The 112,524-nt window shown below is 70.4% G+C and carries 104 protein-coding genes and 2 tRNA genes (2 of these 106 running past the window's edge); 57 read left to right on the top strand and 49 right to left on the bottom strand.

Annotated features, from left to right (window positions below; genetic code table 11):
- The 3 genes from ACSURM_RS18930 to ACSURM_RS18920 form a co-directional block, all read left to right on the top strand.
- Positions 1 to 647, top strand: partial view of a cystathionine gamma-lyase gene (locus tag ACSURM_RS18930; RefSeq protein ID WP_436956513.1) — the 3' portion only. The gene continues 502 nt to the left of window position 1, outside the view; 647 of the gene's 1,149 nt are visible here — the last part of the coding sequence; the start codon falls outside the window, past its left edge; it ends in the stop codon at positions 645 to 647.
- Positions 648 to 873: 226 nt separating this feature from the next.
- A complete protein-coding gene (locus ACSURM_RS18925; RefSeq protein ID WP_436956511.1) occupies positions 874 to 1,779 on the top strand; it encodes a LysR family transcriptional regulator in 906 nt (301 codons plus the stop codon).
- Between the two features lie 87 nt (positions 1,780 to 1,866).
- Positions 1,867 to 2,349, top strand: coding sequence for an NUDIX domain-containing protein (locus ACSURM_RS18920; protein ID WP_184967877.1), 483 nt, complete (start codon positions 1,867 to 1,869; stop codon positions 2,347 to 2,349).
- Positions 2,350 to 2,403: 54 nt separating this feature from the next.
- Here the strand turns inward: ACSURM_RS18920 and ACSURM_RS18915 are convergent, their stop codons facing one another.
- The gene (locus ACSURM_RS18915; RefSeq protein ID WP_436956509.1) at positions 2,404 to 3,036 is read right to left on the bottom strand and encodes an HAD family hydrolase; all 633 of its coding nucleotides are present in this window, start codon (positions 3,034 to 3,036) and stop codon (positions 2,404 to 2,406) included.
- A 153-nt stretch (positions 3,037 to 3,189) separates the two neighbouring features.
- Here ACSURM_RS18915 and ACSURM_RS18910 point away from each other — a divergent pair, with 153 nt between their 5' ends.
- A complete protein-coding gene (locus ACSURM_RS18910) occupies positions 3,190 to 4,056 on the top strand; it encodes a GNAT family N-acetyltransferase (RefSeq protein WP_436956508.1) in 867 nt (288 codons plus the stop codon).
- Positions 4,057 to 4,127: 71 nt separating this feature from the next.
- Here ACSURM_RS18910 and ACSURM_RS18905 read toward each other — a convergent pair whose 3' ends face one another.
- Positions 4,128 to 4,547 carry a GlcG/HbpS family heme-binding protein gene (locus tag ACSURM_RS18905; RefSeq protein ID WP_436956506.1) on the bottom strand — a complete coding sequence of 140 codons (420 nt, stop codon included), beginning with the start codon at positions 4,545 to 4,547 and terminating at the stop codon, positions 4,128 to 4,130.
- 112 nt (positions 4,548 to 4,659) lie between these two features.
- A complete protein-coding gene (locus ACSURM_RS18900) occupies positions 4,660 to 5,868 on the bottom strand; it encodes an MFS transporter (protein WP_436956504.1) in 1,209 nt (402 codons plus the stop codon).
- A gap of 140 nt (positions 5,869 to 6,008) precedes the next feature.
- On the opposite strand from ACSURM_RS18900, the gene ACSURM_RS18895 reads away from it, so the two are divergent.
- Together ACSURM_RS18895 and ACSURM_RS18890 are read left to right on the top strand one after the other, a co-directional pair.
- Positions 6,009 to 6,467, top strand: a complete 459-nt coding sequence (locus ACSURM_RS18895; protein ID WP_359041268.1) for a MarR family winged helix-turn-helix transcriptional regulator — start codon at positions 6,009 to 6,011, stop codon at positions 6,465 to 6,467.
- Positions 6,468 to 6,476: 9 nt separating this feature from the next.
- Positions 6,477 to 6,929: an N-acetyltransferase family protein gene (locus tag ACSURM_RS18890; protein ID WP_436956502.1), complete on the top strand. Its 453-nt coding sequence runs from the start codon at positions 6,477 to 6,479 to the stop codon at positions 6,927 to 6,929.
- Between the two features lie 70 nt (positions 6,930 to 6,999).
- Here the strand turns inward: ACSURM_RS18890 and ACSURM_RS18885 are convergent, their stop codons facing one another.
- The 3 genes from ACSURM_RS18885 to dnaB form a co-directional block, all read right to left on the bottom strand.
- On the bottom strand, positions 7,000 to 8,385 hold the full coding sequence (locus ACSURM_RS18885; protein WP_436956500.1) for a serine hydrolase domain-containing protein: 1,386 nt from the start codon (positions 8,383 to 8,385) through the stop codon (positions 7,000 to 7,002).
- A gap of 108 nt (positions 8,386 to 8,493) precedes the next feature.
- Positions 8,494 to 8,922: a VOC family protein gene (locus ACSURM_RS18880; RefSeq protein ID WP_436956499.1), complete on the bottom strand. Its 429-nt coding sequence runs from the start codon at positions 8,920 to 8,922 to the stop codon at positions 8,494 to 8,496.
- 86 nt (positions 8,923 to 9,008) lie between these two features.
- Positions 9,009 to 10,487, bottom strand: a complete 1,479-nt coding sequence (gene dnaB / locus ACSURM_RS18875; protein ID WP_359041264.1) for a replicative DNA helicase — start codon at positions 10,485 to 10,487, stop codon at positions 9,009 to 9,011.
- A 482-nt stretch (positions 10,488 to 10,969) separates the two neighbouring features.
- Between dnaB and ACSURM_RS18870 the strand changes: the two genes are divergently transcribed.
- On the top strand, positions 10,970 to 12,307 hold the full coding sequence (locus tag ACSURM_RS18870; RefSeq protein ID WP_436956497.1) for an MATE family efflux transporter: 1,338 nt from the start codon (positions 10,970 to 10,972) through the stop codon (positions 12,305 to 12,307).
- Between the two features lie 157 nt (positions 12,308 to 12,464).
- On the opposite strand, the gene rplI is transcribed toward ACSURM_RS18870, so the two are convergent.
- From rplI to rpsF, 4 genes are all read right to left on the bottom strand, one after another.
- Positions 12,465 to 12,911, bottom strand: coding sequence for a 50S ribosomal protein L9 (gene rplI, locus ACSURM_RS18865; protein WP_359041262.1), 447 nt, complete (start codon positions 12,909 to 12,911; stop codon positions 12,465 to 12,467).
- Positions 12,912 to 12,929: 18 nt separating this feature from the next.
- Positions 12,930 to 13,166 (bottom strand): 30S ribosomal protein S18, encoded by a 237-nt coding sequence (gene rpsR / locus ACSURM_RS18860; protein ID WP_003949403.1) that lies wholly within the window; start codon positions 13,164 to 13,166, stop codon positions 12,930 to 12,932.
- 81 nt (positions 13,167 to 13,247) lie between these two features.
- Positions 13,248 to 13,820, bottom strand: coding sequence for a single-stranded DNA-binding protein (locus ACSURM_RS18855; protein WP_189752778.1), 573 nt, complete (start codon positions 13,818 to 13,820; stop codon positions 13,248 to 13,250).
- 80 nt (positions 13,821 to 13,900) lie between these two features.
- A complete protein-coding gene (gene rpsF, locus ACSURM_RS18850; RefSeq protein ID WP_436956496.1) occupies positions 13,901 to 14,191 on the bottom strand; it encodes a 30S ribosomal protein S6 in 291 nt (96 codons plus the stop codon).
- Between the two features lie 274 nt (positions 14,192 to 14,465).
- On the opposite strand from rpsF, the gene ACSURM_RS18845 reads away from it, so the two are divergent.
- The 3 genes from ACSURM_RS18845 to ACSURM_RS18835 all read left to right on the top strand — a co-directional run bounded on the left by ACSURM_RS18845 (position 14,466) and on the right by ACSURM_RS18835 (position 17,133).
- Positions 14,466 to 14,780: a hypothetical protein gene (locus tag ACSURM_RS18845; RefSeq protein WP_436956495.1), complete on the top strand. Its 315-nt coding sequence runs from the start codon at positions 14,466 to 14,468 to the stop codon at positions 14,778 to 14,780.
- 118 nt (positions 14,781 to 14,898) lie between these two features.
- Positions 14,899 to 16,017, top strand: a complete 1,119-nt coding sequence (locus ACSURM_RS18840; protein ID WP_181796709.1) for a lipid II:glycine glycyltransferase FemX — start codon at positions 14,899 to 14,901, stop codon at positions 16,015 to 16,017.
- An 84-nt stretch (positions 16,018 to 16,101) separates the two neighbouring features.
- Positions 16,102 to 17,133, top strand: a complete 1,032-nt coding sequence (locus tag ACSURM_RS18835) for an alanine racemase (protein WP_436956493.1) — start codon at positions 16,102 to 16,104, stop codon at positions 17,131 to 17,133.
- Between the two features lie 90 nt (positions 17,134 to 17,223).
- Here the strand turns inward: ACSURM_RS18835 and ACSURM_RS18830 are convergent, their stop codons facing one another.
- Entirely contained in the window at positions 17,224 to 18,789 is a 1,566-nt protein-coding gene (locus tag ACSURM_RS18830; protein WP_436961135.1) for a glycosyltransferase family 87 protein, read from the bottom strand.
- 135 nt (positions 18,790 to 18,924) lie between these two features.
- Positions 18,925 to 21,603: a transglycosylase domain-containing protein gene (locus ACSURM_RS18825; RefSeq protein WP_436956491.1), complete on the bottom strand. Its 2,679-nt coding sequence runs from the start codon at positions 21,601 to 21,603 to the stop codon at positions 18,925 to 18,927.
- Positions 21,604 to 21,997: 394 nt separating this feature from the next.
- Here ACSURM_RS18825 and ACSURM_RS18820 point away from each other — a divergent pair, with 394 nt between their 5' ends.
- The 3 genes from ACSURM_RS18820 (at position 21,998) to ACSURM_RS18810 (ending at position 25,169) form a co-directional block, all read left to right on the top strand.
- Positions 21,998 to 22,681: a PadR family transcriptional regulator gene (locus ACSURM_RS18820; protein WP_436956489.1), complete on the top strand. Its 684-nt coding sequence runs from the start codon at positions 21,998 to 22,000 to the stop codon at positions 22,679 to 22,681.
- A gap of 43 nt (positions 22,682 to 22,724) precedes the next feature.
- Positions 22,725 to 23,807, top strand: coding sequence for an inositol-3-phosphate synthase (locus ACSURM_RS18815; RefSeq protein WP_436956488.1), 1,083 nt, complete (start codon positions 22,725 to 22,727; stop codon positions 23,805 to 23,807).
- A gap of 99 nt (positions 23,808 to 23,906) precedes the next feature.
- Positions 23,907 to 25,169, top strand: a complete 1,263-nt coding sequence (locus ACSURM_RS18810) for an MFS transporter (RefSeq protein WP_436956487.1) — start codon at positions 23,907 to 23,909, stop codon at positions 25,167 to 25,169.
- 122 nt (positions 25,170 to 25,291) lie between these two features.
- Here the strand turns inward: ACSURM_RS18810 and ACSURM_RS18805 are convergent, their stop codons facing one another.
- The gene (locus tag ACSURM_RS18805) at positions 25,292 to 26,734 is read right to left on the bottom strand and encodes a CCA tRNA nucleotidyltransferase (RefSeq protein WP_436956486.1); all 1,443 of its coding nucleotides are present in this window, start codon (positions 26,732 to 26,734) and stop codon (positions 25,292 to 25,294) included.
- A 300-nt stretch (positions 26,735 to 27,034) separates the two neighbouring features.
- Between ACSURM_RS18805 and ACSURM_RS18800 the strand changes: the two genes are divergently transcribed.
- The 7 genes from ACSURM_RS18800 to trxA all read left to right on the top strand — a co-directional run bounded on the left by ACSURM_RS18800 (position 27,035) and on the right by trxA (position 36,863).
- Positions 27,035 to 29,407, top strand: a complete 2,373-nt coding sequence (locus ACSURM_RS18800) for a DUF6049 family protein (protein WP_436956484.1) — start codon at positions 27,035 to 27,037, stop codon at positions 29,405 to 29,407.
- 45 nt (positions 29,408 to 29,452) lie between these two features.
- A complete protein-coding gene (murJ, locus tag ACSURM_RS18795) occupies positions 29,453 to 31,807 on the top strand; it encodes a murein biosynthesis integral membrane protein MurJ (RefSeq protein ID WP_436956483.1) in 2,355 nt (784 codons plus the stop codon).
- A gap of 118 nt (positions 31,808 to 31,925) precedes the next feature.
- A complete protein-coding gene (locus ACSURM_RS18790; protein WP_436956481.1) occupies positions 31,926 to 33,647 on the top strand; it encodes a protein kinase family protein in 1,722 nt (573 codons plus the stop codon).
- A gap of 26 nt (positions 33,648 to 33,673) precedes the next feature.
- Entirely contained in the window at positions 33,674 to 34,423 is a 750-nt protein-coding gene (sigM, locus tag ACSURM_RS18785; protein ID WP_436956479.1) for an RNA polymerase sigma factor SigM, read from the top strand.
- The gene (locus tag ACSURM_RS18780; RefSeq protein WP_436956477.1) at positions 34,420 to 35,361 is read left to right on the top strand and encodes a hypothetical protein; all 942 of its coding nucleotides are present in this window, start codon (positions 34,420 to 34,422) and stop codon (positions 35,359 to 35,361) included. The genes sigM and ACSURM_RS18780 overlap by 4 nt, the downstream gene beginning before the upstream one ends.
- 152 nt (positions 35,362 to 35,513) lie before the next feature.
- A complete protein-coding gene (gene trxB, locus ACSURM_RS18775; RefSeq protein WP_189994917.1) occupies positions 35,514 to 36,482 on the top strand; it encodes a thioredoxin-disulfide reductase in 969 nt (322 codons plus the stop codon).
- A gap of 48 nt (positions 36,483 to 36,530) precedes the next feature.
- Positions 36,531 to 36,863 (top strand): thioredoxin, encoded by a 333-nt coding sequence (gene trxA / locus ACSURM_RS18770; RefSeq protein WP_359041248.1) that lies wholly within the window; start codon positions 36,531 to 36,533, stop codon positions 36,861 to 36,863.
- 66 nt (positions 36,864 to 36,929) lie between these two features.
- Here the strand turns inward: trxA and ACSURM_RS18765 are convergent, their stop codons facing one another.
- The 9 genes from ACSURM_RS18765 to rpmH form a co-directional block, all read right to left on the bottom strand.
- Positions 36,930 to 37,547, bottom strand: coding sequence for a GNAT family N-acetyltransferase (locus ACSURM_RS18765; protein ID WP_436956475.1), 618 nt, complete (start codon positions 37,545 to 37,547; stop codon positions 36,930 to 36,932).
- A 200-nt stretch (positions 37,548 to 37,747) separates the two neighbouring features.
- Complete coding sequence (locus ACSURM_RS18760; protein ID WP_436956473.1) at positions 37,748 to 38,848, bottom strand: ParB/RepB/Spo0J family partition protein; 1,101 nt, start codon at positions 38,846 to 38,848, stop codon at positions 37,748 to 37,750.
- A complete protein-coding gene (locus tag ACSURM_RS18755; protein WP_189995325.1) occupies positions 38,845 to 39,918 on the bottom strand; it encodes a ParA family protein in 1,074 nt (357 codons plus the stop codon). Before ACSURM_RS18755 ends, ACSURM_RS18760 begins: the two co-directional genes overlap by 4 nt.
- A 435-nt stretch (positions 39,919 to 40,353) precedes the next feature.
- Positions 40,354 to 41,070: a 16S rRNA (guanine(527)-N(7))-methyltransferase RsmG gene (gene rsmG, locus ACSURM_RS18750; RefSeq protein WP_030615158.1), complete on the bottom strand. Its 717-nt coding sequence runs from the start codon at positions 41,068 to 41,070 to the stop codon at positions 40,354 to 40,356.
- 115 nt (positions 41,071 to 41,185) lie between these two features.
- Entirely contained in the window at positions 41,186 to 41,698 is a 513-nt protein-coding gene (locus ACSURM_RS18745) for a protein jag (protein ID WP_436956472.1), read from the bottom strand.
- A 15-nt stretch (positions 41,699 to 41,713) separates the two neighbouring features.
- Entirely contained in the window at positions 41,714 to 42,985 is a 1,272-nt protein-coding gene (gene yidC / locus ACSURM_RS18740; RefSeq protein ID WP_436956471.1) for a membrane protein insertase YidC, read from the bottom strand.
- Positions 42,986 to 42,988: 3 nt separating this feature from the next.
- Positions 42,989 to 43,354, bottom strand: a complete 366-nt coding sequence (yidD, locus tag ACSURM_RS18735; RefSeq protein ID WP_078637607.1) for a membrane protein insertion efficiency factor YidD — start codon at positions 43,352 to 43,354, stop codon at positions 42,989 to 42,991.
- Complete coding sequence (gene rnpA, locus ACSURM_RS18730) at positions 43,351 to 43,722, bottom strand: ribonuclease P protein component (protein WP_078637608.1); 372 nt, start codon at positions 43,720 to 43,722, stop codon at positions 43,351 to 43,353. Before rnpA ends, yidD begins: the two co-directional genes overlap by 4 nt.
- A 21-nt stretch (positions 43,723 to 43,743) precedes the next feature.
- Positions 43,744 to 43,881, bottom strand: a complete 138-nt coding sequence (gene rpmH / locus ACSURM_RS18725) for a 50S ribosomal protein L34 (RefSeq protein ID WP_003956500.1) — start codon at positions 43,879 to 43,881, stop codon at positions 43,744 to 43,746.
- Between the two features lie 371 nt (positions 43,882 to 44,252).
- On the opposite strand from rpmH, the gene dnaA reads away from it, so the two are divergent.
- The 9 genes from dnaA to ACSURM_RS18680 all read left to right on the top strand — a co-directional run bounded on the left by dnaA (position 44,253) and on the right by ACSURM_RS18680 (position 57,122).
- Positions 44,253 to 46,151 carry a chromosomal replication initiator protein DnaA gene (dnaA, locus tag ACSURM_RS18720; RefSeq protein ID WP_436956469.1) on the top strand — a complete coding sequence of 633 codons (1,899 nt, stop codon included), beginning with the start codon at positions 44,253 to 44,255 and terminating at the stop codon, positions 46,149 to 46,151.
- A 998-nt stretch (positions 46,152 to 47,149) separates the two neighbouring features.
- Positions 47,150 to 48,280, top strand: a complete 1,131-nt coding sequence (gene dnaN, locus ACSURM_RS18715) for a DNA polymerase III subunit beta (protein ID WP_030615171.1) — start codon at positions 47,150 to 47,152, stop codon at positions 48,278 to 48,280.
- A 239-nt stretch (positions 48,281 to 48,519) separates the two neighbouring features.
- Complete coding sequence (gene gnd / locus ACSURM_RS18710) at positions 48,520 to 49,395, top strand: phosphogluconate dehydrogenase (NAD(+)-dependent, decarboxylating) (protein WP_359041241.1); 876 nt, start codon at positions 48,520 to 48,522, stop codon at positions 49,393 to 49,395.
- 35 nt (positions 49,396 to 49,430) lie between these two features.
- The gene (gene recF, locus ACSURM_RS18705; RefSeq protein WP_436956467.1) at positions 49,431 to 50,552 is read left to right on the top strand and encodes a DNA replication/repair protein RecF; all 1,122 of its coding nucleotides are present in this window, start codon (positions 49,431 to 49,433) and stop codon (positions 50,550 to 50,552) included.
- Positions 50,549 to 51,109, top strand: a complete 561-nt coding sequence (locus ACSURM_RS18700; RefSeq protein WP_436956465.1) for a DUF721 domain-containing protein — start codon at positions 50,549 to 50,551, stop codon at positions 51,107 to 51,109. Before recF ends, ACSURM_RS18700 begins: the two co-directional genes overlap by 4 nt.
- A 374-nt stretch (positions 51,110 to 51,483) precedes the next feature.
- On the top strand, positions 51,484 to 53,565 hold the full coding sequence (gene gyrB / locus ACSURM_RS18695) for a DNA topoisomerase (ATP-hydrolyzing) subunit B (RefSeq protein ID WP_436956463.1): 2,082 nt from the start codon (positions 51,484 to 51,486) through the stop codon (positions 53,563 to 53,565).
- Positions 53,566 to 53,607: 42 nt separating this feature from the next.
- Positions 53,608 to 56,202 carry a DNA gyrase subunit A gene (gyrA, locus tag ACSURM_RS18690; RefSeq protein WP_436956461.1) on the top strand — a complete coding sequence of 865 codons (2,595 nt, stop codon included), beginning with the start codon at positions 53,608 to 53,610 and terminating at the stop codon, positions 56,200 to 56,202.
- A gap of 17 nt (positions 56,203 to 56,219) precedes the next feature.
- The gene (locus ACSURM_RS18685; RefSeq protein ID WP_436956459.1) at positions 56,220 to 56,933 is read left to right on the top strand and encodes a DUF3566 domain-containing protein; all 714 of its coding nucleotides are present in this window, start codon (positions 56,220 to 56,222) and stop codon (positions 56,931 to 56,933) included.
- A 112-nt stretch (positions 56,934 to 57,045) separates the two neighbouring features.
- A tRNA-Ile gene (locus ACSURM_RS18680) sits at positions 57,046 to 57,122 on the top strand.
- Between the two features lie 68 nt (positions 57,123 to 57,190).
- On the opposite strand, the gene ACSURM_RS18675 is transcribed toward ACSURM_RS18680, so the two are convergent.
- From ACSURM_RS18675 to ACSURM_RS18630, 10 genes are all read right to left on the bottom strand, one after another.
- Complete coding sequence (locus tag ACSURM_RS18675) at positions 57,191 to 58,348, bottom strand: tyrosine-type recombinase/integrase (protein WP_436956457.1); 1,158 nt, start codon at positions 58,346 to 58,348, stop codon at positions 57,191 to 57,193.
- Complete coding sequence (locus ACSURM_RS18670) at positions 58,348 to 58,524, bottom strand: helix-turn-helix domain-containing protein (protein WP_358263668.1); 177 nt, start codon at positions 58,522 to 58,524, stop codon at positions 58,348 to 58,350. The genes ACSURM_RS18675 and ACSURM_RS18670 overlap by 1 nt, the downstream gene beginning before the upstream one ends.
- Positions 58,517 to 59,815, bottom strand: a complete 1,299-nt coding sequence (locus ACSURM_RS18665) for a replication initiator (RefSeq protein WP_436961134.1) — start codon at positions 59,813 to 59,815, stop codon at positions 58,517 to 58,519. The genes ACSURM_RS18670 and ACSURM_RS18665 overlap by 8 nt, the downstream gene beginning before the upstream one ends.
- 141 nt (positions 59,816 to 59,956) lie before the next feature.
- Positions 59,957 to 60,202, bottom strand: a complete 246-nt coding sequence (locus ACSURM_RS18660; RefSeq protein WP_436956455.1) for a SpdD protein — start codon at positions 60,200 to 60,202, stop codon at positions 59,957 to 59,959.
- A 25-nt stretch (positions 60,203 to 60,227) separates the two neighbouring features.
- Positions 60,228 to 60,422, bottom strand: a complete 195-nt coding sequence (locus tag ACSURM_RS18655; RefSeq protein ID WP_436956453.1) for a hypothetical protein — start codon at positions 60,420 to 60,422, stop codon at positions 60,228 to 60,230.
- Between the two features lie 16 nt (positions 60,423 to 60,438).
- Positions 60,439 to 60,630 carry a mobile element transfer protein gene (locus ACSURM_RS18650; protein WP_436956451.1) on the bottom strand — a complete coding sequence of 64 codons (192 nt, stop codon included), beginning with the start codon at positions 60,628 to 60,630 and terminating at the stop codon, positions 60,439 to 60,441.
- A gap of 11 nt (positions 60,631 to 60,641) precedes the next feature.
- Positions 60,642 to 61,253 carry a DUF2637 domain-containing protein gene (locus ACSURM_RS18645; protein ID WP_436956449.1) on the bottom strand — a complete coding sequence of 204 codons (612 nt, stop codon included), beginning with the start codon at positions 61,251 to 61,253 and terminating at the stop codon, positions 60,642 to 60,644.
- A 34-nt stretch (positions 61,254 to 61,287) separates the two neighbouring features.
- Positions 61,288 to 62,664 (bottom strand): FtsK/SpoIIIE domain-containing protein, encoded by a 1,377-nt coding sequence (locus ACSURM_RS18640; protein WP_436956448.1) that lies wholly within the window; start codon positions 62,662 to 62,664, stop codon positions 61,288 to 61,290.
- On the bottom strand, positions 62,664 to 63,020 hold the full coding sequence (locus tag ACSURM_RS18635; protein ID WP_030642755.1) for an SCO3933 family regulatory protein: 357 nt from the start codon (positions 63,018 to 63,020) through the stop codon (positions 62,664 to 62,666). Before ACSURM_RS18635 ends, ACSURM_RS18640 begins: the two co-directional genes overlap by 1 nt.
- Before the next feature lie 167 nt (positions 63,021 to 63,187).
- Positions 63,188 to 63,976, bottom strand: coding sequence for a GntR family transcriptional regulator (locus ACSURM_RS18630; RefSeq protein ID WP_346162028.1), 789 nt, complete (start codon positions 63,974 to 63,976; stop codon positions 63,188 to 63,190).
- A 109-nt stretch (positions 63,977 to 64,085) separates the two neighbouring features.
- Between ACSURM_RS18630 and ACSURM_RS18625 the strand changes: the two genes are divergently transcribed.
- From ACSURM_RS18625 to ACSURM_RS18615, 3 genes are read left to right on the top strand one after another with little or no spacing between them, the layout of a single operon-like run.
- Positions 64,086 to 64,493: an NUDIX hydrolase gene (locus ACSURM_RS18625; RefSeq protein ID WP_030642758.1), complete on the top strand. Its 408-nt coding sequence runs from the start codon at positions 64,086 to 64,088 to the stop codon at positions 64,491 to 64,493.
- A 46-nt stretch (positions 64,494 to 64,539) separates the two neighbouring features.
- Positions 64,540 to 64,968, top strand: coding sequence for an ATP-binding protein (locus tag ACSURM_RS18620; RefSeq protein WP_436956447.1), 429 nt, complete (start codon positions 64,540 to 64,542; stop codon positions 64,966 to 64,968).
- The gene (locus tag ACSURM_RS18615; RefSeq protein ID WP_436956445.1) at positions 64,962 to 65,345 is read left to right on the top strand and encodes a hypothetical protein; all 384 of its coding nucleotides are present in this window, start codon (positions 64,962 to 64,964) and stop codon (positions 65,343 to 65,345) included. The genes ACSURM_RS18620 and ACSURM_RS18615 overlap by 7 nt, the downstream gene beginning before the upstream one ends.
- 376 nt (positions 65,346 to 65,721) lie before the next feature.
- Here the strand turns inward: ACSURM_RS18615 and ACSURM_RS18610 are convergent, their stop codons facing one another.
- The 3 genes from ACSURM_RS18610 to ACSURM_RS18600 all read right to left on the bottom strand — a co-directional run bounded on the left by ACSURM_RS18610 (position 65,722) and on the right by ACSURM_RS18600 (position 72,127).
- Positions 65,722 to 66,777, bottom strand: coding sequence for an ImmA/IrrE family metallo-endopeptidase (locus ACSURM_RS18610; protein WP_346162025.1), 1,056 nt, complete (start codon positions 66,775 to 66,777; stop codon positions 65,722 to 65,724).
- The gene (locus tag ACSURM_RS18605; RefSeq protein ID WP_436956443.1) at positions 66,774 to 67,442 is read right to left on the bottom strand and encodes a hypothetical protein; all 669 of its coding nucleotides are present in this window, start codon (positions 67,440 to 67,442) and stop codon (positions 66,774 to 66,776) included. The genes ACSURM_RS18610 and ACSURM_RS18605 overlap by 4 nt, the downstream gene beginning before the upstream one ends.
- A 566-nt stretch (positions 67,443 to 68,008) precedes the next feature.
- Entirely contained in the window at positions 68,009 to 72,127 is a 4,119-nt protein-coding gene (locus ACSURM_RS18600; protein ID WP_436956441.1) for an nSTAND1 domain-containing NTPase, read from the bottom strand.
- An 825-nt stretch (positions 72,128 to 72,952) separates the two neighbouring features.
- Between ACSURM_RS18600 and ACSURM_RS18595 the strand changes: the two genes are divergently transcribed.
- Positions 72,953 to 73,429, top strand: coding sequence for a hypothetical protein (locus tag ACSURM_RS18595; protein ID WP_436956439.1), 477 nt, complete (start codon positions 72,953 to 72,955; stop codon positions 73,427 to 73,429).
- A 75-nt stretch (positions 73,430 to 73,504) separates the two neighbouring features.
- Positions 73,505 to 73,744 (top strand): ferredoxin, encoded by a 240-nt coding sequence (locus ACSURM_RS18590; protein WP_436956438.1) that lies wholly within the window; start codon positions 73,505 to 73,507, stop codon positions 73,742 to 73,744.
- On the opposite strand, the gene ACSURM_RS18585 is transcribed toward ACSURM_RS18590, so the two are convergent.
- Positions 73,741 to 74,532 (bottom strand): glycosyltransferase family 2 protein, encoded by a 792-nt coding sequence (locus ACSURM_RS18585; protein ID WP_436956437.1) that lies wholly within the window; start codon positions 74,530 to 74,532, stop codon positions 73,741 to 73,743. The two genes, ACSURM_RS18590 and ACSURM_RS18585, sit on opposite strands and share 4 nt — an antisense overlap.
- A 187-nt stretch (positions 74,533 to 74,719) precedes the next feature.
- On the bottom strand, positions 74,720 to 75,118 hold the full coding sequence (locus ACSURM_RS18580; protein WP_436956435.1) for a DUF6344 domain-containing protein: 399 nt from the start codon (positions 75,116 to 75,118) through the stop codon (positions 74,720 to 74,722).
- A gap of 350 nt (positions 75,119 to 75,468) precedes the next feature.
- Between ACSURM_RS18580 and ACSURM_RS18575 the strand changes: the two genes are divergently transcribed.
- Positions 75,469 to 75,597, top strand: coding sequence for a DLW-39 family protein (locus ACSURM_RS18575; RefSeq protein ID WP_003999697.1), 129 nt, complete (start codon positions 75,469 to 75,471; stop codon positions 75,595 to 75,597).
- 259 nt (positions 75,598 to 75,856) lie between these two features.
- Complete coding sequence (locus ACSURM_RS18570; protein WP_436956434.1) at positions 75,857 to 77,251, top strand: hypothetical protein; 1,395 nt, start codon at positions 75,857 to 75,859, stop codon at positions 77,249 to 77,251.
- Between the two features lie 19 nt (positions 77,252 to 77,270).
- Here ACSURM_RS18570 and ACSURM_RS18565 read toward each other — a convergent pair whose 3' ends face one another.
- Entirely contained in the window at positions 77,271 to 78,698 is a 1,428-nt protein-coding gene (locus ACSURM_RS18565; protein WP_436956433.1) for a serine/threonine-protein kinase, read from the bottom strand.
- A 109-nt stretch (positions 78,699 to 78,807) separates the two neighbouring features.
- Positions 78,808 to 79,356, bottom strand: coding sequence for a helix-turn-helix domain-containing protein (locus ACSURM_RS18560; protein WP_359041226.1), 549 nt, complete (start codon positions 79,354 to 79,356; stop codon positions 78,808 to 78,810).
- Positions 79,357 to 79,539: 183 nt separating this feature from the next.
- Here ACSURM_RS18560 and ACSURM_RS18555 point away from each other — a divergent pair.
- The 4 genes from ACSURM_RS18555 (at position 79,540) to ACSURM_RS18540 (ending at position 83,449) form a co-directional block, all read left to right on the top strand.
- Positions 79,540 to 79,612, top strand: a tRNA-Ala gene (locus tag ACSURM_RS18555).
- A 274-nt stretch (positions 79,613 to 79,886) separates the two neighbouring features.
- The gene (locus ACSURM_RS18550) at positions 79,887 to 81,764 is read left to right on the top strand and encodes a tyrosine-type recombinase/integrase (protein WP_436956431.1); all 1,878 of its coding nucleotides are present in this window, start codon (positions 79,887 to 79,889) and stop codon (positions 81,762 to 81,764) included.
- Positions 81,765 to 82,377: 613 nt separating this feature from the next.
- Complete coding sequence (locus ACSURM_RS18545) at positions 82,378 to 82,908, top strand: hypothetical protein (RefSeq protein WP_436956429.1); 531 nt, start codon at positions 82,378 to 82,380, stop codon at positions 82,906 to 82,908.
- Positions 82,909 to 83,128: 220 nt separating this feature from the next.
- Positions 83,129 to 83,449: a chaplin family protein gene (locus ACSURM_RS18540; RefSeq protein ID WP_436956428.1), complete on the top strand. Its 321-nt coding sequence runs from the start codon at positions 83,129 to 83,131 to the stop codon at positions 83,447 to 83,449.
- A 1,116-nt stretch (positions 83,450 to 84,565) separates the two neighbouring features.
- On the opposite strand, the gene ACSURM_RS18535 is transcribed toward ACSURM_RS18540, so the two are convergent.
- Complete coding sequence (locus ACSURM_RS18535) at positions 84,566 to 84,835, bottom strand: hypothetical protein (RefSeq protein WP_436956426.1); 270 nt, start codon at positions 84,833 to 84,835, stop codon at positions 84,566 to 84,568.
- Positions 84,836 to 85,192: 357 nt separating this feature from the next.
- On the opposite strand from ACSURM_RS18535, the gene ACSURM_RS18530 reads away from it, so the two are divergent.
- The 3 genes from ACSURM_RS18530 to ACSURM_RS18520 all read left to right on the top strand — a co-directional run bounded on the left by ACSURM_RS18530 (position 85,193) and on the right by ACSURM_RS18520 (position 86,275).
- Positions 85,193 to 85,501, top strand: a complete 309-nt coding sequence (locus ACSURM_RS18530; protein WP_436956424.1) for a hypothetical protein — start codon at positions 85,193 to 85,195, stop codon at positions 85,499 to 85,501.
- 114 nt (positions 85,502 to 85,615) lie between these two features.
- Complete coding sequence (locus tag ACSURM_RS18525) at positions 85,616 to 85,945, top strand: hypothetical protein (RefSeq protein ID WP_436956423.1); 330 nt, start codon at positions 85,616 to 85,618, stop codon at positions 85,943 to 85,945.
- A 54-nt stretch (positions 85,946 to 85,999) separates the two neighbouring features.
- Positions 86,000 to 86,275 (top strand): hypothetical protein, encoded by a 276-nt coding sequence (locus ACSURM_RS18520; RefSeq protein WP_436956422.1) that lies wholly within the window; start codon positions 86,000 to 86,002, stop codon positions 86,273 to 86,275.
- Between the two features lie 1,586 nt (positions 86,276 to 87,861).
- Here the strand turns inward: ACSURM_RS18520 and ACSURM_RS18515 are convergent.
- From ACSURM_RS18515 to ACSURM_RS18500, 4 genes are all read right to left on the bottom strand, one after another.
- Entirely contained in the window at positions 87,862 to 89,139 is a 1,278-nt protein-coding gene (locus tag ACSURM_RS18515; RefSeq protein WP_436956420.1) for an ATP-grasp domain-containing protein, read from the bottom strand.
- Between the two features lie 13 nt (positions 89,140 to 89,152).
- Positions 89,153 to 90,376 (bottom strand): MFS transporter, encoded by a 1,224-nt coding sequence (locus ACSURM_RS18510; RefSeq protein WP_436956418.1) that lies wholly within the window; start codon positions 90,374 to 90,376, stop codon positions 89,153 to 89,155.
- Positions 90,376 to 91,926 carry an amino acid permease gene (locus ACSURM_RS18505; protein ID WP_436956417.1) on the bottom strand — a complete coding sequence of 517 codons (1,551 nt, stop codon included), beginning with the start codon at positions 91,924 to 91,926 and terminating at the stop codon, positions 90,376 to 90,378. The genes ACSURM_RS18510 and ACSURM_RS18505 overlap by 1 nt, the downstream gene beginning before the upstream one ends.
- Positions 91,927 to 92,011: 85 nt before the next feature.
- Positions 92,012 to 92,812: an AfsR/SARP family transcriptional regulator gene (locus ACSURM_RS18500; RefSeq protein ID WP_436956415.1), complete on the bottom strand. Its 801-nt coding sequence runs from the start codon at positions 92,810 to 92,812 to the stop codon at positions 92,012 to 92,014.
- A 59-nt stretch (positions 92,813 to 92,871) separates the two neighbouring features.
- Between ACSURM_RS18500 and ACSURM_RS18495 the strand changes: the two genes are divergently transcribed.
- From ACSURM_RS18495 to ACSURM_RS18485, 3 genes are all read left to right on the top strand, one after another.
- Entirely contained in the window at positions 92,872 to 93,090 is a 219-nt protein-coding gene (locus ACSURM_RS18495; protein WP_436956414.1) for a hypothetical protein, read from the top strand.
- A 172-nt stretch (positions 93,091 to 93,262) separates the two neighbouring features.
- Entirely contained in the window at positions 93,263 to 94,117 is an 855-nt protein-coding gene (locus ACSURM_RS18490; RefSeq protein WP_436956412.1) for a 2OG-Fe(II) oxygenase, read from the top strand.
- An 88-nt stretch (positions 94,118 to 94,205) separates the two neighbouring features.
- The gene (locus ACSURM_RS18485) at positions 94,206 to 95,048 is read left to right on the top strand and encodes a hypothetical protein (RefSeq protein ID WP_436956410.1); all 843 of its coding nucleotides are present in this window, start codon (positions 94,206 to 94,208) and stop codon (positions 95,046 to 95,048) included.
- Here ACSURM_RS18485 and ACSURM_RS18480 read toward each other — a convergent pair.
- From ACSURM_RS18480 to ACSURM_RS18470, 3 genes are all read right to left on the bottom strand, one after another.
- On the bottom strand, positions 95,020 to 96,153 hold the full coding sequence (locus tag ACSURM_RS18480) for an IS701 family transposase (RefSeq protein ID WP_436956408.1): 1,134 nt from the start codon (positions 96,151 to 96,153) through the stop codon (positions 95,020 to 95,022). The genes ACSURM_RS18485 and ACSURM_RS18480 overlap by 29 nt on opposite strands.
- A gap of 296 nt (positions 96,154 to 96,449) precedes the next feature.
- Positions 96,450 to 97,082, bottom strand: a complete 633-nt coding sequence (locus ACSURM_RS18475; RefSeq protein ID WP_436956406.1) for a ScbR family autoregulator-binding transcription factor — start codon at positions 97,080 to 97,082, stop codon at positions 96,450 to 96,452.
- Positions 97,083 to 97,142: 60 nt separating this feature from the next.
- Complete coding sequence (locus ACSURM_RS18470) at positions 97,143 to 97,970, bottom strand: response regulator transcription factor (RefSeq protein ID WP_436956404.1); 828 nt, start codon at positions 97,968 to 97,970, stop codon at positions 97,143 to 97,145.
- A 471-nt stretch (positions 97,971 to 98,441) separates the two neighbouring features.
- Here ACSURM_RS18470 and ACSURM_RS18465 point away from each other — a divergent pair, with 471 nt between their 5' ends.
- The 4 genes from ACSURM_RS18465 to ACSURM_RS18450 all read left to right on the top strand — a co-directional run bounded on the left by ACSURM_RS18465 (position 98,442) and on the right by ACSURM_RS18450 (position 101,285).
- A complete protein-coding gene (locus ACSURM_RS18465; protein WP_436956402.1) occupies positions 98,442 to 99,332 on the top strand; it encodes a ScbA/BarX family gamma-butyrolactone biosynthesis protein in 891 nt (296 codons plus the stop codon).
- Positions 99,333 to 99,339: 7 nt separating this feature from the next.
- Positions 99,340 to 100,278: an NAD-dependent epimerase/dehydratase family protein gene (locus tag ACSURM_RS18460; protein WP_436956401.1), complete on the top strand. Its 939-nt coding sequence runs from the start codon at positions 99,340 to 99,342 to the stop codon at positions 100,276 to 100,278.
- A gap of 147 nt (positions 100,279 to 100,425) precedes the next feature.
- Positions 100,426 to 100,734: a cupin domain-containing protein gene (locus ACSURM_RS18455; protein WP_436956399.1), complete on the top strand. Its 309-nt coding sequence runs from the start codon at positions 100,426 to 100,428 to the stop codon at positions 100,732 to 100,734.
- Positions 100,735 to 100,784: 50 nt separating this feature from the next.
- Positions 100,785 to 101,285, top strand: a complete 501-nt coding sequence (locus tag ACSURM_RS18450; RefSeq protein WP_436956398.1) for a tetratricopeptide repeat protein — start codon at positions 100,785 to 100,787, stop codon at positions 101,283 to 101,285.
- Positions 101,286 to 101,296: 11 nt separating this feature from the next.
- Here the strand turns inward: ACSURM_RS18450 and ACSURM_RS18445 are convergent, their stop codons facing one another.
- The gene (locus tag ACSURM_RS18445; RefSeq protein ID WP_436956396.1) at positions 101,297 to 104,611 is read right to left on the bottom strand and encodes a BTAD domain-containing putative transcriptional regulator; all 3,315 of its coding nucleotides are present in this window, start codon (positions 104,609 to 104,611) and stop codon (positions 101,297 to 101,299) included.
- Between the two features lie 239 nt (positions 104,612 to 104,850).
- Between ACSURM_RS18445 and ACSURM_RS18440 the strand changes: the two genes are divergently transcribed.
- The 5 genes from ACSURM_RS18440 to ACSURM_RS18420 all read left to right on the top strand — a co-directional run bounded on the left by ACSURM_RS18440 (position 104,851) and on the right by ACSURM_RS18420 (position 110,175).
- Positions 104,851 to 105,393 carry an SDR family oxidoreductase gene (locus tag ACSURM_RS18440; RefSeq protein WP_436956395.1) on the top strand — a complete coding sequence of 181 codons (543 nt, stop codon included), beginning with the start codon at positions 104,851 to 104,853 and terminating at the stop codon, positions 105,391 to 105,393.
- A gap of 198 nt (positions 105,394 to 105,591) precedes the next feature.
- Entirely contained in the window at positions 105,592 to 106,836 is a 1,245-nt protein-coding gene (locus ACSURM_RS18435) for an MFS transporter (protein WP_436956393.1), read from the top strand.
- A 175-nt stretch (positions 106,837 to 107,011) separates the two neighbouring features.
- Positions 107,012 to 107,860, top strand: a complete 849-nt coding sequence (locus ACSURM_RS18430) for an alpha/beta fold hydrolase (protein ID WP_436956391.1) — start codon at positions 107,012 to 107,014, stop codon at positions 107,858 to 107,860.
- Positions 107,861 to 108,207: 347 nt separating this feature from the next.
- A complete protein-coding gene (locus ACSURM_RS18425) occupies positions 108,208 to 109,416 on the top strand; it encodes an IS701 family transposase (protein ID WP_436956389.1) in 1,209 nt (402 codons plus the stop codon).
- 45 nt (positions 109,417 to 109,461) lie between these two features.
- Positions 109,462 to 110,175: a response regulator transcription factor gene (locus ACSURM_RS18420; protein WP_436956388.1), complete on the top strand. Its 714-nt coding sequence runs from the start codon at positions 109,462 to 109,464 to the stop codon at positions 110,173 to 110,175.
- Positions 110,176 to 110,281: 106 nt separating this feature from the next.
- On the opposite strand, the gene ACSURM_RS18415 is transcribed toward ACSURM_RS18420, so the two are convergent.
- Positions 110,282 to 111,037, bottom strand: a complete 756-nt coding sequence (locus ACSURM_RS18415) for a maleate cis-trans isomerase family protein (protein ID WP_436956387.1) — start codon at positions 111,035 to 111,037, stop codon at positions 110,282 to 110,284.
- Between the two features lie 267 nt (positions 111,038 to 111,304).
- Here ACSURM_RS18415 and ACSURM_RS18410 point away from each other — a divergent pair, with 267 nt between their 5' ends.
- Positions 111,305 to 112,453: an isopropylmalate synthase gene (locus tag ACSURM_RS18410; protein ID WP_436956385.1), complete on the top strand. Its 1,149-nt coding sequence runs from the start codon at positions 111,305 to 111,307 to the stop codon at positions 112,451 to 112,453.
- Positions 112,454 to 112,504: 51 nt separating this feature from the next.
- Positions 112,505 to 112,524, top strand: the 5' end (the start) of a protein-coding gene (locus ACSURM_RS18405) for a hypothetical protein (RefSeq protein WP_030620554.1). 166 nt of this gene lie beyond the right edge of the window; only the first 20 of its 186 coding nucleotides appear in the window; its start codon is at positions 112,505 to 112,507; its stop codon lies off the right edge, out of view.

The raw sequence follows: 112,524 nt of genomic DNA, 5'->3' as shown, positions 1-112,524 counted from the left end.
CCGATGCGGCACACGCGCGTGGCGCGCTGGTCGCCGTGGACAACACCCTCGCCACCCCGCTCGGGCAGCGCCCGCTGGAGCTGGGCGCCGACTTCTCCGTGGCCAGCGGCACCAAGCAGCTCACCGGGCACGGTGATGTCCTGCTGGGCTACGTGGCCGGCCGCGACGCCGAGGCGATGGCCGCCGTGCGCCGCTGGCGCAAGATCGTCGGCGCGATCTCCGGGCCCATGGAGGCCTGGCTCGCGCACCGGTCCATCGCCACCCTCCAGCTGCGCGTCGACCGGCAGAACGCCACCGCCCTGGCGGTCGCCGAGGCACTGCGGCAGCGGCCCGAGGTCTCCGGTCTGCGCTACCCGGGTCTGTCCGACGACCCCTCGCACCCGGTCGCGGCACGGCAGATGCGCCGCTACGGGTGTGTCGTGTCCTTCACGCTGCCCACGCGCGCGCGTGCCGAGCGTTTTCTCTCGGCCCTGCGCCTGGTGGAGGACGCGACGAGCTTCGGCGGGGTGCGGTCCACGGCCGAGCGCCGCCGCCGCTGGGGCGGGGACGACGTGCCGGAGGGCTTCATCCGGATGTCCGTCGGCGCGGAGGACCCGGAGGACCTGGTGGCCGACATCCTGCGCGCCCTGGACGAGTCAGCCGAGTAGCCCCTTCCGCGGTGGCCGGCCGCCGGTTCCCGGACGGTCCGAGCCTCCCCCCCCTCGTGGCTCGGACCGTCTGCGGCCTGGGTGAAAGACCGCCCGGACAAGGCTAGTTGACTCTGCGTCAGTGTCCAATCACGGTAGCGACAGGGACGTATCGACATATTTATAGTTGGTGCCTGCCTGGCGGCCGGCGGAAGGGCGAGGAGGGCAGGGACAGGGAGGGCACGCCATGGATCTGGCCTTGCTCCGGACCTTCGTCACCGTGCACAGGGCTGGTTCCTTCACCCGCGCCGCCGCTCTGCTCGGCCTCTCCCAGCCGGCCGTCACCTCGCAGATCCGCACGCTGGAGCGCCAGCTCGGCAGGCCGCTCTTCCTCCGCCAGGCGCGGGGAGTGACCCCGACGACCATCGGTGACGAACTCGCCCACCGGGTCGCGCCGCATCTCGACGCCCTGGTGGAGATAGCGGAATGCGGGCTGGACGACGACTCCTCGCCCCGGACGCTGTACCTGGCCGGCCCTCCGGAGTTCACGACCGAGCGTGCGCTGCCCGCCCTCACCGGGCTGACCGGCGAGGACGGGCAGGGCTTCGCGTTGCGCGTCTCCTTCGGCACGCCGGAGGAGACGCTGGAGGGGCTGGCCTGCGGCCGGCACGACCTGGCCATCAGCACGACCCGGCCGCGCGGGGCCCTGCTGACCGCCACTCCGCTGTGTGACGAGGAGCATGTGCTGGTCGCGGCCCCGCGCTGGGCGGAGCGGGTCGGTGCGGACACCGTACGACTGAAGGGCGCGGCGGCCCTGGAAGACCTGCCCGTGATCGACGTCCACGAGTCGCTGCCGTTCGTCTCGCGCTACTGGGCTTCCGTGTTCGACTGCGCCCCGGCCGCCACGGGCACGGTGATCGTCCCGGATCTGCGGGCGGTGCTCTCCTGTGCGAGCGCCGGGGCCGGGCTGGCGGTGCTGCCCCGCTATCTGTGCGCGCATGCGCTGGAGCAGGGCACGGTCGTCACCCTGCTCGACCCGGTGGTGGCGCCGTTGCGCACGTACTTCCTGGTGGTACGCACCGGGACACTCGCCCTGCCGCATGTCGCGCGGGCCCACGGGTGGCTCCAGCGTGCAGCCACGGCCTGGTGCTGAGGCCGCCCGGGCGGGGTGCACGCACAGCGGTCGGCTCGTGGCGCTTTGCGATGTTTCACGTGGAACCAGCGGGGCCACATTTCTCCCATGACCGTCCGACCCGTGGTCAAGCGCACCGCCCGTGCCGTTCTCCTGGACGGTGACGACCTGATCCTGATCAAGCGCACCAAGCCCGGCGTCGATCCCTACTGGGTCACTCCCGGTGGCGGGGTCGAGCCCGGGGACTCGACCGTCGTGGACGCCCTGCACCGGGAGGTCTACGAGGAGCTCGGCGCCAAGATCACCGATGTGGTGCCGTGTTTCGTGGACACGGTGGAGCACATCGGTGAGGACGGCGGCGCGACCGGCGTGAAGGTGCAGCACTTCTTCGTCTGCCGGCTGGAGTCCATGGACCCGGCCCTGCGGCACGGCCCCGAGGTGGAGGAGCCGGCCGGTGAGTACGAGATCGTCCGCGTCCCGTTCACCCGCGTCGGCATCGCCTCCGTCCACCTTGTCCCCCTGTCCCTGCGCCACTACCTGGACGGCAACATCGAGGGAGTGCGGGCCATGCACGCCCCCGACCTCGGGTGAGCGGGGTCGGTGGACGGGAGCGCGGCTGCGGGCGCCGGAGAGCGTCCCTTGGGACTACTGTGCCGGTCCTACCAGTTCATAGGCTTCCCACAGGTCCAGGCCCGAATAGGAGTGGGTGGCGAGGCCGGACACGTGGGAGTCGGCGTTGACCGCCACGGACACCGGCACGGCGGCGAACAGCTCCTTGTCCGACGCCGAGTCGCCGTACGCCACGCAGTCCGCGCGGGTCACGCCGAATTCCGCGCAGAGCCGTTCCGCGATGACCACCTTGGCGGCGGCGTTGAGCACTCCGGTCGGATCGACGGGCTCGGTGAACGGTACGGCCGGGAAACGCGAGCCATGGGCCGCGTGGGCGCCCCAGTCCAGGAGGCGTTCGACGAAGAAGGAGGGCGAGAGGGACACCACCGCGCAGTATTCGCCCGCGTTCCTGATCTGCGCCCACACCTCGCGGATCCGGGCCAGCCAGGGAGCCGCCTCGAACGCGGCCCGCACATGCGCGTCGGTCAGGCCCGCCCACAGGTCGTACACCTGCGCGGCATACTCCGGCGGTCCGATCCGCCCGTCCGCGATCGCCCGCTCCAAGGCCACCGTCTCGCTCTCCAGGCCCAACTGGCGCGATATCTCCAGCGGAGCGGTGGTCCCGTGCAGCAACGTCCCGTCCATGTCGAACAGGTGAAGTCTGGTCATGACGCCGAGGCTAGTGAGGCCGCGCGATGTTTCACGTGAAACACCGCACAGCTGTCCGATGGTTGTACGGATGGCCATGAGATGGCCAAAAGCATGTGCGTCTGCATCGAAACAGGTGGACGGCGGGGGCGCCGTTCGGACAGCCTGACCTGCGTGCCAACTCCTTCCCTCGCCCATCTGCCCATCCGCCGTCTGACGCTTCGCGATCTCACCGCCTGCGCCGACCTGTCCGAAGACCGGGGGTGGCCACGTGAGGAACACAAGTGGGGCTTCCTCCTCACCGCCGGGAAGGGATACGGCATCGACGACCCCGAGGGCGGTCTGGTCGCCGCGTGCGTCGTCACGGAGTACGGCGGGTGGGGGCGGCCGGATCTCGGCGCCATCGGCATGGTCCTGGTGGCCGAGCGCCACGCCCGTCAAGGGGTCGGCCGCCATTTGATGCGGCACATCGTCTCCGTCATGGGGACCACCCCGCTGACCCTGCACGCCACCCCCTACGGCCGGCCCCTCTACGAGGAGTTGGGCTTCAAGGTGACGGGCCGGGCCGAGATGCTGAGGGGCCGCTTCACTCCCGGCGGCCGGGAGTCCGCGGTCGTCACGCGTGCCGCCACCGCGGAGGACCTCCCGGCGATCGTGCGCCTCGACGAGGAGGTGTTCGGCGCCGATCGCACGCCTCTCATCACTCGGTTGCCCGCCTTCGCCGATCAGTTGCGGGTCGCCGAGGAGGCTGGCCGGCTCATCGGCTACACCGCCGCGTGGCCCAACATGGACACCCATGTCGTCGGCCCGCTGATCGCCCGGGACACGGAGACCGCCAAGGCGCTCATCGCCTCGCTGGCGGCCCGTACCGAGCGCCCGCTGCGCACCGACATCGACGTGCGCCACGAGGAGCTGCTGGCCTGGGCGAAGGAGCGGGGGATGGCCTCGGTGGCCTTCAACGCGGTGATGACCTACGGCATCCCGGACCTGCCGGGGGACTGGACCCGGCGGTTCGCGCCCCTGACCGTCGCCGCGGGCTGACCCGCGCACGGACGTGCGCCGGCCCCGCCGCTCGGGGCGGCGGAGCCGGTGTCACGCGGTCGGCTACCGGGTCAGACGAGCGCCTCCACGGCCGCGGTGGCGAACCCGTGGTCCTGCTCCGGCGCACCGCCGCCGACACCGATGGCGCCGATCAGCCGGCCGTCCCGGTGGACGGGGACACCGCCCGCGATGAACAGCAGGGGCCGGTCGAGAGCGGTGGGCAGGGTGTGGAAGAGGCCGCCGGGCTGGACGGCGTCGACGAGGCCGGCGGTGGGCGCGTTCAGCTGGAGGGCCGTGTACGCCTTGCGGGTGCTGGTCTCACCGGAGATCAGCACGGCCCGGTCGTCCCGGCGGAAGGCGAGCAGGTGGCCGCCCGCGTCCAGGACGGTGACGCTGACGGTGACTCCGGCTTCCTCTGCCGCCCGGCGGGCCGTGGCGACGAGCAGCTCGGCGTCCTCGATGGTGAGCGGGGCGACGGCGGTGGTGCTCATGGAGCTGTCTCCTTGGATGGTGCTTGGGGTCGGTGCTCGCCGTACCGGGACGCAGGCCCGGTACGGACGTCTGTGGGATTGCGTGAAGTGAGGCGTCCGGAGTGCGGGCGGCTCAGTGGTGGACGGCGGCCCGGCGCTCGGCCGGCGTCCCGGAGGCGACCACGGTGCCGTGCGTACCGTCCCGGCGCTCCAGGGCGGCCGAGAGGAAGGCGAGGAGCAGCGCGGCAGCGGCGAGGACGGCACCGACCCAGTTGGGGGACGTGTAGCCGAAGCCGGCCGCGATCACGACACCGCCGAGCCAGGCGGACAGGGCGTTGCCCAGGTTGAAGGCGCCGATGTTCACGGCGGACGCGAGCGTCGGGGCGCCGTGCGCCTGGTCGAGGACGCGCTTCTGCAGCGGCGGCACGGTGGCGAAGCCCAGGGCGCCGATCAGCGCGATGGTCACCGCCGCCGCGATCTTGTTGTGGGCGGTGAGCGTGAAGAGCGCCAGAACGACGGCCAGGGCGCCCAGGGAGATGTACAGCATCGGCATCAGGGCGCGGTCGGCGAACTTGCCGCCGACGAGGTTGCCGCCGACCATGCCGAGGCCGAACAGGACCAGCAGCCAGGTGACCGATCCGTCGGAGAAGCCGGCGATGTGGGTCATCATCGGCGCGATGTAGGTGATGGCCGCGAAGACACCGCCGAAGCCGAGGACGGTCATCGCCATGGCGAGCAGCACCTGGGCGTTCTTGAAGGCGGCCAGTTCGTGGCGCAGCCGCACGCCCTGCGGGCGGGGCAGCTCGGGAACGAGCTTGGCGATACCGGCGAGGCCGACGACGCCGAGCGCGGCGACGATGCCGAAGGTGACGCGCCAGCCGACGTTCTGCCCGATGAGCGTGCCCAGCGGCACGCCGACGACGTTGGCGACGGTCAGGCCGGTGAACATCATGGCGATGGCTCCCGCCTTCTTGTCCGGTGCGACCAGCTCCGCCGCGACGACCGAGCCGATGCCGAAGAAGGCGCCGTGGGCGAGAGAGGCGATCACCCGTCCGATGAGCATGATCGCGAAGGCCGGGGCCACCGCGGAGAGCAGGTTGCCGGCGATGAAGAGGCCCATCAGCAGCATCAGCATGCGCTTGCGCGGGACCTTGGTGCCGAGCACGGTCATGATCGGGGCACCGATGACCACGCCGAGGGCGTAGCCGGTCACGAGCAGGCCCGCCGTGGGGATGGAGACCCCGAAGTCGCTCGCGACCTCGGGCAGCAGCCCCATGATCACGAACTCGGTCGTTCCGATTCCGAAGGCCCCGATCGCGAGGGCCAGAAGCGCGAGAGGCATGTGGGGTACACCTTCCCAAAAGATTGCAAGAGCGCTTAGCTTGCGTCCACAATAGTTGCAGACGCTGGCTAAATGCAAGCGCCGACTATTGCGCCCGTGCTCTACTCTTGTGGGAGCCGCTCCGGACGGAGGAAACGCCAATGACAGCGACGGACCCCGCGCTCACCGCCCTCGCCCAGGGCTGGTGCGCCCTTTCTGCGCTGCACGGAAGGATCGAGGCGCACATCGAGCGCGCCCTGCAGACCAAGCACGATCTGAGCGTGCGCGAGTACTCACTGCTGGACGTGCTCAGCAGGCAGCACGCCGGCGAAGGCGGCCATCTGCAGATGAAGCAGGTCGCCGACGCGGTCGTACTCAGCCAGAGCGCCACCACCCGCCTGGTGAGCCGGCTGGAGGACCGCGGCCTGCTGGAGCGCTACCTCTGCCCCACCGACCGCCGAGGCATCTACACCAACGTCACCCCGGCGGGCCTGCGCCTGCTGGAAGAAGCGCGGCCCACCAATGACGCCGCCCTGCGCGAGGCTCTGGACGACGCCGCGAAGCACGCCGAACTGGCGCCGCTGGTACGGGTGGTGGAATCGCTCAGCATGCCCGCATAGGGTGCGCGCATGGGAGATCTTGAGATACGAGCCGCGACCGCCGACGATCTTCCGGCGATCGTCGCGATGCTCGCCGATGATCCGCTCGGGGCCCAGCGCGAGTCACCGGACGACCTGACGCCCTACCGGACCGCGCTGGCACGCCTCGCCGACGACCCGAATCAGCACCTCGTCGTCGCCGTGCGCGAAGACCGTGTCATCGGCACCCTGCAACTCACGATCATCCCCGGTCTCTCGCACCAGGGCGCCACCCGCGCGCTCATCGAGGCCGTACGCATCCACGCCGACGAACGGGGCAGTGGGCTCGGCAGCAAGCTGATCGAGTGGGCGATCGACACCTCCCGGCATCTCGGCTGCCGGATGGTGCAGCTGACGTCCGACAAGACCCGAACCGACGCCCACCGCTTCTACGAGCGGCTGGGCTTCACGGCCTCGCACGAGGGCTTCAAACTGCGGCTCTGACCGTGCTCCAAGGTGCCGCGACGGCCAAAGGGTGTGTTTCACGTGAAACGCACCCCTGGTCGGCCCGGGATCAGCCGATGCCCCGCCACCCCTGTGCGTCCACGCCTCCGGGCACCGCGGCCTCGGGGTCGTACGGCTGCCGAGTGAACACAAACGAGCCGAGGTCGAGATGGCTCACGGCCCCGTCCGGGCGCCGCACGGGCCGCAGCAGTTCACCGGCGTAGTAGCCCTCCAGCCCCGTCCAGGTACCGTCCCCGTTCGCGCGGAAGCGGGCCCTGCGGCCTCCCCCGGTCAGCGGCGCCAGGAGGAGCAGCCCGTCGGCGGTCGCACGCAGGCCGAAGGCGTGCGTGCCCCAGTACCACTGCCCCACCAGCTCCAGCACCGCCGGATCGACCTCGCGCAGCGGCCGCCAGGGCTCGGGGATGCGAGGTTCCGCCTCGGCGACGATCCGCACCAGGTCCGCCGCCACGGCACCCGGCAGCGGACCGCTGGTGCAGTTGGTGAGCACCACCGCGGCGACGTCGTCCGCGACGCTGATGGTGAGGCTCGCCAGAAAGCCCGGTAGCGAACCGGAGTGCCCGACGAGCAGGCGGCCGCCCCGGTGCTGGATCTGCAGCCCGAGACCGTACGTGACCCCGTCCACCACGTCCGCGCTCTCGGCCGGTGCCGAGGGCGTCCTCATCTCCGCCACCGACCCCGCGCCCAGCACCCGGTCGTCTCCCCGGGCCAGGAACGCGGCGAACCGCGCCAGGTCCCCGGTGGTGGACCAGAGCTGACCGGCCGGCGCCATCCGGCCCAGGTCCTCCAGCGGCTCGGGCAGCAGCGCGTCGGCCCACGGGTGCACGGCCCAGCCGCCCGCGTGCGGCGCCTGCGGTCGCGTACTCGTCCGGTGCAGGCCGAGAGGCTCCAGGACCTCCTCGCGCAGCACCTCCTCCCACGGGGCGCCGCGCACCTCTTCCACCAGGGCGCCGAGCAGGGCGTAGCCCGGATTGGAGTAGTGGTGCCGCCGTCCGGCGGGATGCAGCAGGGGCTGCTCGCCGAGCACATCGCTCAGCTCGGGCCGCAGCGAGCCGGGGGTCCGCTCCCACCAGGGGGCGGGCGATTCGGCCGCCAGCCCCGCCGTGTGGGCGAGCAGCTCCGCGATGGTCACCTCCCCCACCCCGGTGCCCGGCAGATGCTTCTCCAGCGGATCACCGAGGTCGAGCAGGCCCTCGTCGCGCAGCCGCAGCACCAGCACGGCGGTGAAGGTCTTGGTGATGGACCCGATCCGGTACTGCACCGTCTCGTCCGGCCCGTGCCCGTCCACCGAGGTCCGCGCCCCGTGCCACACGGCCCGCCCGTCCCGTACGACGGCGGCCACCAGCGACGGGGTCCGTCCCTCGGCCTGCGCGACGGCGATCCGGTGCAGCAGCGCGCGCCGGGTGCCCGGCAGCAGCGATTCCTGATGTGTCGTCATGCGCACAGTCCACCCCGTGCCGGCGGCGGCCGTCGAATCCATTGTTCGTGTGCCCGGGCCGCCGTGGCGCCGCCTGCCGTCGTACGGCTCGTCGCCTTCGCGGACCCCTCAGTCCAGGCAGAACTCGTTGCCCTCGATGTCCTGCATCACGATGCAGGAATCATGGCCGTCGTACAGCAGTCGCTGGCGTACCGCCCCCAGCGGGACCAGACGCGCGCACTCGGCTTCGAGCGCGGCCAGCCGCTCTTCACCGACGAGCCCGGTGCCGACCCGCACGCACAGATGCACCCGGTTCTTGACGACCTTGCCCTCGGGGACGCGCTGGAAGAACAGTCGCGGCCCCACGCCGGAGGGATCGACGCAGGCGTACCGCGAACCCTGGACCTCGGGCGGCAGCGACCGGTTGAATTCGTCCCAGGAAGTGAACCCCTCCGGGGGCGGCGGCACGACGTACCCCAGCACCTCGCACCAGAAAAGAGCGAGGCGCTCCGGTTCCGCGCAGTCGAAGGTGACCTGGAACTGCTTGATCGACACCATCGGCCCACCATAGTGGCGAGCGCTGTGCACCGGAACCCTGGAACGTCATCGCCGCCCGGGCCGAGGCTTCGCACGTCAAGAGGGCATCAGGTCTGGGCCATGTCCACGAACCGGGAGTAGTGCCCCTGGAAGGCGACCGTGATGGTGGCCGTGGGGCCGTTTCGGTGCTTGGCGACGATCAGGTCCGCCTCGCCCGCGCGCGGGGACTCCTTCTCGTAGGCGTCCTCGCGGTGCAGCAGGATGACCATGTCGGCGTCCTGCTCGATGGAGCCGGACTCACGCAGGTCGGAGACCATCGGCTTCTTGTCGGTGCGCTGCTCGGGGCCACGGTTGAGCTGGGAGAGCGCGATGACCGGGATCTCCAGCTCCTTGGCGAGCAGCTTGAGGTTACGGGACATGTCCGACACCTCCTGCTGGCGGCTCTCGGCGCGCTTGGAGCCGCCGGACTGCATCAGCTGGAGGTAGTCGATGACGACGAGCTTCAGGTCGTTGCGCTGCTTCAGGCGCCGGCACTTGGCCCGGATCTCCATCATCGACAGGTTCGGGGAGTCGTCGATGTAGAGCGGCGCGGCCGACACGTCCGGCATCCGGCGGGCGAGCCGTGTCCAGTCCTCGTCCGTCATCGTGCCGGACCGCATGTGGTGCAGGGCGACCCGGGCCTCGGCGGACAGCAGACGCATCGCGATCTCGTTGCGGCCCATTTCGAGCGAGAAGATCACGCTCGGCAGGTTGTGCTTGATGGACGCGGCCCGGGCGAAGTCCAGCGCGAGTGTCGACTTGCCCATGGCGGGACGGGCGGCGATGACGATCATCTGCCCGGGGTGGAGGCCGTTCGTGAGGGAGTCGAAGTCGGTGAACCCGGTGGGCACGCCCGTCATCTCGCCGCTGCGCGAGCCGATCGCCTCGATCTCGTCGAGGGCGCCCTCCATGATGTCGCCGAGCGGGAGGTAGTCCTCGCTGGTGCGCTGCTCGGTGACGGCGTAGATCTCGGCCTGGGCGCGGTTGACGATCTCGTCCACGTCACCGTCGGCCGCGTACCCCATCTGTGTGATGCGCGTACCGGCTTCGACCAGGCGGCGCAGGACGGCCCGCTCGTGGACGATCTCCGCGTAGTACTCGGCGTTGGCCGCCGTCGGCACGGTCTGGACGAGGCTGTGCAGATAGGCGGCGCCGCCGACCTTGTTGATCTCGCCGCGCTTGGTCAGCTCGGCGGCGATGGTGATCGGGTCCGCCGGCTCGCCCTTGGCGTAGACGTCCAGGATGGCCTGGTAGATCGTCTCGTGCGCGGGCTTGTAGAAGTCGTGGCCCTTGAGGATCTCCACGACGTCGGCGATGGCGTCCTTGGACAGCAGCATGCCGCCCAGCACGGACTGCTCGGCGTCCAGGTCCTGCGGCGGCACCCGCTCGAAGGAGGAGGCTCCGCCGTCCCAGGCGCCGGACTCCCGGCCCCGGTCGTGCTGCTCGTCCCGGCCCCGGCCGCCGTCACCCCGCCGGCGGGAGGCCGGCAGACGATCGCTGGGTCCGCTGTCGGCCCACGGATCGTCCAAGGGCTCGGAAATGCTCACCGAGCCACCTCCTCCCGTCCGCACGGCGGACCTCGCCGTGGCCTCTTTTGTACGGCACGACACTGACAAATCGAGAAGCCCGACTCCGGTTCTCGCGCGTCGGATTTGTGACGGTTCCCGGGCCGGAAGAGGGTCACTCGCCGGGCCGTGGGAAGGAGCGGGCGCCGCACCACGGTAGGCCCGTCGGCACCGTCAGCCAATCTGGTTATCCACAGGCCATGTGGACGACGGGCCCGATGCTGTGGAGAACTCGCCGAAACCTGTGCACGACCCGGTGGACAGCCCTGTGAACAAGCCCTCGATCTTCCTGGCAACACGCCCCCGACCTGCGTCTTTACGATCCACCGGCTGTGCAGAAGAAAAACTTTCCCAGTCGGGCCAAGATCGCTTCGAACGGTACCCGAAACGACACGGCCCGAGATGAGGAGTAAGGAGCGCGGGCCAGTTGCATCACTTACCTGTGGACGATTAGATTGATGCGCATGACAGAGGCTCCGGACATACCCCAGGCCACCCGGCGGCGGCACGACCGAGAAATCGTCGCGCTGGCCCTCCCGGCCTTCGGCGCCCTCGTCGCCGAGCCTCTTTTCGTCATGGCCGACAGTGCGATCGTCGGCCACCTCGGGACCGCTCAACTTGCCGGTCTCGGCGTCGCCTCGGCGCTCCTGACCACCGCCGTGAGCGTGTTCGTCTTCCTCGCCTACGCCACCACCGCCGCGGTGGCCCGTCGAGTGGGCGCCGGCGATCTCCCGGCGGCGCTCCGGCAGGGCATGGACGGCATCTGGCTGGCGCTGCTGCTCGGCATCGCCGTCATCGCCGTCTTCCTGCCGCTGGCCCCCGGTCTCGTCGACCTCTTCGGCGCCTCGTCCACCGCGGCCCCCTACGCCACAACCTATCTGCGCATCTCCGCGCTGGGCATCCCCCCGATGCTCATCGTCCTGGCCGCGACCGGGGTACTGCGCGGCCTGCACGACACCCGGACCCCGCTCTACGTCGCCGTCGCCGGCTTCGTCACCAACGCCGCCCTCAACGCCGGACTCGTCTATGGCGCCGGACTCGGCATCGCCGGCTCGGCCTGGGGCACGGTCATCGCGCAGTGCGGCATGGCCGCCGTCTATCTGACGGTGGTCGTCCGCGGGGCGCGTCGGCACGGTGCCTCCCTGCGGCCCGACGCCGCAGGAATCCGTGCGTCGGCCCAGGCCGGCGTGCCCCTCCTGGTCCGTACGCTGTCCCTGCGGGCGATGACCATGATCGCCACGGCGGTCGCGGCCCGCCTCGGGGACGCCGACATCGCCGCGCACCAGATCATCCTCTCCTTGTGGAACCTGCTGTCCTTCGCTCTCGACGCGATAGCGATCGCGGGACAGGCCATCATCGGCCGCTATCTGGGCGCGGAGGACGCCCAGGGAGCTCGCCAGGCCTGTCGTCGCATGGTCCAGTGGGGCATCGCGACCGGTGTCGTCCTGGGTGTGCTCGTGGTGGTCGCGCGGCCGCTCTTCCTGCCGCTGTTCACCGGCGACGCCGCGGTGAAGGACGCCGCGCTGCCGGCCCTGCTGCTCGTGGCGCTCGCGCAGCCCGTCTGCGGGATCGTCTTCGTCCTGGACGGAGTCCTGATGGGCGCGGGAGACGGCCCCTATCTGGCCGGGGCCATGGTCCTCACCCTGGCGGTGTTCGCGCCGGTGGCCCTGCTGGTGCCCATGCTCGGCGGCGGTCTCACCGCGGTCTGGGCGGCGATGGCCCTGATGATGACGGTCCGCATGCTGACGCTGTGGCTGCGCACCCGCTCGGGTCGCTGGATCGTGACGGGCGCGACCCGCTGACCGTTCCGCGCCGCAGGCGGCCGTCGTCCGTTTCACGTGAAACATGCAGCGGTGACCGTCCCGGACCCGGGACGTACGGCCATGCGAAAGGGGCCGCACCCTTCACGGGGTGCGGCCCCTTTCAACGGCTCAAGCGACCGTTGCGATCACGCGGCGATCAGGCCGCGACGACCTCGATGCTGACCTTGGCGGCAACCTCGGGGTGCAGACGCACGGACGTCTCGTGGGCGCCCAGGGTCTTGATCGGAGCGCCGAGCTCGATGCGGCGCTTGTCGACCTCGGGGCCACCGGAAGCCTTGATCGCGGACGCGATGTCGGCCGGGGTGACGGAACCGAAGAGACGACCGGCGTCGCCGGAGCGGACGGCCAGGCGGACCTTGACGCCCTCGAGCTGGGCCTTCACCTGGTTGGCCTGCTCGATGGTCTGGATCTCGTGGATCTTGCGGGCGCGGCGGATCTGCTCGACGTCCTTCTCGCCACCCTTGGTCCAGCGGATGGCGAACTTCCGCGGGATCAGGTAGTTGCGAGCGTAACCGTCCTTGACGTCGACGACGTCGCCCGCGGCACCGAGGCCGGAGACCTCGTGGGTGAGGATGATCTTCATGAGTCGGTCACCCTTCCCTTATCGCGCGGTGGAGGTGTAGGGCAGCAGCGCCATCTCACGGCTGTTCTTGACGGCCGTGGCGACGTCACGCTGGTGCTGCGTGCAGTTGCCGGTCACGCGGCGGGCACGGATCTTGCCGCGGTCGGAAATGAACTTCCGCAGCATGTTCGTGTCCTTGTAGTCCACGTACGTGACCTTGTCCTTGCAGAAAGCGCAGACCTTCTTCTTCGGCTTGCGCACAGGCGGCTTCGCCATGGTGATTCTCCTGTGTGATCAAGAAGTGGGGGTACGACCCGCCCTCGGCCCGGACCGGCCCGGAGGGCCTGGCCCGAAGGCTTAGAAGGGGGGTTCGTCCGAGTAGCCGCCACCGCCGCCGGAGCCGCCGCCCCAGCCGCCGCCACCCTGGTTGCCACCGGCGGGAGCGCCGGTCGCCCACGGGTCGTCGGCCGGAGCGCCGCCCTGACCGCCACCGGGGCCACCGCCCCAGCCGCCGCCCTGGCCGCCACCGCCGCCGTAACCGCCCTGGCCACCGCGGGCACCGCCACCGGCGGTCTTGGTGACCTTGGCCGTGGCGTTGCGCAGGCTGGGGCCGACCTCGTCGACGTCCAGCTCGTAGACCGTGCGCTTGACGCCCTCGCGGTCCTCGTACGACCGCTGCTTCAGCCGGCCCTGCACGATGACGCGCATGCCTCGCTGGAGCGACTCGGCGACGTTCTCCGCCGCCTGGCGCCAGACCGAGCAGGTCAGGAAGAGGCTCTCGCCGTCCTTCCACTCGTTCGTCTGGCGGTCGAAGGTACGGGGAGTGGACGCGACGCGGAACTTCGCGACCGCCGCACCGGACGGGGTGAAGCGCAGCTCGGGGTCGTCGACAAGATTGCCGATGACCGTGATGACGGTCTCGCCTGCCATGGGGGAACCTCTCGGCGGGTTTGCTGCTCTGGCTGCTTGGTTGCTGCTACTCGAATCCCGGGATCAGCTGAGCGCGGGGCTCAGTGGGTCTCGGGACGGAGGACCTTGGTCCGGAGGACCGACTCGTTCAGGTTCATCTGGCGGTCGAGCTCCTTGACGACCGCAGGCTCGGCCTGCAGGTCGACGACCGAGTAGATGCCCTCGGGCTTCTTCTTGATCTCGTAGGCGAGACGACGACGGCCCCAGGTGTCGACCTTCTCAACCTTGCCGCCGCCGTCACGGACGACGGACAGGAAGTTCTCGATCAGCGGGGAGACAGCGCGCTCCTCGAGATCGGGGTCGAGGATGACCATCACCTCGTAGTGACGCATGTGGAACCCACCTCCTTTGGACTCAGCGGCCACGGTCGTTCCGTGGCAGGAGGGTTGTGATGCGTACGCAACGGTATCGGCCGCCACTGACAATCGGCTTTCCCTCAGGGGAGCCGGTCGGTGTGACCTGGACAGGTCTGGGCAGACACCAGTGCAGACGGTACAGACTACCCGCACACCCGCTTCCGGTTGAAATCCGGCCGCCGGGCCGGACAATCTGTACACAACGGGTGTGTACGGCGCTACGATGCGCCGCCTTCCGCAGGAGGTGCCCATGGCACAGGCATTGCGACCCAACACCGCCGGTTCTCTCTTCGCCACGGACGGCAAGCCTCATCCGCTGCAGGACGCCCTGATGGCGGTGACGCTCGTCCTGGGCGTGCTGTCCTTCATCACCGCCTTCTTCCACAGCCTCCACCTGCTGACCTCATGGGCGGGCCTGGTGGCGCTGTGCACCGGCGTCTACGGACAGTGGGTCTCGGTGACCACGCGGGAGCGGTTCGGCCTCATCCTGGGCCTCGGTGCCGCGGGGGTCGGCTTCCTGATCGGCATGGCGCACGGTGGTCTGTTCGGCGGTGTCGTCGGCTGACTCCCCGGCCCCGAGGCCCGTATGCCCAGTCGGGGCGCTCGCGAGGCGCAGTAGGCTTCGGCGCGAGAGCCGGAGCCCCTGAACCCATGGGGACACACCAGCCCGAGGAGCGCCCCGAATGAGCCTGACCCTGAGGACCATCAGTCGCGAGCAGCATCTGGCCTTCATCCAGAGCCTGCCGGCGGCGAGCCACATGCAGGTCCCGGCCTGGGCCGATGTCAAGGCGGAGTGGCGCTCGGAGAACCTCGGCTGGTTCGACAAGAGCGGTCACCTGGTCGGCGTCGGTCTGGTCCTCTACCGCCAGTTGCCCAAGATCAAGCGTTACCTCGCCTACCTGCCCGAGGGCCCGGTCATCAACTGGTACGCCCCGAACCTGGACGACTGGATCCAGCCGATGCTGGCGCACCTGAAGCAGCAGGGTGCCTTCTCCGTGAAGATGGGCCCGCCGGTGATCATCCGCCGCTGGAACGCCGACACGATCAAGCGGGGCATCCAGGACCCGGACGTCAAGCGGCTGCGCGACCTGCAGGCCGACTACATCGAGCCGCGTGCCTTCGAGGTGTCCGACAAGCTGCGCCGCATGGGCTGGCAGCAGGGCGAGGACGGCGGCGCCGGCTTCGGCGACGTGCAGCCCCGCTACGTCTACCAGGTGCCGCTGGCCAACCGCTCCCTGGAAGAGGTCCACAAGAACTTCAACCAGCTGTGGCGCCGCAACATCAAGAAGGCGGAGAAGGCGGGCGTCGAGGTCGTCCAGGGCGGCTACCAGGACCTGCCCGAGTGGCAGCGGCTGTACGAGATCACGGCCGTCCGTGACAAGTTCCGGCCGCGCCCGCTGTCGTACTTCCAGCGCATGTGGACCGCCCTCAACACCGAGGACCCCAACCGCATGCGGCTGTACTTCGCGCGCCACAACGGCGTGAACCTCTCCGCGGCGACGATGCTGATCGTCGGCGGGCACGTCTGGTACTCCTACGGCGCCTCCGACAACATCGGACGCGAGGTCCGGCCGTCGAACGCGATGCAGTGGCGGATGCTGCGCGACGCCTACGCGATGGGCGCCACCGTCTACGACCTGCGCGGTATCTCCGACTCCCTGGACGAGACCGACCACCTCTTCGGCCTGATCCAGTTCAAGGTGGGCACCGGCGGTCAGGCCGCCGAGTACCTCGGTGAATGGGACTTCCCGCTGAACAAGCTGCTCCACAAGGCGCTCGACATCTACATGTCGCGCCGCTGAGCCGCCGGCGTTTGATTCCATAGCCTTCACAGCTTTTTCCCTCTCTGATCCACCCCAGCCACGAGAAAGGTCCCGGGTCCGGCCATGGCGCTCACGCTCTACGTCGACACCGCGCGCTGGCGGGCGCACCACAAGCACGTGCAGGAGCAGTTCCCAGGGCTCGTCCCGGTCTGCAAGGGCAACGGCTACGGCTTCGGGCACGAACGGCTGTCGGAGGAGGCCACACGGCTCGGCTCCGACCTGCTCGCGGTCGGCACCACGTACGAGGCCGCGCGCATCAAGGACTTCTTCGGCGGTGACCTGCTGGTGCTGACGCCGTACCGGCGCGGCGAGGAGCCCGTCCCGCTGCCCGACCGGGTGATCCGCTCGGTGTCGTCCGTCGACGGCGTCTACGGCCTCGTCGGTGCCCGTGTGGTCATCGAGGTGATGTCCTCGATGAAGCGGCACGGCGTCAGCGAGCACGAACTGCCGCAGCTGCACCAGGCCATAGAGAACGTCCGGCTGGAGGGCTTCGCCATCCACCTGCCGTTGGACCGCACCGACGGCTCGGACGCCGTCGAGGAGGTCATCGGCTGGATGGACCGGCTGCGCGCGGCCCGGCTGCCGCTGCACACGATGTTCGTCAGCCACCTCAAGGCGGAGGAGCTGATCCGCCTCCAGCAGCAGTTCCCGCAGACCCGGTTCCGCGCCCGTATCGGCACGCGGCTGTGGCTGGGGGACCACGACGCCACCGAGTACCGCGGCGCGGTCCTGGACGTCACGCGCGTGGCGAAGGGCGACCGGTTCGGCTACCGGCAGCAGAAGGCGGCTTCCGACGGCTACCTGGTGGTCGTGGCGGGCGGTACGTCGCACGGGGTGGGCCTGGAGGCCCCGAAGGCCCTGCACGGCGTCATGCCGCGGGCCAAGGGCGTCGCCCGGGCCGGTCTGGCCACGGTCAACCGGAACCTCTCCCCGTTCGTCTGGGGCGGCAAGCAGCGTTGGTTCGCCGAGCCGCCGCACATGCAGGTGTCGATCCTGTTCGTGCCCTCGGACGCCCCCGAGCCGCAGGTGGGCGACGAGCTGGTGGCCCACTTGCGGCACACCACGACCCAGTTCGACCGCATCGTGGACCGCTGAGGCGGGTCACGTCGGCGGGAAGGCCGTACCCGGAGCCCCGGGTACGGCCTTCTGTGTGTCCGCGCCACGCCGACGGAGCGCGCGGTGCTCTCAGAGCGGGCGGTCGTCGGGGGACGGCACGCCGGGACGGCCCCAGTCCACCGGCGGTGCCCCGAACCGGGTGTCCCGCTCCTGCGGGCCGGCCGCCGCGGCGCCGAGCGCGTAGACGTCCGGCGCCCCGTCGAGCACCCCGCCCGAGGGATCGTCGTCCCCGGACCGGCGCACCACGTCCCGCTCCGGCATGAGGATGTCCCGTACGACGACGGCGCACAGGTACAGCGTGCCCAGCAGGTGCACCACGATCGCCCAGTGGTAGCCCTGCGTCGGCAGCCCCTTGTGGGCGTCCCCACTGGTCGTGTAGGCGAGGTACGACCAGATGCCGAGGAAGTACGCCACCTCGCACGCCTGCCAGATCAGGAAGTCCCGCCACTTGGGCCGGGCGAGGACCGCCAGCGGCACCAGCCACAGGACGTACTGCGGCGAGTAGACCTTGTTGGTGAGGACGAAGGCGGCCACCATCAGGAAGGCGAGCTGGGCGAAGCGCGGCCGGCGCGGGGCGGTGAACGTCAGCGCGGCGATGGCGAGGAAGCACAGCGCCACCAGCACGGTGGCCGCGTTGTTGATGAAGCCGGTGGTGGGCGGGTCGCTGGAGTTCTGCGCCCAGATCAGCCAGAAGGAGCCGAAGTCGACGCCGCGTTCCTTGCTGAAGGTGTAGAACTTCGCCCAGCCCTCGCGGATGTGGAAGCCCGACGCGTCGTGGGTGAGCATCACCGGCAGGTTCACCACGAGCCAGGCACCTACCGCACCCGCCAGTGCCTGGAAGAACGCGCGCCACTTCCCGGCCCGCCAGCACAGCACCAGCAGAGGGCCGAGCAGCAGGAAGGGATACAGCTTGGCGGCCGTGGCGAGGCCCAGCAGGATGCCGAAGGCGAGGGCCCGGCCCCGCGACCACATGAGCATCGCGGCGGCCGTCAGCGCCACGGCGAGCAGGTCCCAGTTGATGGTCGCGGTCAGGGCGAAGGCGGGCGCCAGGGCGACCAGCAGGGCGTCCCAGGGGCGCCGGCGGTGGGTCCGGGCCACGCTGACGGCGATGACGGCGGCGCACGCCATCAGCATCCCGGCGTTGACGAACCAGTACCACCGCTCCTGGTGCTGGAGGGAGCCGCTGTGCGGGGTCAGCCAGGAGGCCACCTCCATGAACACGCCGGTGAGCACCGGGTATTCGAGGTAGTCCATGTCGCCGGGGAGCTTGTCGAAGTACGGCACGAGATCGTCGGCGAAGCCGCGACCCTGGTAGAGGTGCGGGATGTCCGAGTAGCAGGCGTGGGTGTACTGGCTGCTCGCACCGAAGAACCAGGCGTTGTGGTAGCAGGGCGCCTTCTGGACCAGGCCGAGGGCGAACATGCCGATGGCCACGAGCGCCACGATCCGCACCGGGGTCCACCAGGAGGAGCCGGGCAGGGCCCGCCGTCCCAGGGGACCGCCGATCAGCTCACTGCCGGCGGCGGCGACCTCGTCCTCCCGGGTCGGTGACACCGGTTCTGCCACCGCCTTCCGCACGGGCTCGGGCTCCTGCTGGCTCGCGGGCGTCGTCTCTGCACTGGGCATGGGGCACATCCTGCCGTACCCGTCCGGGAAGCCGTACCCGTCCAGGAACACGCCAAGGGCCGCCGCACCTCGTGGGTGCGACGGCCCCTGTTTCACGTGAAACGCTCCGGGCGGGCACTGCCGCGCCGGCCGGACGGAGCCGGGCTAGCCCTCCTGGCCCGCGAACCAGCCTCCGCCGTCGCTGCTGCTGCCAGCGCCCCGGCTGTTCCCGGGCCGGGTGGTCTCCGTGCCGGTGGGCGTCGGGAAGGTGCCTCCGTCGGTACCGCCCGTGTCCGTGCCTCCGATGCCGTCGCCGCCACCGTCGGTGCCACCGTTGCCGCCGCCGACGCCGTTCTCGCCGCAGTCGTCGCCCCACCCGAAGCCGCAGGTCTCGCTCGCCGAGGGGGTCGGCGTGGGCGTCGTCTTGCTGGGAGTGGGGGTCGGCGTGGCGCTCGGGGTCCGGCTCGGAGTGGGGGTGAAGCTCGGGGTCGGCGAGGGAGCACCCGCCTGGTTCTGGACCGTGCCGATGGGGGTGGCCTTCGGGAAGCCCGGGTCGCTCTGCCCCTTGAGCGCCGCCTTCATGTAGTCGGTCCACACCTGCGTCGGGATGTCACCGCCGTGGATGGAGTCCGTGTTCGCGGTGCCGTTCATGGACAGCAGCCTGTGGTCCTTGGGGTTCTCGCGGAACATCGCCACCGAGGTCGACAGCTGCTGGGTGTAGCCGACGAACCAGGCCGACTTGTTCTCGTCGGTGGTACCGGTCTTGCCCGCCGCCGTACGGCCGAGAGCAAGGGCCTTCTTGGCGGTGCCGTTCTGGATGACGTTCTCCAGGACGTCCGTGACGTTGTTGGCGATGTTGGGGTCCATCGCCTCCTTGGGGGCGGGCTTCGGCTTGACGAAGCTGGGCGCGTCGGTGCCGTTGAGCTTGACGGCCGTCACGGAGTACGGCTCCGTCTGCTGACCCGAGGCGGCGAAGGTCGCGTAGGCGTCGGCCATGCGGATCGCGCTGGGCGTGGACGTACCGATGGCGAAGGACGGGTTGAGGTCCTGCGACATGCTCTGGGGAAGGATGCCGGCCGCCTTGGCTACATCACGGACCTTGGACATCCCCACATCGACGCCGAGCTGCACGAAGGGTGTGTTGACGGACTGCTCCATCGCCTTGTGCAGGGTGATGTAACCCCAGGGATGGTCGCTCTCGTTCTCCTGGAAGAAGTAGGAGTTGTCCTTGTTGAGGTAATACGTCCCATCCGGCCTGCGGACCTTGAGATGGTCGTCGCCGTTGTACTTGCTCAGCGGGGAGACGCCCTGCCCGCCGGACTTGTACGTGCCGTACTCCATGGCCGCGGCGAGCACGAAGGGCTTCCAGGTCGAGCCCACGGGGACGCCGGAGGTGTCGGCGTTGTTGGTGAAGTGCCCGTTCTCGTAGCCGTCACCGCCGTACAGCGCGACGATCGCGCCGTCCTTGGGCTTCACCGAGGCCGCGCCGAACTGGACGTACTTGTCCAGCTCCCGGTGTTCCGGGTCGAGCTTCTCCTTCTGCACGTCCTTCACGGCCTTGGCCAGCGCGCTGACCTTGTCCTTCTCGAAGGTCGTGTAGATCTGGTAGCCGCCCCTGTCGAACTGCGCCTCGGTGATGTCGGAGTGGGCGAGGACGTACTTCTTCGCCGTGTCGACCAGGTAGCTGACCTGGCCGTTCATGCCCCTGGTCGCCTTGCGACCGTCGGGCTTGGGGTACTGGGCGATGGCTTCCTTGTACTCGGCGTCGCTGAGGTGCTTGTCCTTGTGCATCTCGTCGAGGATCCACGCCCAGCGTTCCCGGGAGCGCTTCTCGTTGGCCTGCGGGGTCGCCGTCTTGTCGAGGTCCTGGTTGCCCGCGGGGTCGTAGTACGTCGGGCCCTTGAGCAGCGCGGCCAGGACGGCGCACTCGCTCGGCTTGAGGTCGACGGCGTTCTTGCCGTAGTAGGTCTGCGCCGCGGCCTGGATGCCGTACGCGCCCCGCCCGAAGTACGAGGTGTTCAGGTAGCCCTGGAGGATCTGGTCCTTTTTGAGCTTCGTGCCCACCTTTATGGAGATGAACATCTCTTTGAACTTGCGGGTGACGGTCTGCTCCTGGCTCAGGTACGTGTTCTTCACGTACTGCTGGGTGATCGTCGAGCCACCCTGCGTCTGGCCGCCCCGGGCCATGTTGGCCATGGCGCGCGCGATGCCCATGGGGTCGACGCCGGAGTCCTGGTAGAAGGACTTGTTCTCGGCGGAGATCACCGCGAACCGCATCGCCTCGGGGATCTGGTCGACGCTGACGTTCTGCCGGTTGACGCCGGTGCCCGTGGCCACCATCTGGGTGCCGTCGGACCAGTAGTAGACGTTGTTCTGCGATTTCGCCGCGTCGTTCTCATTGGGGATCGAGACCATCGCGTAGCCGACGCCGACCATCACCACCAGGCCGCCGACGAAGCCGACGAACAGCCCGCTGACCAGCTTCCAGGAGGGCACCCAGCGCCGCCAGCCGCCCTTGCCGGCCCGGGGATAGTCGATGAACCGCTTCTTGCCGGGTGCCGTCGTCGCGCGGCCCCTGCCGCGTCCGGGACCCGTGTTGTCGGCCCCTCTGCGCCGGCCGCCTCTCTGCGCGGCGCGGCGCGCCTCGGCCCGGCCGCCGTAGGGGCGCTCCTCGCCGCCGGCGGAGTCCGGCTCATGGGAACGGAACCCATAGGAGTCGGCAGGAGACCCGGTGGCGCCTCGCGGTGCCGCACGGCGGCCGGAGGACGAACCGGACTGACCGCGTCGGGCCGCGGCACGTCCGCCTCCCTGCGGCTGCGGCGGTTTGCGACGGTGCTCGCTCATCGAACGATTACTCCTCGGGCAGGCGCACCCGTGCGCGCCTGGAACGGCGGCTGGTTTCCGGTCCCCCCGGAGTACGGATGTGGTCGGTTCCGCATTCACCCGTACTGCACCGGGGACGAGGACGCTCCCCAGGCGTCACGCGGTTCCCGGTGGTGTCCATGCCGCACAGACTACGCAGCGCCAAAACGCACCGAGCCCCGAAGTTCACCCCAAAACAGGCAACTTGCCTCCTACGAATCGGTGATGTGATCCCGTTCACCGCCGTTCCCCTTGTCGCATGTGACGGGCCGTTCTATCGTCGTGATGTATCGAACCGATACATCAGCGCGACATAAGGCGCTGACAGGCACTGCGAGACCTGCGGGACCGCCCCGCGGGCCGGGAGGAGGCGACGATGAGCCGGCGCTCCGGCATTCTCGAGTTCGCCGTGCTCGGCCTGCTGCGGGAGTCCCCGATGCACGGCTATGAGCTGCGCAAACGGCTGAACACGTCGCTGGGTGTGTTCCGTGCGTTCAGCTACGGGACGCTCTACCCCTGCCTCAAGACGCTGGTCGCCAACGGCTGGCTGATCGAGGAGCCCGGGAACACCCAGGACGACGCCCTCGCCGCTCCCCTCGCCGGACGCCGCGCCAAGATCGTTTACCGGCTGACGGCGGAAGGCAAGGAGCACTTCGAGGAACTGCTCTCGCAGACCGGCCCCGACGCCTACGAGGACGAACACTTCGCCGCGCGGTTCGCCTTCTTCGGGCAGACCTCGCGCGATGTGCGCATGCGCGTCCTGGAGGGCCGGCGCAGCCGCCTGGAGGAGCGCCTGGAGAAGATGCGCGCCTCACTGGCGCGCACCCGGGAGCGCCTCGACGACTACACGCTTGAGCTCCAGCGCCACGGGATGGAGTCCGTGGAGCGCGAAGTGCGCTGGCTGAACGAGCTCATCGAGAGCGAGCGGGCCGGGCGGGACCTGAGGGGTTCCGCGTCCGGGGGGCCCGCTCAGCAGGACACCACCAATGGATCGACGGGCGGCCTGCCCCGTCGCGGGGAGGCCCCCCGCACGGATACGCCCGACGACACCGCCACGTGAGACCCGGTCAGGGCCTCACTCGTACACACAGGGAGCAACCGGAATGGGTTCGGTTCGCGTAGCCATCGTCGGCGTGGGCAACTGCGCCGCGTCGCTGGTGCAGGGAGTCGAGTACTACAAGGACGCCGACCCGGCGTCCAAGGTCCCCGGCCTGATGCACGTGCAGTTCGGTGACTACCACGTGCGCGACGTCGAGTTCGTCGCGGCGTTCGACGTCGACGCCAAGAAGGTCGGTCTGGACCTGGCGGACGCCATCGGCGCCTCCGAGAACAACACCATCAAGATCTGCGACGTGCCCAGCACCGGTGTCACGGTCCAGCGCGGCCACACCCTCGACGGCCTCGGCAAGTACTACCGCGCCACCATCGAGGAGTCCGCCGAGGAGCCGGTCGACGTCGTCCAGGTCCTGAAGGACAAGCAGGTCGACGTCCTGGTCTGCTACCTGCCCGTGGGCTCCGAGGACGCGGCGAAGTTCTACGCCCAGTGCGCCATCGACGCCAAGGTCGCCTTCGTCAACGCCCTCCCGGTCTTCATCGCCGGCACCAAGGAGTGGGCGGACAAGTTCACCGAGGCGGGCGTCCCGATCGTCGGTGACGACATCAAGTCCCAGGTCGGCGCGACCATCACGCACCGCGTCATGGCGAAGCTGTTCGAGGACCGCGGTGTCATCCTCGACCGCACGATGCAGCTGAACGTCGGCGGCAACATGGACTTCAAGAACATGCTCGAGCGCGAGCGCCTGGAGTCCAAGAAGATCTCCAAGACGCAGGCCGTCACCTCCCAGATCCCCGACCGGGACCTCGGCGAGAAGAACGTCCACATCGGCCCGTCCGACTACGTGGCCTGGCTGGACGACCGCAAGTGGGCGTACGTCCGCCTGGAGGGCCGTGCCTTCGGTGACGTCCCGCTGAACCTGGAGTACAAGCTGGAGGTCTGGGACTCCCCGAACTCCGCCGGTGTCATCATCGACGCCCTGCGCGCCGCGAAGATCGCCAAGGACCGCGGCATCGGCGGCCCGATCCTGTCGGCCTCCTCGTACTTCATGAAGTCCCCGCCGGTCCAGTACTTCGACGACGAGGCCCGCGCGAACGTCGAGAAGTTCATCCGCGGCGAGGTCGAGCGCTGAGGCGCTGAGGACCGCTCGCACGAAACGCTCCTGCCAGGGCAGTGAAGGTCCCCGGGTCACGTGACCCGGGGACCTTCCGCGTATGTGAGGCTGTCGCCCATGCCCGTCGTACGTGACCTGCGCCTGCTGTGGAGCCTGCGGCGTTTCCGGCACCTGCTGTACGTCCGCCTTCTGTCCCAGGGAGCCGACGGGGTCTACCAGGTGGCGCTCGCCGCGTACGTCGTCTTCTCCCCGGAGAGGCAGGCCTCGGCCGCCGCCATCGCCTCGGCCATGGCCGTCCTGCTGCTCCCCTACTCCCTGGTCGGCCCCTTCGCCGGTGTCCTGCTGGACCGCTGGCGGCGCCGGCAGGTCTTCGTGTACGGCAATCTGCTGCGGGCCCTGCTCGCGGCGGCCACCGCCGTGCTGATCACGAGCGGGGCCCCCGACTGGCTGTTCTACGTCTCCGCGCTGTGCGTCACGGCCGTCAACCGCTTCGTACTGGCCGGGCTCTCCGCGGCCCTGCCCCGGGTCGTCGACGCCGAGCGCCTGGTGCTGGCCAACTCGCTCTCCCCGACGGCCGGCACCCTGGCCGCGACCGCCGGAGGGGGCCTGGCCTTCGCGGTCCGGATGGTGGCGGCGGACTCCGACGCGGCGGTGGTCCTGTGCGGGGCCCTTCCGTATCTGAGCGCGAGTCTCGCGTCCCTGCGCCTGCCCCCCGGTCTCCTCGGCCCCGACCGGCGCCCGGCCCGTCCCCGCCTCGGCGCGGCGCTCGCCGTGACCGCGCGGGAGCTGCCGGCGGCCATCCGGCACCTGGCGGCACCCCGGCGCCGCGAGGCAGCGTGGGCGCTGGCCGCGATGACGCTGATGCGCTTCTGCTACGGGGCGCTGCTGGTCCTGCTGCTCATGCTCTGCCGTTATGCCCTGGCCGACACCCCCGAGGAAGGGCTACGGCTGCTGGGGGTGGCGCTGGCGCTGTCCGGCGCCGGGTTCTTCGCGGCGGCCGTGGTGACGCCCTGGGCGGCGGGACGGCTCGGTCCCCGCCGCTGGATCGTGGTGTGCTCCGGTGCGGCCATGGTGCTGGAGCCCGCGCTGGGGCTTCCGTTCGCCACCGGACCGCTCATGGTCGCCGCCTTCGTCCTGGGGCTGATCACCCAGGGAGCCAAGATCGCCACGGACACGATCGTCCAGGCGTGTGTGGAGGACGGCTTCCGGGGCCGTGTCTTCTCCGTGTACGACGTCCTCTTCAACGTCGCCTTCGTCGGTGCGGCGGGGGTGGCCGCGTTGATGCTTCCACCGGACGGCCGCTCGGCGCCGCTGGTGGCGCTCGTCGCCCTCGTCTACGGCGTGATCGCCGTGCTCCTGGCTCGCTTCGGGCGGCGGTGAGCCGGTAAGCCGCCCGGGGATCCGGCAGGACAGAGCGAGGGCCGATGTTTCACGTGAAACATCGGCCCTCGGTGTCACCGTCCCGGACGGGTGTTTCACGTGAAACACGTCCGAGGCCCGGCTCAGCTCTGCGCGGCCCACCACTCCTTGAGGGCCGCCACCGCGGCATCGCGATCCAGGGGGCCGTGCTCCAGGCGCAGCTCCAGCATGTGCTTGTACGCCTTGCCGACGGCGGGGCCCGGACCGACGCCGAGGATCTCCATGATCTGGTTGCCGTCGAGGTCGGGGCGGATGGCGTCCAGCTCCTCCTGCTCCTTCAGCTGGGCGATCCGCTTCTCCAGGCCGTCGTAGGCCCGGGAGAGCGCCGCCGCCTTCCGCTTGTTGCGCGTGGTGCAGTCGGAGCGGGTCAGCTTGTGCAGCCGGTCCAGCAGCGGGCCCGCGTCACGGACGTAGCGGCGGACCGCCGAGTCCGTCCATTCCCCGGTGCCGTAGCCGTGGAACCGCAGATGGAGTTCCACCAGCCGGGAGACGTCCTTCACCAGCTCGTTGGAGTACTTCAGGGCGGTCATGCGCTTCTTGGTCATCTTGGCGCCGACCACCTCGTGGTGGTGGAAGGAGACCCGGCCGTCCTTCTCGAAGCGGCGGGTGCGCGGCTTGCCGATGTCGTGCAGCAGCGCGGCCAGCCGGAGAGTGAGGTCGGGGCCGTCCTCCTCCAGCGCGATCGCCTGCTCCAGGACGATCAGCGTGTGCTCGTAGACGTCCTTGTGCCGGTGGTGCTCGTCGCTCTCCAGACGCAGCGCCGGCAGCTCGGGCAGGACGTACTCGGCGAGCCCGGTGTCGACCAGCAGCGTCAGGCCCGTGCGCGGGTGCGCGGACAGGAGGAGCTTGTTGAGCTCGTCCCGGACCCGCTCCGCCGAGACGATCTCGATCCGCCCGGCCATCTCCGTCATCGCGGTGACGACCTCGGGGGCCACCGTGAAGTCCAGCTGGGCGGCGAACCGGGCGGCCCGCATCATGCGCAGGGGGTCGTCCGAGAAGGACTCCTCGGGCGTGCCCGGGGTCCTCAGCACTCGGGCCGCGAGATCCTCCAGGCCGCCGTGCGGATCGATGAAGGTCTTCTCCGGCAGCGCCACGGCCATCGCGTTGACCGTGAAGTCGCGGCGGACCAGGTCCTCCTCGATGGAGTCGCCGTACGACACCTCCGGCTTGCGCGAGGTGCGGTCGTACGCCTCCGACCGGTAGGTGGTGATCTCGATCTGGTAGCCGCCCTTGTGCGCGCCGACCGTGCCGAAGGCGATTCCCACCTCCCAGACGGCGTCCGCCCATGGCCGGACGATCTTCAGTACGTCCTCGGGGCGGGCGTCGGTGGTGAAGTCCAGGTCGTTGCCGAGCCGGCCGAGCAGCGCGTCACGGACCGATCCGCCGACCAGGGCGAGCGAGAACCCGGCCTCCTGGAAACGGCGGGCGAGATCGTCGGCGACGGGGGCCACCCGCAGCAGCTCGGCGACCGCGCGCTGCTGCGCCTGGCTCAGGGCAGAGGGAGTGTCTTCGTTGGGGTTCGGCACAACAGAAGAGGGTACGTGCCCCGCGCGCCCGGAGGCGGCCCGGCCGGAGACGGTCATCGGCGTGCGCCCGCACCGGAGCACCCCGTCGGGGCAGGCGGGACAGCTCCCGGCATACCCACCGCAAGCACAGCTCTCGCGGCGTACGGCCGCTCTCCCCCCGATACTGGATATAGAGGACGTGCCACGGCTGTTCGCCGATCTTGTGAAGGAGACCGCGGCACTTCCCTTCAGCGCGCATCGTTACCATGCGTGGACGCACATTCCGACGACCACTGACGACGACGAGGGACGGGCGAGCGCGTGGCCGAGGCGGCTGACTTCCAGGGGACCAGTGCCTCACCTGCCCGCCGGTGGCTGCGGCGCGCCGGAGCCCTGCTCACCGGGGCGCCACTGCTGGCCGGTCTGCTCCAGCTGCCCGCCGCCGCGCCCGCGCAGGCCGCCTCCTCCGACGCGGTGTCCGTCTCCCTGGACTCCCTCACCCCCAGTGCCCCCACGGACGGCGACACGCTGACCGTGTCCGGCACGGTGACCAACAACGGCAAGCAGGCCGTCACCGACGCCCATGTGGGCCTTCGGGTCGGTCCCCAGCTGACCACCCGCTCGGACATCGACTCCGTCGCCCGGCACTCCGACGATCCGCAGGGCAGCACCGGCTCCGAGGTCGGCGACAAGTACGAGGAGAAGTTCGACAAGCTCGCCCCGGGCGTCGCCCAGCACTTCAGCATCTCCGTCCCCGTCGACAAGCTCGGCCTCGACGACGACGGGGTCTACGAGTTCGGGGTGGCCCTCTCCGGCGAGACCTCCGCCCGGCCCTGGCCCCGGGTGCTCGGCATCCAGCGGACCTTCCTGCCGTGGCAGCCGTCGGACGCCGGCACCAAGACCAGGACGACGTTCCTGTGGCCGCTGCTGTCCACGGTCCACATGACGGCCAAGACCGGCGCGGGCGACCTCCAGACACCGGAGTTCCTGAACGACGACCTGGCGAAGGAGCTGGCGCCCGGCGGCCGGCTCGCCCAGATGGTGGACCTGGGCAAGGATCTCGACGTCACCTGGGTGATCGACCCGGACCTGCTGGCCTCGGTCGACGCGATGGCCGTGGGCAACTACCGGCTTCAGGCCGCCGACGGCACCAGCACGCCCGGCCCGCGCGAGCATCAGGCGGTCGCCAAGCAGTGGCTGGCCGCCCTGCAGAAGGCGGTGGCCGGCAAGGAGGTCGTCGCCCTGCCCTTCGCCGACCCCGACCTGGCCTCTCTCGCGCACAACGGCACCAGCGTCACCGGCTCGCTCAGCCACCTCAAGGACGCCACCGACGTCGCGGCGACCACCGTCAAGACCGTGCTCCACGTCACCCCGAGCACCGACTTCGCCTGGCCGGTCGACGGCGCCGTGGACCGCTCGATCATGAAGGTCGCGACCTCCGCCGGGGCCGACCGGGTGATCGCCCGCAGCGACAGCCTCCAGGAGACCGCCGGGCTGCCGTACACGCCGTCCGCCGCCCGCCCGGTCGGCGGGGGCACCACGGCCGTGGTCGCCGACAGCCGGCTGTCCACGGCGTTCGAGGGCGATCTGACGAAGGCGGGCGCGGCCACCCTGGCCGTGCAGCGGTTCCTGGCCCAGAGCCTGGAAGTGAACTCGCAGACCGACAAGCAGCGCAGCATTCTCGTCGCTCCGCAGCGCATGCCCACGGCGAGCCAGGCCCAGGCGATGGCGGCAGCCGTGACGGCGCTCCAGGGCGGCACCTGGTCCCAGCCCCAGAACCTCACCGCGACCGCCAAGGACAAGCCCGACCCGGCCGCCACCACCCGCATCCCCCCGGCCTCCGCCTACCCCTCCTCGCTGCGCCGGCAGGACCTGCCGCGCACGGCCTTCGAGCAGATCGCCCGGACCCAGGGCAAGCTCGACAACTTCCGCGTGATCCTCAGCGACCAGTCCCGCGTCGTCACCCCGTTCGGCCGGGCCATAAACCGGGACATGTCCACGTCCTGGCGGGGCCACCGCGACGCGGCGGACGGGTACCGGGACGGCGTGGAGGCATGGCTCGACGAGCTGGCCGACCAGGTCAAGCTGATCGACAAGTCCGAGACCAAGCTCTCGGGCCGCAGCGCCACCATCCCGGTCACGGTCCAGAACAACCTGGTCCAGCCCGTCGGCCACCTGGTGCTGCGCCTGGAGTCGACGATGCCGACCCGCCTGGAGATCGGCGGCAAGGCCTACGACGAACAGCCCGTGGAGATCTCCGGCGGGCACAGCCAGTCGGTGAAGTTCACCACCTCGGCCAACGCCAACGGCCGCGTCGCGGTCACCGCCCAGCTGTACACCGAGGACGGCCGCAAGTACGGCGAACCCGTCACCTTCGACGTGAAGGTCACGGAGGTCACCCCCACCGTGATGCTGGTCATCGGCGGCGGCGTCCTGCTCCTCGTCCTCGCCGGCTTCCGGATGTACACCCAGCGCAAGCGCGCCGCCGCCCGGCAGCCCGAGGACGACGGCCCCGGCACGGCGGCGGAGGGCCCGGACGAGCCCGGGAACCCCGGGGCACCCGAGGGCCGTCTCCCCCAGGAGTCCGATTCCGGCTCCGGGGCAGACGACCCGGAGCAGCCGAGTGACCCTGCGCCGGACACCGCACCGGAAAACGCCGACCCGTCCGGGACGGGTGAGAGAGTGGACCGTTGAGCGATGTCGTGGCCGGTGGGCCCGGGACGATGAGGTGGGGTAAGCATGAACGCGCCGTACGACGGTGACCGCGGCCAGGGCGCGGCCGGCTCGGGCTACCCCGAGCCGCCGCCCGAGCCCGGCCAGGTGCCGCCGCAGCCCGCTGCGGACATGTATCTCCAGGACGCCTACGAGCAGGACCCCTACCGGGCGCACGACCTGGCCGCGCAGGACCCGGTCGCCGAGGTGCTCTACGACCGTGCCGCGCACCCGCCGCCGGTCCCGGGCTCGTACGAAGCGCAGCAGCCGCTGTACGCACCGCCCGCCCAGTCGCCCTACGCGCCCGACCCCCGCGTGTGGGCGCAGCCGCCCGCGCCCGAGCCGGGCGCCGCCGCCACCCAGTACCTGCCGTACGGCGAGGATCCGCGCACGACCCAGTTCGTGGGCGTGGACGATCTGGTCACGCACTCCGGCGAGGAGTACCACGAGCCGGACGCCTTCGCGCATCTCTTCAAGGACCAGCAGCACGGCGGCGGGCACGCGCCGATGGATCCCCCGGCCGCCCCCGGCCAGTACCCGCAGCAGTACGGGCAGAGCCCGCAGCAGGGCCACGCGTACGCCGGTGGCTACCCGGCCGGACCCGCGGTGCCCGGTTATCCGGCGCAGCCCGGGGACCCCGCGGCGGCCGTCGCCGCGGACTCCGGCTCCGTCCAGCCGGAGGTCCCCGCGTCCGGTGACACCCCCGCCGGTGCCGTGGCCCCGGTGGCACCGGTGGCTCCCGCGAAGAAGGGCGGGAAGGCCGCCGGGCTGCTGAAGTCCAGCGCCGTCATGGCGGCGGGCACGATGGTCTCCCGCCTGACCGGCTTCATCCGCTCCGCGCTGATCGCCGCCGCGCTCGGCCTCGGCTTCCTCGCCGACTCCTTCCAGGTGGCCTACCAGCTGCCGACCATGATCTACATCCTCACCGTCGGCGGCGGCCTGAACTCCGTGTTCGTGCCCCAGCTCGTGCGCTCCATGAAGGAGGACGAGGACGGCGGCGAGGCGTTCGCCAACCGGCTGCTGACCCTGGTGATGGTCGCGCTGGCCGCGCTCACCGGGCTCGCGATGTTCGCCGCGCCGCTGCTGGTGCGGCTGCTGGCCAACCCCGTGGCCAGCGATCCCGCGGCCAACGAGGTCGCGGTCACCTTCACCCGCTACTTCCTGCCCTCCATCTTCTTCATGGGCATCCACGTGGTGATGGGGCAGATCCTCAACGCGCGCGGGAAGTTCGGCGCGATGATGTGGACCCCGGTCCTGAACAACATCGTCATCATCGTGACGCTCGGCATGTTCATCTGGGTCTACGGCACCGCCGCCAACTCCCACATGGACGTCACCAGCATCCCGCCGGAGGGCCAGCGGCTGCTCGGCGTCGGTGTGCTGCTCGGCCTGGTCGTCCAGGCCCTGGCGATGATCCCCTACCTGCGCGAGACCGGCTTCCGGATCCGGCCGCGCTTCGACTGGAAGGGCCACGGCCTGGGCAAGGCCGCCATGCTCGCCAAGTGGACGGTCCTGTTCGTCCTCGCCAACCAGGCGGGCGCCATGGTGGTGACCCAGCTGTCGACCGCCGCCGGCTCGGACTCCGGCGTCAAGGGCACCGGCTTCGCCGCCTACGCCAACGCCCAGCTGATCTGGGGCCTGCCGCAGGCCATCATCACCGTGTCCCTGATGGCCGCGCTGCTGCCGCGGATCTCGCGCTCGGCCTCCGAGAACGACACGGGTGCCGTCCGCGACGACATCTCCCAGGGCCTGCGCACCACGGCCGTCGCCATCGTGCCCATCGCGTTCGGGTTCGTCGCGCTCGGCGTCCCGATGTGCACCCTGATCTTCGGCTCCGCCGGTACGGGCGCCGCCACCAACATGGGCTACATGCTGATGGCCTTCGGCCTCGGCCTGATCCCCTACTCCGTGCAGTACGTCGTCCTGCGTGCCTTCTACGCCTACGAGGACACCCGCACCCCCTTCTACAACACGGTCATCGTGGCCGCCGTCAACGCCGGCGCCTCGGCCCTGTGCTACTTCGTGCTGCCGGCGCGCTGGGCGGTCGCGGGCATGGCCGCCGCCTACGGCCTCTCCTACGCCATCGGAGTGGGCATCGCCTGGCGCCGACTGCGCAAGCGGCTGGGCGGCGACCTCGACGGGTCCCGGGTGGTGCGGACGTACGCGCGCCTGGGCATCGCCTCGGTGCCGGCCGCCCTGCTCAGCGGCGCGGCCTGCTACGGCGTCGGGCACACCCTGGGCCTGGGCGTCGTCGGCTCCTTCGCCGCACTGATCGCCGGTGGTGCCGTCCTGTTCGGCGTCTTCTTCGTCGCCGCCCGGCGGATGCGCATCGAGGAACTCAACTCGCTCGTCGGAATGGTGCGGGGACGTCTGGGGCGCTGAGGCGAGGGTAGGCGCACAACCATCGTCCGCCGCCGTGTGTCGTGCATAGCGGCGGACTGTGGGCACAATTGGTTTCGGCGTCGGACAGCGTGCAACGGATGGGGAGGCAGGGACGACGGTGGCGGAACGGAGCACGGCTGCCGTCGACGTGGCAGACAACAGCGGTGAGCAGCCGCTGACCGCCAAGGCGGACCAGGCCACGGCCGACGGGGTGGCCAAGAACCCGGAGCGGGACACGGACAGCGACGAGGCGCAGGGGAGCGGCGGCACCGAGGGTCCCGGACGGAAGGCCTCCGCACCGGAGTTGCACAGCGGTCACAAGCTCGCCAGGCGCTACCGGCTGGAGGAGTGTGTCACCCGTCTGGACGGGTTCAGCAGCTGGCGCGCGGTCGACGAGAAGCTCCGCCGGGCCGTCGGCGTCCACGTCCTCCCCGCTGACCACTCCCGGGCCCGCTCCGTCCTCGCCGCCGCCCGTTCCTCCGCGCTCCTCGGCGACCCCCGTTTCGTCCAGGTCCTCGACGCCGTCGAGGAGAACGACGTCGTCTACGTCGTCCACGAGTGGCTGCCCGACGCCATCGAGCTGTCCACCCTCCTCGCCGGCGGCCCGCTGGAGCCGCACGACGCCTACCAGATGGTCAGTCAGGTCGCGGCGGCCATGGCCGCGGCGCACCGGGAGGGCCTCGCCCACCTGCGGCTGAACCCGAACGCCGTCCTGCGCACCTCCACCGGCCAGTGGCGCATCCGCGGCCTCGCCGTGAACGCGGCGCTGCGCGGCATCAGCTCCACCACCCCGCAGCGTGCCGACACCGAGGCGATCGGAGCCCTGCTGTACGCCGCGCTGACCCAGCGCTGGCCGTACGAGAACGACGCCTACGGCCTGGCCGGCCTGCCCAAGGACATCGGTCTCATCCCCCCGGACCAGGTGCGGGCCGGTGTGCACCGCGGGCTGTCCGAGCTGACCATGCGCGCCTTGGTCAACGACGGGGCCACGGCGTCCCGGCACGAGGCACCGTGCACCACGCCGGAGGAGCTGGTGAAGGCGATCGGCGAGATGCCGCGCATCCGCCCGCCCGAGCCGGCGTTCACGGCGCCTCCGGACTACCAGCGCACGACCTACCAGCAGGGCAGCTATGGTCGCCCGGCGCCGCACGCCGGTGCCACCCAGCCCATCGTGCCCCCGCCGCCCCCCTTGCAGAGCCGCACCGGCAAGGCCCTGAAGTGGGCGGTGTCGGCCCTGCTCATCGCCGCGCTGGGCCTGGGCAGCTGGCAGCTGGCGGACGCCCTGATGGACCACGGCGACAAGTCGGACGACACCAACAAGAGCCAGACCACGGACGGCGGCGGCAAGAACGCCGTGAAGCCGAAGCCGGTGCCGATAAAGATCCAGAACGGCCAGGAGTTCGTCGCCAAGGGCGAGCTCCAAAGCCCCGGGAACGTCCCCAACACCTACGACGGTGACGCGTCGACGTACTGGAAGACCAAGAGCTTCAACGAGGGCCCGCCGATCGCGCCGTTCAAGCCCGGTGTCGGCATCGTGTACGACCTCGGCTCGGCCAAGAAGCTCAGCACGGCCACCCTCGATCTGCGCTACGGCGGCGACCACACCACGGTCGAGCTGTACGCCGCTGACTCGCTGTCGCCGGCCTCCCTGGACTCCATGACGAAGATCGGCGAGGGCACGACCACGGGCACCACCGCCACGGTGAAGGTGACCAAGCAGCTCAAGACGCAGTACGTCCTCGTCTGGCTGACGGCTGTGCCGAATTCGGGCTACGACTCCACCCTGTACTCCCGTGCGGGTTACAAGCAGGCCATCGGCGAAGTGAAGTTCACGGGCTGACGTCTCACCCGGACCGGAGGGGGCAGATGGCGGAGGGCGCCGGATACGACGGAGTGGGCGACCGGGACCTGCTCGCCCGCCACGTGGACGGCGACCCGGAGGCCTTCGGCGAGATCGTGCGACGGCACCGGGACCGGCTCTGGGCCGTGGCCCTGCGGACGCTGGGGGACCGTGAGGAAGCGGCGGACGCCGTGCAGGACGCCCTGGTGTCGGCCTACCGGGCCGCCCATACCTTCCGGGGCCAGTCGGCCGTCACGACCTGGCTGCACCGGATCACGGTGAACGCCTGCCTGGACCGGGCGCGGAAGGCCGCCTCCCGCAAGACGGCTCCGGTGGATGACACCGAGCGGCTGGAGCAGCTGCTGGAGCCGCACGAGTCCGCCTCGGCGCCGGCCGAGCGGAAGGACGTGCACCGTCAGCTCCTCGAAGCGCTCGGCACCCTTCCGCCGGAACAGCGCGCCGCTCTGGTCCTGGTGGACATGCAGGGTTACCCCGTGGCCGAGGCCGCGCGGATCCTGGATGTACCGACGGGGACGGTGAAGAGCCGGTGCGCCCGGGGCCGGGCCAGGCTGCTGCCCCTGCTCACGCATCTACGGCCCGAGCGAGCCGGAGGCCCACCGCCGGGCAGCACCGGGGACGCGAAGGAAAACGACCCGGGACGGAACCGGCGGCAAGGGCCATCCGTCCCACCGGCGACGGGGTCACCGAGCGGACATTTCGAGGACGCGGGACCGACCGATTCAGCGGTAGTGAAGGGCGGAGGTGGGCGAGCGTGACGTCGACGACGGACACGGCCGGGCACCCGGACGTCGCGGAGATCTCCGACCTCACCGAGGGCCTGCTCGCACCGGACCGGGACAGGGATGTGCGGCGCCACCTGGGCCTGTGCGCCTCATGTGCGGACGTGTGTGCCTCGCTGGAAGAGATCCGGGGCCTGCTCGGTTCCCTCCCGGAGCCGGAGCGCATGCCGGACGACATCGCCGTACGCCTCGACGCCGCCCTTGCCGCCGAGGCCGCACGGAGCGCCGGTGCCGGGGACGCGCGCAGTGCCGGTGACGAGGACGCCACGGGTCATGTTTCACGTGAAACATCGCTCGCCGCGGATCACCGTGCCGACCGTCCAGCCGATCAACCCGTCGACCGTCCCGCAGGGCGCCCCCGTGCGGCGACCGGGCCGGGGCGGAAGAGTACCGAGCGCGGCCGGCGACGCGGCAGGATCGCCCTGGGCGCCGTTCTCACGGCTGCGGTCCTGGGCGCCGGAAGCCTGCTCGTGACGTCCCTGTCCGGCACCTCCGACCACTCGTCGGCCCATGGGACACCGACCGCCTCGGCCGGGACCTTCTCCGGCGACAGCGTGGAGAGCCAGGTCCATTCCCTTCTCGCTGCCGAGAAGACGCTGCCGCACGGTGGTGACAGGTCCCAGGAGCGCCCGGACGACGGTCCGAGGTCGTTCGGGTCCACCGAGGGGCCGCACACCCTGATCCAGACCGCCGTCCCGGTCCCCGACTGTGTCCGGCAGGCACTCCGGCAGAGCGCCGACGTGCTCGCGGCGAAGACCGGAACGTACGCGGGCAGGTCCGCCTACCTCGTCGTGGTGGCCGACGCCCGTGACAGCGCGCGGGTCACGGCCTATGTGGTCGACGCGGCCTGCGTACAGCACCAGCCCCCGTCGGCCGGCAAGGTCCTGCTGAAGCAGTCCCTCGCGCGTCCGTAGGCCGCCGGACCACTCCTTCGGGCGCCCCGGGGCAGGCGTGTGCCCGGACACACCGGGAATGCACGCCCCGTAGGATCCGTTGGGTGGGGTGAGAGTCCCGAAAGGGGCTCCCACCGGTCGACTGACGCAGACCAGAGACGAGGAATCAAGCCGTGAGCGATGTCCGTAACGTGATCATCATCGGCTCCGGGCCCGCAGGCTACACGGCGGCGCTGTACACCGCCCGTGCATCGCTGAAGCCCCTGGTGTTCGAAGGCGCCGTCACCGCGGGCGGTGCGCTGATGAACACCACCGAGGTCGAGAACTTCCCGGGCTTCCGCGACGGCATCATGGGGCCGGACCTCATGGACAACATGCGCGCCCAGGCCGAACGCTTCGGTGCCGAACTCGTCCCGGACGACATCGTCTCCGTCGATCTGACCGGTGAGATCAAGACCGTCACCGACACCGCGGGTACCGTCCACCGGGCGAAGGCCGTCATCGTCACGACCGGCTCCCAGCACCGCAAGCTGGGCCTGCCGAACGAGGACATGCTCTCGGGCCGTGGGGTCTCCTGGTGCGCCACCTGTGACGGGTTCTTCTTCAAGGAGCACGACATCGCCGTGATCGGTGGCGGCGACACCGCGATGGAGGAGGCCACCTTCCTCTCGCGGTTCGCCAAGTCGGTCACGATCGTCCACCGCCGGGACACCCTGCGCGCCTCCAAGGCGATGCAGGAGCGTGCCTTCGGCGACCCGAAGATCAAGTTCGTCTGGGACAGCGAGGTCGCCGAGATCCAGGGCGACCAGAAGCTCTCGGGTCTGAAGCTGCGCAACGTCAAGACCGGCGAGCTGTCCGAGCTGCCTGTGACGGGCCTGTTCATCGCCATCGGTCACGACCCGCGCACCGAGCTGTTCAAGGGCCAGCTGGACCTGGACGAGGAGGGCTACCTGAAGGTCGCCTCGCCGTCCACCCGTACCAACGTGACCGGTGTGTTCGCCGCCGGTGACGTGGTCGACCACACCTACCGCCAGGCGATCACCGCGGCCGGTACCGGCTGCGCCGCCGCTCTGGACGCCGAGCGGTACCTCGCCGCCCTCGCGGACGAGGACCAGGCGGAGCCCGAGAAGACGACTGTCTGACCTTCCCCTTCCCCCGCCCCACCGCGTAACCGAGGTAAGGAGCCCACTGTGGCCGGCAACGTGAAGACTGTGACCGACGCGAACTTCGAGGAGGAGGTCCTCAAGAGCGACAAGCCCGTTCTGGTGGACTTCTGGGCCGAGTGGTGCGGTCCGTGCCGCATGATCGCCCCGTCCCTGGAGGCGATCGCGGCCGAGCACGGTGACAAGATCCAGATCGTCAAGCTCAACATCGACGAGAACCCGGGCACGGCCGCCAAGTACGGCGTCATGTCCATCCCCACCCTGAACGTGTACCAGGGCGGCGATGTCGCCAAGACGATCGTGGGCGCCAAGCCGAAGGCGGCGCTCCTGCGCGACCTGGACGAGTTCATCGCGGAGTGACGTTTCACGTGAAACACGATGGGGCCGACCCGCTGGGGTCGGCCCCATCGCTATGGCGGCCTCGCTCTAGAGCGGCCTCAGCGCGGGTTCCTTCTGAACAGCTCCCAGGAGCCGGTCCAGTGCCATCTCCACGTCTTCCTTCCAGGAGAGCGTGGACCGCAGCTCCAGCCGCAGCCGCGGATGGCTGGGGTGCTGCCGGACCGTCTTGAAGCCCACGGCCAGCAGATGGTCGGCGGGCAGCAGACAGGCGGGCTGCTCCCAGCGGGCGTCCCCAAACGCCTCGACCGCCCTGAAGCCCCGGCGCAGCAGATCCTTGGCGACCGCCTGCACCAGCACCCGGCCCAGACCCTGCCCCTGATAGCCGGGCAGCACGAACCCGGTGATCAGCTGCACGGCGTCCGGCGCCACCGGGCTCGTGGGGAAGGCCGTCGAACGCGGGACGTAGGCCGGCGGGGCGTAGAGCACGAAACCCGCCGGGACGTCGTCGACGTACACCACCCGGCCGCACGATCCCCAGTCCAGCAGGACGGCGGAGATCCAGGCTTCCTTCTCCAGCGCGGTGGTGCCCGCCGCCACCGCCGCCTCCCCGCTGACCGGGTCCAGCTCCCAGAAGACGCAGGAGCGACAGCGATGGGGAAGATCCTGAAGATTGTCCAGCGTGAGCGGCACGAGCCGACGCCCCATGAAGGCTGATCCTCGCTTCCTTCGCCCGCCGCATCGCGAGCGGCTGTCAGCTGCTGACCGGTGGATATGCCCTAACTGATCGCATCGTATCCACGATCCGATTCACTAGATACCGTGCCAAAGCAAAGAGCGGGCCGTGTTCCGGTACACACCGGACACAGCCCGCTCCACGGTCCCCGAAGGACATCAAGGCTGGGGAATCAGCCCTGCGTCTCGTCGCCGTCGCCGTCCTGAAGGCTCTTCTGAAGGGCCAGCTTCTCGCCCGGGGCGAACGTGCTGAGGATCCTTTCGAGGTCCTCGGCGGAGGCGAACTCGACGGTGATCTTGCCCTTCTTCTGCCCCAGCTCGACCTTCACCCGGGTCTCGAACCGGTCCGAGAGCCGGGTGGCCAGCTCGCTCAGCGCCGGGGAAGGCACGGAACCCGCCCGGGGCCCCCGGGAGCGCGAGGCCTTCTGGGACCGTGAGCCCATCAGGGTCACGATCTCTTCCACCGACCGCACCGACAGGCCCTCGGCGACGATCCGATGGGCCAGCCGGTCCTGTTCCTCGGAGTCCTCCACGGCCAGCAGCGCCCGGGCATGGCCGGCCGAGAGCACCCCGGCGGCCACCCGCTTCTGCACGGTCGGCGACAGCTTCAGCAGACGCAGCGTGTTGGAGACCTGCGGGCGGGAGCGCCCGATCCGGTCGGCCAGCTGGTCGTGGGTGCAGTTGAAGTCCTTCAGCAGCTGGTCGTAGGCAGCGGCCTCTTCGATCGGGTTCAGCTGCGCGCGGTGGAGGTTCTCCAGCAGCGCGTCCAAGAGGAGCTTCTCGTCCTCCGTGGCCCGCACGATGGCCGGGATGGCCTCCAGGCCGGCCTCACGGCACGCGCGCCAGCGGCGCTCGCCCATGATCAGCTCATACCGGCCGGGGCCCAGCTGCCGCACCACGACGGGCTGCAGCAGGCCGACCTCCTTGATGGAGGTGACCAGCTCCTGAAGCGCGTCCTCGTCGAAGATCTCGCGCGGCTGGCGGGGGTTCGGGGTGATGGCGTCCAGGGGGATCTCGGCGAAGTGGGCGCCCAACGGGGGTGCCGGCGCCTCGACGGCGGGGCTCGCCGGCACCGCGTCGATGTCCTGTGCGGCGGGCGGCAGCGTGGCCATCTTGGCCGCGGCCACTCCGCGGTCGCCGGACAGCACCGGGACGGCCGCGGGGGAGGTGGAGCCTCCACCCCCCAGCGCCGCGGAGGCCGGCGTCCTCTCGGTCGGGGCAGCGGGGATCAGTGCGCCGAGACCACGGCCCAGCCCCCTCCGTCGCTCACTCACTGGATCCCCTCCACCATGCTCTGGTCTTTCTGGGCGCCGATGTGGGCCTGGCTCGCGTCATAGCTGATGCCGACGCCCCTCAGCGCGATTTCGCGGGCCGCCTCAAGATAGGAGAGGGCGCCGCTCGATCCTGGATCGTAGGTCAACACCGTCTGCCCGTAACTCGGCGCCTCGGAGATACGGACCGAGCGGGGAATGCTCGTCCGCAGCACCTCGTCACCGAAGTGGCTGCGCACCTCTTCCGCGACCTGGGAGGCGAGACGCGTCCGGCCGTCGTACATGGTGAGCAGGATGGTCGACACATGCAGGGCGGGGTTGAGGTGCCCCCGCACCAGGTCGACGTTGCGCAGGAGCTGACCGAGGCCCTCCAGCGCGTAGTACTCGCACTGGATCGGGATCAGCACCTCGGCGCCCGCGACGAGCGCGTTGACCGTCAACAGGCCCAGCGAGGGCGGGCAGTCGATGAGGATGTAGTCCAACGGCTGCTCGTACGCCTGGATGGCCCGTTGCAGCCGGCTCTCCCGGGCCACCAGGGACACCAGCTCGATCTCCGCACCGGCGAGATCGATGGTGGCCGGGGCGCAGAAGAGGCCCTCGACGTCGATGACGGGCTGGACCACCTCGGCGAGGGGCTTGCTCTCCACCAACACGTCGTAGATGGAGGGAACTTCGGCGTGGTGGTCGATCCCGAGGGCGGTGGACGCGTTGCCCTGCGGGTCGAGGTCGATCACCAGGACCCGGCCACCGTGCAGGGCCAGCGAGGCGGCAAGGTTGACGGTCGTCGTCGTCTTGCCCACGCCGCCCTTCTGGTTGGCGACCACGATGACTCGGGTCTGCTCCGGTCGCGGCAGGCCTGCGCCGGCGCGGCCGAGAGCCTCCACCGCCAGTTGGGCCGCTCGACCGATGGGAGTGTCGTCCATCGGGGGCGGTGTTTCACGTGAAACATCCGCTCCCATCGACTCGGTACGGGGACCGGGGACCGGATCGGTCATCGGTCCCGCGATGTTGGCGTCGGACCGCAAGGATTCACTCTCCTCGACTTCAGGCTCGCGATGAACAGAGCCTCCCATGTCTTCGGGGTCGTGAACCAGTGAGGCCTGACCATCTGTGGAGAAATCCACCTCTGTGGACAACTCCGTGCCCCTGAAGAGGGACGAAGCCTCCGGGGAGCGGGGCGTGATCTCCGGGGCACGGGGCGAGGGCTCCGGAGGGCGGGGCGAAGCTCCCAGGGAGCGGGTCGGGACCTCCGGGGAAGCGGGATCCTCTCCGAGTGCGCCGAGGGGCTTCCGGTCGCGCGGTTCGGCCGCAGCGCGGCCACGACTGATGATGCCGTGCAGCAGTGAGCGACGTTTCACGTGAAACACGATGCACAGCCGCTGCGACCCGGCCTTTGCGACACTCCGGCTCGCCCGGGTTCGGCAGCTTGTGTGGAGTACGTCCCGTCGTCAGGACGGGTCAGCGTCGGCCGGCCCCTCCGGCCCGCCGACGCCCCCTCGTCCTCCGGCTCAGCGGCGTCGGCGGGCCCGACCCGTGCGGGCGGCCTTGGCCCGCTTGGCGGCGAAGCGCACACCGCCCGGGCTCTCACCGACCTCGACCCGTACCACGGTGGACAGCGGGTCCACCACGCCCTCACCCACATGCAGGATGGACGTCTCCACCGCCCCGAGCTTGCTCAGCGCGGTGGCCGCCGCCTTCAGCTCCTCCTCGGCGGTGTCCCCCTTGAGCGCCAGCATCTCGCCGTACGGGCGCAGCAGCGGAATGCCCCAGGTGGCCAGGCGGTCCAGCGGGGCCACGGCCCGTGCCGTCACCACATGGACCGGCGGCAGCTTGCCCATGACCTCCTCGGCCCGGCCGCGCACCACGGTGACATGGTCCAGGCCGAGCAGCTCGACGACCTCGGTGAGGAAGTTGGTGCGCCGCAGCAGGGGTTCCAGCAGGGTGATGTTGAGATCGTCGCGGACCAGGGCCAGCGGGATGCCCGGCAGCCCCGCGCCGGAGCCGACGTCGCAGACCGTCACCCCCTCCGGAACGGCCTCGGAGAGCACCGCGCAGTTCAGCAGGTGCCGCTCCCACAGGCGGGGCACTTCCCGCGGGCCGATCAGGCCGCGCTGCACGCCTGCCTCGGCGAGCAGCTCCGCATAGCGGACCGCATCGGCGAAGCGCTCACCAAATACTTCCCGCGCCTGCTCGGGCGCGGGGGGAAGCTCCGCTGCCTCCGTCACGGGGACCGTCCTTCCGTACAGCGCCGGCGCTTCGCGCACCGGCCACCAGAACTACCAGGCTGACAAAGTTCGGCCCCGCCTGCGCAACAGACGGGGCCGGTGGAACGGGGGCCGATCAGGCGGGCAGCACGACGACGAAGCGCTGCGGCTCCTCGCCCTCGGACTCGCTGCGCAGCCCGGCGGCCTTGACCGCGTCGTGCACGACCTTGCGCTCGAACGGGGTCATCGGCTTGAGCTTCACGGGCTCGCCGGTGTTCTTCGCCTCGGCGGCGGCCTTGGCGCCCAGCTCGGACAGCTCGGCGCGCTTCTTGGCGCGGTAGCCCGCGATGTCCAGCATCAGCCGGCTGCGGTCACCGGTTTCCCGGTGCACGGCCAGCCGCGTCAGCTCCTGCAGGGCCTCCAGCACCTCGCCGTCCCGGCCGACCAGCTTCTGCAGGTCACGGCTGCCGGTGTCGCTGATGATCGACACGGAGGCGCGGTCGGCCTCGACGTCCATGTCGATGTCGCCGTCGAGGTCGGCGATGTCCAGCAGACCCTCCAGGTAGTCCGCCGCGATCTCACCCTCCTGCTCCAGGCGGGTGAGGGTGTCTGCACCCTCGGCAGCGGCGGAGGTGGTGCCTTCCGTCACGGGATGGGCTCCTTCTTACTTCTTGGACGGGGACTTGGGCCGCTGCGGGCCACCCTTGCGCTGGCCGGACTGGGCCTTGCTGCGGGTGCCGGAGCCGGGCTTCTGGGGCTGCTTGGCAGCCGCGGGCTTGGCGTCCTGCGGCGCGTCGGACTTCTCCAGCGACAGGGAGTCGCCCGTCTTGGTCCCGCCGGACTGGCGCTGGGACTTGCTCTGGCGCTTGGGCTGCTGACGCCGGGTGGCGGTGGCCGTGGCGGTACCGACGGCGGCGCCGTCCTCGGACTCCGCCGCGGCCTGGGCCACGCTCTTCGACACGGTGCCGTCGGTCTGGGCGGCGAGACCGGCCTTGCTGAGCGCGTTGACGAACTTGCGCTCGTACTCGTTGCGGTCGCGGCCCTTGGCGACGATCGCCTTCACGATGGCCTTCTCGCTGCGCCGGCGGATCTTGCCGTGCTGCGTGACGTGCTTGGTCAGGCGCTCCAGGTAGGCGGCCTGGGCCTTGGAACCCGGGGTCGGGTTGTTGTGGATGACGTACATCTGCTGGCCCATGGTCCACACGTTGGTGGTCAGCCAGTAGATGAGGACACCGACCGGGAAGTTCACACCGAGGACGGCGAACATGACCGGGAAGATGTACATCAGCATCTTCTGCTGCTGCATGAACGGCGTCTTCACGGTGGTGTCGACGTTCTTCGTCATCAGCTGGCGCTGCGTGTAGAACTGCGACGCCGACATCAGCACGATCATGATCGCGGTCACGACGCGGACGTCGGTCAGCGAGGCGTGCAGGGCGCTGACCTGGCTCTCGCTGCTGAAGAACTTGGCGGCCAGCGGGGCGCCGAAGATGTGCGCGTTCCGGGCGCTCTCGAGCAGATCGGCGTCGATGACGCCGATCTTCTTGCCCGACGCGATGCCAGCGAGCACGTGGTACAGGGCGAAGAAGAACGGGGACTGCGCCAGGATGGGAAGGCACGAGGAGAGCGGGTTGGTGCCCGACTCCTTGTACAGCTTCATCATCTCTTCGGACTGACGCTGCCGGTCGTTCTTGTAGCGCTCCTGGATCTTCTTCATCTCCGGCTGGAGCGTCTGCATCGCGCGGGTCGCCTTGATCTGCTTCACGAAGAGCGGGATCAGGCAGATGCGGATCAGGATCACCAGGGACACGATGGACAGGCCCCAGGCCCACCCGGTGTCAGGTCCGAAGATCGCCCCGTACACCTTGTGGAACTGGACGATGACCCAGGAGACGGGCCAGGTGATGAAACTGAAAAGGCTGGCAATCGTGTCCACTAATCATGCTCCTTGGGCATGGGACGAGGTCTCTGCGGCCGGGCTCGAAGGAGACTCCGTTGGTGGCTTCGCTTCGGTGGCCGTTTCGGCGGCGGAGGACCCGCCCCTGCGTGCGCGCCAGGCGTCGCGCAGCATTTCGTGCCACCGCGGACGCTTACGCGGCGGAACATGGTCCACGCCACCCGGCGACCACGGATTGCACCGCAGGATGCGCCAGGCGGTCAGTGCGGTCCCTTTGACGGCACCGTGCCGGTCGATGGCCGTGTAGCCGTAATGGGAGCACGACGGGTAGTACTTGCATACCGGCCCCAGCAGCGGACTGATCGTCCACTGGTACAGCTTGATCAGAGCCAGCAGCGGGTACTTCATCGCGCGCCCCCTCCCAGTAGCCGCTGAAGGGCGGCGTCCAGGTCTCGGGCCAGCTGTGCGTGGTCTGCGTCGCCCGCTCCGGGCAGCGCTCGTACGACTACCAGGCTACCGGGGGGAAACAGGCCGACTCGGTCACGCATCAGATGGCGCAGTCTGCGCTTCACTTTGTTGCGCACGACCGCGCCACCCACGGCCTTGCTGACGACGAAACCCGCACGCGTCGGGGGAGCGCTCTCCCCAGGCGCGTGCGGGTCCGTTGCACCGCTACGAAGGTGGACGACGAGCGTCGGGCGGCCTGCCCGGCGCCCTCGTCGTACCGCGGTCGCGAAGTCCTCGCGCCGCCTCAGCCGGTTCTCGGTGGGCAGCACGATGTCATGACCTGACCGGGATCAGGCGGACAGACGGGCGCGACCCTTGCTACGGCGGGACGCGAGAATCGCGCGGCCGGCACGGGTGCGCATACGCAGCCGGAAGCCGTGGGTCTTCGCGCGACGACGGTTGTTCGGCTGGAAGGTGCGCTTGCTCACTCGGGGGCTCCAGAAAATCGGTAGTGGCGGGGTGCCGTCCTGGCTGTCACCGTGCGCCCACGAGTAGCTCGCGTCACGCCCGAGTGCACCGCTTCCCGATCACCTGACGTGACCTGTGCCCATCGGAGGCAGGCGGCAGCAGCCATCGACAACTCGACCTGGTTACGGTACGCGGGGCCGAGCCGTCCGGTCAAACCGAGGGTCGGCGGGGGACACTGTCCACAGGCTGGGGACAACAACTTGAACCGTACCCGCCGCGCTGACTACCGTGGCTGGACTCCGATTCGTTCCCTTATCCCCGCCCGACCCGATTTTCATCCCGACCCGTCCCCGAACCACACGTTCGTGGGACCTGTGAGAGAGCGTGCCCTGTGGCTGACGTACCTGCCGATCTTGCCGCAGTGTGGCCGCGAGTACTGGAACAGCTGCTCGGCGAGGGCCGCGGTCAGGGCGTGGAGACCAAGGACGAGCACTGGATCCGGCGCTGCCAGCCGCTCGCGCTGGTCGCGGACACCGCCCTTCTCGCGGTGCCGAACGAATTCGCGAAGGGCGTGCTGGAGGGGCGCCTGGCGCCCGTCGTCAGCGAGACCCTGAGCCGGGAGTGCGGACGTCCGATCCGGATCGCGATCACCGTGGACGACTCCGCGGGCGAACCCCCGCCGCCTCCTATCCAGCAGCCGGCGAAGCCGCGCTACGAGGAGCCGGAGCTGCCCTCGGGGCCGTACGAGGGGTACGGCCGGTCCCGCGGCGGGGAGCAGCCGGGCGGCGAGCAGCACTCCGAGCAGCACCCGCCCGCCCGCGACCAGCTCCCCACGGTCCGCCCGGTCTACCCGTCCGAGTACCAGCGGCCCGAGCCCGGCGCCTGGCCGCGTCCCGGGCAGGACGACTACGCCTGGCAGCAGCCCCGGCTCGGCTTCCCCGAGCGGGACCCGTACGCCTCGCCGTCCTCCCAGGACGGCTACGGCTCCGGTGCGGACGCGTACGGCGCGCCGTCCCAGGACTACCGTCCACAGGGCATGGACCGGCCGCCGTACGAGCAGCAGCGCGGCGAGTACGACTCCGGGCGGGGCGAGTACGACCCGTCCCGGACCGAGTACGACCAGCGCGACCCGGTCCGCCGTGAGCTGCCCGATCCGGCCGCGCACCGCGGCGGCCCCGGCCGTCCGGACGGGCCCTCCACCGGCGCCCCCGGCCCGCTGGCCGCGCAGCCGGCGCCCGCGAGCGGCCCCGGCGAGCCGACCGCGCGGCTGAACCCCAAGTACCTGTTCGACACGTTCGTGATCGGCGCCTCCAACCGCTTCGCGCACGCGGCGGCGGTCGCGGTCGCCGAGGCGCCGGCGAAGGCGTACAACCCGCTGTTCATCTACGGGGAGTCCGGGCTCGGCAAAACCCATCTGCTGCACGCCATCGGGCACTACGCGCGCAGCCTGTACCCGGGCACACGCGTGCGGTACGTCAGCTCGGAGGAGTTCACCAACGAGTTCATCAACTCCATCCGCGACGGCAAGGGCGACAGCTTCCGCAAGCGCTACCGCGAGATGGACATCCTGCTCGTCGACGACATCCAGTTCCTCGCGGACAAGGAGTCGACGCAGGAGGAGTTCTTCCACACCTTCAACACCCTCCACAACGCCAACAAGCAGATCGTGCTCTCCAGCGACCGGCCGCCCAAGCAGTTGGTCACGCTGGAGGACCGGCTGCGCAACCGCTTCGAGTGGGGCCTGATCACCGACGTCCAGCCGCCCGAGCTGGAGACGCGGATCGCGATCCTGCGCAAGAAGGCGGTCCAGGAGCAGCTGAACGCGCCGCCGGAGGTGCTGGAGTTCATCGCCTCCCGGATCTCGCGGAACATCCGTGAGCTGGAGGGCGCGCTGATCCGGGTGACGGCGTTCGCGTCGCTCAACCGGCAGCCGGTGGACCTGGGCCTGACCGAGATCGTCCTGAAGGACCTCATCCCCGGCGGCGAGGACAGCGCGCCGGAGATCACCGCGACGGCGATCATGGGGGCCACCGCGGACTACTTCGGGCTGACGGTGGAGGACCTGTGCGGCACCTCGCGCGGGCGCGCGCTGGTGACCGCGCGGCAGATCGCGATGTACCTGTGCCGCGAGCTGACGGACCTGTCGCTGCCGAAGATCGGCGCGCAGTTCGGCGGCCGGGACCACACCACCGTGATGCACGCCGACCGGAAGATCCGCGCGCTGATGGCCGAGCGGCGCTCGATCTACAACCAGGTCACCGAGCTGACCAACCGCATCAAGAACGGCTGAGCGGGCCGTACGCGGGCGCGGAGGGCGCCCCGGGGCACACCACTGCCTCCGGGGCGCCCTTCGCCGTTCCGGGCCCGTACGGCCCACGGGAGGCCGACGGCCTCCCGCACGCGGCCGACGACGAGCCAGGCCCCTGCGGGGGCCTCCGGCACCCCCCTCGCGACTCCCCAGACGCCCTCAGCGGGGGCCCGCGGCGCCGCATACGGCGCCGCGGGCCGTTTCCTCCCCGTCATCCCTTGTTCGATTACCTGCCTGGTTACGGCCTTCCTCCACAGATTCGGCGACTTTCTTCCGTCCACAGACTGGGGACCGCGAAGTTGTCCCGAACTCCGTCCACAGGGAGGCTGGCCCTGGGGGATCCGCCCAGCTCACGGGCCTGTGGATTCGTGGACGAACGATCTCCACAGACTGTGGATAACTACCTTGTCCCCAGGCCGGGTGTCGCGTTTTCCACCGGTACCCCACAGGCTGGGGGCGGTTGTCCCCAGCAAACCCGGGCTTCTCCACATGGCTGTCCACTGTTCGGCAACCCGACGCCCCCGCTCACCGCGTCGAGTGAAAGGCGTCACAGGAAGCTGCCGGATTGGGTTGTGGGAAACCTGGGTATTCCTGGGGACACAGCTGGGGAGAACTGCCCTCAGCCTGTGGGCGGTGTGTGCAGAACTTTCCGTTCTCCACAGAGAGCCCAGGTTGTCCACTGCCTCCACCCACAGGGTCGGTGGATAAAAAACCCGTGCTGAGCTGGGCAAACGTGGTTATCCACCGTATCCACAGGCCCTACTACTACTCCCGACTAGAGAGAGCTCGGCAATCGTTTTGAAGCGGGGGCTGTGCACAACTCGCCCTCTCGCGCCCGGCTGCCGCCCGGACCGACTTGACCCCGACGGGCACCTACTGTCAGTGCCGTGCGTCAGACTGGTCCCCGGTGTCCTTCCCGTCCCAGGCGGCGGTGACACCGAGTCGGAGGACTCAGTAGCAACAGCAGGAGGCGGCTTACGGTGAAGATCCGGGTGGAACGCGACGTACTCGCGGAGGCAGTGGCCTGGGCGGCACGCAGCCTCCCGGCCCGTCCGCCGGCGCCTGTCCTCGCCGGCCTGCTGCTCAAGGCCGAGGACGGCCAGCTGAGTCTGTCGAGCTTCGACTACGAGGTCTCCGCGCGGGTGAACGTCGAGGCGGAGGTCGAGGAGGAGGGCACCGTCCTGGTGTCCGGCCGGCTGCTCGCCGACATCTCCCGCGCCCTCCCCAACCGGCCGGTGGAGATTTCCACAGACGGTGTACGGGCGACCGTGGTCTGCGGCACCTCCCGGTTCACCCTCCACACCCTGCCCGTGGAGGAGTACCCGGCCCTGCCGCAGATGCCGAACGCGACCGGCACCGTCCCCGGCGAGGTCTTCGCCGCGGCCGTCTCCCAGGTGGCCATCGCCGCCGGCCGGGACGACACGCTGCCGGTGCTCACCGGTGTGCGCATCGAGATCGAGGGCGACACGGTCACCCTGGCCTCCACCGACCGCTACCGCTTCGCGGTCCGCGAGTTCCTGTGGAAGCCGGAGAACCCGGACGCCTCCGCGGTCGCCCTGGTCCCGGCCAAGACGCTGCTGGACACCGCCAAGTCGCTGGGCGCCGGGGACAGCGTCACGCTGGCGCTGGCCGGGGCCGGTGCCGGTGAGGGCCTGATCGGTTTCGAGGGCGCCGGGCGGCGTACGACCACGCGTCTGCTGGAGGGCGACCTGCCCAAGTACCGGACGCTGTTCCCGACCGAGTTCAACTCCGTCGCCGTGATCGAGACCGCGCCGTTCGTGGAGGCGGTCAAGCGCGTGGCCCTGGTCGCCGAGCGGAACACCCCGGTGCGGCTGAGCTTCGAGCAGGGCGTGCTGATCCTGGAGGCCGGCTCCAGCGACGACGCACAGGCTGTGGAAAGGGTCGACGCCCAGCTGGAGGGCGACGACATCTCGATCGCCTTCAACCCGACGTTCCTGCTGGACGGCCTGAGCGCGATCGACTCGCCGGTGGCGCAGCTGTCGTTCACCACGTCCACGAAGCCGGCGCTGCTCAGCGGGAAGCCGGCGGTGGACGCGGAGGCCGACGACGCGTACAAGTACCTGATCATGCCGGTCCGGCTCAGCGGCTGACGTTTTCCACAGGTGTGCACGGAGCCGGGCGTCCCTGTGGATGCCCGGCACCGCGCCCGGGCGGGTGCCGCGGCCCCGCGCGCGGGGCGGACCACGACCGCTCGTGGTCCCGTTTTCGCAGGTCAGCGCGGGTCTCGCATGAGCGCGTATGCCCACAGCTGTGCGTGAGCGTCCGGGTTTAGGCTCGGCTCGGCACCTCGGTGCCTCTCACGCACACAGCGACCTAAGGAACACAACTGATGGAGCTCGGTCTCGTCGGCCTCGGCAAGATGGGCGGCAACATGCGCGAGCGGATCCGCCGCGCGGGCCACACCGTCATCGGGTACGACCGCAACGCGGACGTCGCGGATGTCCACAGCCTGGAAGAGCTTGTGGGCAAGCTCAGCGGCCCGCGCGTGGTCTGGGTGATGGTCCCGGCGGGCGAGCCCACCCAGTCGACCATCGACCGGCTCGCCGAGCTGCTGGAGCCCGGTGACGTGGTCGTGGACGGCGGGAACTCCCGCTGGACCGACGACGAGCGGCACGCCGAGGAGCTGGCCGCCAAGGGCATAGGCTTCGTCGACTGCGGTGTCTCCGGTGGCGTGTGGGGCCTGGAGAACGGGTACGCGCTGATGTACGGCGGCGACGCGGAGAACGTCGCCAAGGTGCAGCCGGTCTTCGACGCCCTGAAGCCGGAGGGCGACTTCGGCTCGGTGCACGCGGGCAAGGTCGGCGCGGGCCACTTCGCGAAGATGGTCCACAACGGCATCGAGTACGCCATGATGCAGGCCTACGCCGAGGGCTGGGAACTGCTGGAGAAGGTCGACTCCGTGGAGAACGTCCGCGAGGTCTTCCGCTCCTGGCAGGAGGGCACGGTCATCCGGTCCTGGCTGCTGGACCTCGCGGTCAACGCCCTCGACGAGGACGAGCACCTGGAGGCCCTGCGCGGGTACGCACAGGACTCCGGTGAGGGACGCTGGACGGTGGAGGCGGCCATCGACAACGCCGTGCCGCTGCCGGCGATCACCGCCTCGCTGTTCGCGCGGTTCGCCTCCCGGCAGGAGGACTCGCCGCAGATGAAGATGATCGCCGCGCTGCGCAACCAGTTCGGCGGCCACGCCGTAGAGAAGAAGTAAGCCGCAGCACAAGCAGGGAGGTCGGCGGGACGACCATGCACGTCACGCATCTTTCGCTGGCCGACTTCCGCTCGTACGCCCGGGCCGAGGTCCCGCTCGACCCGGGCGTCACCGCCTTCGTCGGACCCAACGGGCAGGGCAAGACCAACCTGGTGGAGGCGGTCGGCTACCTGGCCACGCTCGGCAGCCACCGGGTCGCCTCCGACGCGCCGCTGGTGCGCATGGGCGCCGAGCGAGCGATCGTCCGGGCCCAGGTCCGCCAGGGCGACCGGCAGCAGCTGATCGAGCTGGAGCTGAACCCGGGCAGGGCCAACCGCGCCCGCGTCAACCGGTCCTCGCAGGTCAGACCGCGGGACATGCTGGGGATCGTACGGACCGTGCTGTTCGCGCCCGAGGACCTCGCCCTCGTCAAGGGCGACCCGGGTGAGCGGCGGCGGTTCCTCGACGAACTGGTCACCGCGCGGTCCCCGCGGATGGCGGGCGTGCGCTCCGACTACGAGCGGGTGCTCAAGCAGCGCAACACCCTGCTGAAGTCGGCCGCCCTCGCGCGCCGGCACGGTGGGCGCTCCATGGATCTGTCCACGCTCGACGTGTGGGACCAGCATCTGGCGCGCGCGGGCGCCGAGGTGCTCGTCCAGCGGCTCGACCTGATCGCGGCGCTCCAGCCGCTGGCCGACAAGGCGTACGAACAGCTGGCCCCGGGCGGCGGTCCGGTGGCGCTGGAGTACAAGCCGTCGGCGCCGGGCGAGGCCCACAGCCGCGAGGAACTGTACGAGCAGCTGATGGCGGCCCTCGCCGAGGCGCGCAAGCAGGAGATCGAGCGGGGCGTCACCCTCGTCGGCCCGCACCGGGACGAGCTGCTGCTGAAACTCGGGCAGCTGCCCGCCAAGGGCTACGCCTCGCACGGCGAGTCCTGGTCCTACGCCCTCGCCCTCCGGCTGGCCTCCTACGACCTGCTGCGCGCGGAGGGCAACGAGCCGGTGCTGATCCTGGACGACGTCTTCGCGGAGCTGGACGCCCGCCGCCGGGAACGGCTGGCGGAACTGGTCGCCCCCGGCGAGCAGGTGCTGGTCACCGCCGCCGTGGACGACGACGTACCCCATGTGCTGGCCGGCGCCCGGTACGCGGTGGCCGGCGGGACGGTGGAGCGCGTATGAGCACCGAGGACCCGGCAGCGGGCACCCCTCGAGCGGCGCGGGCCCCGGGCCCGAAGGAGCCCTCCGGTGTCGACCTCGCGCGCGTGGCGTTGCGCGCCGCGAAGGAGCAGGCACGCGCGCGTGGCGACGCGGCACGGCAGAAGAAGCAGGCCCGGCGCGGCGGCGGCCTGCGCTCCGGGGCCCGCGCCGACGGACGCGACCCGCTGAAGCTGGGGTCGGCGATCAACCGGCTGATCACCGAGCGCGGCTGGGAGACGCCCGCCGCGGTGGGCGGGGTGATGGGCCGCTGGCCGCAGATCGTCGGCGAGGACCTGGCCAAGCACTGCGTGCCGCAGCGGTACGACGAGGACGAGCGGGTGCTGGTCGTGGCCTGCGACTCCACGGCCTGGGCGACCCAGCTGCGGCACCTCGCGCCCGCGCTGGTGGCCCGGCTGAACCAGGATCTCGGGCAGGGCAGCGTACGGATGATCAAGGTGCTCAACCCGGGCGGCCCGGCCCGCCGCTACGGCCCGCTGCGGGCGCCGGGCAGCACCGGACCCGGCGATACGTACGGGTGACGTACCTCACGTCCGTGCGGGCGCGGGGGAAGGCCGTCGTGGCCGTACGAGGCGGCGGCGGCCGGGCCCGGACCGTCGCCCGACCGCCTTCTGACCCGCCAGTAGCCACGGGTTGACGACGCGAAGCGCTGAGTGCCGCTGTGAGCCCCTTGGAGCCCCCATCCGTATATCGGGACCCGGCCGAGACCGGTTCAGGGCGGCACATGGGAGCTCAGGTGCCCGCAAACCCCCATCGATGTCAGTGCTACCGGTAGACTGGAAGACAATCCCGCCCCAACGTGGGGACCGCCCGGGAAAAGCTGAGCAACGCTGATCAAGGCTTACCAACGCAACATGCCGCAGCCGCTCCGGCAACCTGCCGACGAGCCCGGCTCGTGCTGTGCCAGAAAGGGCGCTTCGTGGCCGATTCCGGCAACCCCAACGAGAACATCCCGTCCACCGACGCCGGCGTGAACGGCGAGGCCACCGAGTCCGGCGCGGCCTCAGCCTCGTACGACGCCAGCGCCATCACCGTGCTCGAAGGGCTGGACGCGGTCCGCAAGCGGCCCGGCATGTACATCGGCTCCACGGGCGAGCGCGGTCTGCACCACCTGGTGTACGAGGTCGTCGACAACTCGGTCGACGAGGCGCTGGCCGGCTACGCGGACACCATCGACGTCACGATCCTCGCCGACGGCGGTGTGCGCGTCGTGGACAACGGCCGTGGCATCCCCGTGGGCATCGTGCCCTCCGAGGGCAAGCCGGCCGTCGAGGTCGTGCTGACCGTGCTGCACGCGGGCGGCAAGTTCGGCGGCGGCGGCTACGCCGTCTCCGGCGGTCTGCACGGTGTGGGCGTGTCCGTGGTGAACGCGCTGTCCACGAAGGTCGCCGTCGAGGTCAGGACCGACGGCCACCGCTGGACGCAGGACTACAAGATGGGCGTGCCGACGGCCCCGCTGGCCAAGCACGAGGCGATCGAGGCGACCGGCACGTCGGTCACCTTCTGGGCCGACCCGGAGATCTTCGAGACCACCGAGTACTCCTTCGAGACGCTGTCCCGGCGTTTCCAGGAGATGGCGTTCCTCAACAAGGGCCTGACGATCCGGCTCACCGACGAGCGCGAGTCGGCCAAGGCCACCAGCGGCGCGGACGAGGCGGGCGCCGACGAGAAGGCCGAGGTCAAGACCGTCACGTACCACTACGAGGGCGGCATCGTCGACTTCGTGAAGTACCTCAACTCCCGCAAGGGGGACGCGGTGCACCCGACGGTCGTCTCGCTGGAGGCCGAGGACAAGGACAAGAGCCTGTCCCTCGAGGTCGCCATGCAGTGGAACAGCGGCTACAGCGAGGGCGTGTACTCCTTCGCGAACATCATCCACACCCACGAGGGCGGCACCCACGAAGAGGGCTTCCGCGCGGCGCTGACCAGCCTGATCAACAAGTACGCGCGCGACAAGAAGCTGCTGCGCGAGAAGGACGACAACCTCACCGGCGACGACATCCGCGAGGGCCTGACCGCGATCATCTCGGTCAAGCTGAGCGAGCCGCAGTTCGAGGGCCAGACCAAGACCAAGCTGGGCAACACGGAGGCCAAGACCTTCGTGCAGAAGGCGGTCTACGAACACCTCAACGACTGGCTGGACCGCAACCCGGTCGAGGCCGCGGACATCATCCGCAAGGGCATCCAGGCGGCCACCGCGCGCGTGGCGGCCCGCAAGGCGCGCGACCTGACCCGCCGCAAGGGCCTGCTGGAGACGGCGTCGCTGCCGGGCAAGCTGGCCGACTGCCAGTCCAACGACCCGGCCAAGTGCGAGATCTTCATCGTCGAGGGTGACTCCGCCGGCGGCTCGGCCAAGTCCGGCCGGAACCCGCAGTACCAGGCGATCCTCCCGATCCGCGGCAAGATCCTGAACGTGGAGAAGGCGCGGATCGACAAGATCCTGCAGAACCAGGAGATCCAGGCGCTGATCTCGGCCTTCGGCACGGGTGTGCACGAGGACTTCGACATCGAGAAGCTCCGCTATCACAAGATCATCCTGATGGCGGACGCCGACGTCGACGGCCAGCACATCAGCACCCTGCTGCTGACCTTCCTGTTCCGCTTCATGCGGCCGCTGGTCGAGGCCGGGCACGTGTACCTGTCCCGCCCGCCGCTGTACAAGATCAAGTGGGGCCGGGACGACGTGGAGTACGCCTACTCGGACCGCGAGCGCGACGCGCTGATCGAGATGGGCCGCCAGCGCGGCAAGCGCATCCGCGAGGACTCCATCCAGCGCTTCAAGGGTCTCGGCGAGATGAACGCCGAGGAGCTGCGCGTGACCACCATGGACCAGGAGCACCGGGTCCTCGGCCAGGTCACCCTCGACGACGCCGCCCAGGCCGACGACCTGTTCTCGGTCCTCATGGGCGAGGACGTGGAGGCCCGCCGCCAGTTCATCCAGCGCAACGCCAAGGACGTCCGCTTCCTCGACATCTGAGTCGGTCTCAGCTGACCGCACCAGGAAGGATCTTCACCAGCAATGGCCGACGAGAACACTCCCGTCACCCCGGAAGAGGGCGGCGAACTCGCGATGCGTGTCGAGCCCGTCGGGCTCGAGACGGAGATGCAGCGCTCGTACCTCGACTACGCGATGTCCGTCATCGTCTCCCGCGCGCTGCCGGACGTCCGGGACGGTCTCAAGCCCGTCCACCGCCGTGTGCTGTACGCGATGTACGACGGCGGCTACCGCCCCGAGCGCGGCTTCTACAAGTGCGCCCGCGTCGTCGGCGACGTCATGGGCAACTACCACCCGCACGGCGACTCCTCGATCTACGACGCCCTGGTGCGCCTCGCCCAGCCGTGGTCGATGCGGATGCCGCTGGTGGACTCCAACGGCAACTTCGGCTCCCCGGGCAACGACCCGGCGGCGGCCATGCGCTACACCGAGTGCAAGATGGCGCCGCTGTCGATGGAGATGGTCCGCGACATCGACGAGGAGACCGTCGACTTCACGGACAACTACGACGGCCGCTCCCAGGAGCCGACCGTCCTGCCGGCCCGCTTCCCGAATCTGCTGATCAACGGTTCGGCCGGGATCGCGGTCGGCATGGCCACCAACATCCCGCCGCACAACCTGCGCGAGGTCGCGGCCGGCGCCCAGTGGTACCTGGAGAACCCGGACGTCTCCCACGAGGAGCTGCTGGACGCGCTCATGGAGCGCATCAAGGGCCCGGACTTCCCGACCGGGGCCCTGGTCGTGGGCCGCAAGGGCATCGAGGAGGCGTACCGCACCGGGCGCGGCTCCATCACGATGCGCGCGGTGGTCGAGGTCGAGGAGATCCAGGGCCGTCAGTGCCTGGTGGTCACCGAGCTGCCGTACCAGGTGAACCCGGACAACCTCGCGCAGAAGATCGCCGACCTGGTGAAGGACGGCAAGATCGGCGGCATCGCGGACGTCCGCGACGAGACGTCGTCCCGCACCGGCCAGCGCCTGGTGATCGTCCTGAAGCGGGACGCGGTCGCCAAGGTCGTGCTGAACAACCTGTACAAGCACACCGACCTGCAGACGAACTTCGGCGCCAACATGCTGGCACTGGTGGACGGCGTGCCGCGCACGCTGTCGCTGGACGCGTTCATCCGGCACTGGGTGACGCACCAGATCGAGGTCATCGTCCGCCGGACCAGGTTCCGGCTGCGCAAGGCCGAGGAGCGGGCGCACATCCTGCGCGGTCTGCTCAAGGCCCTGGACGCCATCGACGAGGTCATCGCGCTGATCCGGCGCAGCGAGACGGTCGAGATCGCGCGCGGCGGCCTGATGGACCTGCTGGAGATCGACGAGATCCAGGCCAACGCGATCCTGGAGATGCAGCTGCGGCGCCTGGCGGCCCTGGAGCGGCAGAAGATCGTCCAGGAGCACGACGAGCTCCAGGCCAAGATCAACGAGTACAACGAGATCCTGGCCTCGCCGGTCCGCCAGCGCGGGATCGTCAGCGAGGAGCTGGCCGCGATCGTCGAGAAGTTCGGCGACGACCGCCAGACCAAGCTGATCCCGTACGAGGGCGACATGTCCATCGAGGACCTGATCGCCGAGGAGGACATCGTCGTCACCGTCACGCGCGGCGGTTACGTCAAGCGGACGAAGACGGACGACTACCGGGCGCAGAAGCGCGGCGGCAAGGGCGTGCGCGGCACGAAGCTGAAGGAAGACGACATCGTCGACCACTTCTTCGTCTCCACCACGCACCACTGGCTGCTGTTCTTCACCAACAAGGGCCGGGTGTACCGGGCGAAGGCGTACGAGCTGCCCGAGGCCGGCCGGGACGCGCGCGGCCAGCACGTGGCGAACCTGCTGGCCTTCCAGCCGGACGAGGCGATCGCGGAGATCCTGGCGATCCGGGACTACGAGGCGGCGCCGTACCTGGTGCTGGCGACCAAGTCCGGTCTGGTCAAGAAGACGCCACTGAAGGATTACGATTCGCCCCGCTCCGGCGGTGTCATCGCGATCAACCTGCGTGAGCGCGAGGACGGCGGCGACGACGAGCTGATCGGTGCCGAGCTGGTCTCCGCCGACGACGATCTGCTGCTGATCAGCAAGAAGGCGCAGTCGATCAGGTTCACCGCTTCGGACGAGTCCCTGCGCCCGATGGGCCGCGCCACCTCCGGTGTCAAGGGCATGAGTTTCCGCGAGGGCGACGAGCTTCTCTCGATGAATGTCGTCCGACCCGGTACGTTCGTGTTCACTGCCACCGACGGTGGGTACGCGAAGCGGACCGCCGTCGACGAGTACCGCGTCCAGGGCCGCGGCGGCCTCGGCATCAAGGCCGCCAAGATCGTGGAGGACCGCGGTTCGCTCGTCGGCGCGCTGATTGTCGAGGAGCACGACGAGATCCTCGCGATCACCCTCTCCGGCGGTGTGATTCGTACGCGAGTCAGCGAGGTCAGGGAGACGGGCCGTGACACCATGGGCGTCCAACTGATCAACCTGGGCAAGCGCGATGCCGTGGTCGGTATCGCACGTAACGCCGAGGCCGGGCGCGAGGCGGAGGAAGTCGACGGCGACGTGGCCGTGGACGAGACCGCCGAGGATGCCGCGACCACCGGCACGGACGAGGGTGAGGCACCCTCGGCCGAGTAGCACGAGGAGTGAGTCACGTGAGCGGAGCCACGGGCGCCGGATCGGCCGGTACCTCCACGGGTACGGAAACGGACGGCGGCGGCCGTGGCTCCGCCGCGCGTGCGGCAAGTGCGAGCGACCCGCACACGACCAACCTGAAGCCGGTGAAGGGGTCCGAGGCGGACTCCTCCCGTACGTCTGGATCCCAGGGGGGAACGGTGACGGACACCCGAGGCCCGGCCGGCGAGGCACGGACGGCGTCGCCGCTGCCCGGCGAGCGGCACCCGGAGCAGCCCGCGGGCCCGTACCACCCGCCGCAGGCCTACCCGGCGCAGGGCGCGGTCCGCAAGCCGCGCACGGGGACGCGGCCGACGGCGCCGCGCACGCGCAAGGCGCGGCTGCGGGTGGCCAAGGCCGACCCGTGGTCGGTGATGAAGGTCAGCTTCCTGCTCTCCATCGCCTTCGGCATCTGCACGATCGTCGCCTCGGCGGTGCTGTGGATGGTGATGGACGCGATGGGCGTCTTCTCGACGGTCGGCGGCACGATCTCGGAGGCGACCGGCTCCAACGAGGCCAACGGCTTCGACCTCCAGGCGTTCCTTTCCCTTCCGCACGTCCTGACGTTCACGTCGGTCATCGCGGTCATCGACGTGGTCCTGGCGACCGCGCTGGCGACCCTCGGCGCGTTCATCTACAACCTCTCCGCCGGCTTCGTGGGCGGCATCGAGCTGACCCTCGCGGAGGACGAGTGACGCGCCGACCAGCGGCGTCCTGACGGTCCCCCGACAACCGATTTTGGGACTGACGGTGTCGTGCGCTAATCTTCAGGAGTCAGCGCGCGGGACACACACCGCAAGGCGCGGCGGGGCTATAGCTCAGTTGGTTAGAGCGCATCCCTGATAAGGATGAGGCCACAGGTTCAAATCCTGTTAGCCCCACCAGCGAGAAGACCCCCGGTCCATTGGGCCGGGGGTCTTTTGACACCCATGCTTGACACCAACAGCGGCGTTCAGCCGATGAGCGGGTCCTCCAGCAGTTCGGCGAGCATCGCGACGGCTTCCCGCTCACTGTCGCCGGCCACGTGGGTGTAGACGTCCATGGTCATGCTGATCTGGCTGTGCCGAAGGATCGCCTGGGCGACCTTGGGGTGCACCTTCAGGAAGGCGAGCAGAGTGCCGCAGGTGTGCCGGGCGAGCCGGACCGTGATGCGGCGGACGCCGGCGCGCTTCACGAGGCGGTCGAAGGTGCGGGAGAAGCCGACCGGATCCGTCAGCCCGCCGTGCTCGGACGAGAAGATCACGTCATGGTCCGCTTCCTGGTGCCAGTGATCACCGGCGATCTTCCGTTCCAGTTCCTGAAGCTCGCGGCGTTCCTCCAGAGCCCGGGCGCAGAACTCCGGGAGAGGCAGGGTGGCCTGTGACGACTCGGTCTTCAGGTCCTTCAGGATCAGGCCCACGCCCTTCTTCCGCTGGACCTGCTTGACCGGCGTGAACTGGCGGGCGTCGAAGTCGATGTCCTGCCAGCGCAGACCCAGCAGCTCACTCCGCCGAAGACCCAGGACGAGCACCAGGACCCAGGCCGCGTAGAAGCGGTGAGCGCGGGCCGAACGGAGGAAGGTGATGGCCTCCGGGGCGTTCCAGGCGGTGCCCTTGTCCTTACTGACCTTGGGCATGTCGACCAATAGCGCGACGTTCCTGGTCAGGATCTCTTCCTTGATCGCACGGTTCAGGGCGTTCCGGAGCGTACGAAGCACCTCGAACCGGGTGGGCGCGGGAATCTCCTGCCGGGTCAGCGTGGCCATGAAGGCTCGCACCTGTGCGGCCGACAGGCGAGCGAGCGGCTTTTTCCCCAGGTGTGGACGAATGTAGAGACGAACCTTGGACTCGTACTTGTCGTAGGTGTTGTCCTCCCGATTCGGTCGCACGATGTGCTCGATCCAGTAGTCCAGCCATTCGCCGACCGACCAGGCGCGGGAAGGAACCGGGATGCCGTGACGCTCCTGGTCCTGGAGCTTGCCGAGCTTTTCGTTCGCTTCGTCCCAGGTGGCGCCGTAGACGGTCTTGCGGACGCGATTGCCGTCGGTGTCGGTGACGTACGCGCGTCCCATGTAGCGACCATCCGCCCGCTTGGAGATCGTGCCGCCGCCGTTGGGCCGCCTCCTGGCCATCAGGCAGCCTCCCCCATCTGCCGGCGGATGAAGGAGCGGACGGCGTCATGCGGGATGCGTCGGCAGCCGTCGACCTTGATCGAGGCCAGCCGGTTCGTTCGGATGAGGTCGTAGACCTTGGTACGACCGACTTTCAGCTGTGCCGCGACCTCGGGCACGGTCAGCAGTTCAGCCATGAGTCGGTTCTCCTTCCGTTCCGGGAGCGGGTTCGAGGGATGCGGCAAGCCAGGCTTCGGTGTCGGTCAGGCCGGTGCCGGCGAAGACCCAGTGGGCGAGGACGTACGTCGTGTCTGCCGGGCGTTCGTCGGTTGCTGCCTGGGCGCGGCGCCATGCGGCGCGGGCGTCGCGGAGGGCGCCGAGGGTGGTGGAGTAGCGGCGGGACTTGGTGGAGAAGTGGCCGCGGAATCCGAGCATGTGGGCCCAGGCGCGCAGGCGGAGGTGGTCCAGGTCCTTGCGGGCGCCGAGGGTCCAGGCGGTGCGGATGAGGCGGCGGGCGTGGTCGCTGATGTCGAGCTGGGCGAGTTCGGCGGCGAACTTGAGCGGCCGGTCGAGGGCGCCCGTCGCGGTCTCGGCGCCCTTGGTGGCGTACTTGGCGATGTACGCCGCCACGGCCCGCTCGGTCAGCTCCTGGCCGTCGTTGAAGTCGGCGGAGCGGATGGTGCGTACGTCGAGCTGGCGGCCGAAGGTGAAGGTGTGGGCGCGGCCGTCGATGATCGGGCCGTCGACCCGGGCTTTGATGGCTGCTGCCTGGATGGCGTCGGTGAGAAGTTCGGCCGTTGCCCAGGGCGGGGGCGGGGTGTCCGCGCCGCCGGGGCCGTCGAGGCGGATGACCGCGTGGAAGTGGACGGCTCCACGCTTCTGGTACTCGGCGACCTTGGCGAAGGACACGCGGGCGTGGTCGCGGAACTGGCGCTGTGACAGGCCCGCGCGCTTGGCGACTTCCCGGCGGAGGTGGATGGAGAAGCGGCGCCAGAGCTGTCCGGCGTGGGCATTCCAGAGCACGGCCGCTTCGTAGTCGTAGGTGTCCGGGGCGAGTGGGGTGCCGAGTGTGGTGTCGTCCTGGTCGTGGTGGGTGCCGCAGCGGCAGGGGCGGCCGTCGGTGCGGCGGTTGTGGACCGGGCCGAAGCCGGGGGCGGTGAAGGTGGCGAAGACGCGGGGGTGTGCGGCGACGTGTTCCGGGGTGCCTTTGCCGCCGCGCAGTCCGGCGGTGATGAGGTGGAAGGTGTCGCGGCGGTAGACCTCGGCGCAGGCTGGGCAGCGGGTGGTGCGGCGGTTGTTGCAGCGGACGAGGAGTTGGCCGGCCGGGAGGGTGGTCGAGTCGAGGTAGTGGAGGACGCGGCCGATCTCTCCGGTGGTGGTGTCGATGTCGTACTCGGTGCGGTGGCCGTCGAGGCGGATCGGGTGGGTGCAGCCGCCGAGCCCGGAGAGCTGCCGCAGGATGCCCGGCAGGTTGCCGTTTTCGGCCAGCCTCGCGAGTTCCGGGAGCGGGGGCGGGGTGGTGCGGGTGAAGATGGCGGTCTCCTTCTGACTGGATCGGTCAGGGGTGATGGGCCCGGGGCGGCCGGATGCTTGGCCGTGTCGCGGCCGTCCCGGGTGCGGTCGGACGGGTCAGCGCCGGTGCTGCTCGCGAAGCAGGGAGCGCAGGACGACGGTGGCGACTGCCACGGAGATGGCCGTGACGGCGACGGCGGCCAGGAGCGCGGTGAGGACGACTCCGCCGACGAGCAGGGCCACGACCGTCTTCTGATCGACGGGAAGGGACGCGAGGCCGCGTCGGGCGGGCGCCGGATCGGTGGGCGCTTGGGTGTGGGCGGACGGCGGGGTCGGGTTCTCCGGGTACTTGGGCAGGAACACGGCTTGGCCTTCCTTATCTACTCGTCTAGTCATGTGAGCCGTTTACGACGCCGACGCCGGACCGTGTGCCGGACTCGATGGCGGGGGCGAGGAAGGTGTGCGAGAGCCAGAAACCGAACAGCGCGATGAGGACGACGATCCAGGGGCGGACGCCGAGGAACTTGATCGCTCCCCAGGTGAAGAACCCGAGGATGAGGACGAGCGGCAGGCTGACGGTCACGGTGGTCCGGGTCCTTTCAGCGGACGGGGCAGCGGTGGGTTCGGGCGGCCAGTTCGGCGGCGGCGCGGCTGTCGTAGTCGGCGGAGAAGCCGCAGCGCGGGGCGGTGCAGGCGGCGGTGTGCTTCTCGCGACCCTGGTTGTCGTAGGAGGTGCCGACCTGGACGGGGCCGATGCGGGTGACGTTGCGGAAGCTGCGGTTGGCGGACACGCGGTCTCCTCTCAGAGGTGGGTGGCGATGGCTTCGGCCATCGGTGCGGGGACGCCGAGGCGGGCGCGGAGGGTCGGGGTATCGATGGGGGCGCCGGTGCGGGCGTGGTGCTCGGCGGCGACCTTGCGGGCGTGGTCGACCAGGGCGGACGGGACGGGGATGGGTGCCGGTCGCGCCGGTGTCTCGATGGAGGGTTGTTCGGGGGCGGTTTCGGGCTCGTCCACCTGGTCCTCGGTGACTTCCGCGTCGGTGTCCGGCTTGGGTGCGGAGTGGGCGAGGAGGGTCCCGCCGAGGAAGGCGATGGCGGGCCAGCCCGCGACGAGGATGCGCAGCCAGGCGGGGACGTTGCCGAGGTCGAGGAGGCCGGCGGTGGCGACGTTGGCGCCGAGGGATGCGGCGAGGGCGATGACGAACCAGCACCAGGCCGCGGCTTTGGCGTTGCCGGAGCGCAGTCGACGCCAGGCGGCCACGAGCAGCAGATCGACGGAGACGGGATAGGCCCACGCTTTCCATCCGTCCTGTCCGGCCGCCACGGCGACATCGTGGAGGTGGGCGAAGGACAGCGCGGCGGCGATGAGCGCCTGGACGAGCACCGCGTCGACGCGGGCCAGGTGGGCGCACATGATGCGGCTCCTTCCGGAGTCGGGCGGGGGTAGGTCAGTCGGTTACCGGGTGGGGCAGGACGACCGGGGCCGCGTGCTCGACCGGTCGCTCGGGCATGTCGGGGCGGAAGGGCTCCAGCGCGGGCAGGTCGGGCACCAGTCCGGCGGACGCGCGGCAGGTCTCGGCGGCCTCGGTGAGGGAGAGGTACGGCGTGCGGATGCGGGACCAGCCGCCGGAGGTGTCACCAGCCACGGCGAGGCCGGGCCGTTCAGGGGCGATGGAGCAGGCGGCAATGACCGCTTCGGGGGCGATGTCGCCGAGGGCCATCTTGGCGGAGGCTTCGTCATTGACGCGGTGGCAGACGCGGCCGGTGAGCTGGGCGCGGAGCATGGTGGCGCCCTTGCCTAGTTCGGCGCCGAAGCGCTGCCCGCAGACCTCCAGGTACATGCCGGCGGCGCGGCCGAGCTGGGCGAGCCGGATGAGCTGGGTGACCATCTCGTCCCGGCGTTCCTCGTCCTTCTTCGTGGCGACGAGGAAGAGTTCGGCCACCTCGTCCACGAACAGCACGACGGGTACGGGGCGCTCGTGCTCGGGCAGGCCCCAGATGTCAGAGGTGATCTCCTCATCCGGAGTGCCGGGGGCGATGCCCTGCCGGGCCTTGATCAGGTCGTATCGGTCCTCCATTTCCTTGACCAGTACGGGCAGCAGTTCGGCCGCCTGTTCCGGGTCGGTGGCCAGCGCGGAGAGCCGGGGTGCGAAGGGGGCCAGTTCGACGCCCCGCTTGCAGTCGATACCGACCAGGGCGACCGGCTGAGGGGCCAAGCCGGCGAGGAGGTGGCGCAGGTACATGGACTTGCCGGACAGGGTGGCGCCGAGGGTGAGCTGGTGGGGGATGGTGCGGTAGTCGCGTACGAACGGCGTGGCGTCTTCGCGCAGGGCGACCGGCACTTTGAGGAAGCCACCCGGGACCTTGCGCGGCATGCGGACCCGCCGTAAGACGTCGTAACCGACGAGGCGCAGCTCGATGACACCCGGCTTGACCGGGGTGACGTAGACGGCGTGGACGCCCCAGGCGTGCCGCAGCCGTTCGGCCGAGGCGGCGAAGTCGGCGGGTTCCTGGCCAGGAGCCAGGCGGAGGCGTATCCGCAGCCCGGTCGTGGTGGGCCGGAGCAGGCCCCGGCGAGGCGGTACGGGCCGCACCTCACGCCGGGTCATGGCCCTGGCGGCGAGCACCCGGAGCCGGGAGGGCGCCACGGCGAGGCCACATGCCTCCATCACCGAGCCGTACGTGCTGAGCAGCCGGACCGTGGACACCGGGAGGCCGACCGTGGACCAGTACGCCGCCGGGTGTTTGGCCCGGGCGTAGGCGGCCCCGCCGCCGAGCGCGGCGACAGGACCACCCACTTCCAGAAGCGTCGTCAGGTCGGACATCAGGCAGCGGCCCCGGTGACGGCCGGGAAGGCAGCGGGGGTGACGGCGGCGGCGCGGTAGGCGATGCCGTGGCGCTGCTGGCCGTTGAAGACGGACTCCCACGGCCGGGCGACCAGGCCCGGCAGCGAGACCGGTGCGCCCAGGGTCAGTCCCTCGGAGATGCCGCCCTCCGGGACGGTGACCTTGATCAGCGAGGACTCGCCGTCCTCGATGTAGACGACGCCGATGGTCATCAGCGCCTCACCGCTGTTGGCGTCCTTGGCGATCTCGCCGGTCTGCCGGTCGCGGACCTTCGGTTCGGGAGCCTCGGTGAGCAGGATCGTCGCTCCGGAAGTCTCCACGCGGATGGTGCGCAAGACACACTCCTATCTACTCGTCTATACAAGATGGGCCCTGCGAACCCCTTGATCGGGATCGCGAAATCACCTTGCCACACAACTCGCCCACTCGTCTATACGAGTAAGCGTGTTGGAGTGTACGAGTTCGGGAGAACGTCCCCGCGCACCACCGCAAATCGTGACGATCAGGTCGCCGGAAGCTGGTACGAGAGGACGTACGCGTCCGCCGCCATCACCGTGTCGCAGACCTCCACGGCCCGCCCTTCGGTGTCGAAGGCGGTCCGGACGAGATGGATGACCGGAACGCCGGCGGCCAGCCGCAGCGTCTTCACCTCGGCGGGCGAGGGCATCCGGGCGCGGATCTCCTCGTCGAAGTGGTCGAGGCGGTGGCCCAGCTCCTCCAGGCGGGCGTAGATGCCGCCGGGGCCGGGGTTGGGTTCGGCGATGGGGGTTCCGCGGGCGATGTCGAGCGGGAGATATGAGGTGGCGAACTCGACCGGCCGCCCGTCGAGCAGGTACCGGCGCCGTCGGGCCAGGACTCGCCGCACGGAGCCGAGCCGGGTGGAGATGTCCTGGCTGGCCTTCTCCTCCTTGACCTCCAGGCTGTCGACCTGGGGGTGGCCGCCGGCCGCGTCGGCCTCCACGATGAACGCGGACTTGCCCTGTTCCCGGTGACGGCGGGCGAAGCGGTCGGAGGCGAGGCGCCTGACGGGCGGTCGTGGCCGTACGAAGACGCCCCGGCCGTGCTCGGCGTGAACCAGGCCCTCGCCCTGGAGGATGGAGAAGGCGTTGCGGACCGTCATCCGGGACACACCGAAGTGGTCGACAAGGTCGGCTTCGGAGGGCAGCTTCTCGCCCTCGCGGAATCGCCCACGGTCGATGGCCTCGCGCAGCTGGTCGGCGATCTGCCGGAAGACCGCACGATCGCTCGTGGGGTCGAGATCACCGAGGAGGCCCGAAGAAAGAGGGCTCACGTGAGTACTCCTTTAGGTATCTAGACGAGTGGGCGAGTGCTGTTGCTACGGTGGAGAGCCTAGCCAGCCGAGAGGGCCGAGGAACGTGAGCACTGAACGCCCGCACTCCGTGAGCGTCGCCGGGGTCGTCGTGGACGACCAGGGCCGGGCCCTCCTGATCCAGCGCCGGGACAACGGTCACTGGGAGCCGCCGGGCGGTGTCCTCGAACGCGAGGAGACCATCCCGGAAGCCCTCCAGCGGGAAGTCCTCGAAGAGACCGGCATCAAGATCGCCCTTCCGGCGACCCTGACCGGCGTCTACAAGAACATGAAGGGCCTGATCGTCTCGCTGGTCTTCCGCTGCGAAGCCGCCGACGGTGTGCCCACCACCGGTGACGAGACCCGCGCACTGCGCTGGGCCACCCGCGAAGAGGTCACCGAGCTTGCCGACGAGGCGTACGCGATACGCGTGCTCGACGCACTCGACGCTACGACCCCGCCGGCCGTTCGCGCCCACGACGGCGTGAAACTCGTCTAGCCCGAACCCGCTGCACATGGCGGCCTACCAGCACGAAGGAACTTGTATGCACGAGTATACGAGTACAGCCCGGGTCTGGGGGCTGAGTTGCCCAGGATTCCCGGAAGAAGTGAGCCGGGCCCGCCGCTGGACCCGGGACATCCTGCGCGACTCTCCTCTGGCCGACGACGCCGAGCTGATCGTGAGCGAGCTGAGCACCAACGCGATCCGCCACACGGCCAGCGGCTGGGAGCCCGGCACCTTCCACCTGGCCGTCGCGGTCTCGGCTCAGGTGGTCGCGGTCTCAGTCACGGACGACGGCGGCGCGGCCACGGCCCCGAAGGTCGAGCACCAGGACCACGACGCCGAACGCGGCCGGGGCCTGGGCATGGTCAGCGCCATCGCCCACCGGGTGGTCGTCCACGACACCGACCAGGGCCACACGGTCACCGCCGAGCTGTACGCCGACGCACGGCTGGGAGGCCGACGATGCTGATGCAGCTGCCTCGGTGGGGGTTCTGGTGCGAGTGCTGGACGGAGAGCCTGACCGAGCAGGGGCCGCCGGCGCTGGTGGCATCGTTCGACGCCTACTCCGCCCCACAGGCGGACCGTTGGGTAGCGATCGCCCTCGAAACGATCTCCTCGGCACTGGACGCGGACGCCTCCAGTGCAGCGTGGGAGTGGATGTATGACGGCCGGATCGACACCCGACGAGCCCTGCTGCGGGCCGAGCCCTGCACGGTGTCCCTGACCGACGCCGGCACCCGCATCACCTGGACCATCCAGCCCGTGCTCTTCCTGCCCCTCGCACACCGCCAAGAGACCGAACTCCCGGCATGCGCGCACGACTTCACGCCCCGCCCTGAGGAGTGAGTTACAACTTTCTCTACTGGTTCAAGGCGGCTCGCTCCGCTCACCGCGCGCGGCCCGGCCCCCGGCCGGGCCTGCGCTCCTGTCTCCGCCCCGCTCCAGCCCGGCCGGCGCCCGTGCCGCGCGCTGAGCAGTCAGCCGCCTGACGTCAGAGAAGGGGTACGTCGTGGCTGGGGCGGTCGGCTCCACGGCTTTAGGCAGCCACTTTGGCGCGAGCCTCGCAGATCATGGCCCCAACGTCGTGCTTTACCGGGCAGGTCCACTACCTGCCCGACGCGCCGGAAGCTTACGGGGCCATGATCACTCGCGCCAAAGCAGCTCCAGCCCAAAGCCGCTCCGCCGACCTTGCGTGCGGAGCGGCCAGGGTTTCGCGTGGGTGCTACGGAACAAGCCGTAGTCTTCTGCGACTTGGCGTCACAACCTCGTTCTCCAGATCTTCCTCTAGCATTCCTACGACCTGTGAAAGCTCGTGTACCGAGTAGTCGTGCTCTTCGATGTGGATCCGGAGCATCTCTTTGTAGATCTGGGGAATTTCCCGCTCGATCGGAGCTGGTTCACTGACTAGATACCCTGCCTTGTTCATGTACGCATGCAGGCTGCGAGAACGTGCCTGAGTGATGATTCCCAGATGTTCGGCCCTGATGATGAGGGACTGCATCGGCACCCGCCAATACGGCTTTAGGGCGGCAGCTCTCCGAACATCGATTCCGCTCAGGTCTTTAGCGATCTCGGCGGCAGGCATCAGAAGTTCTTCTGCGAAGGAATCAGCTTCCTTTTCAGCGGTTTCACGAGGGAGGTCTCCTTCGTGCATAACCATATGTCCGATCTCATGCGCGAGAACAAATCGTTGCCTCTCTGGGCTCAGCCCTTCGTTTAGCACGAATAGGGGGCCGGAACCCGGGTGCCATACGCTGATAGCGTTGATACGGTGGGTTTCGAAGTCGCGCAGAAGGACAGTGCCACCTGCCGCCTCTACGATGTTCACGAGATTTGGAACCGGCCCCATTGGCAAGCGCCAGGCAGCACGAACACGGCGTGCCGCTTCGGCCGCCGTGCCAACCTCGTCAATGTCGATGTGCGGGATTTTGAGGGATGTATCAACTGCGATGCCATCACTCAGACGTACCAGCCTCATGCGAAGCAAGTTCACACGAGCTTGGATCTTACGCAGAGTCCTTTGGGAAAGGCTCTGTTGCTTACGGTGAAAGAAGCTTGCGCTTCCGAAGCCGTAAACTTCCTCTTGCCAAGTGAGTAGTTCAGGCGTCACCCGCAACACCTTTGCTACTTGAGGCACATCCGCCTCAGGCAAGGGGCGCACCCCAGTCTCAGCTTTACTGAGAGTGGACTGCGCCAACCCGGTAGCCTTAGCAAGATCTTGTTGCGTAAGACCCTGCGCCTCCCGCGCCAGCACTAGCATGCGCGGATTGATCGTCATTTGTTCTCGCTTGTCTCCTCTGCCGGCGTCTTTCGCGTGCTGCGAATGACAGGCCTCGGCCCGTCCCCCGAGGTCGTAGGCATCGGAATGGTGATTCCGCCCTGACCGATGTCCGGGATGATTTCAATGGGCGCCCATAGGTGCTCGCCATTCATGGTACACGTGATTGCGAGCTTTTCGAAGTCAAGCTCAAAGCTATCCAAGAGGTAACCGGCGACGAGGTGTGTCATCGGTTCAACCTGTTCGGAGAACTCCAGCATTTGCGCTTGGTAGGCGATTGCCTGGGCCGTTGCGATGCTGCTGGTCTTGAGTCGACGACCTTGGAACTTCTTGAAGCGGATAGCGACTTGGTCCCTGATCTGAATCACTAGGAACCCGCGATCTTTCCGGACCTTGACGTGTTCGACTCCAAGGAACTGCTGCGTTGCCTCAGCCGCTATGAAGTCGTACAGGACGTTAGCTCGCGAGCGAGCGGAAACGTCAGCCGGTGATCCTTCGAGCTTCTTGACCCACTCCTGCCACCGGTCCCACGCGCTGCGGAAGCACTGGTCGAACTGGTGCTGGTAGGGCTCAAGGAGCCGCACACACGAAGCCCTGTCCATGGGCGATCCGTTTGCCACGCGCGACAGCATGGCAGGTTGCAGAATGCCCGTCAAATATTCCACTCCTGATTCCATAGGGGTGTTGGTCGAACGTGTGTGCGGTTCTAGGGTCCTACTGTGTGGCTTCGGTGTCTACAGGGGCTTCCAGTGCAAGCGGCATGGCCTACTGCTGCTGGTACCTCGGAAGCGAGGCTGGCCACCGCCTCGGTCGGTTACATGCGGACTGGCCAGACCAAGAGCCGCCTTGTGACGGACTGAGCTGTCAAGAGGGCGCCTGGTGGTTGACACCAACGCCTGACACCAACAGCACCGGACAGCGACGGTCGGCGCCGGACCCCAGCGGGTTGTCAGCCGAGGGCCACGGCCGATGGAGCAAGGTCACCGACCGCCCATGATCGACCTGATAAGGATGAGGCCACAGGTTCAAATCCTGTTAGCCCCACCAGCGAGAAGACCCCCGGTCCGATGGGCCGGGGGTCTTCTGCTGTTCCGGGGGGGGGCGGTGCGGGGACGGGAAAAACCCGACCGCTGGCGACGGGGGATGCACCAGCGATCGGGCTATGGCCAAGGGTAACAAGGTTGTCGGTCGTGTGGGGCCAAGTCCAGGAGAAATCAGGCGGGTTGGCTGGTCACTGGTCGCACGGGGGGTCGTAGGAGAGGCGCGGGAGGTACTCCTGCCAGCGCTGTTTCGTCAGGACGCCCCGGGTGACCGAGCAGATGTGGCGGATCGCCGTGTCCGCGTCCAGGCTCCACAGGCGGACCGTGTCGGTGCCGCTGGAGACGCCGAGGACGTGACTGTTGGGGCTGAAGGAGAGGAAGTGGCCGGTCTTGGCGTTGGGGCTCATGGACCGGCCGATCGGGGTCGCCCGGGCCGGGTCGGTGACGTTCCACAGGCGGACCGTGTTGTCGTTGCCGCCGCTGGCCAGGGTGTGGCCGACCGTGCTGAAGGTCAGGGACGTCACCGCCTCGCTGTGGCCGGTGAGCGGCCTGCCGAGCGGTTCGGCGCGCCCGGGGCCGGTGACGTTCCACAGGCGGACCGTGTCGTCGTCGCTGCCGCTGGCCAGGGTGGCGCCGTCGGCGCTGTAGGCGAGCGCGTTCACCGGGCCCGCGTGCTCGGCCAGCGGGGCGCCCCGGGGGACGGTGCGCGCGGGGTCGGTGACGTTCCACAGCCGGATCTCGCTGTCCGCGCTGCCGCTGGCCAGGGTGTGTCCGTCCGGGCTGAAGGCGAGCGCGTTGACGTAGCCCCGGTGGCCGGTGAGCGGTCTGCCGAGCGGTACGGCGTGCGCGGGGTCGGTGACGTTCCACAGCTGGATGGTGCGGTCGTCGTAGGCGGTGGCCAGGGTGCGCCCGTCCGGGCTGTAGGCCAGCGCGTCCGGTCCCATGAAGCGGGTGCGCAGGGCCAGCGGCGGGCCCGCGGCGACCGGGCGGGCGGGGTCGGAGACGTCCCACAGGTGCACCGTGCGGACACCGGTGAGGACGGCCAGGACGCGGCCGTCGGGCGAGAACACCATGGAGCGCTGGTCGCCGTCGGCCCGCATGAACGGCTCGCCCAGCAGGACCGGCCGGCCGGGCCGGGTCACGTTCCACAGCCGCAGCCGGCCGTCCCGGGCGGCGGTGGCCAGCACCCGGCCGTCCGGCCGGAACGCCCCGCTGCGGCCGACCATGTCGGACGTCGGGACCGACCACAGCCGCACCTTGCCGTCCCCGCTGCCGGTGGCGAGGGTGCGCCCGTCGGGGCGGAACCCCAGGGCGTACATCTCCCCGCTGCTGCCCGCGAGCGGCTCGCCGACCTGGGACGGGGACGCGGGGTCGCCGACGTTCCACAGGCTGGCCGTGCTGTCCGCGCTCGCGGCGGCCAGCCGGCGCCCGTCCGGGCTGAACGCCACCGACCAGATCGGCCCGGTGTGCCCGGTCAGCGGGGAGCCGAGCGGTGTCGCCCGGCCGGGCTGGCGCACGTCCCACAGCCGGACGGTGTCGTCCGCGCTGCCGCTGGCCAGGGTGCGCCCGTCGGGGCCGAACGCCACCGAGTGCACCAGGTCCGTGTGTCCGCGCAGGGTCTTCAGCGGTTCCGGCCGGCGCGGGTCGGCCACGTCCCACAGGCGGATCGAGTTGTCGTCGCCGCCGGCGGCGAGGACGCGCCCGTCCGGGGAGAAGGTCACGCAGCGCACCGCCGCGGTGTGTCCGCGCAGGGTCCCGAGCGGCTTCGGCCGGCGCGGGTCGGTCACCTGCCACAGCCGTACCGTGTGGTCCTCCCCGGCCGAGGCCAGGGTGCGGCCGTCCGGGCTGAACGCCACCAGGTAGATCGTGCCCCGGTGGCCGGTGACCGGCTCGCCGAGCGGCACCGGGTGCGCGCGGTCGGTGACGTCCCACAGCCGGATCGTGCCGTCGTCACCGGCCGAGGCCAGGGTGCGCCCGTCCGGGCTGAACACGGCGCTGCTCACCCAGCTGGTGTGGCCGGTCAGCGGCTTGCCGAGCGGTGCCGGGCGGTTCGGGTCGGCGACGTTCCACAGCCGGACCGTGCGGTCGTAGCTGGCCGTGGCCAGGGTGCGGCCGTCCGGGCTGAAGGAGGTGAGGTAGACCGCGCCGGTGTGCCCGGACAGCGGGGTGGCCAGCGGCGCGTTCACGATCGACAGCAGGCGGCTGTACGTGCCCTCGTCACCGGGGCGCAGCTGGTGCGCGACCAGGTCCAGCTGGGCGGCCAGCGACGGGTCGGTGTGCTGGACCCGGTCGGCCTCGGCAAGGACCTGCTCGAACACGGCGTCGTCGCGCTGCTTCCAGGCGATCACGGCGGAACCGGCGGCCAGCACGGCCAGCACCACCAGCGCCGCCACCGCGGCCCGGCTCAGCCACACCGTCCGCTTGCGCAGCCGTACCGAGGCGGCCAGGAACTCCATCGCGCTGCGGGTCAGATAGGTGTCCCCGGCCGACCGGGCCCAGCTGCGGGCCTGCTCCAGCCGTGACCCCCGGTACAGCAGCGAGCTGTCCCGGCCCGAGTCCTCCCAGGCCCGGCCGTCCTCCTCCAGCCGCTGGCGCAGCAGATGGTCGCCGCGGCCCTCGTCGATCCAGTGCCGCAGCCGGGGCCAGGCGTGCAGCAGCGCCTCGTGGGTGATCTCCACGGTGTCCGCGTCCAGCGTCACCAGCCGGGCCCGCACCAGGGCCTCCAGCGACTCCTCCGTCTTGCCGGGGTCCGCCGACTCCTCGGCCAGCTGCCGCCGGGTGCCGCGCCGCCGGGTGGCCTGGGTGTCCTCGCCCAGCCGGACCAGCCGCAGCAGCAGCAGGCGGGCGGCGGTCCGGGCCGCCGGGTCCAGGCCGGACCAGGCCCGTTCGGCGGTCGCCGCGACCGCGCCCTGGATGCCGCCGGCCGCGCGGTAGCCGGCCAGCGTCAGCTTTCCGGCCTTGCGGCGCTGCCAGGTGGCCAGCAGGGCGTGCGAGAGCAGGGGGAGCACGCCCGCGTCGTGCGCCCCGCGCGGGCCGTCGGCGCTCACCTCGCGCACGATCAGCTCGGTGAGCCCCGGCTCCAGCTCCAGGCCCACCGCCTTGGCCGGCCCGGTCACCGCCTCGCGCAGCTCGGTGCTGGTCAGCGGGCCGAGCACCATGTGCCGGTGCTGGAGCGCGTCGGCCAGGTCCGGGTAGCCGAGGCACTGCTCGTAGAAGTCGGCCCGTATGCCGAGGACGACCCGGACGGGCGCGGGGTCCGCGGCGCCGGCCGGCGGGGTGCAGGCGGCGTGCAGGAACTGGATGAAGGAGCGCCGGTCCGCCTCGTCGGCGCAGAGGGTGAACGCCTCCTCGAACTGGTCCACGATGACGACCGGCCGGGTGCCCGGGGCGAACGCCCGGCGGGCCCAGGCCGCGACCGCCGCGCGTACGGCCCGGGTGACGTGCGGGGCGTCGCTGCCCGGCAGCGCCGGGTTCCGCGCCGCCTCCCGCTCGGCCCGCCGTGCCTCGGTGGCGACGGCGGCCAGTTCGGGGATCCGGCGGACCAGCTCGCCCAGCGGATCGGCGCCGGGCACGAGCTGGAGGATGGGCTCGGGGCATTCCGCGGGCCCGGAGGGTTCGGGGGATGCGTTGGATGCGGGGGATGCGGTGGATTCGCCGGGGGCCGGTGGATCCTGCGGGGTGGGGGCCGTGCCGTCGTACAGGGCGCCGTCCCGGATCGCGGGGACGAGGCCGGCGTTCAGCAGGGACGACTTCCCCGCGCCCGAGGCGCCGACCAGCATGACCAGGCCGCCGGACCGCTCGGCCGCGCGGAGCTGGGCGACGAGGGCCTTCGTACTGCGCTCCCGGCCGAAGAACCACCGGGCGTCCTCGCGCCGGTACGGGGCCAGCCCCCGGTACGGGCACACGCCACCGGGGACCGGCGGCGCCTGGGCCGGTGGCCGCCGGTTCTCCTCTGCGGGCGGCGCGGCCCGGTCGCCGGCCGGACCGGTCAGGGCCAGCTCCCACAGCCGCTGCCAGTGGGCGAGGTCGTACAGGCCGGCCGAGACGGGGGTGGGCCGCAGCCGCCGGGCCTCCGGGATCAGGATGTGGAGGACCGCCGCGAGGGCGGCGAACTGGGCCGGTACGTTCCGGGCCCGCCGCCAGTCGCTGATCCGCTGCGCGGACACCCGTACGGGCCGGCCGCGCTCGTCGACCCGCTGGAGCCGTACGACCGCCTGGGCGACGCTTTTGAGGGGAGGATTTCCGGCCTCCTTGTAGAGCAGCGCGAGCCGCTCGGCGAAGGCTGTGCGTGCCCCTGAGTCGGAACTCAAGGTTCCACCCCTTACTTCCCCCGCGTGTCGGATGTCCGGACCGGAAAACTCACCCTATACGTCTGACCTGCGGTTAAGGGGTGGATCGGGGTCCGGAACCTCCCCGTCGGCGATGACAAATGGCAGGATCCGAACCCGGTAGCGGACTCGTCACACACCGTCCGGACAGGCCACCGGCCCGGTGCTCCGAGAGACAGCCCATGGCGCCGAACGTTCTCGGTCAAATTTCGGCCACCCCGTGCCGCGCCCGGGCGGCCGGGTCCGCGAGCGCCCCGGAAACCGTCCTCACACTTCGGCCCGCGCCGCGCCGACATGGCGTGGGTCGACGTTCCCGCACCGTTCGGCACCGGTCCCCGCGAGGGGAGGGACCGGTGCCGGGCGGGCGGGAATCGGAATCAGTCACTCCGTACGGTGGCCCGGTCGCTGGGCCGGGTTCGTGAGTACGGTCACTGGGCCGGGTGCGGTGGGTCCGATCGTTCGGTCGGGCCGCGCGGTCGGCTCTCGGTCCGGCCGGGAGGGGGCGCGCGGTCGGCTCTCTTTCGTCCGGGTGATCCGGATCGATCGTCCGGTGATCCGATCCGGTCGATCCGGTCGATCCGGTCGATCCGGTCGGACCGGTCGGACCGGTCGGACCGGTCGGTACGGTCCAGTCAGTCAGCCGCGCGGCCGGTGCGGCCCGTCCGCCGTGGACCCGGCGCGGCTCCTTCGCCCGCGTGTCCGCCCCCGGCCGCCGCCGCTTCCCGTTCGCCCATCATCCGGCCTGGAAATCTGACGAAGCGTCAGCTACCTTCGCCTCGCCGTTCGTTCCCGGAGGGGTGAGTGTCCATGCAGAAGCAGCGTCCCCAGTGCCCGCGACCCCCCGGTGAGCCGCGCTGGGTCGCGATGTTCCGGAGCTCCGGCGGGGACGCCTGGACGGTGGGCGCGCAGTCCCCTTACCGGGAACCGGTGCTGTACGCCGTCGGCGACATGACCCGGACCCTGCACGCCCGGGGTGACGAGGTGACAATCGCGCTCTGGGGGCCCGAGAACGGTGCCTGGCGCCTGTTCGACGCACCGTCCGCCACGACGCACGCCCCCGCGCCGGAGCCGTCCGCTCCCCCCGCCGCACCGGAACCGGCCCGGCTGGCCGAGCGCATGACGGACCGCCGGCACCAGGTGCTGCTGGCCGGGCTGGACCGGGCGGGGCTGTACGACCTCGGCCCGGAGGACGGAGAGGCGGTGCGCGTCCTGGCCGACCGGCTCGACGAGCCCACCGTCCGCCGGGTGGCCCACTGGCTGGCCACCGCGGGCGGGCGGCCGTAGGTCCCTCGGCGGGTTGGGAGGGCGGTCCGGCGGGCAGTGACGTCCTGAAGGTCACCGCCGACGGCTGGAGGACGTATGGAGGTCTCCGTCGACCGCGCCCTGTGCTACGGCTCGGCCGAGTGCGCGCACCGGGCGCCGGACGTGTTCGCGTTCGAGGACGGCTACGGCGTGGTGCGCCCCGGAGGCGCCGGGGCCGTCGGGGATCCGCGGATACGGGAGGCGGTCCTGGAGGCGGCCGAGAAGTGCCCGTCGCAGGCCATCGTGCTGAGGGGGCAGGCCGCCGCGCCGACCGACCGGGCCGCCGCCGGCCGCTAGGCGGACGCGGCAGGCTCGGGGGCCGTCGGCGGGCAGGTCCAGCCGAGGTCGGCGAGCGCGCGGGCCCGGGCCTCGGCGACCGCCGTACGGGCCGCCCGCTCGGCGGGGTCGACGTGGGCCGCCTGGCCGGTGACCTGCCCGTCCCACTTGCGGTAGAGCAGACCGGCCCGTGCCGAGAACCAGCCGCGGCTCACCGCGTCCAGCGCCAGCAGCAGCCCGGTGTCCTCGGACGCGGGCAGCGCCATCCAGCCGCCCAGCGCGAGCAGCAGCTCGCGTCGTACGCACAGGGTCGCCGGATGGACCGGCAGGCGGAAGTCGTTCCGCTGCCAATGGGCGAGGACGGTGCCGCGCTCCAGCGGGCCGTCGTCGGGGTCGCCCGGGAAGCCGGCCGTGGTGCCGTCGGGCAGCAGGTCCAGCACGCGGGAGGTCGTCCAGCCGACGGCGGGACGCGCCTCCAGCACGGCCAGGTCGCGGGCGAGCGCGCCCGGGGTGAGCCGGTCGTCGGCGTCCAGCACCTTGACGTAGGCGCCCCGGGCGCGGGACAGCGCGATCGTCCGGGCCACGCCGGGACCGCCCGGCCGGCCCTGGCGGAAGGACACCCGCGCGTCGTCGGGGACGTACGGGCGGATTTGGTCCGTCGTCCCGTCCTCCTGTACGACCCATTCCCACTCCCAGCCGTCGGGCAGCCGCTGCGCGCACAGGGACGCGTACGCGTCCGGCAGGAATCGGGCGGACGGGCCGTGGACAGCGGTGACTACGGTGACGCGCCGGCTCACGGCAGCGCTCACCACCTTTCCCTGCGGTCGGAGCCTGTTGTCGCTGCCAGCATGGCGTACGACGGGTCCGGGACCCCGGCGGGTCCCGGGAAAAGCGCGAGACCCCCGGCCGGGGCGGCCGGGGGTCTTCCGTGTCGACTGGTGCGTACGCAAGTCGCCTTGTTGTCGAGACGTTGCGGTGCTGCGGCGGGGCGGGGGCTCAGCAGTCGAGCGCCGCCGGGGCGTGGTCGGGGCTCTGCGCCTCCGCCTCGGCCCGTGTCCGGGGCCGGGTCTGCTGCTGGAGTTCCGCCTCGCTCTGCTGGGTCTCGGTCTGCGGCCGGTGCCGGCAGCTGGGGGACTTGCCGTGGGCCTCGGCCCGGATCCGCTGCTTCATCGTGGGGGGCAGGGCCCTGGCGCGGGACCAGGCCCAGGGATGTGCGACCGGGATCGTCGGGAGCGTGCGGTGCGCGGTGCCGGTGTCGGCGCTCTCGGTCCGGGGTCCGGCCGGGGCGGCGGTGGCGGTGGCGGCGCCGGCGGAGACGAGGCCGAGCGCCGTGCACAGCGCGAGGAAGGCGGTGACGATGGCGGTCCACATCTTCATGACCTTGGTGCGGGCCATGATCCCCTCACTTTCGGGTTGGGCGATTTGCGTACTTTGTTCATGATGTGTATGAGGGTCGCGATGTGGTGGACCGACGCCCGTGGCGCGTCGATGTTCCGATGAACACCACTCGGATGGCCGCAAGAAGGGAGAAAACCCCCTAAAAGGCGATGGATGCGGCCGAAGCGGGAGCAAAGTAACCGTCCGTGGGGACGTGGTCACGCTCCGGTCGGCACGGCCTCCGGCCCCGCCTACTGCGCCGCCGGGTGCGGGAGTTGGGCGCCGACGCAGGTCACCGACCGATATCGGGCGGTGTGTATAGTCGGGCGCCAGAGGTCCCCTACGTCAAGGAAAGACGAGGTCGCGCGGTGAAGAAGCTGCTCCTGGTCGCACTGGCCGCCATCGGCGGGCTCCTCGTGTACCGCCAGATCCAGGCGGATCGCGCCGAGCAGGACCTGTGGACGGAGGCGACTGACTCCGTGCCCACGGGTTCGTGAGTCCCCCTGTCGAAGCCGATACCGAATCTGTACAGACCCCGGTCGCCCGAGCGGCCGGGGTTCTGCGTTGTCGGGGGGCATCCGCAGGGCGTCCCGGGTTGCGGGGGCGCGCGGGCCGGGGTAGCGGGGGCGGGACGTGGTGACGTGGGGCGCGGACGTTTCGGACGGGTGTACCCGTTGCCCGGATGGCGCAGGGCCGGCCGGGGAAGGATGGAGCCCGCGACGCGGTGCGGTGGTCCGACGAGTGGGGGTGGGGCACGTGCGGGGCCGAGGGGGTACGGGGCGCGGGGGTGTCGTCGCCCGGTGCGCGGTGGCGCTGCTGCTGGTGCTGGGTCTCTGGTCCCTCGGCGGCCCGACGGCCGTCGCGCGGGGCGAGGGGGCCGACATGTCGGCGGGTGCGCGGGGAGAGGAGGCCGGTCCGCCGGCCGGGGACGGCTACGCCTTCACGCCCGGTGCCCGTACCGTCGTGGGCGCGCCGGACACCGCGGGCGCCGTTCCGCTGGACGCCCGCCACACCTACCGCAGCTCCCTCCCCCGTGCCGCGAGGCTGTACTACCGCCTCCGGCTCACCGCGGCGGAGACGGCGTACGTCCCCGTCACCGCCGTGCCGCCGCCCGACGCCGCCGTCTCCGCCACCGACGGCATCCGCGTCTCGCTCCGGAACGCGAACGGCACCTCCTGCTCCTACGCCTCCGCGCGCTTCGGCGCCGGGATCAGCCCCCGCCCGGTCACGGCTCTGGGGCAGCGCGAGACCGGCAAGGCGCTGTGCCAGGGCGGCGGCACGTACTACCTGCTCGTCGAGCGGCTCGACGCCGGTCGCCCGGAGGCGACGGCCGGGGCCGGGCCGTGGGACCTGGAGATCGCGCCCGTCACGGAACCGGGTCTGGTCCGGGCCGGCTCCACGACCCCGCCGCGCGACTGGGCCCCGGCCAGTCCCGAGCCCCCCGCCGGCCGGCCCCGCGAACGCTCCGGCGGCACCGGGTTCGCGACCGCGCGAACGGTGGGCCAGGGCGTCTGGCGGACAGCGCTCGCCCCCGGCCAGACCCGGTTCTACAAGGTCCCGGTGGACTGGGGCCGACGGCTGCACGCCTCCGCCGAACTGGGCGGCGCCCAGGGCCACGGCTACGTCGGCGGTGCCCTGACCCTCTCCCTCCACAACCCCGTCCGCGGGGCCGTCGACGACGCCACCGCCGGCTACACCGGCACCGCCAAGCCCACCGCGCTCGCCCCGCTGCCGCCGGTGGAGTACGCCAACCGGTACGCCGTACCGGCCGGGGTGACCTCCGTACGGTTCGCCGGTGACTACTACCTCGTCGTGCACCTCAGCACCCGGCTGGCCGAGCCGTTCGGGCCGGGGCCGTACGAGGTCACGCTGCGGGTGCGGGTGGACGGGCGGGCGCACGCGGGTCCCGGGTACGACGGCGGGCCGGTGCCGGAGGACGTCTTCACGGTCAGCGACGCGGACCGTGCCGCCGCGCTGACCGGGGGCCTCGGGAGCGCGGACACCGGGGCCTCCGGCGGGCGGGGAGCCGGTGACGGTGACGGGATGACGCGGCTGGTCGCCTTCGGCGGGATCGGCTCGGGGACCGCGCTGTTGCTGGTGCTCGGCGGCTGGACGGTGGCGGCCCGGCGGGCGCACGCGCGGGCCCGGTGACGGCGGGACCGGTGCCGGGTCAGAGCCGGGCCAGGGCCCAGAAGCCCACCGCGTAGCAGACCAGCGCCAGCAGCAGGAGGGGGACCACGGCCTTCGCGGGCGGGCCCGGACGCCGGGGCGCCCGCCGCGCACGGTGACGCCGGCCGGAGGCGGGCGCGGGGGCCGGGAGGGGCGGGGCCGGGGGCGCCGGATGCGGGACGCGGGGAGTGTAGGCGGCGGTGGTGGTGTCGACGGGCGGGGCCGGTAAGGCGTCCGGCAGTGGTCCCGGCACCTGGACCGGGGGGATGTGCGGGGGCGGGGGTGCGGGTGCGAATGCCGGTGCGGGGGTGGACGGGAGGGGACGGGGGTTGGGGGTCGGGTCCGGTGGGGGGAGACGGAAGCTTCCGGTGTCCGACGGGGAGGCGCTGGAGTCCGTATCGGTACGCGCGCCCGTACCCGCGCCTGGTCCCGTACCCGTACCCGTGCCCGTGCCCGTGCCGGTGTGCGGGTCGTCTTGCGGGGCCGTTCCGGAGGCCGGGGACGGGGTGCTGTCGGGGAGCAGCTCCAGGGCGATGCCGGGGGCCTGACGGAGGGGGCCGTCGGGGCCGAAACCGGGGGGCAGGGGGCCGAGCTGGTCGAAGATTTCGATGAGTTCGTCGTCGATGCCGGGCTCCGGCAGGAGTTCCGCGGCGGCGGCGAGCGCTTTGCGCGCCCCCGTGGCCGTACGGAAACGGTCCGCGGGATCGGGCTGGAGCAGCGAGGCGACGACCTGCCAGAGCGGTCCCGGGATGCCCTTGGGCGGGCCGGGCGTGCCGTTCTCCAGGAAGTACCGCATGAGTGCCTGGGTGTCCGGCTTGGCGCCTTCGAGGAGGTAGAGGGCGACCAGCCCCACGGCGAACAGGTCGGCCGGGAAGTCGGGTTCGGCGCCCAGCATCTGCTCGGGGGCGAGGTAACCGGGCGTGCCCACCACGAGGTTGGTCTCCGTCAGCCGCGGCTCGCCGAGCCGCATGGCGATGCCGAAGTCGGACAGCCTGAGCCGGGGGCGGCCGGTGCCGGTGGCCTCGAGGAGCACGTTGGCGGGCTTGATGTCCCGGTGGACGACGTCCTCGGCGTGCACGGCGGCGAGCCCGGACAGCAACTGGTCGAGCAGCGTGCACACGAAGGCGGGCGGGAGAGGGCCGTAGTCGCCGACCAGGTGGACCAGGGAGCCGCCGGTGACCAGGTCCATGGTGAACAGCACCTTGTCGTCGTCGGCGGCCCAGCTGGCCGGGGCGAGGACGTGCGGATGGTCGATGCGCATGCCCTGCTCCCGGACGAAGCGGAGCAGGGAGTGGGCGTCGCGCTGCTGAAGGACCTTGGCGGCCACGTAACGCCGCCGACGGTGGTCCCAGGCCCGCCATACGGCGCCCACGCCACCGCGTCCGATCGGGTCGGCCAGCTCGTACCGGCCGGCGAAGACCTCACCCATGCAGCCGCCGCTCCCCTCGTGGCCCTGTACGCCCCCGATGGTGATCTCGTACCCCGTACCCGGTGCACCGTGCCCGGTCGGCCCGCCCCCCGGTGCGCCGGCCGGTGGGTCAGCTCTGGTGGGACTGGTAGTGCGCGACGGCGTCGGCGGTGCGGCCGGCGCCGTAGACGCGGAGGAACTCGGCGAGTTCGGGGTGGCTCGGCGCGAGGGCGTCGGCGGCGTCGATGATGTCACCGGCGGCGGCCACCGAGCGGAGCAGCGACTGGATCTCCCGGACCACGCGCTTCACCGTGGGCGCGCCCGAGCTGCCGGTGGTCTGGGTGGTGTTGCTGAGCACGGAGCCCCCCTGTGACTTCTTGATCTCCTCCATGCGGTCGGTCGCCTCGGCGGCGCTGACGCTGCCGTCCGCGACCAGGGAGGCCAACTCCTGGAGCAGCTGGACGCGCTGGACGACGGCGGGGTTGCCGATCTTGGCGCGCTGGCCGCTCATCAGCTGGGAGAGCATCGGAGCGGACAGGCCGAGGACCGCGGCGAGCCGTGCCTGGTTCAGCCCGAGATCGTCGATGAGCTTACGGAAGAGCGCCCCCAGCGGCTCCCCGTACCAGTTCCGCTGCAGCTCCCGCGCTCTGGCGGTGGCTTCCTGCTGTGCGGCGTCCATTGCGTCTCCCCATCGCTTCCCCTGAAAACCGCGGTTCGCTGTAGCGAACCACGTCGAGCATCTTACGGAGAGTGGTCATCCGCGGGGACCCCCAATCTTTTTGCGGGATACGGGGGGTGACCCGGTACTCTGGTCTGCGGCACCCGCCGGATCCTGATCCTTCCGGTCGGCCGCTGCTTTTCCGGGGCCTTAGCTCAGTTGGTAGAGCGCCGTCTTTGCATGGCGGATGTCAGGGGTTCGACTCCCCTAGGCTCCACTTCTTCAGATCCCCTCTGACCTGCGGAAACGCTGGCGAGAGGGGGTCTTGGTCATCCTGGTGTGCGCACCGTGTACGCACGGGGGCCGAATCGGGTGTCGTGAGGCCGTTGCACCGCCCGGTGGGGTGAACGCGATGCTCGCCCTGAGGTGGGGGCGATGCCCATGGCTCCGGGCCCCGGGGAGCGTGCTGCTCGGCTGGTACCACTCGCCGAGCTGGGATCGCCGAGGCTGAGATGGGACTTCTGCCCGGCCCCCTGCCTACGGTGCGCCGCATGGCACACGTACAGGAGCGGAAGCGCAGCGACGGAGAGATCTCCTACATCGTTCGGTGGCGAGCGGGAGGCGCTCGCGCAGGCAAGAACGAGTCCGAGATCTTCACCGATCCCGTAGCTGCCGAGCGCTTCCGGGACCTGGTGAACGGACACGGCCAGCAGTGGCCTCCCGGCTGGATACGCGGTCATGGATTCGTGAGCCACCTGCGGAGCCCGGAGGAGATGTTCGAGACCTTCGCCATGAAGCAGATCGGCCTGCTCACCGGTGTCCAGGGTGACACCAAGGCGAAGTACCGGCGGCTGGTCGAGCAGAACATGTCGCCGTGGTTCAAGAGCTACTCCGTTCGGGACGGAGAGGGCGGGATCACCCGCGAGATGGTCCAGCAGTGGGTCAACGACCTCGCCGCCGGAGCGCCGGCCCCGCACGACGAGAAGGACCGCAGGCCCCGCACGAAGTACAAGCCGAAGACGGTCGCGAACCAGCACGGTCTGCTCCACGCGATCCTCCAGGCCGCCGTGGACGCCGAGCCCCAGCTCCGGGCGACGAACCCGTGCAGCTACACGCGGCTGCCCCGCCTGGACGGCGAAGAGGTCGAGGAGGAGATGGTCTTCCTCGAACGCGAGGAGTGGGCGTGGATCCACGCGTGCATGGCCGAGGACGCGAAGGAACTCGCCGAGACCTTCGCGGAGACCGGCGGTCGCTGGGGTGAGGTCACCGCACTTCAGCCGCGCGACCTGCGCCGCCGCAACGGCCGTCCCGCCCTCCGCATCCAGCGTGCCTGGAAGCGGGACGAGGCCGGCAAGCCGTACCTGGGGGCTCCGAAGACGAAGAAGAGCCGCCGCACCATCGTGATCACTCACCAGCTGGACCAGATGCTCCGCCGCCGGGCCAAGGGCAAGGCCCCGGACGACCTGCTTTTCACCGGGCCCGAGGGCGGCCGATGGGACGCAGGAACGTTCCGCCGTCTTCGCTGGGTGCCAGCGATCGAGCTGGCCGCCGAGAAGTTCGGCCTGATCAAGAGGCCGCGCATCCATGACCTCCGTCATTCCCACGCGGCATGGCTGATCGCGGCGAAGGTGCCGCTGCCCGCGATCCAGGCCCGGCTGGGCCACGAGTCCATCACCACCACGGTGGACCGCTACGGCCATCTCCTTGACGCGTTGGACGACGAGGTCATGGCCGCCGTCGAGTGGGCCATGGACCCGATGGCGCCTCTGCCGGGATTCCTCCTGCACTCCGAGCTCACCCACGCGACCAAGGGGCTTGCCACCGTGCCCCACCTACGGGCCGGGCAGGTGCAAGACGTGTGGAAGGACGGGAAGGACACGGCGCAACCAGGTACCGCGTTCGGCGTCGAGCCCGTGTTCGTCGTCACGCTCGGAGGCCGCGAGGTTCCTTTCGCCGACCGGGACCACGCTCAGCGAGTGGCCGATCAGTGGAACGACGATCGCGCAGAGGAGATGGACGCGATGCACGCCGGCGGGTGGCCAAAAGACAAGGCCACACGTCACGGCGCCGTCGATCCCGAGGAGCGGGAGCGGTGGGACGGCGGCGGAGGCGTCTGGACGCGCGTGCCGGACCGCCGGTTCGTCTACTACGCGATGGCGGCGTACGAGTCCGACGGAACCCTCTCGTACGAACCGCTGCCGTTGGCCGGCCGGTGGACATGGGAGTTCGAGGACGACTCCTTCACCAAGGCGGTCGCCGAGCACCGCACTGAGTACCGGCCCAACGGAACCACCGAAGCCCACGCCCGCGGCATCAACAAGGGCTCGGTGATGACGGCCTTCGAGGAAGCCCGCGCGACGGCCCTGGAAGTCTGCTCGCAGAACCCCTACCTTCGCCCGCTGGACTCCACCGTAGAACCGACTGGCTGAGTTCGTCGGGGGTGCAGCGCGGATGCCGGGTGACAACTGACGACTGCCCGGGCCGGTCGTTCATGGCCCGGGCAGCTTCAAGTCGACGTCGATTTGGAGCTCAACGCGCGCTTTTAGAGGGCGTCGCTGTGCTGCACTCCAGTCACCGAGATGGCTACTCTGGGCCAGATCCGTTTGAAGACGGACCCTGGCTGCCATCGACGAGCAGACTCCCAGCCATTTGTCTGGTGGGTGGGCGTCAATGTGGCGGCCTCACGTTGCCCCCTTCGCTTGCGTGCCCCTCGTACAGGTGCGGCCGTTGATCAGTCCGCTGGATGTCCATGCGACGAACGGCCATCACACCACCTGTCCGCGGCACGCTGCGAACGGCTTCGCGCCCCGGCTCCGCCCGACGAAGGAAGAGGTGCATGGGGCAATTCAGTCAGTTCGCGCGCGGCAAACGCCGTCAGGGGCGGCCCGGCACGGCCGCCGTCCGGACTCTGGCGCTGACCGGTGCTGTGACCGCAACCGTGTTCGCGGCCGGGCAGGCGCGGCGGTCGCCGTGCTAGTGGTGCTCCTGCTGCCCGGCGCGAACAGCGCCGACTACTCCGGCCTCCAGGTCGGCAACTAGCGCATGGCCGAGAAAGCAACGACCAACACCACGCTGGTCGCATACATCAAGGTCGAGACGAGCGCCGGTCTGCCGCCCTGGCCCCTGCGGGGCTCCGCACCCGGCCCGGCTTCCACTGCCGCCGGCCTCTTTCCCCCGTCCACCTTTCTGAGACAGAAGGAGAAACCTATGCACACGCTCAGACGCCCCACGGTCCTGCTGGCCGTAGTCGGCACCTTGGCCCTGGCCACGGCTGGTTCCGCCGTCGCCGACACCAACAAGAGTCAGCAGAGCTTCAACAGCAGCGGCTCCACCGCCCCGCTGCTGTCCCCCGCCACGCCGTCCCGCCCGGACAACGGGCAGTCCAGCCAACAGACCCTGGACAAGGCCGACACCACAAACTGGGCCGTCATCGACTACGTCGGGCGTGAGTCGGACGTCGCTCACGCGAGCACGTCGGACCGCGCGCATGACATGGCGACAGGCAGGACAACACCGTCGGAAAGCGACCTTGAAGACGACGCGCAACGCGCGCAGGAGCTGGCGGCGAGCTGAGCGGTGCAGGAGACCGCCAGGCAGGGTGAGTGCCTAGGTTCTGTCTCTTTGGTCAGCGCCATCCCCATCTGGGGTAAGACACTGACGAAGAAGACAGAACCTGATAAGTGCGGGCGTACCCGTGTTGTCGACAGTGGCCGGTCGTTGGGCATGTGACGAGTGCTGGAATGGCCGGCTGCCCCATTGAGGGGTGTCGTCCTGTGTAGTGAGGAGGCGGAACATGGGAACGGCGGTACGGGCGCGGTCTGCACGCAGGCAGGCGGTCCTGGTGGGCACGGCCCTGGGGGCGGTAGCACTGTCGGGGACACCGGCGCACGCGAACATCGTCGGGGTGGGCAACGCCGCTTTCGGCAACAGCTGCGCCAACTACGGTGCCGCGCGGGCGTCGGGTGCCACGGTCGCGGGCACGGGCACCCTGTCGGGTAACGCGATCGGGTTGCCGCTGGACCTGCCGCGCAACGAGTGCGGCAACAGCGGAATCACCTGTGTCTCCCATGGCGTCGGCAGTACTGTCGGTACCGGCATTGGTCCCGGTTTCTGAAAAGTGTTGCAGGAGGACGTGTTCAGGCACGTCGGGACGGTGTCCGAGGCTGTGCGGTCCTGCGGTGAGGGCGAGGTTGTGCGCACAGGCAATGGTCTGGTCGGTCGATGGAGGCCGTATCCGCGTTGCCGGCTTTCGCGGAGCACCTTGTCCTTCTGTCCGGGGAGAGAAGGCGTGCTCGACACGGGCGACCCGCGGCTCCTCACCGGAGACGCCGGTGGTCATTCCGGCTTTATGGGCGCGCGCCTCAGAAGGACGAGGACTGCCACGAGTGCGCAGGCCAGTTTCACGGCTCCGCACCGCAGGGCCAGGCACAGGCCATCGATGGAGGATTCCTACGCCCATAAGGTCACCCGCAGGGCGCCGGCGCCGGTGTAGCTTCCGCCCGCCACCACCACATGTACGGGCGTTCCTGCTCGCTTCCGTCCCGGCCGCAGATGGGCCCCGGGCCGACACAGCTTCGGACACGCTGTGAGGCGGCTCGGCTATGTCTCGAGGACGAGGAGTCGGTCTCTGATCGGGACGGCCGACATCGCTGCGGACGCCGGCCCGCCCTGCCCTGACCAAACGGGCCCCCACGCGGCACGGCATACGGTCAGCCGCTCACCGCTTCCGCCGAAGCGGGATGCCCGCTCCCTGCCACACCCACACAGGCAACACCATCACCAGCTCTCACTCGGCGGGCCCTCACAAACCGCCGCCAGCAGTGGACTGGGCGGCCCTGTCGGGCAACGCGATCGGGTTGCCGCTTGACCTGCCGCGCAACGAGTGCGGCAACAGCGGAATCACCTGCTCCACCGAGGGGATCCCCGTACAAGGCGCCCTCGGCAACGGGAGAATTGACACGCCTGGCACGGCGGGTCCTGGAGGCTGATCCTGATGCCTGAGGACGGTCGTTCCAAGCGGGTGCGGTAGACGGTAGGCGCTCCGGTCCTCCGGGAGCGGTGAACGGCAGGTGTCTGCGGGTGTGCCGACCCGGGTGTGGGGGTCCGTTCGGTTCACGCAGGGGGTGCCGGCGTCCGCAGCGACGCCGGCCGTCCCGGTCAGGGGCCGGCTCCTCGTCCTCTGCCGGTAGCCCGCCGAGCGCCGGAACCGCGAGCACATAGCCGCGCCTCCTCACAGTGGGTCCGAAGCCGTGCGGGCCCGGGGCCCGTCTGCGCCCGGGGCGGGAGCGAGCAGGAACGTCTCATACATGTGGTGGCGGCGGTGGGTGAGGCAGTGGTGCAGAAGGTCCGCGGCCTGCCGCGGCCGGCCGGCCTCCACGAGCGCGCGGGCGTAGGTGTCCTGGATGATCTCGCGTTCCACACGGACGCCACCGATCCGCTCGGCCTGTTCGCCCAGCGGAGCGAGCAGGTCCACGGCCGGTCCCGGCCGCCCGGCGGCCATGTGGGCCAGGGCACGGGGCGATAGGCGCCAGCACCTCGGCGTACTCGCCCCCGGTGGGGTCTGAAAGCCGTCCCGTGCTCCCATCAGACTCACCGGCCTCAAGTACCTGGTCAGCGTCGGCCCGCGGTGCGCCTGGGCCGGGGAGCAGTGTCGCAGCAGTCAACACAGCGACAGCATGGTTGATCCTTTCGGCGCCGTGACCGTTGACCCGGTAGAACCGTTGGATAGTACGTCTGACATTCATCTGACGAGACGACACAGCGGGAGTCAAGCGGTAGGCATCGACGCTTGACCTGCCGCCTCCCGGTTGGCACTACGCCCGGGGATCGTTCAGCACAACGAAACGAGGAGTGCCTCATGGGGCGACTCAGCATGCTCGCGCGCCTGGAACGCACCCGAAGGCCGCTCGCTCTGGCCGCCACTGCGACCATCGGGCTGACCGGCGCCGTATTCGCGGCGGGTGCGGGGGCCGCAGTCGCCGACACCAACACCGCCACCGAGAAGTCCACCATGCTCTGCAACGTGGTGCTCCTCTCGCCCGGCGCAGACGTCGGTGGCTGTTCGAACGTGCAGGTCACCGGCCAGGACATGGTGAAGAACGGCACGGCCAACACCACGCTCATCGACTACGCCAAGGTCGAGACGGTCACCAGCCTGCTGCCCTGACCTCTCCCGTTTGATTTCCCCTGCGGGGTCACAGCCGGCTCATCGCCCCGTCCGCCGCGCAGGCTGCCACCGCCCATCCACTGCCTTCTGTTCATCCCGCTCAAGAGGAGACTCATGCGCGCACCCACACGCGTCACTGCCGCCGCGCTCCTGACCGCTGCCACGGCGCTCGCCGCCGCCGGCACCGCCAGCGCTGATACCAACAAGAACCAGCAGGCCTCCAGCATCAGCGGTCCGACCCTGCCGCTGCTGTCCCCGGAAGGCGGCCACAGGCACGGCCACCCGGACAACGGCCAGAACAGCCAACAGCTCACCGACAAGGCCCATACCACCAACTGGGCCGTCCTGGACTACGTCGGACGCGAGGGTCACCAGGAAATGGGGCGGAAGGGCGGACCAGGAGATCGCGAGATGGCAGTCAACGAGGACAACTTCGGGCGCTGATCTCGCTCTGCCAGACACAACCGACACCAACCGACACACAAAGAGGCAAACACCATGAACAAGACGATCACGCGGTCCGTGACACTTGCCCTGACCACCGGCGCCCTCGCACTGACCGCCGTCGGCACCGCTACCGCGGACACCAACAAGAACCAGCAGACCTCCAACATCAGCGGCCCCACCGCCCCCGTCCTGTCCCCCGGCACCGGCCCCGGCAACAACTGGCAGAACAGCCAGCAGGCCATGATCAAGCGTCACACCACCAACTGGTCCGTCATCGACTACATCGAACTGCCCTCCCTGCCCAACCTCGCCGCCGGCGCCCTCTGACCCGATAACCCCGGTCAGCCATACCCGTCAGCAACCGTGCCACCAGGCCCCGGCGAACCTCCTCCCGTCGGGGTCTGGTATTTCCGAAAAATGCCACCACCCGCTGCGTCCGCCACCTTGGGAACCGGAACGAAGTGGGTTCACTCCAGACAATCAGCGACGGCCTCCGGAGCCGTGTGCGCAGGTTCGAATCCTGCCGGGGGCACTCGCCGGATCACCCGCTAGTTCCTGTACGTGATCTGGGCGCATGCCGAGGAGAGGGAACGGGAGTCAGGCGGCACACGGGACCGGTGTCGATCAACCGGTGAACAAGTGAGTTCGAGCCGGCCTGACGTATAGACATATCCCAGCCCCTCGGGGAGCCCGTCTGGGATGGTGCTGTAAGGGACGGTCACCAGAGGCTGAGAGGGCGTCCCGCAGCTGCTGCGGTCTCGATGCGCCGGGCGATCTCCACCTCGGATTCGCCCCGCGCACAGCCCGTGCGTATGGCCGCGCCGATCGTGCGGGCGCGGCCGGCCGGTCCTCGGAGGTCCGCCAGGGGGCTTCCGGGGTCGCGGCGCCGGGCGAGCCACTCGGCTCGGTTTTCCGCAGGGGTGCCGAGCCGGAGGTGGGCCGGTTGCCGGCAGGAGTGGTTGTCGCAGGTGTGGCACACGGTGGGGCTGTCGCTGCCCAGCCGAGGCGCGGAATGACGCCGTGCGCCGGCTGATAGCCGTACAGGTGGCCGGGGACCAGGCGAACCAGAACCAGCAGTCCGACTCCGACGGCGTGCGGTGTACCTTCGCCCCATCAACCGCACTGAGACGACGACCTCCTCTCGAGAAACACAGGAGAAGGTGCCCCTCGTGGGCGCGTGACCCGTAGAGCCGTCCACGAGCCGAGGAGGCGGCGCGCCCAGTGGACGCGGGCCGTCCGGGCGTCTTGGCTGATCGCCGCGTGTGGGGCGAGGGTGTCGAAGCCATGGCAGGCGTCTGGACAGACGTGGAGTTCGGCTTGCGCCGCCGGACTGCCCCACCGCTGGAAGGTCGAGCGGACACTGGGCTCGGTGATGAACGTTCACGGCTGCGAACGCCTGCCTCAGCAGCTTCGCGAAGAGCTGCGCCTTGGTCGGGGCCGAGGCCGCACGCCAGACCGCCGGGGCCCTTTGACGGCGCCTCAAGCGGCTTGAAGCCGAGCGGACACCCGTTCATGCTGCTCGGGCGGGCGTCCATCGGCACACCGGGCTGGGTCCCGGACGGGCTGCCGTCGGTGTCGACATTGCTCCTGCAATCAGTTTAGAGAGCGTGCCCACGAGTGGGCACGGCGTGCTGGTGGAGCGGGACCCAAGAGGATTCAGTTGGATCGAGGGGGGTGGAAAAGTCCGGTTTCTCGGAAAAACCGCAGGTGGGAAGCGTCTCAGTTTCGGGTTCGACTCCCCTAGGCTCCACTTCTCAAAACCCCTCCGACCTGCGGAAACGCTGGCTGGAGGGGTTTTTGCCGTCTCCGGGGGCCGCCTGTGATCAGGCGGCCCCCGGAGACCGGGCGGCAGGCGCGCGGCGGGTACGGCCGACGGGAGTTCCTACCGGAGCGGTCGCCGGAGCGCCGCGGGTCTATTCGGCGACGTGGTACACGCTCTCCTTGAGAGAACGCACCTTCTCGTAGTCCGCAGTGAGCTGGTGCTCGTCCGGCGCGCTCATGAGGACGCGCAGGACGCTGGTGAGGAGCCCGACAGTGGGGGTGATCCGGTCGCCGGGCTTCAGCTTGACGGTGACGTCGTGAACGCTGTCCAGGGCGCGGATCTCCGCCACGATGTCCTCGTCCACCGCGGTGACCGTGCCGTTGAGCGTGGTGGGTGCCTCGTAGATGACGGCGGGGCGGCGCCTGCTGTAGGTCTTGTGGCCGTACTGCTTCTGGAAGGCCTCCGGCTGAAGATAGGCCAGCGCGGTCAGCCCGGCCTGGTTGTGGCCCAGGCACGCGTTGTTGAAGTCGGCGTCGATGTGGCCGCTGAGCCGGGTGCCGATCTCCACCAGAGCCGGCCCGTCCGGAGTCATGATGACCTCGGCATGGGCCGGGCCCCACCGGACGTCGAGGGCCGCGAGAACCTCGTCGACGTACGCGGTCAGCTCGGCGACCAGTTCGTCGCTTCCGTCGACCAGGAGGTCACGGTTGTAGATGTTCTTCCCGTTGGGCAACAGGGATTTCTCGTACTGCCAGACGTCGCACGTGTACCGCACCCCGTCGGCGCTGACGGTGTCGACGATGTACTCGGTACCCGACAGGTAGGACTGGACGAGGATCTCCCGGTTCTGCTTCCCGAAGATGTCCGGCGTCGCCAGGACGTCCTCGGCGGCCCGGCGGACGTCCTCGGCGTTCTTGCATATGGACACCCCGTCCGACGCCGCCGAGCTCAGCGGCTTGACGACCACGGGGTACGAGTCGCGCTCGGCGGCCCAGGCGGCGATGGCCCGCGGATCCGCGCTCTTGAACTGGTCGGCGCAGCGGACGCCGGCCCGGCGCAACGCCTCGATCATCTCGTACTTGTCGCGGCGGGCCTGTGTCAGCAGGGTGCCGTTGGACGGCACGCCGAGTGCCTCGCCGAGGTGATCGGCCATGGTGACCGCGCCGTCCTGGCCGGCGACGACGCAGACCGGGGCGTACGGCTTGAGCCGCTGTACCAGCGACTCCATGTCACCGTCGGCACACACCACGTTGAGCGCGTACTCCGACAGCCGCGGGGGGCTGAGGGTCGGCATGAGATCGGTGGTGCTCTGGACGTGGAGGACGTCGGCACCCAGTTCGGCGAAGGCCCGGGGGTAGAAGTTGCCGGCGGAGTACCCGTCGACGACGACAGCGGTGGGACGGTTACCGGTGTTCTGGGTTACTGGCATGGTTCGGTTCCTGTCAGGGGACTTGGACATGGTCGGGGGAGACGGGTGCGGTGTCGGCCGGGGAGGTCCGGAACCCGGGGACTTTGACGAGCGCCTTGAACCCGCAGGTGACCGCGAGGCCGAGAACCAGCACGGAGAGCCACAGGGTGCTGTAGCCGAAGGTGTTGGCCACGACGAGGCCTATGGGGCCGCCCGCTACGGCCGCCGTGTTCCACGCGAAGAACATGGAGCCCTGGTAGGTGCTCACCTTTCCCTCGGGCGCGCGGTTCGCCACGAAGCCGGCCGACGTGGGCGCCCACAGCACCTCTCCCAGGGTCCACACCAGCGTCGCCACGATGAAACCGGGCACCGAATGGGCGAAGGCGTTGAGCCCGAAGCCCACAGCGATGGCGAGCGCGGACAGCGCGAGCGGCACCTCCTCACGCATGTGCCGCGCGACTCGGGGGGCCAGCGGCAGCAGGACGACGGAGGCCACCGCGTTCACGGCAAGGACGACCCCGACCTCGCCAGGGCTCATCCCCTCACCGCGCATGCCCAGCGGCAACGTCGAGTTGACCTGAAGGTAGATGCAGGCCATGAGGAAGGTCAGGCCCAGGAACCCGGCCAGGACGGGTGAGCGGAACGGCTCGGCCATGGAGCGGGCGGCCTCGCGCAGTACGGGCCCCCGGGACCCTTGCCGTCCTGTGCTGCCCCCGTCCTTGGGCAGCCCCATCAGCAGGGCCGCGTAGAGAGAGCTGCCGACGGCCCAGACGAAGAACAGCAAGGGCGGTGAGTAGGCCAGCAGGAAGCCGGAGAGCACGGGGCTGAGCGACATCCCGACGTTGAAGCCGACGAGGTAGAGGCTGTAGGCGCGCTCGAAATCGGCTCTGGGGACGATCTCGTAGATCAGGCCGGCACTCGCGGGCCGGTCCACCGCGGACAGGAAACCCGTGACCAGAGCCAGCGAGCACAGCGCGGCCATGTTCGACGTCACCAGGTAGAGCAGGGCGGTGACGACGGCCACCGGCTGGGCACCGATGATGGTGCGCCGCGGACCGATCGCGTCGGCGAGTGCTCCGCCCACCAGACTGGAGGCGAGGACGCCCGCGCCGAACAGTCCGACGACGAGCGGGGTGGTCCGGGAGTCGACCAGATGGTCCTGCTCCAGGTACAGCACCAGGAACGCCGGCGCCAGGGAGCCGACACGGTTCAGGGCCTGCCCGCACCACAAGAGCCAGAAGGCCTTGGGAAAGCGCATCACGACTCCCTTGCCGCTGCCGCGCCCACCGCACTGCCCACAGCGGTGACCGGTGTATCGGTCCGGATGTCGGCAGTGCTCGGGACGGGTGACGCGGGCTGACGGGCGAAGACGCTGCGGCGCCGGCCGTAGGCCACGTACAGGAGCAGGCCGGCCGCGAGCCAGATGGCGAAGGTGAGCCAGGTGAGCAGCGAGAGGTTGACCATCAGGTAGAGGCACGCGGCGAACGAGATCCCCGGCAGCAGCGGGACCAGCGGAACGCGGAAGGGCCGCGGCAGGTCGGGACGCGTACGGCGCAGAACGATCACTCCGACGGACACGAGGACGAACGCGAAGAGTGTGCCGATGTTGACCAGGTCCGCCAGCACGCCGATGTCGACGAAGCCCGACAGGACAGCCATCACCACGCCGAGCGCCATCAGACTGCGGTGCGGGGTGGCGTAGCGCGGATGCACCGTGGCGAAGGCCGGGGGGAGCAGGCGGTCGCGGCTCATCGCGAGGAGCACTCGGCTCTGACCCCGGATGCTCACCATGCAGACGGTGACCAGGCCGACCACCACGCCCACGCTGATGACGGCCCCGACCACGGGGTGCCCCACGGCCTTGAACGCCTCGGCGACGGGCGCTTCCACCGACAGCCGGCTGTACGACTGCATGCCGGTGAGAACCAGACTCACCGCGACGTACAGAACCGTCACGATCAGCAGGGAGCCCAGAAGGCCGATCGGCAGGTCGCGCTGCGGTCGCCGCGTCTCCTCCGCCGACGTCGCCACGACATCGAATCCGATGTACGCGACGAACACCATGGCCGCCGCCGTGATGATCCCGGTCACCCCGAAGGCCGACGGCGTGCCCGGAAGGAGGGCCTGGAGCAACGGAGTGTGCACACCCGAGGCCGTCTCGGCGGGTGCGGCAGGCGGTACGAACGGACTGTAGTTCGATGCCTTGACGAAGAAGGCCCCCACCACGATGACGAACAGGACCACCGCCACCTTGACGGCGACCAGAACCTGCGTGGCGCCCTTGGAGAGGGTTCCACCTCGGATCAGCAGCCCGACGAGGAGCAGGATGAGCAGCACGGCGGGCAGGTTCACGAAGGATCCGTCGCCCCCGCTCACCGCCGCGGGAAGATGGATACCCGCGGAATCGAGGAGAGACTGGAGGTAGCCCGACCAGCCCACCGCCACCACGCATGCGGACAGGGTGAGTTCGAGCATCAGCGCCCAGCCGATGACCCATGCCGCCAGTTCGCCGAGCGTGGCGTAGGTGAAGGTGTAGGCCGAGCCGGCGACCGGGAGGGCCGACGCCAGTTCCGCGTAGCACAAGGCGGCGCATCCGCAGACGACTGCGGCCAGGATGAAGGACACGGCGACGGAGGGGCCTGCCATCTGCCGTGCCACCTGTCCGGTGAAGACGAAGATTCCCGTGCCCAGGACCATGCCGACGCCGGTGACCACCAGGTCGAACCACCCCTGGTCGCGGCGCAGCCTTCCTTGCCCGTCACCTCCCTCGGCGGAGGACAGGACTTGCTCAACTGACTTGACACGCATGGAACTTCAACCTCGTGCCTTATGAATGGCTGCCATGGGATCCTTCTGTTTCATCGTGGTGATCATTGATGCAAAGGGAGGCGCGTCAGGCGACCGGCGCGAAAATCCCGTCGGTGCGCTCTTCGAGCCACGGCTCACGGCCGAGAATGGCGTGGTGCAGCATGCTGACCCTGCGGCCGGGTTCCATACCGAACCGCGTGACGAGCGTCGAGCGCAGATGTCCGTACGTGGCAAGGGCTTCGGTGGTGCGGCCGTTGCGGTACAGGGCCGCCATCAACAGCCCCTGGATCTTCTCCCGCTCCGGGTACCTCAGGGCCAGCTGACGCAGATCGCTGAGGACCATGAGCTCTCTGCCCAGGCGCAGGTCGATCTCCAGCTTGCGTTCCATGGTGGACGTCCAGGCCTCGTCGAGGACCGTACCCAGCTCTCTCAGCGCGGAGACCTCGCGCAGATCGGCCAGCGCGGGGCCGCGCCACAGCGCGAGCGCCAGCCGGAGGCGCCGGCTCTCCGCTTCCAGCGCCTCGCGGTCCTCGACCCGGGGGGTGTCCTGCCGATGCGTGAGACGCCGGAACTCGACAAGGTCGAGTGAGTGGTCGGCCAGCCGAAGAATGTAACCGGGCAGGCTGGTGGAAATCCCGTCGGGATTGAAACCGAAACCGGCCAGGTGGCGCCGGATCTTGGAAATGTACACCTGCAAAGCTGCGCGGGCTGTCGACGGCTGGCCGTCCTTGCCCCAGAGGTTCTCTGCAAGGCTGGACGCCGGCAGGCACTGGTCGTGGTGGGTGACGAGCAGCGCGAGAAGTGCACGCTGCTTGAAAGCACTGGGAGTGCAAACCCCGAGATCTCCGGAATCTACCTCGAAGTGGCCGAGAACCTTGAATTCCATAGACGAGTCCCCTGAGTAGCGAGCCGGTGCGCATGGGTGGCGCGCAGCAGTCTCCAGGTATGACCGAACGCGGCAACTCGATCAGGCTGCCGTTTCAGCAGGCAGGAACTTACTTCACTGCGCGTGGCGGGTGTGCCCGTCACCTTGCTTCCGCCGGCGAACGTCCCTTGCGTGGACTGGTGAACAGCCCATCGGGCGGGCTGGATGCCGACCGCAACTTTGGCAACTCCACACAAAGTCGCGGCGCTGTCTCCAATGCGTCGGAAGAGGCGGCGTGAGAGTTGCCGGCAAGTCGGCCAAACCCGCTCCAAAGTCAGGGTGAACCCGCACCTTCTTCCGCCTTGTCGCATGGTGCGCTCCGACATTTGACGGCCTATGGTCGACGAGTCTTCAGGGCCTGCTCGAGGCATGGCCCGAATTGGTGACTGAGTAGCCCGGAAGGGAACACCCATGATTGCGGAACTGGACTCCAGGAAGATCTCTCCGTTCGGGGAACTGGATAATCCGCGTGTGATCGAGGCGGAACGAATTACCAGGGAGGACCTCCTCGCCCTGGCTCACGGCGAAGCCATCGCGATCGTGGTCCGTGAGTACTGCCCCCTGGACCTGTGCGCACGCGCCACGCAGCAGCTGCTTCACGACAGCTTGTACGGCGAGTACGCGAACGTCCCCGGCGTGCACAAGTGGGGTCTGAACACGTACGAAGGGCTTTCCACCAAGGAGCGCGAACAGCGCTACTTCTCGGAGGCCGTGGCTGCCGTGCAGTCGCTGCGTGATGCCTGGAGCCCCTACCTCTCGCCTATCGACCGGCTGCGTCTGGAACTCCAGGAGGCATGGCCGGGCGGTGCGAACATGGAGCACCTCGAGGGCAACCCGCTGTTCGTCGGCCAGGCGCGCGTCTTCACCGCGGGCAACGGCGCCATCCCCCACCAGGACTTCCTGTCCTGGGAGCTGGAGGACCTGCGGCGGGAGGACCGGTCCGACGGCAAGGCCGAGCTGCTCACCCAGATGACCGCCAACCTGTACCTGCAGACCGCCGACGAGGGCGGCGAGCTCGAGCTCTGGTCCCGCGGTTACGAACACGCCGAGTACGACGCTCTCCGCGTATCGGCTGACAGCTACGGACTCAACCGCGACCTGATCCCGGAGCCCACGGTGGCGCTGAAGCCGACCGCGGGCATGCTGATCCTCTCGCACGCCTCGCGCATCCACGCCGTGCGGCCTTCGAGCGGGCGCGACCGTGCGGCCGTGAGCTTCTTCATCGGGGTACGCGGCACGGAGCAGCCGCTCACCTACTGGAGCTGACGGGCGACGCGGCGGCGCGGGCCGGCAGGCCGGCCGTACCCGCGCCGCGCCGGCGGGACCCGAGGTACGAAGAGGAACCACAAGGACTGTGAGCACTGCAGGTTTGCCGACCCCGGGCCGGGCGCTTCACCCGTACGCACGTCAGCGACTGACAGGCCGGTTCGCCGAGCTCATCCGGCATGAACAGGAGCTGGCTGTCTCGCTTCGCTCCCTCGCCGTGCCGGCACCCACCGGCTCATCGCGATCTGTGTTGCTCGACCATGCCGCGCAGCACGAGCGGGACGCCGGGCTGCTCCGCTCGCTGGCTTCGCGCTTCAGCCCCTCGGGCTGTCTCCTCGAGGAGCCGGCGAAGCCGGGGGCGACCGCTCGCCGAGCGGTCGGCGGGGGCGTGGACACGCGGTCGTACGCGCGGCTCGGTGCCCGCTACGTCCTGTACGAGGGTGTCCTGATCGACTCGCTGGTGGCGGCGTTGCGTACCGACCTGCGGGTGGCCGCGGCGCCGGAGGGGTTCGATGAGGCGCTGGAAGGTATGGCCGATGCGGCGGATGCCCGGCGGACCCAGGTGCGGGAAGCACTGACGGGAGGCGGGTGGGGCGCTTGGAACAGCGGTGTGCTTGTCGCCGGACTGGACAACGTGGTGCGCGCGCTGGTGGTGCCGGAGCGGGGCGCCGTCGTCCCGATGATTCCGGTGGCCTTGACGCGTCAGGCCCGTGCCCTGACCGACCAGTGGTCTGCCGCCTGTGAACGGGCTGTCGCCCTCCTTGCGTCCCCGAGGTCCTCCGTCCCGGAAGACGATGTCAGGGGATGCTGGTGGTCGTCGACGCGCGAGGCCCTGGCCGAGTACCGGCAGCTCTGGGGGCGGGAGCACTGCGTCGTCCGCGCTGCCGCCGCGGGCTCGTCCTTCATGCCGCTTCTGTCGAGACAGGTGTGAGCAGTTCGTCCGTCGCTTCTCGCAGACAGTTGAAGGCGAAGGCCGCCGACACCAGCGACATGTGGTGATGCCAGCCGGGATAGGAGCGGCCCTCGAACGCGGTCATCCCGAACTCCCCCGCGAGCGCGTCGACGGTGGAGGTGACGTTCACCTTGCTCGCCAGGCGGCCCAGCCGCTCATGGCTTTCGCGGACCATATTGGTGATCCACAGCCGGCCTGGCTGCTGTGCCGTCGGATCCGAGAGGGTGAACAGCCGACAGGCGGGAAGGGCGGCATCTGCCCCTGGCAGGCCCACGGGGCGGGAGAGCATGCGGGCGGGCCCCCCGCCCAGGGGCATTGTCTGTGTCCCCTCGAACCCCAGGACACCGCGGGCGCCCACCACAGGCCCGGGCCGAGTCCGCGTCGGCAGACCGTCCGGGACGGCTATGAGGAATTCGTGACGGCGTGCCTGCAACGCTCGAAGCAGCCAGCCGGCGCCTCGCTCGTTGCTGAGATCGGCGACGACGGGAAGACGGGCCGAACCGCTCCTGGCCGTCAGTGAGTCGACGAGGTCCAGGGCATGGCCGACCACTGTGCCGGCGCGGAGACCGGCGGGGATCCGCGCGCGGCTGCGGAGTCGCTCGTCCTGGTCCCAGCGGCCGGGCAGCAGGAGCTTCCAGTCGACAGGCACGGTTGCCCGTGTGCCGGCCAGGAAGACACCGACGCCCACCTGGCAGTTGACGGTACGCCCCAAGGCGGGGACGAAGCGGTGGTGTACGCCGGCACAATGCTCTCCGCGTCGGGGAAGCGCTGCCGGGGCGATCACCCACGCGCGGGCGTTGTCCCGCTCTTCCACCCAGCGCAGGAGCGCGCGGCGGACGGGCAGCCAGTCCCATGGGCTGGCATTGATGAACTGGTGGAGCCCGTGCGCGGCTTCGGGCATACCCATCGCTTCCGCCAGGCGGCGGATCGACTTGCGCCCCGAGACGGTCAGCAGCCCCTCGATGTAGAAACGGCCCCATCGTCGCTGATCCACGCGAGGCAGGTCGGCAAGAATCTCTTGAGTGAACTTCCGCAATTCACCCGAGAGAAATGCGGCTCGATAGGAAGTGAAGGGCGTGGTCACGACTGAACCGCCTTCCGAGGGGCGCGAACCGAGGGCCTGAAGCCCGTCCATTGCCGACGCCGATCAAGGGATCCGGGTCTCCTGTCGTGCGGCAAAAAGAAGTCTTGCCGTGTACTCACCGAATTTCAATGGGTTCAGGTACAGGGTGTGTCATCACTCTGCAGGCTTCGGAGTGGAAACCTCAGCGGTTCTTCAGGGAAGTTCAGAGGACTGTCAGGAAGCGTCCGCAGGCAGTTGTACACAAAAGCGTTCAGGGTCGAAGAGACTTCTTCTTCGACCCTGAACGCTTGGAGTGGTCAACTGCCCTGTTCGGAGTTACTGAACGCGGGAGGGGACGTCGTGCGCAGCCGTGGAAGTATTCCCGGGGCGGCGAGGCCCGGGAGAATGAGACGCCATAGGGCGGAGACCCGCTCGGGAAGGTCTTGGCGACTGCTGTAGATCTGTGACATGACCTGGAGGCCGGTGAACGACCCCACGATGGTCTGCGCGACTTCCGGCAGATTCGTCCCCGGGAGGAGCTCGCCCTGCCGGCTCGCCTGGCGCAACAGATCTTCGATCGCTGCGATCGATTGCTGATACGGGGTGTTGGTGGGGGGCGCGAAAGAGGACTGCTCGACTGCGAGCCGCACACTGGCCCGCAGGATCGGGTCGTGCTGGAGTTGGTGCGCGAATCCCAGGGTGAGATCGATTACGGACTGCAGGACCACCTCTTGGTGCGGCACCACCAGAGCCTGGCCGTGTGCCTCGATCAACGCGGTGGCGATTGCCTCTTTGGACGGGAAGTGGTGATACAGGGCGCCGCGGGTGAGGTCTGCCCTGGCGAGGATCTCATTCGTGCTCGCCGCGTCGTAGCCGCGCTCGTCGAATACGTGCGCGGCTGCCTCCAGGATCAGGCGTCTCGACCGGATGCCTCGTTCCTGTCGAGCCATGTCTGTACTCCTGTGCCGCGTATCGAAAACCAAACAGACTTGTCTGCACTATAGCCCCTCTCAAGGGCTGTCGGCCGACGCCAGGTCCGGCATCCGCCACGGTTCCCCGAGACGGAAGCCGACCCCCCGAACCGTCACGATCCAGTCGCTCGATCCGAGCTTGCCGCGGAGGCTGCTGACGTGGGTGTCGATGGTGCGCCCGCGCTGTGGCGAGTCCTCGTTCCACACCTGGCTCATCACGCGGCGCCGTGAGTGGATCGTCTCCGGCTGGGACACGAGGAGATGGAGCAGGTCGAACTCCTTGGGCGTCAGGTCCAACGGCCTGCCGTCGAGCAGGCTCTCGCGCCTTGCCGCGTCCAGACGCAAGGGGCCGTACGTGACGACGTGCGACGCGGTGGCCTGTGTGGCGACCGGGCGGGGGCGGGACCGGCGCAGGACCGCCTCCATGCGGGCCAGCAGTTCGCGCAGCCCGAACGGTTTGACGACATAGTCGTCCGAGCCCGCCTGCAGTCCGAGCACGCGATCGAGTTCCGACCCGCGTGCGGTCACGGTGATGATCGGCACGTCACCGGCCAGCCGGATGCGTCTGCATACCTCGAGCCCGTCCAGATCGGGCAGGTCCAGGTCGAGGAGCACGAAGTCGGCCTGGTGGTGTTCCGAGAGCGCCTCGGCGCCGCTGCCGACACTGTCCGCCCGGTAGCCGTGCCGGCGCAGTTCCTGCACCAGGCCGTCGGCCGCGTGGCTCTCGCCGTCGATGACGAGGACCCGGAGCGCGGGTGCGGCCTCGGCCCGCCCGCTCCCCGCCGTGGTCCGGGGCGGATCGGTGAGGGGCCGGGGGTCGCGCCGATCCACCCGCGTCCCCACCGGATCGGCAGCCGTCCTGTTCATCCATCTCTCCCTGGGCGCTTCCCGGAGAGCTGTTGCGTCGCTCACGATCCGAGACATTAACAGGCAACCCTGTCTGGTTGCCACCGCCTCTCCGGCGGGTTGCCCGGACAGTGATGTAGCCGAGAAGTCGTGGAATGAAGTGCGGCAAAGAAGGTTGAAGTGGCGTAATCGACAGCATGGAAGTGTCGCTTACGGGACATTTCGGAAGCTCTTGTTGTCGGAGTGCGTGTCTCTGAGGGTGGGGCAGTGAAGAGAAACCAGGCAAACGTGACTGGTTCTACCGTTGCTTGGAGTAAAGAACAGACAAGCCTGCCTCTATCTTTTGGGCTGCATGTGTTCCAACCAGCCTGGGCGGGGCGAGCAGACCCACGTTCGACCTGCTCAGGCCGTAGAAAGACAGGAGTGCCGAGGATGCTGGCTGCCAGCCCGGCGCCCAGGGCCGACAGCGCCTTGACGGCAGGTTCGTTGTTCATGGGCACCGTTCCGCGGGGATACGTACACCGCGCTGCCGTGGCGGAGGTCTTCCTCACCGGATGGGAAGCCGCCGCGGACTCGGCTGACTCCTTCGTGGTGCGGGCCCAATGGCCCAGAGGGCACGCGCTTTTCGCGCCCCTCGGCGGCTACCAGGACCCGATGCTCCTGGTCGAGTCGATCCGGCAGGCCGGAAGTCTGCTGGCCCACGCCGAATACCGTGTCCCGTTCGGCCATCAGTTCCTGATGTGGGACATGTCCTTCACCGCCGAGGCTTCCGCGTTCGCTGTCGGCGCGACACCGACCGATGTCGAACTGCACGTGGTGTGCCACGACATCGTCCGCCGCGGCGGGACGGTCGTGCGCATGCGCTACACCGTCGCCGTCCGGCGCGCCGGGCGGACTGTCGCCGGTGGTACCGCGAGCTTCAGTTGCATCAACCCTTCGGTGCACCGCCGGTTGCGCGGCGAGCGGCCCACTTCGACGGGAAGTGTGCCGCCTGCCCCGGTCGACCCTGCCGTACTGGGACGCGCGCGCCGGCAGGACGTGCTGCTGGCGGCGCCGGCGGAGGCCCGGGACATGCGCTGGGAGCTTCGCGTCGATACCGGCCACCCGATCCTCTTCGACCACCCGGTCGACCACGTCCCCGGCATGGTGTTGATCGAGGCCGCACGGCAAGCGGCTCGTGTGGCGACCGCCCAGCCCGACGCGCTTCTTGTCGGCATGGAGAGCGAGTTCACGCGGTACACGGAACTCGACGAGCCGTGCTGGGTGGAAGCACACGTCGAACCCTCCGGCGCGGCGGGTGAGACCCGCGTCCGCGTCGACGCCGAGCAGAACGGAGAGCAGGTCTTCACCGCTCTCTTGACGCTCCGCCGTGTGAACGGATGAACGTGCCATGGTGTTCGAGGAACAGCCCGTGCGGCGTGTCCTGATCACTGGCGCGGCGGGCTTCATCGGCCGCCATGTGGTCCAAGAGGCCGCACGGCGGGACGTGCGGCTCAGGCTCATGGCGCACAGCCGCCGGGTGCCCGATACGGTCGCCCACCGACAGGTCGTCCCGGCCGACCTCACCGATCCGAGCGCGCTGCGGGGGGTCTGCGACGGAGTCGACGTCCTGCTGCACTGCGCATCACATATCGGCGGCACTCTCGAAGCCAACGAGGCCGTCAACACTCAAGGGACGAGGAACCTGCTCGACGAGGCCCGACGCGCTGGGGTCCGCCGCATCGTGTACGTGAGCACGGCGGCTGTCTACGGACGGGGCGCGTTCAGGAACGCGACGCCGACCCGGCTCACGAGGAACCCCGGATCGCCCACGTCGGTGACGCGTGCCAAAGCCGAGGACATGGTCCTTGACGCAGGGGGCACGGTGTTGCGTCCGCACCTCGTCCACGGCGCGGGCGACAACTGGCTCCTGCCGGGGCTGGTGCGGCTGCTCCGCACCTTGCCGGCCACAGTGGAAGGCTGGACGGCGAGGCTGTCGGTCATCGCGGCGAGCGACCTGGCGCGCTTGACAGTGAGCGCCGGCCTTGCGTCATCGGCGGATCTGACGGCTCCCGTCTACCACGCGACCCATCCGGACACCGTCACCGCGGACACGCTGCTACGAGCGGTGGCCGCGCATTCCGCGATCCCATGGCCGCACCGGGACCTCTCAGTGGCGGAAGCCCGGTCACTGCTGGCGGACGACAGCCACTCCGCCCACGGACTCGAGATGCTGACCAGTGATCACTGGTTCGACGGCACTCCGCTGTGGCGGGACCTGGGCCTGGTCCCGGGCCCCGCTTTCGACGGCTCCTTCACCGGGCAGCGGGACGACAGCCACCGCCGGTGATCCGCCGGCCGGCGCCGGTGCGCCGCCGAGGCGTACGGTCCCCGGCACCCTTTACTCTCCGGTCGACCACCCCGCGGGAGGGGCGCGGTAGCGTCGAGGGATCCACCGATCATCGTTGGGCCCGCGCGGGCCCTCCGGAGGTATGCCATGAGCTTGGTCAACCTGTTCGACGCGGCCTCGGCGCTGCCCGAGGCGTGGAGTTCGCGGCTGCTCGGGGAGATCGGCACCGCTTCGGTGAAGCTGCTGCGCATGGACGGGACGCCGGTGCCGGAGGAGGCGCACGGCACGGCCGAGGTCCTGATCGTGCTCGACGGACGGATGGAACTGATCGTCGAGGGCGACCCGGTGGTGGTCGGGCCGGGGGAGATGTACCGCGTTCCGGCCGGGACGGCGCACGCCGTGGGTCCGGGCAGCCGCGGCAGTCTTTTGATTGTGGAGGTTTCCGGGATGGACTGACCGCAGTCCGGGGGGCGAGGAGGCGTGGGCGCCTCTATGATCACCGGTCCATGGATGAATCAGGCAGGGACGAACTGCTCGCCGCCGCTGTGCGGATGCGGGGGCGAGGGGACGCCGGGGAGGCCCGGTTGCGGCTGTTGGAGCTGGCCGAGCGGTATCCCGATGATGCCGAGGTGGCCTATCAGACCGCCTGGGCGCATGACGTGCTCGGCAGGGAGGCCGAGGCTGTCGCCTTCTACGAGCGTGCGGTGCGGGGCGGCGGGCTGTCGGCGGAGGACCGGCGCGGGGCGCTGCTGGGGCTCGGCAGCACCTACCGCGTGCTCGGCCGGTACCCGGAGGCGGTGGCCACGCTGCGCCGGGCCGTGGCGGAGTTCCCCGACGACGGGGCCCTGCGGGCCTTCCTCGCCATGGCCCTGTACAACACGGGCCGGCACGAGGAGGCCCTGCGCCTGACGCTCACCCTGCTCGCCGCCACCAGCGAGGACCCCGGGGTACGGCGGTACCGGCGGGCCATCGAGGAGTACGCGCGCGACCTGGACGCCACCGTCTGAGCGGCCCGGGGCTACCGGCGGACGCCCTCCAGTGCCGGGGCCGCCTCGCGCAGGGCCTCCTCGGGGGTCAGCCGGGTGCCGTCGGCGAAGGACCGGGTGAAGGCCGCGTCGCCCAGGGCGGCGCGGGCCGTCCGCTCGACGCGGTCCACGTCGGTGCGCTCGGCCGGCGGCAGCGGCGCGCCCACGCTGCGGCGGGCCGCGTCGGCCGCACCGAGCAGCAGGGCCGCGCAGGCCGCCCCGTCCCGGGTGCCCCGCAGGGCCGCCGCGCCGGCCAGGCCCTCCAGGGACAGCGCGAGCGCCCGCGGCTCGTCTATCGCGCGGGCCACCTCCAGGCCGCGCAGATGGTGCGCCGCGGCCGTGCCGGCGTCGCCGCGCAGTTCGGCGACGAACCCCAGCTCGGCCAGCAGCAGATGGTCGCCCGCCTGCGAGGACACGTCGGCGTACCCCTCGCGCAGGTGCCGCAGGTGCGCCTCGGCCGCGTCGAGGTCGCCGGAGCGGCGGGCGCCGAGCGCGAGGCCCATCTCGGCGTGGATCTCGCCGTATTTGTAGCCCTGTTCGGCGGCGCTGCGCCGGGCCTGTTCGTGCAGGTCGCGGGCGCGGTCCCAGTCGTGGGCCAGCAGTGCCAGGCGGCCCAGGCCGGACAGCCGGGCCGACACCTCGGCCGCGAGGCCCAGTTCGCGGGCGATCCGCAGCCCTTCGTACTGGCGGCTGACGGCCTCCTCGTACTCGCCCTTGATCTCCGCGAGCGCCGCCAGCGGTGACACCGTCTGGAGCTCGCCCCAGCGGTCGCCCAGTTCGCGGAAGAGCGCGGCGCTGCGCCGGCCGTCGCGGCCCAGCCCGGCGAGGTCGCCGCGGACCAGCGCGAGCGTGGCCCGCAGGCCGAGCGCGGCGGCGGTGCCCCACTGGTCGTCCGCGACTGTGAACAGCGTCAGCGCCCGGTCGTTCAGCTCCCCGCTGTCGGCTACCGCGCCCGCGCTGAACAGGCCGTACGCGCACAGCCACAGCGAGCGGGCCCGCCGTACCGGATCGGGCACGCCGGTGTCGTCGGCGAGGGCGGTGTCGTCGGGGGCGGCGGTGTCGTCGGGGAGGGCGGTGGTCGGGTCGCGGTCACCGGTGAGCAGGGCGAACGCGGTGTGCAGCAGCGTGAGTTCGCGGCGGTCGGCGGCCGTCGTGGTGTCCAGCACCGCGCGCAGGCTGCGACGGGCCTGGGCGAGCCGGCCGCGCAGCAGCCACCACCAGGCCAGCGCGGTGGCCAGCCGTGCCGCCTGGTCCGGGGCCCCGGCGGCGGCCCGGCGCACGGCCTCGTCCAGGGCCGAGCGCAGATTGCCGGCCTCGGCGTCGAGCCGGGCCAGCCAGGACCGCTGCCCGGGACCGCGCAGCTCGGGTTCGGCGCGTTCGGCGAGCGCGAGGTAGTGGCGCAGGTGCCGGTCGCGTACGGCGGCGAGGTCCTCCATGTCGTGCAGCCGCTCGGTGGCGTACGCGGTGACGGACTCCAGGAGCCGGTAGCGCGGGCCGGTGGGCCCGGCCACCACGACCACCAGGGAACGGTCGACCAGCCGCGTCACCAGGTCGGGCACCTCGGCGGAGGCCACCCCGTCGCCCGCGCACACCGCCTCGGCCGCCTTCAGGTCGCAGCCGTCGCTGAACGCGGCCAGTCGGCGCAGCACGATGCGCTCCGGCGCGCTGAGCAGCTCCCAGCTCCAGTCGATCACCGCGCGCAGGGTCTGCTGGCGCTCGGGCGCGCCGCGTCGCCCCGAGGTCAGCAGCTGGAAGCGGTCGCCGAGCCGGGCCGCCAGCTCGCGCACACCGAGCGCGCGGACCCGGGTCGCCGCCAGTTCCAGGGCGAGCGGGATGCCGTCCAGGCGGCGGCAGATCTCGGTGACGGCGGCGCGCTCGGAGTCGTCGCAGGTGTCGGGGGCGAGCGAGAAGCCGGGGGCCGCGGCGGCGGCGCGCTGGGTGAACAGCCGTACCGCGTCGTCGGTGGGCAGCGGCTCGACCAGGAACACCTCCTCGCCCGGCAGGCCCAGCGGCTCCTGGCTGGTGGCCAGCACGCGCAGACCGGGCGCGGTGCGCAGGAGGAGGGTGGTGAGTTCGGCGGCGGCGTCCACGACGTGCTCGCAGTTGTCCAGGACGAGCAGTGTGCGGCGGTCGCGCAGGACGGCGGCGAGGTGGTGCGCGGGGGACCGGGTGCCGGTGCCGGAGACCGGTACGGCGGAGGGCGCGTGGTCGCTGATGCCGAGGGACGCGGCGACGACCTGGGCCAGGTCGGCGGCGGCCCCGCCGCGGACGCCGGAGAACTCCACGAACCAGGCACCGTCGGGGAGTTCGGCCGCGGACGCGGCTGAGAGGAGGGCGTCGGCCGCGGCCACCGCCAGCCGGGTCTTGCCCACGCCGCCGGGCCCGGTGAGGGTCACCAGGCGGGCGGCGCCGAGGAGTCCGGTGACCCGGTCGAGCGCGTCGCGGCGGCCGATGAGGGGGGTGAGGGAGGCGGGCAGGTTGGAGGGGGCGGGCGCCGGGGGCGTGGCGGCCTTCGGGGGCGGGGCGGGCGCCTCGGGTTCCCGGGGAGCGGTGTCGGCGGTGCGCGGCGCGACCGTGAGCGAGGGGTCCTGGCGGAGCACCGCCTGGTGCAGCGCGGCGAGTTCGGGGCTGGGTTCGACACCCAGGTCGGCCACGAGCCGGGCGCGCAGGTCCTCGTACGCCGCGAGGGCCTCGCTCTGCCGGCCCGCCGCGTACAGCGCCCGTATCTGGAGCGCGCGCAGCCGTTCCCGCAGCGGGTGCCGGGCCACCAGGTCGGCCAGCTCCCCGGCGAGCAGCACGTGTTCGCCGGCCGCCAGGCGGGCCTCGGCCTGCTCCTCCAGCACCGACAGCCGCTGGTCGGTCAGGCGCCGCGCCGCCGCGCGCGCGAACTCCTGGTCGGCGAAGTCGGCGTAGGCCGGTCCGCGCCACAGTCCGAGGGCCTCGGTGAGCAGCGCGGCCCGGTCGTCCGGGGCCTCGACGGCGCGGGCCCGGTCCACCAGGTCGCGGAACCGGACGGCGTCCACCTCGTCGGTGTCGTCCAGCCGCAGCCGGTAGCCGGCCGGCTGGAGCTGTACCCGGTCCCGGCCCAGTACCCGGCGCAGCTGGGAGACCTTGGCCTGGAGCGCGCCGGCGGGGCGGCCCGGCGGGCGGTCGCCCCACAGGTCGTCGATCAGCCGGTCCGCGGAGACCGGTCCGCCGTCGTGGGCGAGCAGGTCGGCGAGCAGCGCCCGGACCTTCGCCTCGGGAACCCTGACGGCCACCCCCTCGTCGTCCCACACCGTCAGTGGGCCGAGCACCCCAAACCGCATGTGCGTCACTGTACGTCACGGTGCCGATCCGTTGGGGGGTCCGTTCGGCCGTGCGCCGCCCACCAGCGGGTTCGCCGGTCGCCGGGTGTTCCGCCCGTCGGCCGTAAGCCGCACGTCAGCCGGTCCGGAGCGCTCGTGAGCCGGCCGTAAGCCGTTCCGAAGGTTTCCCGAAGCGCCCGGGCGCAAGGTCGTTTCCACCGAGCCGTTGTGGCAGGTGCGGCGAAGGAAGAGGAAGCAGCATGACCAAGTACGCGGGCCGGACGGCCGTAGTCGTCGGAGAGGCCACCGCCGTCGGACTGGCCGTGGCCAAGCGTCTGGTGGAGGGCGGCGCCCACGTCGTGCTGACCGCCCGGACCACGCGGGAGCGGGACCGCGCGGGCGGGGAGCTGGGCTCCGCCGCCCGGGTCGTCGCGCCTTCCGACGTGACCGCCTGCCTGGGGCCCGGCGGCGTCGTCGACCTGCTGTTCGCGGACGTCGTGGCCACCGCCCGGCCGCTGCTGCCGCGGCTCAGGGACGGTGGCGCCGTGGTGCTGATGACCCCGGCGCCCTCACCCGCCGCCGTGCACGCGCTGGCCGACGAGCTGGTCTCCCGGGGCATCCGCGTCAACGCGGTGGCGCCGGGCTGTATCGAGGCGCCGGGCGGCGTCGGGGTGCCCCTGCCGCCCCTGGGCCGCCTCGGCGCCGCTGAGGAGGTGGCCCGGGCCGCGCTCTTCCTGGCCACCGACGCCACGTTCACCACCGGGGCCCGCCTGCCGGTCGACGGGGGCCTGAGCCGGCCATGACGACGTACCGGACCCGGCCGGCGTACCGGACCCGGCCGACGGGCCCGGGGCGACGGCGGGCGCGCCGACGGCAGATCCGGCCATGACGGCCTGCCGGCGGTCCCGGCCGACGAGCCCCCGGCCTCCCGGCGGACCCGGCTCCCCGGCCCCGCCCCGAGCTTTCACCCACTCCGTCCCCGAACTCCTGGAGCACATTCCATGAGCACCACACCCGATACCGCGGCCGGTTCGCCCGTGCGGACCGGCACCGAGGCGACTTCGGCGGGCGCCGGTGAGCAGCAGAAGCTGCCCATGTTCGCCCTGCTGGCCCTCGCGACCGCCGTGTTCATCACGAGCCTCACCGAGACCCTGCCCGCCGGTCTGCTCCCGGCGATGAGCGACGACCTGCACGTGAGCGAGTCCGCGACCGGGCAGACGGTCACGATCTACGCCCTCGGCACCGCGCTGACCGCGATCCCGCTGACCGCGGCGACCGCCGGCTGGCGGCGCAAGCGGCTGCTGCTGACCTCCATGGCCGGCTTCGCCGTCGCCAACACCGTCACCGCGCTGTCGTCCATCTATGGGCTGACGATGGTGGCGCGCTTCGTCGCCGGTGTCGCGGCGGGCCTGGCCTGGGCGCTGCTCGCCGGGTACGCGCGCCGGCTGGCCCCGGTGCCGCTGCAGGGCCGGGCCATCGCGGTGGCGATGGCGGGCATCCCCGTCGCGCTCTCCCTCGGTGTGCCCGCCGGCACCTTCCTGGGCAAGGTGACCGACTGGCGCGTGGCGTTCCTCGCGATGACCGCGCTGACCGTCGTCCTGCTGGCGTGGATCGCCGCCGCCGTACCCGATCACCCGGGCCAGGAGCGCGGCGAGCGGCCGAAGATGCTGCACGCCCTGCGGGTGCCCGGCGTCGTGCCGGTGCTGTTCGTGACGCTGGTCTTCGTCCTGGCGCACACCATCATCTACGCGTACATCGCCACCTTCCTCGACGACCTCGGCATGGGCGGCAACACCGACCTGGTGCTGCTGGTCTTCGGTGCCGCCTCGCTGGCGAGCATCTGGATCGTCGGCGCGCAGATCCACCACCGGCTGCGGGTGCTGACGGTCGCCAGCTCGCTGCTGGTGGCGGTGTCCGCCGCGGTGCTGGCGGTGCTGGCGGACCAGACCGCGTTCGTCTACCTCGCGGCCGTGCTGTGGGGCCTGGGCTGGGGCGGGGTGCCGACCCTGCTGCAGACCGCGGCCGGTGACGCGGGCGGCGAGAAGGCGGCCGACGCGGCCCAGGCCATGCTGGTGACGCTGTGGAACGTCGCCATGGCGGGCGGCGGTGTCATCGGCGGTGTGCTGCTCGACCTGAACGGCAGCGACTCGCTGCCGTGGAGCGTGCTGCTGCTGATGCTGCCGGTGATCGCCGTCGTCGTCCTGGCCCGCGGCCACGGCTTCCCCGCCAAGCGCCCGGTGGCGTAGGCGCGGCGTACGGCGGCGGGGACGGGTCACCTCTCCCCGCCGTACCGCCGTTTCCGGCCTCTGCCGCCCCGCCGCCCCGTTGTCCACCACCCCTTTCTCACCACCCGATTCCTCACCACCCGATTCCTCACCACCCGATTCCTCACCACCCTTGTCATCACCGGACCGTGGAGCCATGACCGAAGAGACTGGACCGACCGAGACCGCCGGGAAGCCGAAGCCGGCACAGGAGCTGCTGTACCACGTCGAGTCAGGCTCCGGTACGCCCGTGGTGCTGCTGCACGGCTACACCGTCGACCACCGGCTCCTGCTGCCGCTGGAGCCCGTGTTCGCCGCGCGCCGCGGCTGGCGGCGGCTCTACGTCGACCTGCCCGGCTCCGGGCGCTCGCCCCGGCTGTCCGGGCCGGTCACGGCGGAGGCCATGGCCGAGGCGGTGCTGCGGTTCGTGGACAAGGTCGTCGGCGACGAGCCGTTCGCGGTCGTGGGCATCTCCTACGGCGGCCAGCTCGCCCGTCAGCTGATCGCCGATCGCGGCCCGCAGGTCCTGGGCGCCGCGCTGATCGCGCCGCTGGTCAAGGCGGACGGGGAGCGGACGCTGCCCGAGCGGGAGGTGCCGGCCCGGGACGAGGCGCTGCTGGCCGCGCTCGACCCGGCCGACCGGGAGGCGTTCACAGGCATCGCGCTGTACCAGGACGACGCCGGCTGGAACGCCTTCCGCGACCATGTGCTGCCCGGCCTGCGCGCCCATCACCGCGAGGACGCCGCCGCACTGCTCAAGGCGTTCCTGCCCCGGCAGTCCCCGGAGTCCCGGTTCGGCACGCATGACGGCACCCACCTGGTGGTGACCGGGCGCCAGGACCACATGGTCGGCTGGCGGGACCAGCTGGAGCTGCTCGACCACTATCCGCACGCCACCTACGCGGTCGTCGACGGCGCCGGTCACAACGTCCACCTGGACCGGCCGGACACCGTGCACGGGCTGCTGGGCAACTGGCTCGACACCCTGGCGGCACAGAAGGACTGACCAGCCGCCGCGCCGGCCTTCCGAGCCGACCGCCGAAGGTATCCCCCGGCCTTCGGCGGTCATCGGCGTGCCCGCGCCCGCGGTTTTGTTCATAAGATTTTGACACGTTTTCGATCTTGGGTAGACGGGCGTATCGGCATTGGTGCAGCCAGTGTTTTACGACCCCTGCCCACGGTCCTCCACACCCGTCACTCCACCACGTTTTCCCAGGTCGGCCCGCGAAGTAGCGAAGTGCTGTACGGGCGACGGACAGAATTGTGCACCGGAGGGTATTTTGTGGCTCGGGCACATGCACGATGCGCCGGCCTCAGTCTGAGCGTTACGAAATACGAGGGGACGTAGCGTTTATGTCGTCGAGTGAGACGCGCATGGCAACGAGCGACGGTCCGCGTATCCAGAAGTTCGTGGAGGACATATTCAGATCACTTCACAGAGTGGAGCAGCATCGCTGGGCCCGGGCCTATCTGCGGGCCCTCCTCCAGGGCTCCGGTAAGAAGACACCGCGGCGCATGGCCCAGGAGGACTTCTTACCCACGGCGGCGGTGCGCGGGCTGCACCAGTTCATCAACGCCAGCTCCTGGGACTGGCGTCCGGTGCGCCGCGTACTGGCCCGGCGGGTGGCCGCGACGGCGTCGCCCTACGCCTGGACGGTCGCCGAGCTGGTCATCCCGAAGAACGGCGAGCACTCGGTGGGCGTGCACCGCCGGGTGGACCCGGCGACCCGGCGCACCGTCAACTGCCAGCGCGCGCTCGGCCTGTTCCTGGCCGGCGCCCAGGGGGCCTTCCCGGTCGACTGGAGCCTGATGCTCAGCGGCCCCTGGGACGGCGACCCGGAGCGCCGGCGGCGGGCCCGGATACCGGAGGGCGAGAAGGAGCGCCCGGTCGGCGCCTACGTCCTCGACTACGCGGCGGACGCGGTCACGCTGCCGCACGGCGCCGGGCTGCCCTGGGTGCTGGACCTGACCCGGGGCGACGACGCGGCCGGTGTGCTCGTCGGCCTGGCCCGGGAGCGGCTGGATGTGGTGGCCGAGGTCGACCCCGGCCAGATCGTGCTCGTCGGCCAGCACACGCCGACCGTGCGCACGGTCGGCGGGCTGATGGGGGTACGGCACGCCCGGCAGCCGCACGTGATGATGCGGCAGGCCCCGGACGGCCGCACCAAGGCCGTGACGATCCACACCTACACGGGCACCGTCCGGCTGCCGCAGCTGACGGGCGCCGACGGCGGCTCGCGCGCCTACCGGATCCTGGAGCGGCCCGCCCTGGACGGCCGGCTGCCCGCCCGGTACTGGCTCACCAGCCTCACCGACCGGCCGGTGGACGAGGTGCTGTCCCTGGTGCGGGGCCGCACCGCCGCCCTGTCGGCCGTCTCCGTCCTGCAGAACCGTCTCGGCGTCCTGGACTTCGAGGGCCGCTCCTTCCCGGGCTGGCACCACCACATGACGATGGCCTCGGCCGCGTACGCCTACCAGTACCTCGACGACGCCCCGGAGCCCGTCTCGGCCCCGCCGCCGGCCGCCCGCGTGGCCGAGCCGGGCAGGGCCGGTGCGAGCTGAGTGCGCGAGGGAGCGGAGGCAGGCGATGAAGAGGGGACGGCAGGCGTGACGAACGTACTCGTGGTGGAACGGGACGCCGCCGCGGCCGAGGCGACCGAGCGCGATCTGCGCAGACAGGGCTACACCACGCGGAGCGTGCACACCGGGGCGCGGGCACTGCGCACGTACCACGACGCGGACCTGGTGCTGCTCTCGCTGGAACTGTCGGACATGGACGGGCTGGAGGTGTGCCGGTCGGTGCGCAGCGACGGCGACATCCCGCTGATCGCGGTGACCGACGACGACGACGAACTGGAACGGGTCCTCGCGCTGCGCGCCGGAGCGGACGACTGCGTGGTCAAGACCTGGGGTTTCCGGGAGATAGGGGCGCGCATAGAGGCCGTGATGCGGCGGGCGCACCGCGATCGCGCCCCTGAGAGAACGATTTCCCTGCGCCCGCTGCATATCGATCCGCGTACCCGGGAGGTACGTCTGCACGACCGGCTGGTGCCCGTCACGTCGAAGGAATTCGAGCTGCTGTACGTACTGGCGCAGAATTCCGAGACGGTGGTGTCGCGCAAGGAACTCATGGCGAAGGTGTGGGGCAGCAACTGGGCCTGCACCAGCCGCACCATCGACACCCATGTGAGCAGTCTGCGGTCGAAACTCGGCTCCAGCCGGTGGATCACCACGGTGCGGGGCGTGGGGTACCGCATGGGGTACGGCGACTGCCGCACCGCCGAGCGTGCGGAGGCGCCCGAGCTGTCCGAGGCGTCGTAGGCCGCGCGGCGCCGGAGGGTCACCGGGCCCGGACGGTCACCGGGCCCGTGCGAGGACGGGGCCCCGGCGCGCGCCGAAGGGCGTGTGCCGGGGCCCGCCGTCCTGCTCAGACCGTCACCGGCGCCAGCCGGCGCAGCAGCGGGTGCGCCTCGACGGCGTCCCCGTCGGCCAGGGTCCGCCCGGCCCACCACGCCGAGGCCAGGTTGGACGTCAGCAGGGTGCGGCCGGGCTCGCTCCGGGCCAGCTCGCCGAGCGCCGCGAGGGTGCCCATGCCCGTGCCGGTGAACAGCAGGGCGGTGTCCGCGGGCAGGCCGGACGCGGCGATCCGCTCCCGTATGCGCGCGGTCGTGACCTGGTACGGGTCGTAGTGCGGCTCCTCGCCCGGGGTCTCGCGCGCCGGGACCGACACGATCCCGTCGACGGTGAGCCCGGCCTCCTCCCAGAAGGCGCGCGAGGTGTCGGTGAGCCAGGGCTGGTACGGCGAGACGAGGGTCAGCCGGCGCACGCCCAGGGCCGCGCAGGTGGCGAGGATGGCCTGGGTGGAGGAGAAGACGGGGTAGCCGGTGCGCTCGGACAGCTCGGCGCAGAAGGCGCGGTCGCCGTCCGGGCCGAGCAGGTAGTGGGAGGCGCTGCACGCCACCACGGCCCCGTCCAGCCGCATGCCGCCGAAGTGGCCGAGGGTCTCGGGCAGGACCCGGTTGTAGGTCTCCAGCATGTCCTTCAGGCCGGCCCCGGGCGTGGTGGGGAAGCGGGCCGTGTACACGTTCATCCGGCTGCCGAGCAGCGTGGCGAACTCCGGTTCGGCGGTCGGGTTCTCCGGCGGGACGACAAGCCCCAGCCGGGGCAGTGAGAAAAGGTCCATGCCTCGCACGGTAGGCGCCTCGCGCGTGCCCGGGCGCCGTATTACGTCGTCTCTTGCGTACCCCGACAGCCTTCTTGCAGACCCTGTACTTCTTGACACTCCCTGACACTTTTCCACGGCCTTCTGACGCGGAATTCATTGCCCCGGGCCCTTGCGGTGCGGAAGCTATTGGTCAGCGCCGGCCGCAATCGTTCCCGGATTGCGGATCACCGAACTCGTCCGGAATGCGGGCGGTACACCCCGTTCCGGAACAAGGAGTGAACCGAAATGGCAGCGGAAAACCACGAGAAACTTCCCGACCCGCCCCTGATATCCGACGCCACCCTGCGCGACTCCGCGCACATGGCGGGCGTCGAGTTCGGGCCGAAGGACGCGGCGGCCATCGCCGGCCTGCTGGTGCGCACCGGCGTCGAGCTGGTCGAGGTGGGCATGGTCTCCGGCCCGGGCTCCAAGGACGCGCCGCTGATCGAGGCCGTGCACGAGACCGTGGGCCCCGAGCGCAGCATGACGCTGCTCGTGGTGCGCGACCGCCAGCAGGTGGCCCGGGCCCTCGACGAGGCCGAGCGGCTGGGCGTGCGCCACATCATGTACTCCATCCCCACCTCGGAGCAGCACGCCGCCCTCAAGCTGGGCACGCCCAGCGCCAAGTTCCTGCACGCGGTGGCCCGCTCGGCGATCTCGCAGGCCAAGGAACGCGGCTTCCACGTCACCTTCAGCGGCGAGGACGGCGCCCGCACCCCCCGGGAGCGGCTCGTCCCGTACGTCACGAACGGTTTCGAGGCCGGGGCCGACCGGTTCCGGCTCGCCGAGACCGTCGCCTACCTCTCGCCCTGGCAGATGGAGGCGAAGATCGCGGACCTCACCGCGATCGACGGCTCCGAGATCGAGATCCACTCGCACAACATGCTGGGCATGGCGGTCGCCAACTCGCTCGCCGCCGTCCGGGCCGGCGCCCGCTGGATCTCGGCGACCGTCGGCGGCATCGGCGAGCGCGGCGGCAACGCCCCGCTGGCCGAACTGCTCACCTCGCTGCGGGTGGTGCACGGCGACACCCGCTTCGACCTCACCCACCTCACCGAGCTGTCCCGGATCGCCCTGAAGGGCGCCGGGCTCGGCACCGCCTTCCAGTCCGGCCCGACCACCCCGCACGCCTTCGCCTACGAGCTGCCCGGTCAGCTCGGCAACCCGGAGGCGTACGAGACCCTGCCGGCCGAACTCGTCGGCGGCACCCGTGAACTCAGGGTGCGCACCCGGCTGACCCCGGCCCTCGTGAAGTGGGCGCTGGCCGACTCCGGGGTCGAGGTCGACATCGACGCCTTCACCTCCTGGCTGACCGAGCGCCAGGTGGCCGCGGGCGGTCCGGTCCTGGACCGGGACGCGGTCCGCAAGGCCGCGGTCGACTTCCAGGCCGCCTGAACCATCCCCACCCCTTCCCCTTCATCCCTTCTCCCGGAAACGGAGTCCACCATGACCACCGCCACCCTCTC

The sequence above is a fragment of the Streptomyces sp. SudanB182_2057 genome (assembly GCF_964272715.1).
GTDB classification, from domain to species: domain Bacteria; phylum Actinomycetota; class Actinomycetes; order Streptomycetales; family Streptomycetaceae; genus Streptomyces; species Streptomyces rubradiris.
This window is presented reverse-complemented; position numbering and strand designations above follow the sequence as displayed.

Excerpts from the sequence above, each read along its gene's own strand:
- ACSURM_RS18925 (WP_436956511.1), top strand. The coding sequence starts at position 874 with ATGGATCTGGCCTTGCTCCGGACCTTCGTCACCGTGCACAGGGCTGGT.
- ACSURM_RS18920 (WP_184967877.1), top strand. The coding sequence starts at position 1,867 with ATGACCGTCCGACCCGTGGTCAAGCGCACCGCCCGTGCCGTTCTCCTG.
- ACSURM_RS18915 (WP_436956509.1), bottom strand. The coding sequence starts at position 3,036 with ATGACCAGACTTCACCTGTTCGACATGGACGGGACGTTGCTGCACGGG.
- ACSURM_RS18905 (WP_436956506.1), bottom strand. The coding sequence starts at position 4,547 with ATGAGCACCACCGCCGTCGCCCCGCTCACCATCGAGGACGCCGAGCTG.
- ACSURM_RS18900 (WP_436956504.1), bottom strand. The coding sequence starts at position 5,868 with ATGCCTCTCGCGCTTCTGGCCCTCGCGATCGGGGCCTTCGGAATCGGA.
- ACSURM_RS18895 (WP_359041268.1), top strand. The coding sequence starts at position 6,009 with ATGACAGCGACGGACCCCGCGCTCACCGCCCTCGCCCAGGGCTGGTGC.
- ACSURM_RS18890 (WP_436956502.1), top strand. The coding sequence starts at position 6,477 with ATGGGAGATCTTGAGATACGAGCCGCGACCGCCGACGATCTTCCGGCG.
- ACSURM_RS18885 (WP_436956500.1), bottom strand. The coding sequence starts at position 8,385 with ATGACGACACATCAGGAATCGCTGCTGCCGGGCACCCGGCGCGCGCTG.
- ACSURM_RS18880 (WP_436956499.1), bottom strand. The coding sequence starts at position 8,922 with ATGGTGTCGATCAAGCAGTTCCAGGTCACCTTCGACTGCGCGGAACCG.
- ACSURM_RS18870 (WP_436956497.1), top strand. The coding sequence starts at position 10,970 with ATGACAGAGGCTCCGGACATACCCCAGGCCACCCGGCGGCGGCACGAC.
- rplI (WP_359041262.1), bottom strand. The coding sequence starts at position 12,911 with ATGAAGATCATCCTCACCCACGAGGTCTCCGGCCTCGGTGCCGCGGGC.
- rpsR (WP_003949403.1), bottom strand. The coding sequence starts at position 13,166 with ATGGCGAAGCCGCCTGTGCGCAAGCCGAAGAAGAAGGTCTGCGCTTTC.
- ACSURM_RS18855 (WP_189752778.1), bottom strand. The coding sequence starts at position 13,820 with ATGGCAGGCGAGACCGTCATCACGGTCATCGGCAATCTTGTCGACGAC.
- rpsF (WP_436956496.1), bottom strand. The coding sequence starts at position 14,191 with ATGCGTCACTACGAGGTGATGGTCATCCTCGACCCCGATCTCGAGGAG.
- ACSURM_RS18845 (WP_436956495.1), top strand. The coding sequence starts at position 14,466 with ATGGCACAGGCATTGCGACCCAACACCGCCGGTTCTCTCTTCGCCACG.
- ACSURM_RS18840 (WP_181796709.1), top strand. The coding sequence starts at position 14,899 with ATGAGCCTGACCCTGAGGACCATCAGTCGCGAGCAGCATCTGGCCTTC.
- ACSURM_RS18835 (WP_436956493.1), top strand. The coding sequence starts at position 16,102 with ATGGCGCTCACGCTCTACGTCGACACCGCGCGCTGGCGGGCGCACCAC.
- ACSURM_RS18830 (WP_436961135.1), bottom strand. The coding sequence starts at position 18,789 with ATGTGCCCCATGCCCAGTGCAGAGACGACGCCCGCGAGCCAGCAGGAG.
- ACSURM_RS18825 (WP_436956491.1), bottom strand. The coding sequence starts at position 21,603 with ATGAGCGAGCACCGTCGCAAACCGCCGCAGCCGCAGGGAGGCGGACGT.
- ACSURM_RS18820 (WP_436956489.1), top strand. The coding sequence starts at position 21,998 with ATGAGCCGGCGCTCCGGCATTCTCGAGTTCGCCGTGCTCGGCCTGCTG.
- ACSURM_RS18815 (WP_436956488.1), top strand. The coding sequence starts at position 22,725 with ATGGGTTCGGTTCGCGTAGCCATCGTCGGCGTGGGCAACTGCGCCGCG.
- ACSURM_RS18810 (WP_436956487.1), top strand. The coding sequence starts at position 23,907 with ATGCCCGTCGTACGTGACCTGCGCCTGCTGTGGAGCCTGCGGCGTTTC.
- murJ (WP_436956483.1), top strand. The coding sequence starts at position 29,453 with ATGAACGCGCCGTACGACGGTGACCGCGGCCAGGGCGCGGCCGGCTCG.
- sigM (WP_436956479.1), top strand. The coding sequence starts at position 33,674 with ATGGCGGAGGGCGCCGGATACGACGGAGTGGGCGACCGGGACCTGCTC.
- ACSURM_RS18765 (WP_436956475.1), bottom strand. The coding sequence starts at position 37,547 with ATGGGGCGTCGGCTCGTGCCGCTCACGCTGGACAATCTTCAGGATCTT.
- ACSURM_RS18755 (WP_189995325.1), bottom strand. The coding sequence starts at position 39,918 with ATGGGAGGCTCTGTTCATCGCGAGCCTGAAGTCGAGGAGAGTGAATCC.
- yidD (WP_078637607.1), bottom strand. The coding sequence starts at position 43,354 with ATGAAGTACCCGCTGCTGGCTCTGATCAAGCTGTACCAGTGGACGATC.
- gnd (WP_359041241.1), top strand. The coding sequence starts at position 48,520 with ATGGAGCTCGGTCTCGTCGGCCTCGGCAAGATGGGCGGCAACATGCGC.
- recF (WP_436956467.1), top strand. The coding sequence starts at position 49,431 with ATGCACGTCACGCATCTTTCGCTGGCCGACTTCCGCTCGTACGCCCGG.
- ACSURM_RS18700 (WP_436956465.1), top strand. The coding sequence starts at position 50,549 with ATGAGCACCGAGGACCCGGCAGCGGGCACCCCTCGAGCGGCGCGGGCC.
- gyrA (WP_436956461.1), top strand. The coding sequence starts at position 53,608 with ATGGCCGACGAGAACACTCCCGTCACCCCGGAAGAGGGCGGCGAACTC.
- ACSURM_RS18675 (WP_436956457.1), bottom strand. The coding sequence starts at position 58,348 with ATGGCCAGGAGGCGGCCCAACGGCGGCGGCACGATCTCCAAGCGGGCG.
- ACSURM_RS18670 (WP_358263668.1), bottom strand. The coding sequence starts at position 58,524 with ATGGCTGAACTGCTGACCGTGCCCGAGGTCGCGGCACAGCTGAAAGTC.
- ACSURM_RS18645 (WP_436956449.1), bottom strand. The coding sequence starts at position 61,253 with ATGTGCGCCCACCTGGCCCGCGTCGACGCGGTGCTCGTCCAGGCGCTC.
- ACSURM_RS18640 (WP_436956448.1), bottom strand. The coding sequence starts at position 62,664 with ATGTCCGACCTGACGACGCTTCTGGAAGTGGGTGGTCCTGTCGCCGCG.
- ACSURM_RS18620 (WP_436956447.1), top strand. The coding sequence starts at position 64,540 with ATGCACGAGTATACGAGTACAGCCCGGGTCTGGGGGCTGAGTTGCCCA.
- ACSURM_RS18615 (WP_436956445.1), top strand. The coding sequence starts at position 64,962 with ATGCTGATGCAGCTGCCTCGGTGGGGGTTCTGGTGCGAGTGCTGGACG.
- ACSURM_RS18610 (WP_346162025.1), bottom strand. The coding sequence starts at position 66,777 with ATGACGATCAATCCGCGCATGCTAGTGCTGGCGCGGGAGGCGCAGGGT.
- ACSURM_RS18595 (WP_436956439.1), top strand. The coding sequence starts at position 72,953 with ATGCAGAAGCAGCGTCCCCAGTGCCCGCGACCCCCCGGTGAGCCGCGC.
- ACSURM_RS18590 (WP_436956438.1), top strand. The coding sequence starts at position 73,505 with ATGGAGGTCTCCGTCGACCGCGCCCTGTGCTACGGCTCGGCCGAGTGC.
- ACSURM_RS18580 (WP_436956435.1), bottom strand. The coding sequence starts at position 75,118 with ATGGCCCGCACCAAGGTCATGAAGATGTGGACCGCCATCGTCACCGCC.
- ACSURM_RS18565 (WP_436956433.1), bottom strand. The coding sequence starts at position 78,698 with ATGGGTGAGGTCTTCGCCGGCCGGTACGAGCTGGCCGACCCGATCGGA.
- ACSURM_RS18560 (WP_359041226.1), bottom strand. The coding sequence starts at position 79,356 with ATGGACGCCGCACAGCAGGAAGCCACCGCCAGAGCGCGGGAGCTGCAG.
- ACSURM_RS18550 (WP_436956431.1), top strand. The coding sequence starts at position 79,887 with ATGGCACACGTACAGGAGCGGAAGCGCAGCGACGGAGAGATCTCCTAC.
- ACSURM_RS18545 (WP_436956429.1), top strand. The coding sequence starts at position 82,378 with ATGGCCGAGAAAGCAACGACCAACACCACGCTGGTCGCATACATCAAG.
- ACSURM_RS18540 (WP_436956428.1), top strand. The coding sequence starts at position 83,129 with ATGGGAACGGCGGTACGGGCGCGGTCTGCACGCAGGCAGGCGGTCCTG.
- ACSURM_RS18535 (WP_436956426.1), bottom strand. The coding sequence starts at position 84,835 with ATGGCCGCCGGGCGGCCGGGACCGGCCGTGGACCTGCTCGCTCCGCTG.
- ACSURM_RS18530 (WP_436956424.1), top strand. The coding sequence starts at position 85,193 with ATGGGGCGACTCAGCATGCTCGCGCGCCTGGAACGCACCCGAAGGCCG.
- ACSURM_RS18525 (WP_436956423.1), top strand. The coding sequence starts at position 85,616 with ATGCGCGCACCCACACGCGTCACTGCCGCCGCGCTCCTGACCGCTGCC.
- ACSURM_RS18520 (WP_436956422.1), top strand. The coding sequence starts at position 86,000 with ATGAACAAGACGATCACGCGGTCCGTGACACTTGCCCTGACCACCGGC.
- ACSURM_RS18515 (WP_436956420.1), bottom strand. The coding sequence starts at position 89,139 with ATGCCAGTAACCCAGAACACCGGTAACCGTCCCACCGCTGTCGTCGTC.
- ACSURM_RS18510 (WP_436956418.1), bottom strand. The coding sequence starts at position 90,376 with ATGCGCTTTCCCAAGGCCTTCTGGCTCTTGTGGTGCGGGCAGGCCCTG.
- ACSURM_RS18505 (WP_436956417.1), bottom strand. The coding sequence starts at position 91,926 with ATGCGTGTCAAGTCAGTTGAGCAAGTCCTGTCCTCCGCCGAGGGAGGT.
- ACSURM_RS18500 (WP_436956415.1), bottom strand. The coding sequence starts at position 92,812 with ATGGAATTCAAGGTTCTCGGCCACTTCGAGGTAGATTCCGGAGATCTC.
- ACSURM_RS18495 (WP_436956414.1), top strand. The coding sequence starts at position 92,872 with ATGACCGAACGCGGCAACTCGATCAGGCTGCCGTTTCAGCAGGCAGGA.
- ACSURM_RS18490 (WP_436956412.1), top strand. The coding sequence starts at position 93,263 with ATGATTGCGGAACTGGACTCCAGGAAGATCTCTCCGTTCGGGGAACTG.
- ACSURM_RS18475 (WP_436956406.1), bottom strand. The coding sequence starts at position 97,082 with ATGGCTCGACAGGAACGAGGCATCCGGTCGAGACGCCTGATCCTGGAG.
- ACSURM_RS18470 (WP_436956404.1), bottom strand. The coding sequence starts at position 97,970 with ATGAACAGGACGGCTGCCGATCCGGTGGGGACGCGGGTGGATCGGCGC.
- ACSURM_RS18465 (WP_436956402.1), top strand. The coding sequence starts at position 98,442 with ATGGGCACCGTTCCGCGGGGATACGTACACCGCGCTGCCGTGGCGGAG.
- ACSURM_RS18460 (WP_436956401.1), top strand. The coding sequence starts at position 99,340 with ATGGTGTTCGAGGAACAGCCCGTGCGGCGTGTCCTGATCACTGGCGCG.
- ACSURM_RS18455 (WP_436956399.1), top strand. The coding sequence starts at position 100,426 with ATGAGCTTGGTCAACCTGTTCGACGCGGCCTCGGCGCTGCCCGAGGCG.
- ACSURM_RS18450 (WP_436956398.1), top strand. The coding sequence starts at position 100,785 with ATGGATGAATCAGGCAGGGACGAACTGCTCGCCGCCGCTGTGCGGATG.
- ACSURM_RS18445 (WP_436956396.1), bottom strand. The coding sequence starts at position 104,611 with ATGCGGTTTGGGGTGCTCGGCCCACTGACGGTGTGGGACGACGAGGGG.
- ACSURM_RS18440 (WP_436956395.1), top strand. The coding sequence starts at position 104,851 with ATGACCAAGTACGCGGGCCGGACGGCCGTAGTCGTCGGAGAGGCCACC.
- ACSURM_RS18435 (WP_436956393.1), top strand. The coding sequence starts at position 105,592 with ATGAGCACCACACCCGATACCGCGGCCGGTTCGCCCGTGCGGACCGGC.
- ACSURM_RS18430 (WP_436956391.1), top strand. The coding sequence starts at position 107,012 with ATGACCGAAGAGACTGGACCGACCGAGACCGCCGGGAAGCCGAAGCCG.
- ACSURM_RS18425 (WP_436956389.1), top strand. The coding sequence starts at position 108,208 with ATGTCGTCGAGTGAGACGCGCATGGCAACGAGCGACGGTCCGCGTATC.
- ACSURM_RS18415 (WP_436956387.1), bottom strand. The coding sequence starts at position 111,037 with ATGGACCTTTTCTCACTGCCCCGGCTGGGGCTTGTCGTCCCGCCGGAG.
- ACSURM_RS18410 (WP_436956385.1), top strand. The coding sequence starts at position 111,305 with ATGGCAGCGGAAAACCACGAGAAACTTCCCGACCCGCCCCTGATATCC.